The organism is Ruegeria sp. CF1 (assembly GCF_056537445.1).
In genome coordinates this window covers 173,015-280,686 of sequence record NZ_JBQFRN010000004.1, presented here as the reverse complement: position 1 = coordinate 280,686, position 107,672 = coordinate 173,015, and the positions used below count along the sequence as shown (strand labels likewise).

At 58.2% G+C, this 107,672-nt stretch carries 119 protein-coding genes and 1 tRNA gene (1 of these 120 cut by a window edge); 52 read left to right on the top strand and 68 right to left on the bottom strand.

What is annotated here, in order from left to right; all coding sequences use genetic code 11:
- Positions 1-252: 252 nt before the first annotated feature.
- Entirely contained in the window at positions 253-645 is a 393-nt protein-coding gene (locus ACRZ96_RS10595; protein ID WP_480814479.1) for a GFA family protein, read from the bottom strand.
- Between the two features lie 133 nt (positions 646-778).
- Between ACRZ96_RS10595 and ACRZ96_RS10590 the strand changes: the two genes are divergently transcribed.
- Together ACRZ96_RS10590 and ACRZ96_RS10585 are read left to right on the top strand one after the other, a co-directional pair.
- Complete coding sequence (locus ACRZ96_RS10590) at positions 779-1,471, top strand: SOS response-associated peptidase (protein WP_480814478.1); 693 nt, start codon at positions 779-781, stop codon at positions 1,469-1,471.
- Positions 1,471-1,803 carry a hypothetical protein gene (locus ACRZ96_RS10585; RefSeq protein ID WP_480814477.1) on the top strand — a complete coding sequence of 111 codons (333 nt, stop codon included), beginning with the start codon at positions 1,471-1,473 and terminating at the stop codon, positions 1,801-1,803. Before ACRZ96_RS10590 ends, ACRZ96_RS10585 begins: the two co-directional genes overlap by 1 nt.
- Before the next feature lie 38 nt (positions 1,804-1,841).
- Here the strand turns inward: ACRZ96_RS10585 and ACRZ96_RS10580 are convergent, their stop codons facing one another.
- From ACRZ96_RS10580 to ACRZ96_RS10570, 3 genes are all read right to left on the bottom strand, one after another.
- Positions 1,842-2,045, bottom strand: a complete 204-nt coding sequence (locus ACRZ96_RS10580; protein WP_480814476.1) for a hypothetical protein — start codon at positions 2,043-2,045, stop codon at positions 1,842-1,844.
- Between the two features lie 155 nt (positions 2,046-2,200).
- The gene (locus ACRZ96_RS10575) at positions 2,201-2,455 is read right to left on the bottom strand and encodes a hypothetical protein (protein ID WP_480814475.1); all 255 of its coding nucleotides are present in this window, start codon (positions 2,453-2,455) and stop codon (positions 2,201-2,203) included.
- 359 nt (positions 2,456-2,814) lie between these two features.
- Entirely contained in the window at positions 2,815-3,180 is a 366-nt protein-coding gene (locus ACRZ96_RS10570) for a hypothetical protein (protein WP_480814474.1), read from the bottom strand.
- A gap of 627 nt (positions 3,181-3,807) precedes the next feature.
- On the opposite strand from ACRZ96_RS10570, the gene ACRZ96_RS10565 reads away from it, so the two are divergent.
- Complete coding sequence (locus ACRZ96_RS10565) at positions 3,808-4,062, top strand: hypothetical protein (RefSeq protein ID WP_480814473.1); 255 nt, start codon at positions 3,808-3,810, stop codon at positions 4,060-4,062.
- A gap of 20 nt (positions 4,063-4,082) precedes the next feature.
- Here ACRZ96_RS10565 and ACRZ96_RS10560 read toward each other — a convergent pair whose 3' ends face one another.
- From ACRZ96_RS10560 to ACRZ96_RS10545, 4 genes are all read right to left on the bottom strand, one after another.
- Positions 4,083-4,748: a VPLPA-CTERM sorting domain-containing protein gene (locus ACRZ96_RS10560; RefSeq protein ID WP_480814472.1), complete on the bottom strand. Its 666-nt coding sequence runs from the start codon at positions 4,746-4,748 to the stop codon at positions 4,083-4,085.
- 421 nt (positions 4,749-5,169) lie between these two features.
- Entirely contained in the window at positions 5,170-5,469 is a 300-nt protein-coding gene (locus ACRZ96_RS10555) for an ArsR/SmtB family transcription factor (RefSeq protein ID WP_480814471.1), read from the bottom strand.
- Positions 5,466-5,672 (bottom strand): hypothetical protein, encoded by a 207-nt coding sequence (locus ACRZ96_RS10550; RefSeq protein WP_480814470.1) that lies wholly within the window; start codon positions 5,670-5,672, stop codon positions 5,466-5,468. The genes ACRZ96_RS10555 and ACRZ96_RS10550 overlap by 4 nt, the downstream gene beginning before the upstream one ends.
- A gap of 407 nt (positions 5,673-6,079) precedes the next feature.
- Positions 6,080-6,155, bottom strand: a tRNA-Thr gene (locus tag ACRZ96_RS10545).
- 179 nt (positions 6,156-6,334) lie between these two features.
- On the opposite strand from ACRZ96_RS10545, the gene ACRZ96_RS10540 reads away from it, so the two are divergent.
- Positions 6,335-7,210 carry a hypothetical protein gene (locus tag ACRZ96_RS10540; RefSeq protein WP_480758594.1) on the top strand — a complete coding sequence of 292 codons (876 nt, stop codon included), beginning with the start codon at positions 6,335-6,337 and terminating at the stop codon, positions 7,208-7,210.
- 10 nt (positions 7,211-7,220) lie between these two features.
- On the opposite strand, the gene ACRZ96_RS10535 is transcribed toward ACRZ96_RS10540, so the two are convergent.
- On the bottom strand, positions 7,221-7,487 hold the full coding sequence (locus ACRZ96_RS10535; protein WP_480771617.1) for a DUF2312 domain-containing protein: 267 nt from the start codon (positions 7,485-7,487) through the stop codon (positions 7,221-7,223).
- A 147-nt stretch (positions 7,488-7,634) separates the two neighbouring features.
- On the opposite strand from ACRZ96_RS10535, the gene ACRZ96_RS10530 reads away from it, so the two are divergent.
- The gene (locus tag ACRZ96_RS10530; RefSeq protein WP_170397154.1) at positions 7,635-7,853 is read left to right on the top strand and encodes a hypothetical protein; all 219 of its coding nucleotides are present in this window, start codon (positions 7,635-7,637) and stop codon (positions 7,851-7,853) included.
- A gap of 9 nt (positions 7,854-7,862) precedes the next feature.
- On the opposite strand, the gene ACRZ96_RS10525 is transcribed toward ACRZ96_RS10530, so the two are convergent.
- Positions 7,863-8,078, bottom strand: coding sequence for a hypothetical protein (locus tag ACRZ96_RS10525; RefSeq protein WP_480705490.1), 216 nt, complete (start codon positions 8,076-8,078; stop codon positions 7,863-7,865).
- 242 nt (positions 8,079-8,320) lie between these two features.
- Between ACRZ96_RS10525 and ACRZ96_RS10520 the strand changes: the two genes are divergently transcribed.
- Genes ACRZ96_RS10520 through ACRZ96_RS10505 form a run of 4 tightly spaced genes read left to right on the top strand, consistent with a single transcriptional unit; the run spans position 8,321 to position 10,501 of the window.
- Entirely contained in the window at positions 8,321-9,184 is an 864-nt protein-coding gene (locus ACRZ96_RS10520; protein WP_170397158.1) for an MBL fold metallo-hydrolase, read from the top strand.
- Positions 9,185-9,203: 19 nt separating this feature from the next.
- Positions 9,204-9,632, top strand: coding sequence for a YeeE/YedE family protein (locus ACRZ96_RS10515; protein WP_223117717.1), 429 nt, complete (start codon positions 9,204-9,206; stop codon positions 9,630-9,632).
- Complete coding sequence (locus ACRZ96_RS10510) at positions 9,632-10,063, top strand: DUF6691 family protein (RefSeq protein ID WP_480437537.1); 432 nt, start codon at positions 9,632-9,634, stop codon at positions 10,061-10,063. Before ACRZ96_RS10515 ends, ACRZ96_RS10510 begins: the two co-directional genes overlap by 1 nt.
- A 9-nt stretch (positions 10,064-10,072) precedes the next feature.
- Positions 10,073-10,501 (top strand): protein tyrosine phosphatase family protein, encoded by a 429-nt coding sequence (locus tag ACRZ96_RS10505; RefSeq protein ID WP_170397163.1) that lies wholly within the window; start codon positions 10,073-10,075, stop codon positions 10,499-10,501.
- Between the two features lie 5 nt (positions 10,502-10,506).
- On the opposite strand, the gene ACRZ96_RS10500 is transcribed toward ACRZ96_RS10505, so the two are convergent.
- From ACRZ96_RS10500 to ACRZ96_RS10480, 5 genes are all read right to left on the bottom strand, one after another.
- A complete protein-coding gene (locus tag ACRZ96_RS10500; RefSeq protein WP_480814469.1) occupies positions 10,507-11,601 on the bottom strand; it encodes a FliM/FliN family flagellar motor C-terminal domain-containing protein in 1,095 nt (364 codons plus the stop codon).
- A 77-nt stretch (positions 11,602-11,678) separates the two neighbouring features.
- Entirely contained in the window at positions 11,679-14,360 is a 2,682-nt protein-coding gene (locus ACRZ96_RS10495; protein WP_170397168.1) for an ATP-binding protein, read from the bottom strand.
- A complete protein-coding gene (locus ACRZ96_RS10490; protein WP_170397170.1) occupies positions 14,348-14,668 on the bottom strand; it encodes a hypothetical protein in 321 nt (106 codons plus the stop codon). The genes ACRZ96_RS10495 and ACRZ96_RS10490 overlap by 13 nt, the downstream gene beginning before the upstream one ends.
- The gene (locus tag ACRZ96_RS10485; protein ID WP_170397172.1) at positions 14,665-15,045 is read right to left on the bottom strand and encodes a response regulator transcription factor; all 381 of its coding nucleotides are present in this window, start codon (positions 15,043-15,045) and stop codon (positions 14,665-14,667) included. Before ACRZ96_RS10485 ends, ACRZ96_RS10490 begins: the two co-directional genes overlap by 4 nt.
- Before the next feature lie 78 nt (positions 15,046-15,123).
- Positions 15,124-16,419: a short-chain fatty acyl-CoA regulator family protein gene (locus tag ACRZ96_RS10480; protein ID WP_480705496.1), complete on the bottom strand. Its 1,296-nt coding sequence runs from the start codon at positions 16,417-16,419 to the stop codon at positions 15,124-15,126.
- A 176-nt stretch (positions 16,420-16,595) separates the two neighbouring features.
- On the opposite strand from ACRZ96_RS10480, the gene ACRZ96_RS10475 reads away from it, so the two are divergent.
- From ACRZ96_RS10475 to aat, 4 genes are all read left to right on the top strand, one after another.
- Complete coding sequence (locus ACRZ96_RS10475; protein WP_480705498.1) at positions 16,596-17,132, top strand: helix-turn-helix transcriptional regulator; 537 nt, start codon at positions 16,596-16,598, stop codon at positions 17,130-17,132.
- 149 nt (positions 17,133-17,281) lie between these two features.
- Positions 17,282-17,776, top strand: coding sequence for an acetyl-CoA carboxylase biotin carboxyl carrier protein (gene accB, locus ACRZ96_RS10470; protein WP_170397178.1), 495 nt, complete (start codon positions 17,282-17,284; stop codon positions 17,774-17,776).
- 9 nt (positions 17,777-17,785) lie between these two features.
- Positions 17,786-19,132: an acetyl-CoA carboxylase biotin carboxylase subunit gene (accC, locus tag ACRZ96_RS10465; RefSeq protein ID WP_170397180.1), complete on the top strand. Its 1,347-nt coding sequence runs from the start codon at positions 17,786-17,788 to the stop codon at positions 19,130-19,132.
- A 51-nt stretch (positions 19,133-19,183) separates the two neighbouring features.
- Positions 19,184-19,816, top strand: coding sequence for a leucyl/phenylalanyl-tRNA--protein transferase (gene aat / locus ACRZ96_RS10460; RefSeq protein ID WP_170663837.1), 633 nt, complete (start codon positions 19,184-19,186; stop codon positions 19,814-19,816).
- On the opposite strand, the gene ACRZ96_RS10455 is transcribed toward aat, so the two are convergent.
- From ACRZ96_RS10455 to ACRZ96_RS10430, 6 genes are all read right to left on the bottom strand, one after another.
- A complete protein-coding gene (locus ACRZ96_RS10455) occupies positions 19,780-20,139 on the bottom strand; it encodes a DUF2155 domain-containing protein (protein ID WP_170799915.1) in 360 nt (119 codons plus the stop codon). The two genes, aat and ACRZ96_RS10455, sit on opposite strands and share 37 nt — an antisense overlap.
- A complete protein-coding gene (gene mlaD, locus ACRZ96_RS10450; protein WP_170466091.1) occupies positions 20,136-20,588 on the bottom strand; it encodes an outer membrane lipid asymmetry maintenance protein MlaD in 453 nt (150 codons plus the stop codon). Before mlaD ends, ACRZ96_RS10455 begins: the two co-directional genes overlap by 4 nt.
- A gap of 10 nt (positions 20,589-20,598) precedes the next feature.
- Complete coding sequence (locus tag ACRZ96_RS10445; RefSeq protein ID WP_480537206.1) at positions 20,599-20,982, bottom strand: NADH:ubiquinone oxidoreductase subunit NDUFA12; 384 nt, start codon at positions 20,980-20,982, stop codon at positions 20,599-20,601.
- Between the two features lie 79 nt (positions 20,983-21,061).
- On the bottom strand, positions 21,062-21,424 hold the full coding sequence (locus tag ACRZ96_RS10440) for a RidA family protein (RefSeq protein ID WP_480705501.1): 363 nt from the start codon (positions 21,422-21,424) through the stop codon (positions 21,062-21,064).
- 62 nt (positions 21,425-21,486) lie between these two features.
- Positions 21,487-22,752 carry an ATP-dependent Clp protease ATP-binding subunit ClpX gene (clpX, locus tag ACRZ96_RS10435; protein ID WP_170397188.1) on the bottom strand — a complete coding sequence of 422 codons (1,266 nt, stop codon included), beginning with the start codon at positions 22,750-22,752 and terminating at the stop codon, positions 21,487-21,489.
- Between the two features lie 136 nt (positions 22,753-22,888).
- Positions 22,889-23,521, bottom strand: coding sequence for an ATP-dependent Clp protease proteolytic subunit (locus ACRZ96_RS10430; protein WP_039970058.1), 633 nt, complete (start codon positions 23,519-23,521; stop codon positions 22,889-22,891).
- A 309-nt stretch (positions 23,522-23,830) separates the two neighbouring features.
- Between ACRZ96_RS10430 and ACRZ96_RS10425 the strand changes: the two genes are divergently transcribed.
- The 3 genes from ACRZ96_RS10425 to ACRZ96_RS10415 all read left to right on the top strand — a co-directional run bounded on the left by ACRZ96_RS10425 (position 23,831) and on the right by ACRZ96_RS10415 (position 25,666).
- Positions 23,831-24,172: an ArsR/SmtB family transcription factor gene (locus ACRZ96_RS10425; protein WP_480705502.1), complete on the top strand. Its 342-nt coding sequence runs from the start codon at positions 23,831-23,833 to the stop codon at positions 24,170-24,172.
- A gap of 99 nt (positions 24,173-24,271) precedes the next feature.
- Positions 24,272-24,409, top strand: a complete 138-nt coding sequence (locus tag ACRZ96_RS10420) for an entericidin A/B family lipoprotein (protein WP_010443271.1) — start codon at positions 24,272-24,274, stop codon at positions 24,407-24,409.
- An 828-nt stretch (positions 24,410-25,237) separates the two neighbouring features.
- Positions 25,238-25,666: a type II toxin-antitoxin system Phd/YefM family antitoxin gene (locus tag ACRZ96_RS10415; protein ID WP_170466095.1), complete on the top strand. Its 429-nt coding sequence runs from the start codon at positions 25,238-25,240 to the stop codon at positions 25,664-25,666.
- A gap of 82 nt (positions 25,667-25,748) precedes the next feature.
- Here ACRZ96_RS10415 and ACRZ96_RS10410 read toward each other — a convergent pair whose 3' ends face one another.
- Positions 25,749-26,198 carry a hypothetical protein gene (locus ACRZ96_RS10410; protein ID WP_170397193.1) on the bottom strand — a complete coding sequence of 150 codons (450 nt, stop codon included), beginning with the start codon at positions 26,196-26,198 and terminating at the stop codon, positions 25,749-25,751.
- A gap of 130 nt (positions 26,199-26,328) precedes the next feature.
- Entirely contained in the window at positions 26,329-26,649 is a 321-nt protein-coding gene (locus tag ACRZ96_RS10405) for a hypothetical protein (RefSeq protein ID WP_480814468.1), read from the bottom strand.
- A gap of 187 nt (positions 26,650-26,836) precedes the next feature.
- Here ACRZ96_RS10405 and ACRZ96_RS10400 point away from each other — a divergent pair, with 187 nt between their 5' ends.
- Positions 26,837-27,784, top strand: a complete 948-nt coding sequence (locus ACRZ96_RS10400) for an aldo/keto reductase (protein ID WP_170597020.1) — start codon at positions 26,837-26,839, stop codon at positions 27,782-27,784.
- A 28-nt stretch (positions 27,785-27,812) separates the two neighbouring features.
- Here the strand turns inward: ACRZ96_RS10400 and lepA are convergent, their stop codons facing one another.
- Together lepA and ACRZ96_RS10390 are read right to left on the bottom strand one after the other, a co-directional pair.
- Positions 27,813-29,612 (bottom strand): translation elongation factor 4, encoded by a 1,800-nt coding sequence (gene lepA, locus ACRZ96_RS10395; protein ID WP_480814467.1) that lies wholly within the window; start codon positions 29,610-29,612, stop codon positions 27,813-27,815.
- An 87-nt stretch (positions 29,613-29,699) separates the two neighbouring features.
- On the bottom strand, positions 29,700-30,323 hold the full coding sequence (locus ACRZ96_RS10390) for an RNA ligase family protein (protein ID WP_480771621.1): 624 nt from the start codon (positions 30,321-30,323) through the stop codon (positions 29,700-29,702).
- 176 nt (positions 30,324-30,499) lie between these two features.
- On the opposite strand from ACRZ96_RS10390, the gene ACRZ96_RS10385 reads away from it, so the two are divergent.
- Complete coding sequence (locus ACRZ96_RS10385) at positions 30,500-30,808, top strand: hypothetical protein (protein ID WP_170404173.1); 309 nt, start codon at positions 30,500-30,502, stop codon at positions 30,806-30,808.
- Between the two features lie 65 nt (positions 30,809-30,873).
- Entirely contained in the window at positions 30,874-31,815 is a 942-nt protein-coding gene (locus ACRZ96_RS10380) for a LysR family transcriptional regulator (protein WP_170397757.1), read from the top strand.
- 106 nt (positions 31,816-31,921) lie between these two features.
- On the opposite strand, the gene ACRZ96_RS10375 is transcribed toward ACRZ96_RS10380, so the two are convergent.
- Positions 31,922-32,788 carry an FkbM family methyltransferase gene (locus ACRZ96_RS10375; protein WP_170511304.1) on the bottom strand — a complete coding sequence of 289 codons (867 nt, stop codon included), beginning with the start codon at positions 32,786-32,788 and terminating at the stop codon, positions 31,922-31,924.
- Between the two features lie 357 nt (positions 32,789-33,145).
- Positions 33,146-33,595, bottom strand: a complete 450-nt coding sequence (locus tag ACRZ96_RS10370; RefSeq protein WP_480705512.1) for a low molecular weight protein-tyrosine-phosphatase — start codon at positions 33,593-33,595, stop codon at positions 33,146-33,148.
- Between the two features lie 27 nt (positions 33,596-33,622).
- On the opposite strand from ACRZ96_RS10370, the gene ACRZ96_RS10365 reads away from it, so the two are divergent.
- Complete coding sequence (locus tag ACRZ96_RS10365; RefSeq protein ID WP_480814466.1) at positions 33,623-34,321, top strand: NAD-dependent deacylase; 699 nt, start codon at positions 33,623-33,625, stop codon at positions 34,319-34,321.
- A 61-nt stretch (positions 34,322-34,382) separates the two neighbouring features.
- The gene (locus ACRZ96_RS10360; protein WP_170397206.1) at positions 34,383-34,991 is read left to right on the top strand and encodes an HdeD family acid-resistance protein; all 609 of its coding nucleotides are present in this window, start codon (positions 34,383-34,385) and stop codon (positions 34,989-34,991) included.
- A gap of 68 nt (positions 34,992-35,059) precedes the next feature.
- On the opposite strand, the gene ACRZ96_RS10355 is transcribed toward ACRZ96_RS10360, so the two are convergent.
- The 5 genes from ACRZ96_RS10355 to meaB form a co-directional block, all read right to left on the bottom strand.
- On the bottom strand, positions 35,060-35,524 hold the full coding sequence (locus ACRZ96_RS10355; protein ID WP_170397208.1) for a copper chaperone PCu(A)C: 465 nt from the start codon (positions 35,522-35,524) through the stop codon (positions 35,060-35,062).
- A 45-nt stretch (positions 35,525-35,569) separates the two neighbouring features.
- A complete protein-coding gene (locus ACRZ96_RS10350) occupies positions 35,570-35,920 on the bottom strand; it encodes a hypothetical protein (protein ID WP_480814465.1) in 351 nt (116 codons plus the stop codon).
- 405 nt (positions 35,921-36,325) lie between these two features.
- Positions 36,326-36,613: a 50S ribosomal protein L28 gene (gene rpmB / locus ACRZ96_RS10345; protein ID WP_008756960.1), complete on the bottom strand. Its 288-nt coding sequence runs from the start codon at positions 36,611-36,613 to the stop codon at positions 36,326-36,328.
- Between the two features lie 119 nt (positions 36,614-36,732).
- Complete coding sequence (locus tag ACRZ96_RS10340; RefSeq protein ID WP_480814464.1) at positions 36,733-37,926, bottom strand: Hint domain-containing protein; 1,194 nt, start codon at positions 37,924-37,926, stop codon at positions 36,733-36,735.
- Between the two features lie 170 nt (positions 37,927-38,096).
- A complete protein-coding gene (meaB, locus tag ACRZ96_RS10335) occupies positions 38,097-39,074 on the bottom strand; it encodes a methylmalonyl Co-A mutase-associated GTPase MeaB (protein ID WP_170511315.1) in 978 nt (325 codons plus the stop codon).
- 120 nt (positions 39,075-39,194) lie between these two features.
- On the opposite strand from meaB, the gene hrpB reads away from it, so the two are divergent.
- The 3 genes from hrpB (at position 39,195) to ACRZ96_RS10320 (ending at position 43,854) form a co-directional block, all read left to right on the top strand.
- Positions 39,195-41,633 (top strand): ATP-dependent helicase HrpB, encoded by a 2,439-nt coding sequence (gene hrpB, locus ACRZ96_RS10330; RefSeq protein ID WP_480814463.1) that lies wholly within the window; start codon positions 39,195-39,197, stop codon positions 41,631-41,633.
- Between the two features lie 194 nt (positions 41,634-41,827).
- Entirely contained in the window at positions 41,828-42,286 is a 459-nt protein-coding gene (locus ACRZ96_RS10325; RefSeq protein ID WP_170511319.1) for an NUDIX hydrolase, read from the top strand.
- An 89-nt stretch (positions 42,287-42,375) separates the two neighbouring features.
- Entirely contained in the window at positions 42,376-43,854 is a 1,479-nt protein-coding gene (locus tag ACRZ96_RS10320) for an inorganic phosphate transporter (protein WP_480814462.1), read from the top strand.
- Positions 43,855-43,915: 61 nt separating this feature from the next.
- Here the strand turns inward: ACRZ96_RS10320 and ACRZ96_RS10315 are convergent, their stop codons facing one another.
- Both ACRZ96_RS10315 and ACRZ96_RS10310 read right to left on the bottom strand, forming a co-directional pair.
- On the bottom strand, positions 43,916-44,890 hold the full coding sequence (locus tag ACRZ96_RS10315) for a 2-dehydropantoate 2-reductase (protein WP_480814461.1): 975 nt from the start codon (positions 44,888-44,890) through the stop codon (positions 43,916-43,918).
- A gap of 65 nt (positions 44,891-44,955) precedes the next feature.
- The gene (locus ACRZ96_RS10310) at positions 44,956-45,921 is read right to left on the bottom strand and encodes a pirin family protein (protein WP_170404212.1); all 966 of its coding nucleotides are present in this window, start codon (positions 45,919-45,921) and stop codon (positions 44,956-44,958) included.
- Between the two features lie 256 nt (positions 45,922-46,177).
- Between ACRZ96_RS10310 and ACRZ96_RS10305 the strand changes: the two genes are divergently transcribed.
- Positions 46,178-46,666, top strand: coding sequence for a peptidase associated/transthyretin-like domain-containing protein (locus ACRZ96_RS10305; protein ID WP_170397223.1), 489 nt, complete (start codon positions 46,178-46,180; stop codon positions 46,664-46,666).
- A gap of 6 nt (positions 46,667-46,672) precedes the next feature.
- Positions 46,673-47,269: a ferric reductase-like transmembrane domain-containing protein gene (locus ACRZ96_RS10300; RefSeq protein WP_480503800.1), complete on the top strand. Its 597-nt coding sequence runs from the start codon at positions 46,673-46,675 to the stop codon at positions 47,267-47,269.
- 27 nt (positions 47,270-47,296) lie between these two features.
- Here the strand turns inward: ACRZ96_RS10300 and ACRZ96_RS10295 are convergent, their stop codons facing one another.
- The 3 genes from ACRZ96_RS10295 to ACRZ96_RS10285 are packed head-to-tail and all read right to left on the bottom strand — an operon-like array spanning position 47,297 to position 49,839.
- Positions 47,297-47,641 (bottom strand): 5-carboxymethyl-2-hydroxymuconate Delta-isomerase, encoded by a 345-nt coding sequence (locus ACRZ96_RS10295; RefSeq protein WP_480814460.1) that lies wholly within the window; start codon positions 47,639-47,641, stop codon positions 47,297-47,299.
- A gap of 56 nt (positions 47,642-47,697) precedes the next feature.
- Positions 47,698-48,624: an ornithine carbamoyltransferase gene (gene argF, locus ACRZ96_RS10290; protein ID WP_480771627.1), complete on the bottom strand. Its 927-nt coding sequence runs from the start codon at positions 48,622-48,624 to the stop codon at positions 47,698-47,700.
- 27 nt (positions 48,625-48,651) lie between these two features.
- Positions 48,652-49,839, bottom strand: a complete 1,188-nt coding sequence (locus ACRZ96_RS10285) for an acetylornithine transaminase (protein WP_480705527.1) — start codon at positions 49,837-49,839, stop codon at positions 48,652-48,654.
- A 294-nt stretch (positions 49,840-50,133) separates the two neighbouring features.
- On the opposite strand from ACRZ96_RS10285, the gene ACRZ96_RS10280 reads away from it, so the two are divergent.
- Positions 50,134-51,024 carry a DMT family transporter gene (locus tag ACRZ96_RS10280; protein WP_480705529.1) on the top strand — a complete coding sequence of 297 codons (891 nt, stop codon included), beginning with the start codon at positions 50,134-50,136 and terminating at the stop codon, positions 51,022-51,024.
- Here ACRZ96_RS10280 and ACRZ96_RS10275 read toward each other — a convergent pair.
- Positions 51,006-51,809 (bottom strand): ABC transporter permease, encoded by an 804-nt coding sequence (locus ACRZ96_RS10275; RefSeq protein ID WP_170511463.1) that lies wholly within the window; start codon positions 51,807-51,809, stop codon positions 51,006-51,008. The two genes, ACRZ96_RS10280 and ACRZ96_RS10275, sit on opposite strands and share 19 nt — an antisense overlap.
- Before the next feature lie 126 nt (positions 51,810-51,935).
- Here ACRZ96_RS10275 and ACRZ96_RS10270 point away from each other — a divergent pair, with 126 nt between their 5' ends.
- Positions 51,936-52,505 carry a GcrA family cell cycle regulator gene (locus ACRZ96_RS10270; RefSeq protein WP_170397240.1) on the top strand — a complete coding sequence of 190 codons (570 nt, stop codon included), beginning with the start codon at positions 51,936-51,938 and terminating at the stop codon, positions 52,503-52,505.
- 53 nt (positions 52,506-52,558) lie between these two features.
- Here ACRZ96_RS10270 and ACRZ96_RS10265 read toward each other — a convergent pair whose 3' ends face one another.
- The 3 genes from ACRZ96_RS10265 to ACRZ96_RS10255 all read right to left on the bottom strand — a co-directional run bounded on the left by ACRZ96_RS10265 (position 52,559) and on the right by ACRZ96_RS10255 (position 57,106).
- Positions 52,559-53,650: a Hint domain-containing protein gene (locus tag ACRZ96_RS10265; RefSeq protein WP_480814459.1), complete on the bottom strand. Its 1,092-nt coding sequence runs from the start codon at positions 53,648-53,650 to the stop codon at positions 52,559-52,561.
- Between the two features lie 110 nt (positions 53,651-53,760).
- A complete protein-coding gene (locus ACRZ96_RS10260; RefSeq protein ID WP_170397244.1) occupies positions 53,761-54,837 on the bottom strand; it encodes a DUF2235 domain-containing protein in 1,077 nt (358 codons plus the stop codon).
- Positions 54,815-57,106, bottom strand: coding sequence for a xanthine dehydrogenase family protein molybdopterin-binding subunit (locus ACRZ96_RS10255; RefSeq protein WP_480771629.1), 2,292 nt, complete (start codon positions 57,104-57,106; stop codon positions 54,815-54,817). Before ACRZ96_RS10255 ends, ACRZ96_RS10260 begins: the two co-directional genes overlap by 23 nt.
- Before the next feature lie 177 nt (positions 57,107-57,283).
- On the opposite strand from ACRZ96_RS10255, the gene ACRZ96_RS10250 reads away from it, so the two are divergent.
- The 4 genes from ACRZ96_RS10250 to ACRZ96_RS10235 all read left to right on the top strand — a co-directional run bounded on the left by ACRZ96_RS10250 (position 57,284) and on the right by ACRZ96_RS10235 (position 63,117).
- Positions 57,284-58,183 carry a phytanoyl-CoA dioxygenase family protein gene (locus ACRZ96_RS10250; protein ID WP_170404230.1) on the top strand — a complete coding sequence of 300 codons (900 nt, stop codon included), beginning with the start codon at positions 57,284-57,286 and terminating at the stop codon, positions 58,181-58,183.
- A 93-nt stretch (positions 58,184-58,276) separates the two neighbouring features.
- Entirely contained in the window at positions 58,277-61,438 is a 3,162-nt protein-coding gene (locus ACRZ96_RS10245; RefSeq protein ID WP_480814458.1) for a valine--tRNA ligase, read from the top strand.
- Positions 61,439-61,584: 146 nt separating this feature from the next.
- Positions 61,585-62,745 (top strand): benzoate/H(+) symporter BenE family transporter, encoded by a 1,161-nt coding sequence (locus tag ACRZ96_RS10240; protein WP_170424251.1) that lies wholly within the window; start codon positions 61,585-61,587, stop codon positions 62,743-62,745.
- A gap of 39 nt (positions 62,746-62,784) precedes the next feature.
- Positions 62,785-63,117 carry a DnaJ family domain-containing protein gene (locus ACRZ96_RS10235; RefSeq protein WP_170424253.1) on the top strand — a complete coding sequence of 111 codons (333 nt, stop codon included), beginning with the start codon at positions 62,785-62,787 and terminating at the stop codon, positions 63,115-63,117.
- On the opposite strand, the gene ACRZ96_RS10230 is transcribed toward ACRZ96_RS10235, so the two are convergent.
- Positions 63,118-63,900: a crotonase/enoyl-CoA hydratase family protein gene (locus tag ACRZ96_RS10230; RefSeq protein ID WP_480814457.1), complete on the bottom strand. Its 783-nt coding sequence runs from the start codon at positions 63,898-63,900 to the stop codon at positions 63,118-63,120.
- A gap of 149 nt (positions 63,901-64,049) precedes the next feature.
- On the opposite strand from ACRZ96_RS10230, the gene ACRZ96_RS10225 reads away from it, so the two are divergent.
- Positions 64,050-65,159: a pyridoxal phosphate-dependent aminotransferase gene (locus ACRZ96_RS10225; protein WP_480814456.1), complete on the top strand. Its 1,110-nt coding sequence runs from the start codon at positions 64,050-64,052 to the stop codon at positions 65,157-65,159.
- Between the two features lie 81 nt (positions 65,160-65,240).
- Here ACRZ96_RS10225 and ACRZ96_RS10220 read toward each other — a convergent pair whose 3' ends face one another.
- The 6 genes from ACRZ96_RS10220 to ACRZ96_RS10195 all read right to left on the bottom strand — a co-directional run bounded on the left by ACRZ96_RS10220 (position 65,241) and on the right by ACRZ96_RS10195 (position 74,066).
- The gene (locus tag ACRZ96_RS10220; RefSeq protein ID WP_480814455.1) at positions 65,241-66,431 is read right to left on the bottom strand and encodes a pyridoxal-phosphate-dependent aminotransferase family protein; all 1,191 of its coding nucleotides are present in this window, start codon (positions 66,429-66,431) and stop codon (positions 65,241-65,243) included.
- 51 nt (positions 66,432-66,482) lie between these two features.
- The gene (eda, locus tag ACRZ96_RS10215; RefSeq protein ID WP_223117696.1) at positions 66,483-67,115 is read right to left on the bottom strand and encodes a bifunctional 4-hydroxy-2-oxoglutarate aldolase/2-dehydro-3-deoxy-phosphogluconate aldolase; all 633 of its coding nucleotides are present in this window, start codon (positions 67,113-67,115) and stop codon (positions 66,483-66,485) included.
- Between the two features lie 4 nt (positions 67,116-67,119).
- Positions 67,120-68,925 (bottom strand): phosphogluconate dehydratase, encoded by a 1,806-nt coding sequence (gene edd, locus ACRZ96_RS10210; protein WP_480587035.1) that lies wholly within the window; start codon positions 68,923-68,925, stop codon positions 67,120-67,122.
- A gap of 2 nt (positions 68,926-68,927) precedes the next feature.
- A complete protein-coding gene (zwf, locus tag ACRZ96_RS10205; protein WP_480705542.1) occupies positions 68,928-70,373 on the bottom strand; it encodes a glucose-6-phosphate dehydrogenase in 1,446 nt (481 codons plus the stop codon).
- A 165-nt stretch (positions 70,374-70,538) separates the two neighbouring features.
- The gene (gene ptsP, locus ACRZ96_RS10200) at positions 70,539-72,782 is read right to left on the bottom strand and encodes a phosphoenolpyruvate--protein phosphotransferase (RefSeq protein ID WP_170397273.1); all 2,244 of its coding nucleotides are present in this window, start codon (positions 72,780-72,782) and stop codon (positions 70,539-70,541) included.
- A 45-nt stretch (positions 72,783-72,827) separates the two neighbouring features.
- The gene (locus ACRZ96_RS10195; protein ID WP_170397275.1) at positions 72,828-74,066 is read right to left on the bottom strand and encodes an aspartate kinase; all 1,239 of its coding nucleotides are present in this window, start codon (positions 74,064-74,066) and stop codon (positions 72,828-72,830) included.
- A 155-nt stretch (positions 74,067-74,221) separates the two neighbouring features.
- Here ACRZ96_RS10195 and ACRZ96_RS10190 point away from each other — a divergent pair, with 155 nt between their 5' ends.
- Positions 74,222-74,578, top strand: coding sequence for a hypothetical protein (locus ACRZ96_RS10190; RefSeq protein ID WP_170397277.1), 357 nt, complete (start codon positions 74,222-74,224; stop codon positions 74,576-74,578).
- Here ACRZ96_RS10190 and ACRZ96_RS10185 read toward each other — a convergent pair.
- The 5 genes from ACRZ96_RS10185 to ACRZ96_RS10165 all read right to left on the bottom strand — a co-directional run bounded on the left by ACRZ96_RS10185 (position 74,572) and on the right by ACRZ96_RS10165 (position 77,622).
- Positions 74,572-75,210, bottom strand: a complete 639-nt coding sequence (locus ACRZ96_RS10185) for an SDR family NAD(P)-dependent oxidoreductase (RefSeq protein ID WP_170424264.1) — start codon at positions 75,208-75,210, stop codon at positions 74,572-74,574. The genes ACRZ96_RS10190 and ACRZ96_RS10185 overlap by 7 nt on opposite strands.
- Before the next feature lie 3 nt (positions 75,211-75,213).
- The gene (locus tag ACRZ96_RS10180; protein WP_480612782.1) at positions 75,214-75,669 is read right to left on the bottom strand and encodes a DUF1178 family protein; all 456 of its coding nucleotides are present in this window, start codon (positions 75,667-75,669) and stop codon (positions 75,214-75,216) included.
- Between the two features lie 71 nt (positions 75,670-75,740).
- On the bottom strand, positions 75,741-76,226 hold the full coding sequence (locus ACRZ96_RS10175; RefSeq protein ID WP_480612780.1) for an NUDIX hydrolase: 486 nt from the start codon (positions 76,224-76,226) through the stop codon (positions 75,741-75,743).
- A gap of 80 nt (positions 76,227-76,306) precedes the next feature.
- Positions 76,307-77,074, bottom strand: a complete 768-nt coding sequence (locus ACRZ96_RS10170; RefSeq protein ID WP_480737293.1) for an EcsC family protein — start codon at positions 77,072-77,074, stop codon at positions 76,307-76,309.
- A gap of 53 nt (positions 77,075-77,127) precedes the next feature.
- Positions 77,128-77,622, bottom strand: a complete 495-nt coding sequence (locus ACRZ96_RS10165; protein ID WP_480737445.1) for a GNAT family N-acetyltransferase — start codon at positions 77,620-77,622, stop codon at positions 77,128-77,130.
- Between the two features lie 72 nt (positions 77,623-77,694).
- Here ACRZ96_RS10165 and ACRZ96_RS10160 point away from each other — a divergent pair, with 72 nt between their 5' ends.
- Both ACRZ96_RS10160 and ACRZ96_RS10155 read left to right on the top strand, forming a co-directional pair.
- The gene (locus tag ACRZ96_RS10160; protein WP_480754444.1) at positions 77,695-78,300 is read left to right on the top strand and encodes a flavin reductase family protein; all 606 of its coding nucleotides are present in this window, start codon (positions 77,695-77,697) and stop codon (positions 78,298-78,300) included.
- On the top strand, positions 78,300-78,944 hold the full coding sequence (locus ACRZ96_RS10155) for a CatB-related O-acetyltransferase (protein ID WP_170397291.1): 645 nt from the start codon (positions 78,300-78,302) through the stop codon (positions 78,942-78,944). Before ACRZ96_RS10160 ends, ACRZ96_RS10155 begins: the two co-directional genes overlap by 1 nt.
- A gap of 30 nt (positions 78,945-78,974) precedes the next feature.
- Here ACRZ96_RS10155 and ACRZ96_RS10150 read toward each other — a convergent pair whose 3' ends face one another.
- Positions 78,975-80,609, bottom strand: a complete 1,635-nt coding sequence (locus ACRZ96_RS10150; RefSeq protein ID WP_170404268.1) for a SulP family inorganic anion transporter — start codon at positions 80,607-80,609, stop codon at positions 78,975-78,977.
- Between the two features lie 205 nt (positions 80,610-80,814).
- On the opposite strand from ACRZ96_RS10150, the gene ACRZ96_RS10145 reads away from it, so the two are divergent.
- Entirely contained in the window at positions 80,815-81,687 is an 873-nt protein-coding gene (locus tag ACRZ96_RS10145) for an S-methyl-5'-thioadenosine phosphorylase (protein WP_170511367.1), read from the top strand.
- Positions 81,688-81,689: 2 nt separating this feature from the next.
- Here the strand turns inward: ACRZ96_RS10145 and ACRZ96_RS10140 are convergent, their stop codons facing one another.
- Positions 81,690-82,547, bottom strand: a complete 858-nt coding sequence (locus ACRZ96_RS10140; RefSeq protein WP_170733253.1) for an alpha/beta hydrolase — start codon at positions 82,545-82,547, stop codon at positions 81,690-81,692.
- A 284-nt stretch (positions 82,548-82,831) separates the two neighbouring features.
- On the opposite strand from ACRZ96_RS10140, the gene ACRZ96_RS10135 reads away from it, so the two are divergent.
- Positions 82,832-83,461 (top strand): LysE family translocator, encoded by a 630-nt coding sequence (locus ACRZ96_RS10135; protein WP_223117685.1) that lies wholly within the window; start codon positions 82,832-82,834, stop codon positions 83,459-83,461.
- A gap of 2 nt (positions 83,462-83,463) precedes the next feature.
- On the opposite strand, the gene ACRZ96_RS10130 is transcribed toward ACRZ96_RS10135, so the two are convergent.
- Positions 83,464-83,637: a hypothetical protein gene (locus tag ACRZ96_RS10130; RefSeq protein WP_170397300.1), complete on the bottom strand. Its 174-nt coding sequence runs from the start codon at positions 83,635-83,637 to the stop codon at positions 83,464-83,466.
- A 105-nt stretch (positions 83,638-83,742) separates the two neighbouring features.
- Between ACRZ96_RS10130 and ACRZ96_RS10125 the strand changes: the two genes are divergently transcribed.
- From ACRZ96_RS10125 to ACRZ96_RS10115, 3 genes are all read left to right on the top strand, one after another.
- On the top strand, positions 83,743-83,877 hold the full coding sequence (locus ACRZ96_RS10125) for a hypothetical protein (RefSeq protein ID WP_255612018.1): 135 nt from the start codon (positions 83,743-83,745) through the stop codon (positions 83,875-83,877).
- Positions 83,878-83,959: 82 nt separating this feature from the next.
- On the top strand, positions 83,960-84,499 hold the full coding sequence (locus ACRZ96_RS10120) for an adenine phosphoribosyltransferase (RefSeq protein ID WP_010441681.1): 540 nt from the start codon (positions 83,960-83,962) through the stop codon (positions 84,497-84,499).
- Positions 84,500-84,670: 171 nt separating this feature from the next.
- The gene (locus ACRZ96_RS10115; protein ID WP_170424274.1) at positions 84,671-85,153 is read left to right on the top strand and encodes a fasciclin domain-containing protein; all 483 of its coding nucleotides are present in this window, start codon (positions 84,671-84,673) and stop codon (positions 85,151-85,153) included.
- Between the two features lie 39 nt (positions 85,154-85,192).
- Here ACRZ96_RS10115 and ACRZ96_RS10110 read toward each other — a convergent pair whose 3' ends face one another.
- The 11 genes from ACRZ96_RS10110 to coxB form a co-directional block, all read right to left on the bottom strand.
- Positions 85,193-86,605, bottom strand: coding sequence for an FAD-binding oxidoreductase (locus tag ACRZ96_RS10110; protein ID WP_223117684.1), 1,413 nt, complete (start codon positions 86,603-86,605; stop codon positions 85,193-85,195).
- 38 nt (positions 86,606-86,643) lie between these two features.
- Positions 86,644-87,462 carry an MBL fold metallo-hydrolase gene (locus ACRZ96_RS10105; protein WP_170647537.1) on the bottom strand — a complete coding sequence of 273 codons (819 nt, stop codon included), beginning with the start codon at positions 87,460-87,462 and terminating at the stop codon, positions 86,644-86,646.
- 101 nt (positions 87,463-87,563) lie between these two features.
- Complete coding sequence (locus tag ACRZ96_RS10100) at positions 87,564-88,148, bottom strand: GNAT family N-acetyltransferase (RefSeq protein ID WP_480561164.1); 585 nt, start codon at positions 88,146-88,148, stop codon at positions 87,564-87,566.
- Complete coding sequence (locus tag ACRZ96_RS10095) at positions 88,148-89,410, bottom strand: M16 family metallopeptidase (RefSeq protein ID WP_170397310.1); 1,263 nt, start codon at positions 89,408-89,410, stop codon at positions 88,148-88,150. The genes ACRZ96_RS10100 and ACRZ96_RS10095 overlap by 1 nt, the downstream gene beginning before the upstream one ends.
- Positions 89,407-90,795 carry a threonine synthase gene (gene thrC / locus ACRZ96_RS10090; RefSeq protein WP_170404296.1) on the bottom strand — a complete coding sequence of 463 codons (1,389 nt, stop codon included), beginning with the start codon at positions 90,793-90,795 and terminating at the stop codon, positions 89,407-89,409. The genes ACRZ96_RS10095 and thrC overlap by 4 nt, the downstream gene beginning before the upstream one ends.
- Complete coding sequence (locus tag ACRZ96_RS10085; protein WP_480705556.1) at positions 90,792-91,469, bottom strand: SURF1 family protein; 678 nt, start codon at positions 91,467-91,469, stop codon at positions 90,792-90,794. Before ACRZ96_RS10085 ends, thrC begins: the two co-directional genes overlap by 4 nt.
- A 156-nt stretch (positions 91,470-91,625) precedes the next feature.
- Positions 91,626-92,441, bottom strand: coding sequence for a cytochrome c oxidase subunit 3 (locus ACRZ96_RS10080; protein WP_170397316.1), 816 nt, complete (start codon positions 92,439-92,441; stop codon positions 91,626-91,628).
- A 22-nt stretch (positions 92,442-92,463) separates the two neighbouring features.
- Complete coding sequence (locus tag ACRZ96_RS10075) at positions 92,464-93,039, bottom strand: cytochrome c oxidase assembly protein (protein ID WP_480705558.1); 576 nt, start codon at positions 93,037-93,039, stop codon at positions 92,464-92,466.
- Positions 93,039-93,200: a hypothetical protein gene (locus ACRZ96_RS10070; protein WP_170397320.1), complete on the bottom strand. Its 162-nt coding sequence runs from the start codon at positions 93,198-93,200 to the stop codon at positions 93,039-93,041. The genes ACRZ96_RS10075 and ACRZ96_RS10070 overlap by 1 nt, the downstream gene beginning before the upstream one ends.
- Complete coding sequence (gene cyoE, locus ACRZ96_RS10065; protein ID WP_480705560.1) at positions 93,197-94,153, bottom strand: heme o synthase; 957 nt, start codon at positions 94,151-94,153, stop codon at positions 93,197-93,199. Before cyoE ends, ACRZ96_RS10070 begins: the two co-directional genes overlap by 4 nt.
- A gap of 74 nt (positions 94,154-94,227) precedes the next feature.
- Positions 94,228-95,139, bottom strand: coding sequence for a cytochrome c oxidase subunit II (coxB, locus tag ACRZ96_RS10060; protein WP_170397324.1), 912 nt, complete (start codon positions 95,137-95,139; stop codon positions 94,228-94,230).
- A 176-nt stretch (positions 95,140-95,315) separates the two neighbouring features.
- Between coxB and tldD the strand changes: the two genes are divergently transcribed.
- The 5 genes from tldD (at position 95,316) to ACRZ96_RS10035 (ending at position 102,332) form a co-directional block, all read left to right on the top strand.
- On the top strand, positions 95,316-96,737 hold the full coding sequence (gene tldD / locus ACRZ96_RS10055; protein ID WP_480814454.1) for a metalloprotease TldD: 1,422 nt from the start codon (positions 95,316-95,318) through the stop codon (positions 96,735-96,737).
- A gap of 241 nt (positions 96,738-96,978) precedes the next feature.
- Positions 96,979-98,115, top strand: coding sequence for a DNA-processing protein DprA (gene dprA, locus ACRZ96_RS10050; RefSeq protein WP_480814453.1), 1,137 nt, complete (start codon positions 96,979-96,981; stop codon positions 98,113-98,115).
- 169 nt (positions 98,116-98,284) lie between these two features.
- Positions 98,285-100,909, top strand: coding sequence for a type I DNA topoisomerase (gene topA, locus ACRZ96_RS10045; RefSeq protein ID WP_480791097.1), 2,625 nt, complete (start codon positions 98,285-98,287; stop codon positions 100,907-100,909).
- 92 nt (positions 100,910-101,001) lie between these two features.
- Positions 101,002-101,706 (top strand): CoA transferase subunit A, encoded by a 705-nt coding sequence (locus tag ACRZ96_RS10040; RefSeq protein ID WP_480705566.1) that lies wholly within the window; start codon positions 101,002-101,004, stop codon positions 101,704-101,706.
- Positions 101,706-102,332: a 3-oxoacid CoA-transferase subunit B gene (locus ACRZ96_RS10035; RefSeq protein ID WP_170397333.1), complete on the top strand. Its 627-nt coding sequence runs from the start codon at positions 101,706-101,708 to the stop codon at positions 102,330-102,332. The genes ACRZ96_RS10040 and ACRZ96_RS10035 overlap by 1 nt, the downstream gene beginning before the upstream one ends.
- Before the next feature lie 45 nt (positions 102,333-102,377).
- Here the strand turns inward: ACRZ96_RS10035 and ACRZ96_RS10030 are convergent, their stop codons facing one another.
- On the bottom strand, positions 102,378-103,244 hold the full coding sequence (locus ACRZ96_RS10030; RefSeq protein WP_170424291.1) for a transglycosylase SLT domain-containing protein: 867 nt from the start codon (positions 103,242-103,244) through the stop codon (positions 102,378-102,380).
- A 352-nt stretch (positions 103,245-103,596) separates the two neighbouring features.
- On the opposite strand from ACRZ96_RS10030, the gene ACRZ96_RS10025 reads away from it, so the two are divergent.
- The 6 genes from ACRZ96_RS10025 to ACRZ96_RS10000 all read left to right on the top strand — a co-directional run.
- Entirely contained in the window at positions 103,597-103,791 is a 195-nt protein-coding gene (locus ACRZ96_RS10025) for a hypothetical protein (protein ID WP_170397337.1), read from the top strand.
- 94 nt (positions 103,792-103,885) lie between these two features.
- A complete protein-coding gene (locus ACRZ96_RS10020; protein WP_170424293.1) occupies positions 103,886-104,068 on the top strand; it encodes a hypothetical protein in 183 nt (60 codons plus the stop codon).
- A gap of 168 nt (positions 104,069-104,236) precedes the next feature.
- A complete protein-coding gene (gene cpaB / locus ACRZ96_RS10015; protein ID WP_170424295.1) occupies positions 104,237-105,118 on the top strand; it encodes a Flp pilus assembly protein CpaB in 882 nt (293 codons plus the stop codon).
- A gap of 196 nt (positions 105,119-105,314) precedes the next feature.
- Entirely contained in the window at positions 105,315-106,721 is a 1,407-nt protein-coding gene (locus ACRZ96_RS10010; RefSeq protein ID WP_170397343.1) for a type II and III secretion system protein family protein, read from the top strand.
- A 17-nt stretch (positions 106,722-106,738) separates the two neighbouring features.
- Positions 106,739-107,365, top strand: a complete 627-nt coding sequence (locus ACRZ96_RS10005; RefSeq protein WP_170397345.1) for an OmpA family protein — start codon at positions 106,739-106,741, stop codon at positions 107,363-107,365.
- Positions 107,366-107,566: 201 nt separating this feature from the next.
- Positions 107,567-107,672: the start of an AAA family ATPase gene (locus ACRZ96_RS10000; protein WP_170397347.1), read on the top strand. The gene runs 1,127 nt beyond the window's last position; 106 of the gene's 1,233 nt are visible here — the first part of the coding sequence; the start codon lies at positions 107,567-107,569; its stop codon lies off the right edge, out of view.

Below are 107,672 nucleotides of genomic sequence, written 5' to 3'. Positions count from 1 at the left end.
CCGGATACCCCCTCAAGAGAGAGGGGCTGGCTAAGACCCCCTCATCCAGCCCCTCACCACCTTCACTCTCAATCATTTGTGAGACGGTGGGCTCTTCCCCTACTCCCGAACCGGGAGGCTTGCTTAGTATACCACAAAATCCCCGCCATATTCAGCCCGCTATAAATGGGGGGTTTTTGGCAGGCCAGTTTCAGAAAGTTACAAAGTCTACGCCTTCACATCGATTTAGTCGGATGGTCGGCTTTGGAGCCCTTACTCACCCTCTATGATTGCACATTTGTCCCAGTTTTGCGCAGAACTGGAGTAGATGGATTCTTCAGGGCGATACAAATTCGGATCGTCTAGGGATGCTGCGTGGACATATATCCGGTCGCTCATACGACGACTGTTTCTGGTAAGTTGAGACCCACAATTCGGGCAGAAGCCGCTGAAGGTCGGTCGACCTGATCCTCCAAGCATCTCAAATGTTTTGCAGTTATCGCTAATTGAGAAATCACTGATGGCAAGTGGCAGCATCTCCGAATGACCCCCACCAGTTAGTTGTTGGCAATCGCGACAATGGCAACGAAACATGGGCACATTAAGGCGTTTGCCTTCGTAGCGTACCAAGCCGCATTTGCATCCACCGGTGACGTATTCGGACATGTCTCCCCCCTGTGACATCACTCTACGACGCGATGACTGAAATGTCTGCTCCGTCCGCACAACTATCATTAATCTCGTCGCCAACCATCAAAAAGTTCACCAAACGTTCCCCTAGTTTCGCTATGCTCGTACGATGTGCGGACGACTCGGCAGACCCGAAATGACGTGGGCAGAGCTATATGCCCTGCAGAACTGGATCGTGAACGGTGTTCCTATCCCAACTGAGCGCGACCCAAACGCTCAAGACCTATCCATGAGCTGGAACGTCAAGCCAACTCAGATGTTGGATATGGCGTTCATCCATGACAACCGACTTATTAGCTCTACGGCACGCTGGTGGCTTGTACCGCACTGGTTCAAGGAAGACGTGGCGCAATGGAAACCCACCACCTTCAACGCGAAGATAGAAACGGCACATAAACTGGGTTCGTTCCGGGTCGCATGGAAAAGCAGCAGGTGCATTATCCCGGCCAGTTTCTACTATGAATGGACAGGCTCTAAGGGGGCCAAGCAGCCGTGGGTTATCAAGACAGATACCAATGACCCCTGCATGTATTTCGCAGGCCTCTACTCGCGCCTCTCGTCTGGTCTGAACACCTGCACAATTCTCACCCGCCCTGCGTTGCATCAAATCGAACACATACATGCACGGTCACCGGTTATTCTGACGAATGAGAACCTTGTGCCGTGGATGTCAGGTCAGATTGACCACGACGAAGCGCAGAACTTGGGCAAGGAATGGGATGGACGTATGCGCTTCCACAAGGTCGCGCCGATTGGCCGCGACGATGACGGGCCGGAGTTAATCGACGTTATCGACGCATAATGGCCACGCGCAGCAGATCCCCGAAGAAAGCAGCGGATGAAAAGTACTTCCCTATTAGGTTGCGTGTACAGGTTCCTGAGGAGGGGTTCGGATATCGGCTTCATGAGATCCACAATTGGCTTGATGCTCATGCTGGTCGGGGACGTTGGGGCTGGAATGCGGATAGTGTGCTATCGCGCGGATCTCGGGATGCGACGTCATTCTATATGCTGGACGAGCAATTGATTGCGCCGTTCATTGAGGCATTTGACCTAGAGCTTGCGCAAGGTGAAGCGGATCTGTGCGGCAGCGGCTCTTTCAAACTCATGGCAGCTATGAATCGAGAGCGTTAGTCACTCTTAGTCGTTCGCCAGGTTCCATTTGATTGTGTTCAAGCACGCCGATTAAAGATAAACTCATCCACTAGCATGAATGGCTTCAGCTCGAACGGCCCGCTATCCGTCGCGCTTTTTGATTGCGACTTCCGGCGCTCAATCTCGTTCAACAGAAAAAAGACACCGGCAGGCTTACCAACGAGGTCACGTGGAACCTCGATGCCTTTGAGCGTTGACCTTGCTTCAGAGTACGCTGCCACATTAGCCTCCGTTGCTTCGATAAAGCATTAGTTCAGGCACAGTATCGCGTTAGAATGCTACACAACTGCCAAAGAAAAAAGCAATGCCAAGCAGTTAGTCATAGAATCCAATGCGTTAAATTTGTCGTTGTTGGGGAGTTCAACCTAAGATTACCCTAGGGTTCCTGCTCCTTGCCCATAAACGCCAAAGCTCCCTCATTGTTCAGGATATTCAGGGAGGTATCTAACGCCTCTTGGTCAGATCCGAACTTATCATCCCAAACGTAGCTAGCCTCTTCGAAGTCAATCACTTCAAGGGTCCATTGGTTCTGACTATCCAAGCGGTAGATTTCGATTTCAAAGCGATACCCATCCACAAGTACAGACTTGCACTTGTCTGACATAATCAGTTTTGGTTCATCGATATTCATTGCGCCGTGATTCCTGTTTGACTGACTACATACTTCACTGCTTGTTGTGACGCACAATACTTGGACTGTTAGCTTTCACGCTGCTTCTGCAACACGTAGAAAATCACGCGAGCAGCGCGTTCTTGTTCGTCTTCTGCGGTGGAAAGAAACTCCACAAATTACTCATAGGAGAACATTTCGGACGCCAAGCCCTTTGCTGCGTCGATCTCATCGTCAACGGCGGTCATCGTTCTTCCTACCTACAATAATTGGTTCGTCTCAGCAGTGATGGCTGCGGTCCTCAAATGCCATTATATATCCCCACAGAAAAAGGGGCCATGCTTCCGTATGCCCCTTGCCTCCACATTAGTCTGGAAGTGTTAACCAGTCACACCGATTTGCGGGCAATTCTTGGCCTGCATAGCCTGCGTAATGGCATCGTAGTTCCCCTTGGCCTGCGCCAACTGGTCAGCATGATCCTGTGTTGCGGCCATTGCCAGCGCTGCGGGCCAGAACAGAACCAGAGTCACGCCGGTGATAACTGCGTCATCCGTGGCCGATTTCTTCTGGGCCGCTGTCAACTTGTTCACGTTGCTTGCAATCTGGTTACGCTCGGCGTGCAATTGCTGGCACGAACGCCCATCGAAGATTGCCGGGCTGACGTACGAAGCACCAACCTTATCCGGCGACTGCGCACAGGCAGCAACAAACGGCAACAGGGCAACGGCGGTGAAAAACCTGCGCATGAAATACTCCTTTACATACATGCGGTTACTGCTCGGGAACACCACGTGAATAAGTCTTTACCATGGCAGTCTCAGCTCTTTTCGATGTCTGTTTTTGTTTTTCGGTGCTGTATTTCCGGGAGGTTCTCTCGCACCCCATTTATCTTCAAATGTTCTTGTTTCGCTCCTATTTAATTTGGGGTACTATAATACCTTGTCTCAAACGACCATGGACGGACAAATGGCGATGTTTGACCCATTACTTAGTGGGATATTTGCCGCAAGCATGCGGAGAGTAAACGAACGCCAAATAATAGTACGGGGAAGCCATTGATTATCGCCATATTCCCCTCTCCGCGCTGCCAATGTGCGATGGCGCTCTTGGCGCAGAACACCACGCAGTAGGCAATCAGTATGCCTGCTGCCACTTCCAGAGCTAACGTGGGATCGGCTGGGTTCATACCAACAACCTAATCACCCCGGCACACACGGTCCAGACAGGAGAGACGGCAATGACAGGTTTGAATTTTGCGAGACCCTAAAGGCAGGAGTTCCGGGACCAATAAGCGCCCGCACCTGCCCGCGCGTCATGGAGTTAAATACGATTACCCAGCAATATCAAAGGCAGTTCCCGGATAAGGTACACGTATGACGGATCGAGACTATTCAACAATATGGATCGAGGAATTGAACCCGCCGCATGTGCGTCTCAGCTTCACCCACTACACTTGGCAGAACGCACACCGGATCACACAGCGCGCTCAAAAGCTGGCGCAGAACTATTCCAAGGGCTGGCACTGCGCCTATTGCGGCAACCTCATGCCCGAATGGAAACGGGTAGACGCTGAGTATTGCAAGGAGGGATGCAGGAAGATGGCAGCGCGGAAGCGGCGTCTAAAGTAGAGCGAAATAGAGCGCGCGCGTTAGTTATACTTGTTCCGCCGTCTACGCGCCACCAGACCAAGCCCTGTAAGGCCGACCAACAACAAGGGGAGCGAAGCGGGAAGTGGGACGGGAGAAGGCACTGGTGCTCCACCGACTGCCGAACCATAAGTATAATTATCCATTATGATATACGATGGATTGACCACTGAGTTGTCGACAGCAAATGTGGTTCTAGCGGTTTCGTAAATGACACCAAAGAAACCTGAGTTAGCGAGAGCCGTGACGCCGTCCAGAATTGGAGTTGCATTATTTTGCCAGTTTATTGGATTGGCGTAGTCGAAACCAAAACCGTGCACCGCAGACCCAAACGTGTAGATATCTGCAGTGTCTTGACGATAGTGCCACCAATACGAGTCGTCAAAACCAAGAACTGAGTTATCGCCACATCCGGAGTGATTAATGCAGCCGTACACACCGTTGTTCGAGGTACTAGGAGTGCCTCCCCGTACGAAGGTGAAGTCTGGTCTGGTTACAAAACCAGCCCCATATGGTCCGGATGAAATTCCATCCAAACTGTCAACCTTCACAGAAGTTAAGGCAGACTCAAATGAAGACCTGTCGGTATAGTACATTGGGGTGGGGAAGGCAGCGGTGGCAATTGTAGAAAATACTGCGGCAATGCCAATATTGAACCATTTTTTCATAATCGTACCCTCCAAAAAAACACTTATTACTTCTTTTTGATTTCGGCGACTGTATCAGATTTTCTTTAAATCCGCAAAATACGCGAAAGTTCTAGATCTATTATCCACGCAACGTAATCGTTTTAAAACCCAAAAACATCGCCATTTCCTCAGCTTAGAAATCAGATTCCGACACGGGGTAAGGAGATTGATGAAAAACTGATGCGGTCGGAGGAGTTGACACCTACGCGGATGGCCGAACACCTGACAATGCGTGGCGAGCTTTGGGAGATGGGTAGAAATCGAGTGTTGCAGGTTGCACCAGACGAAATTGAGTACAAAAAACCGCCTAATAAGGAAAAAGGGCTTCGCTAGGCTCAGTCAAATCTAGGGCAAAAAAACCCGGCCCAATGCGGGCCGGGCAAGTCTCCGAGGTAGTTGTCTAACTGGTCTGTTTTAGAAAAAGCTTATCCAGCAACTTGAGAACTGGGCGCACCCGTTCGTCGCAGATATTGTAGTACATGTAATGACCTTCGCGCCTCGCAACTATCATGCCCTCAAGTCGCAAGCGAGCGATACTTTGGGAAACTGTTGCCTGACGCATCGACAAAGCATCAATCATTTCACCAACAGATTTCTCACCATCGGCAAGTAGGTAAAGAATGTGCAATCGGACATCGAGGGTGAAGGCTTTCAGGTAATCTGACGCCTCGCTAATGCTTTCTGGGGAGTGCTGTTTCATTTCTTCGCAGTAGAAAGAGGTGCTCGCGGCTCAAGCTTTTCGGCCCAGATATTGGCATGTTCCAGCAAAAGAACCGAGCGCGTATCGTAAAGCGCCATGAGTTGAGTACCAGCCCACATTGCCATGCTTTTTTCCATGTCGTTGGCGGCCAGTTCGTACGCATGGACAACGACTGATTGGGCGGTTGCAGGGATAAACTTCATCTGGAACTTGCCTTGCTACTCATTCACTGCACTCAACCAACTTAGTCGTTCAATCACAGTGAATTTTGTCACTCAGGAGACGTTCTTGGGGCAGAAACCTAAATTCCGCTTGCACCGTTTAGCAGGTTTAGCGGTGTTAGCAGGGGTACCTACGAAGGTAAAACGGTGGCAATCAGCGGCAGAATAGAACTATACAAAGGCAAACCGCAGATTATCGTATCGTCGCCGGATCAGGTTCAAGTTCGCTGACCACCCTTTCCTGCAGGCAGGAAATAAACAGCCGCAGGGCATGGATTCGCAATTAGCCCGGATCTGGCTGGTATCAGCGAAAATTCGGGGGATAAATCAGGGGACACAGAAAACGCGCCTCGAAAAAACAATATATTTCAATATCATATGAACCTAAGTGGTGCCCCCACACGGACTCGAACCGCGGACCTACTGATTACAAATCAGTTGCTCTACCAGCTGAGCTATAGGGGCACTGGGTGTCGATTAATATCTCGGAACAGGGACTGCAAGCCCGAAATTTCGGGTCATCTTAACTTTGTGCTGGTTTGCCTTAGGATAACAGTAATATCAGGCCTCATCCGAATTTGACTGCACCGGGGACAGGTTGTAACCCAGGCGTCGATCCCGACCGAGGTAAGGACAATTCCGATATGCAGATGGTCATCCAAGCCGGAGCGCACTTTACCGACCATGATCACCTGCTCAATCTACTGCAGGCGAATGCGGATCTGGTTGCGGGAAATCATACCGCCTTCTGGGGGCTTCGTCCGTTCAGAAAGATCTTTCGACCTGCGCTGAAACCCTCTGCCGACCGGCCATCACATCAGGATACACTGGCGCGATTTCATAAACTGTTCCCCAACGGGCAACAGGTGGATCGGGCGATCCTGTCGAGCGCGCTGTATCTGGGAGAGCGGGCTTCGATCATCATGGACGGGCAGTTCTACGCCAATGCCGGGCAGCGGATGGCTTATCTGGAACAACTGTTCAGCGACTCGACGGTGGAACTGCTCGTAGGTCTGCGCAACCCCGGCAGCTTTATTCCAAAGGTGCTGATGTTGCTATCGGCACCGGAACGCGCGCATATTCTGTCGACCACCGACCTGAGCTGCCTGAGTTGGCTTGCGATGATCGAAGACATTCGCGATCTAGCACCAGATGTCAAAATCACCTTGTGGAGCAATGAGGATTCGCCGCTGATCTGCGGCGACATCGCGCGCGCGCTAGTGGGGCTACCCGAGGACACGCCGCTGGAACAGGAATACGCGCTGCTGTCCTCACTTGTCTCAGACATGGGCAAACAGGAGATTCAGAGCTTGTTAGAGCATCAAGCGGCCCCCAATGATCCCGTGCTCAGGGGCAGGCTGGCGCAGGTGTTTCAGCAGCATGCGCTGACGGATGAAATCGAAGAAGAGGTGGAGCTGCCTGGCTGGAACGAAGATATCGTTACCGCCTTTACCGAGCTTTATGAGCAGGATCTGGCACGGCTGCAGACCATGCCAGATATACGTTTTCTGAACCCGTAAGCGGCTGGCGCTACATGCCCAGCGCTTCCTTGTACATTTCCAGTACCGCCTCTTCCTCGGCGATGTCGTCCTTGTCGCGCTTGCGAAGAGCGACGACCTTGCGCATGACCTTGGTGTCGTAGCCGCGGGCCTTGGCCTCGGCCATGACCTCTTTCTGCTGGTCGGCGATATCTTTCTTTTCGGCCTCAAGACGCTCGAACCGTTCGACGAACTGGCGCAGCTCGCCTGCGGTCACTCGGTAGTTGGCTGCGGCCTGATCTTCGGTGGTGTCTTCCATCTGCGTCTCTCCCAAGGGCTGAAAATAAGGTGCCGGATACATCGGCACCGACCCGACCGCAAGCGTGCATTCTGCACGGCGGGCTTGTCTGACCTGCGCCGATCCGATAAGCGCGGTCACGGATTCAAAGGGTGAGCGTAAACAACCATGTTCGACATTATCGTCTGGGGCGGGGCCGCCCTGTCTGTGGCCGGGCTGGTCGGTCTGGTCTGGTGCATCCTGCAAGTGATGAAAGCGCGCAAAGCCAACCTGACGGATGACGAGTTGCGCGCTGCAGTTCAGGGGGTTCTGCCTTGGAATCTGGCGTCGCTTTTCCTGTCGGTACTTGGGCTGATGATGGTTATCCTGGGCATTTCGCTGGGATAACCAGATCGATCAGATCGGCAGATTGTCGAACCGCGCTTCAAGCACGTCTTCGCATAGCGCAGCATCCAGCCGACGCAAGCGCGATGGGATATGAACCCCCTGCGCGCGCATTTTATCCAGAACCATGCTGACATGTGGCTGAAGCTCTAGCCGGGTCTCAAGACACGCACCATTCAGCTTTTGTTCAAGCCGTTCCGCTTCGGTAAAAAGATCCTGAGCAGTCATTTCCTTCCTCCCATATGGTGCCAATGTGCCTGATATAGGTAACGAGTTTAAGACGAGCACGAGACCGGAACAAAACATCGCGAATTCTTGCCTAGTCAGGCAAAAAACCGTCAATATGTCCATGGTCGCCTAAAGCATACGCTCAAATTGCGGAGATTGCTTTGACAGACATCAACTCGTGATTAGGGGCTTTAAACATATTCCACTATTGTTATATGTATGCAAGCTGAACGGAGGAACCCATGACGCCAAGTGTGAAAGCTTTTTTCGACCCGCAGACCTTCACCGTCTCTTACGTTGTGCAGGAACCTCAGGGGCAGGCCTGCGCCATCATCGACAGTGTATTGGATTTCGATCACGCCTCGGGGCGGACCGACACCAGCTCGGCCGACCAGATTGTCGACTATGTGACGGCACAGGGACTGAAGGTGGAATGGATTCTGGAAAGCCATGTCCATGCCGACCACCTGTCAGCAGCCCCTTACCTACAGGAAAAGCTGGGTGGTCAGATCGGGATTGGCGAGAATATCGTGGTCGTTCAGGACACGTTCGGCAAGGTCTTCAACGAAGGCACCGAGTTTCAGCGTGATGGCAGCCAGTTCGATGCACTGTTTGCCGAAGGGTCCAGCTTTCACATCGGCCAGATGCGCGGGGACGTTTTGCACACGCCAGGCCATACGCCAGCCTGCATGACCTATGTGATCGGCGATGCGGCCTTTGTGGGCGATACGCTGTTCATGCCAGATTTCGGAACTGCCCGATGCGATTTTCCCGGCGGGTCATCGGCGGACCTGTATGCCTCGATCCAGAAAATCCTGTCTCTGCCTGACGAGACGCGGATTTTTGTAGGCCATGATTACAAAGCGCCTGGTCGCGATGAATACGCGTGGGAGACCACGGTTGGCGAACAGAAGGCGCTGAACGTTCATATCGGTCAGGGCCGCAGCGTCGAAGAATTTGTCGAGATGCGCGATGCGCGGGATGCGACCCTGGCGATGCCGCGCCTTATTTTGCCCTCGCTGCAGGTCAATATGCGGGCCGGTCAGATGCCACCAGCGGATGAGCAGGGCGACGTTTTCATGAAAATCCCAGTCAATAAGCTTTGATACGAGGGCAGACGAGACAATGAATATCGAATGGATTTCGGGTCTGGCTGGTGGTCTGCTGATCGGGCTGGGTGCCAGCGTTTATCTGCTGTGTAATGGGCGGATCATGGGGGCGAGCGGCATATTGGGCGGACTGCTGGAACGCAGCGACCGGAGCGTATTAACGGAACGCCTGGCTTTCGTCGCTGGCTTGGTCGGGATGCCCTTATTGCTGCGCCCATTGATTGCGCCGCAGGCCGAGACCCATTTGACCCCGGATCTGGCGATCGTGATCCTTGCTGGGCTGCTGGTGGGGGCTGGAACACGGATCGCCAATGGCTGCACGTCGGGTCACGGCGTTTGTGGGATTTCTCGCTTCTCGTTGCGCGGGATCGTCGCAACGGTGTTCTACATTCTTGCAGGTGGTCTGACGGTTGCGCTGTTTCGCCATGCTTTGGGGGTGATCTAATGCGCTCAGTGTTTGCTTTTCTCGCCGGATCGCTGTTCGGCATCGGGCTTTTGATCTCAGGCATGACCGACACCACCAAGGTGCAGGGGTGGCTGGATGTGTTCGGCAATTGGGACCCGACGCTCGCCTTTGTCATGGGCGGGGCGATCCTGCCGATGCTGGTGGCGTGGCGATTGACACGGAACAGGATCCCTGTAGTGGGCGGACAGTTCCCCGCCCCGCCCCGTGTTGAACTGGATCGCCGTCTGATCGTCGGGTCGGTCCTGTTCGGCGTCGGTTGGGGATTGGCGGGTTTGTGCCCGGGCCCGGCGATGGCCTCGCTTGGATATGGAGGCGTTGGCGGGATTGTGTTCCTGATTGCGATGATCGCGGGCATGTTTGCGGCACCAAAGCTGGGTGCGCAACTGGACAGGATCGCCGACGCAGCCTAAGCAATTGCCATGGAGATTCGACCGATAACCCCCCGCTACGCCGTCTCACCTCAGATCTCGGTGGAGGACGTGCCAGCCATTGCCGAGGCCGGTTTCGTCAAGGTGATCTGCAACCGTCCCAATACCGAAGTTCCGCCGGATCAGCAGTCAGACGCCATCGGTCAAGCCGTTCGCGAGGCCGGGATGGAATATGAGGTTCTGGAGTTGACACACCAGACGATGACACCGGAAAACGTGGCGCTGCAACGCGATCTGGCCGAAAGCTGCAGCGGGCCGGTTCTGGCCTATTGCGCCTCTGGCACACGATGCTCGGTGGTCTGGGCGCTGGGACAGTGCGATCGGCTAAGCACGGATGAAATCCTCGATGCGACCGGAAAAGCGGGCTATGCGCTCGACGGGTTGCGCCCGGCATTGGAACAGCTGCGAGGGCGCGGATAAGCCTCTTAATCGCGGCCATTGCCTTTGGGCGCTGGCAGACCGGCGAGGTGCGAGATTTCCGTGACACGCTGTTCGGAACTGGCAGGCAACAAGTCGTCGGGTTCCAGGAGGGAATCCTCGGTCGTCAGATCATGCGCTACAATATCGTCATCAAGCGGGGACGACATCTCGTCATCCGGGGCCGAGGGCTTCAAGCTTGATTTGCTGGCCAGAAATCCGGCGCAGTCCTTGGCGGGCAACGCAGAAGGAGGGCCTTGTTCGTTGATCCGAACCGCACGCATTCCGCCGCACTGACCGAGACGTCCGATGGCGGTTCGGGCACGATCGATTGACAGAACTTCAACCCGATCCACCCGCGCGCCCTGCTGCGGCAGGACATCCCCGACGGACAATTCCGAAAGCGCTGTCAGCGGCAAAGACAGGCGGCAGATCACGGTGTTCAGCTCAGCCCGAATTACCCCGGATGCCTGATCAAGATTCACCTCCGATTGGGTGATATCCGCAACCTGTTCCTGATCCGAGAGCGGGCGCTCGGGCAGCAGGATACTGACCTCGCCCTGACGCGGACCACCGGCAAGTTCGACCGTCAGATCAAACATGCGATAGACCTCATCCACCAGCGCCAGGTTCAGTGCGCGCCGACCTTCGGCGCGTGAGGTGAACTCATACCCGGACAGGCTGGCCATGTCTGCCGGGGACTCAACCAGTTTCAGAGCCCGGCTCAGCATATCCTCGATCAGAGGGGCGACCATGGCAGCGTCGGTGTCGGTAAACGCACGCTCGGGTGATGGGTCAGAGGTGACCATGGCAATCGTTTGCTGCTGGACGATGGCAGAGACGCAACCCGGGTCCAGACAGGCCGCAGCCAGGCCGCCCTGATCCGAGGTAAACAGCAGCATCAACCACCCCTCATTCAGCCGGTCGGCTATATCTTCCTGCGCACGTACGGCCTGCTTTGCCCCGATGACCGACAGCGCCAGCCCCATGCTTTCGCCGGAGGCGCGTGCCAACCCCAGCCGCAAGGCGCGCAGGACCGAGCGGGGCGTGTCGGCACCGCATTGCCCCGCTGAAAGCTTTCGTGCCAGTGCTGATGTGGTCATGGCCCCGTTCCGCCGTTTGTCGATGCGATGACAATTTGTCTAACCCGGCGGAGGTTACGAATGTCTTTATGACGCCCTCATTGCGCGGCCTGACGAAAGGCCAGCGGAAGGCTGACGCGGAATGCCGCCCCTCCCTGCCCCGGCAGATAGGCAACTTCGCCGCCCAGGCGCTGCATAATCTCTCGGCAGATCGCCAGCCCCAACCCTGCCCCGCCTGCCTTGTCCGAGCCGACGCGGGCAAATTTCTCGAATACCATCGATTGCGCCTCGGCCGGGATACCACCGCCGTTGTCGATGAAATCGATTACCACCTGCCCGCCGACATCATGGGCCGAGATGGTCAGCACCGGTTCAATGGCGTCGCAATATTTCTGGGCGTTGGAAATCAGGTTGATGAACACCTGCCCCAGCCGGTCGAGATCCGTGTGCAACGGGATACGTTCACTTGCGCGCACCCGCCGTACGCCAATCTTTCGATCACTGCCCGCCAGCGCGCTTGAAACGGCGCGGTCCAGAACTTCGCTTAGGGTGGCTTCGCCCATGTTCAGGCTAACCTGGCCGCTTTCCAGCACGCTAAGGTCGAGCAGATCATCCAGTAGCCGGGTCAGACGCAGCGATTCATCATGTATGATCGCAGCATAACGGATTTGTTCCTCGGCGCTGAGGCCATCGGTGTCGCGCATAATTTCAGAAAACGCCCGAATCGAGGTCATGGGCGTGCGCAATTCGTGGCTGACCTGGCTAAGAAACGCGTCTTTCTGTTTCGAGACTTGCGTAAGCTTGGCATTCGCCTCGCGCAATTGCCGCGCTGTGCGGCTAAGCTCAGTCGATTTTGCCTCAAGCTGGCTGGAATATTCCAACATCTGCGCGGACTCGTCGGCAACGGCCAACAGGTCTTCGACAGACACAGACGCCCCGCCAACGATCTGACCGATCATCGCATGGGCGGTCGCGGCCCCGACCGAGCCGCTGAGTTCACGTTCCAGCCGTTCCAGAAACTGCGGCGTAGGCTCGGGCAGTCGTCCGGGGCGACCATTCTGGCGCTCGGCTTCGGCTTGAAAGAACTCTTGCGCGGGAATAGTGCCCAGAATCCGCTGGGTCATGATCATCAAGTCTTCGCTTTGCGCAACCGAACCGGTCCAGCCACGGGCTGAAACTGAATGGTCAAATACATTTACGAATTGCGCACCCTGAAGGCGTTCCAGCGGGCTGGGGAAGCTGAGCATCGAGGCGACACAGAAGGCGATTGTATTCAGCGACAGCGACCACATGACCGTATGCACCATCGGGTCGATCCCTTCGATCCCGAACAACGCCTGCGGGCGCAGCCAGCCCCAGCCGAAGGGTCCGTTTTCAATCACCGATGCCGGGACAATGCCGCCACCCATGCCAGGCAGCAGCAGTGTGTAAATCCAGAGAAAGAACCCGACGCTGAGCCCGACCAATGCCCCAGTTCGGGTCGCGCCGCGCCAGAACAGGCCACCCACCAGTGCGGGCAGAATCTGGGAAATCCCGGCAAAGGCCACCAGCCCGATCGAGGTCAGGGCAGCCCCGCCCCCCGAAAGCTGGAAGTAGAAATAGCCCAACGCCATGATCGCCGCGATCGAGACGCGCCGCGCCATCAGCACGACTGTTCGCACATCACCAGAGACCGACGCGGTGCCTTCCTGCGTATTCAGCCAGATCGGCATGACCACATGGTTCGAGACCATGGTTGACAGCGCCATCGCGGTAACGATCACCATTGATGTGGCCGAGGAAAACCCGCCGATGAACGACAGCATCGCCAACCAGTCATTGCCCTGCGACAGCGGCACGGTCAGCACAAACAGGTCGGGGTTCGAGCCTTCGGGCATCAGGTCCAACCCAACGACGGCGATGGGCACGACAAACAAGCTCATCAGCAGTAGGTAGAGCGGAAAGGCCCAGGCGGCGGTGCGCAGGTGGCTCTCATCGTCATTCTCGACCACCATGACCTGAAACATCCGCGGCAAGCAGACAAAGGCCGCCGCCGAAAGAAAAATGAAAGTGGTCCAGCGCCCGGCATCCACATGCCATTGGCCAATTTCCGAGGCATCGATCTGATCCATCATCGGCCCCAAGCCGCCAGCGACGCCCCAGACAACAAAGATGCCAACGGCCAGAAGGGCGAAGAGTTTCACCACAGATTCCAACGCAATAGCGGTAACAACGCCGTGGTGGCGCTCATTGGCATCCAGATTGCGCGTCCCGAAGAGGATCGCGAAGACGGCCAAGCCCGCCGCGACCCAGAACACACTGGAGCCTTCGCGATAGAGACCTGAGGGATCGGCCTCGGCAAAGATCGAAAAGGACAGTGTGATCGACTGCAATTGCAGCGCGATATAAGGCGTGCCGCCCAACACCGCCAGAATGGTCACGCAGACCGCCAGTGTGTTGGACTTGCCGTATCGTGACGAGATCAGGTCAGCGATCGACGTCACGCGCTGGCTGCGTCCGATGCGCACGAGTTTGCGCAGGCCCCACCACCAGCTGATCATCACCAGTGTAGGACCCAGATAGATGGTTACGAATTCAAGCCCAGAACGCGCGGCGTTGCCAACCGCGCCATAAAACGTCCATGCAGTGCAATAGATCGACAGTGACAGGGTGTAGATCAGCGGGGAACGCAACCATTTCCCGCCGCCACGCGCAGCCAGCCGGTCCGCTGCGAAGGCGACGCCGAACAGAAGAACCACATAGCCCAGACAGACCAGAATCAGGACATTCAGGGTTGCCATGTCTCGGCCTCGGGCTCGGCAGTCTCGCGCGCGGTCATGCGTTTGGCGACGAAGCCGAAGATCACGCTGATCAGGATCAGAACACCCCAGCACGCAAAGATGTAGAACATGGCCGTCGACAGCGACAGAGCCTCGGCGCCTGCGCTATCATCCGGCCATAGAAGAGGCAGCGCGAGCATTGCGGCACCTAGAAACGGCAGCAGCCGCGCTGCATCCGCCAGCCTGCGCCGACGATAGCTTTGCCGTTCCAGAAACAGGGACGGACGAACTGGCGAGGGCCGATCTTTGCCGTCGCCCGCGGAGCTCATAACTGAGACGCCTGCGCATGCAGGTCGCGCACCGCTGTCAGGACTTCGGTGTTCGAAAACGGCTTGGTCATGAATCGGCTGACCCCTGCCTGCTCGGCCATTTCACGATCGCGGGATTGCCCGCGCGCGGTCAGCATCAAAACCGGCAACGCCTTCATATCATCATGTTCGCGCAGATCACGCAGCACATCCATCCCGCTTTTTCCCGGCAACATCACATCCAGAATCACTAGATTGGGCCGCGCGGACAGAATCACCTGCACCGCATCCGTTCCCTCGGCATGGGTTTCAACCTGCCACCCCTCGCGTGTCAGCAGAAACCGGATCGCCTCGGTGATGTTGGGCTCATCCTCGATCAACAGAACCTTGCGGCTCATATTTGCATATCCTCCCCATGACGGATTGCACGTCCGGCCACCCGTCCAGCCCAGATTAAGCGCTGTGTCACGAAACTGTCAAAACCCTTCGCTCAGGATCGATGGCTCGCGCCGCGCGCTGCATTCGCGTTTCGGGCATATCCGACAACTGGCTCCGGCTTGCGCCGCGTTTTCCGCAGGCTGCACCGTGTCTTCGACCGGCAGCACCAGCATGACCGAACGATAGACCGGCTCAGCCCCGAATTCCTTAGCTGGCTGAGGGGTTGCGATTGCAAAACACTCAAACTCAGCAGCGGTTCGACCAAGCTGAACGACCCGTTTCCGGATCGGGACCAAGGGCCGATTCAAGGCGGTGAACAAGGGCCAGAGCGGACAGGCCTCGCCATGGCGCGGCAGAGCAAACCCCGGCGCGGGTTTAAAAAACAGAACGCTGCCGGAGGCGTCGCAAATCACCAAGCCAGCCGGACGCGCCAGCGTGCCTTCAGGCAGAAAGGCCAACCGTCGCAGCGCCGTAGCAAGGTCCACTGAAAACACCGTCGCCAACGCCAGAGGATCGGGGTTTGCTGCATCCAGCGCGGCACACACCTGATCCAGCGGCATAGCGCGCGCGTCGGCGGCATAAAGGTCCAGCAACCCCGAGGCCACAGTGTTGGCTGCAGCAGAATCGAGCCCATCCAGCGGCACTTCGGTCAATTGCCCGCCGGCTTCGAGTTCCGGGAAATGATATCCTTGCTCGGCAAAAAACGCCTCGACCGCGTCCAGTGGGATACCGCGCAGATCGCGCTGCCCGTCACTGTCATCCAGATAGGTCACCAGCGCTTTGGAGCTTTCGGCCAGTCGTTCGGCATCCTGATGCAAGTTGCGATGGAACCGGTCGCGCCATTCCGGTTCGATCTCTCCCGGTTCAGCCAAGATTGCAGCTGTTGAGCGGATGGCGGCGGCGGTCGACAGCACCTCGTGCATTGAGGCCGCCAGATGCGGGTCATGGGTCAGTCGGTCGGAAAGAACTTCGACAGTGCGCTCCAGCGACACTACGCGGCGATGCATCTGCGCCAGAACACCCGACCAACCGGGAAAGCGGCCGGCGAATTCTTCCAGCCCGTCCACCTCGGCCTTTTGGCCGACTGCATCCGCCGCGGCCTCGCGCAGAGCGGCGATGAGCGTCTCTTCGATCCCTTGAGTCAGCAGCGACGGCTCGACGGACAAAGCCGCCGCGATATCGACAAGCAGTTTGCCCCCAATGCGGCGGCGGTTGTGCTCGATCAGGTTCAGATACGATGCCGAAATCCCCACCTGCCGCGCCAGTTCCGCCTGTCGCAGCCCAGAGATTTGCCGTCTTTCGCGTATCCGGCTGCCGGTCAGCGTGTCGCGCATGGCGTTTATGTCCTTGGCTACTGCGGCTGCATTTTCAGATTAACTAAGTAATTATTATCTGTTGCCGACTAATTTTCAAAGAAGATTTACAACTTTGACAACGGCCAGAGAAAGAAACCCACCCTTTCCTGCCGCCCACCCTTCTCTTTCGACGCAATACCCGTCACCATAAGAACATGAGCGATCCCGCCTTTGAATACGCCCCCATCGGCCTTGTTGAGCTTGAGAACCGGATCATCCGACGGTGCAATCTGCAATTTGCGCGGACCTTTGGCGGGAATGAGGTTGACTATCGCAACATGCCCCTGCTGCATCTTTATCCTTCGGTCGCCGATTGGGAACGGATCGGCGCGCGTAGTCTGCAGGTGATGCGCGATACAGGCTATTACACAGACGAACGGGTGATGCGGCGACGCGACGGTGACCTGTTCTGGTGCCGCGCGCGGGGGCGTTCGCTGACGCCAGACGATCCGTTCCGGCACGGGATATGGAGCTTTTCGGACATCTCGGAAGAGCGCCCCTTGGTGCAATTGACAACCCGCGAACGCGAAGTGGCCATCCTGTCATGCCGGGGTTTATCCGCAAAGGAAATTGGCGTTGAACTTGGGCTAAGTTACCGCACGATCGAGGCCTATCGCGCCCGCCTTTTGGAAAAATACGGAGCCCGCAAGCTACCAGAACTGGTCGCAAAATTGTCTGGAACGCCGCTGTAATCGCGACAGCCCTCGTAATTCGCGCAAAAACCCCCATTTGGCAGGCTTAGACGGCGCTTTTCATGGCCGTCTGCATGGCTTATAACCCTGCGTAATCAAACCAAGCCCGCAGCAAACAGACGGGCATAGGGGAACCTTCGAGGACACTCATGACAGATACCAAACACGAAGCGGATGTCGCGTTTATCAAGGCACTGGCCGAACTGCTGCGCGAGAATGACCTGACCGAATTGCAGGTCAAGCGCGAATATGGCGAGGAAGACAGCCTGAATGTCCGTGTCAGCCGCATGTCGCAGACCGTGGCCGCTCCGGTTCAGGTTGCGGTTCCTGCGGCTGCACCGGTTGCCGCACCTGCTGCCGCGCCGGCCGCTGCCGAAGCGCCCGCTGCCGTGGATGATCCCGCCAGCCATCCAGGCGCGGTGACCTCGCCCATGGTAGGCACGGTTTACATGCAACCGGAACCGGGCGCGCCTGCGTTTATCTCGGTCGGTGCATCGGTCTCGGAAGGTGACACGCTATTGATTGTCGAAGCCATGAAGACAATGAACCACATCCACGCACCCAAGTCGGGCACCATCAAACGCATTCTGGTCGGCGATGGTGATGCTGTGGAATTCGGCACGCCTCTGGTCATCGTTGAGTAAGGCGGGCCCATGTTCGACAAAATCCTGATTGCCAACCGAGGCGAGATCGCCCTGCGTGTGATCCGTGCTGCGCGCGAGATGGGGATCAAGACGGTTGCCGTGCACTCCACCGCCGACAGCGATGCGATGCATGTGCGCATGGCGGACGAATCGGTCTGCATCGGCCCCCCGCCCAGCCCGCAAAGCTATCTGTCCGTGCCCGCGATCATCTCGGCCTGTGAAATCACCGGCGCGCAGGCGATCCATCCCGGCTATGGCTTCCTGTCCGAGAATGCCGAGTTCGTGCAGATCGTCGAAGATCACGGCATTACCTTCATCGGACCCACCGCCGAACATATTCGTGTCATGGGTGACAAGATCACCGCCAAGGACACGATGAAGGAACTGGGTGTACCTTGCGTTCCCGGTTCGGACGGCGGCGTTCCCACGCTGGCCGACGCCAAGCGTATCGGCGAGGAATTCGGCTATCCCGTGATCATCAAGGCCACCGCCGGCGGCGGCGGTCGCGGCATGAAGGTGGCACAAAACGCCGATGAGATGGAAAGCGCCTTCATGACCGCACGCGCCGAAGGCAAGGCCGCCTTTGGCAATGATGAGGTCTATATCGAGAAATATCTGACCACCCCCCGCCATATCGAGATTCAGGTCTTCGGCGATGGCAAGGGAAAGGCAGTGCATTTGGGCGAACGCGACTGTTCGCTGCAGCGTCGCCACCAGAAGGTGTTCGAAGAAGCCCCCGGCCCCAGTATCACGCCGGAAGAACGCGCCAAGATCGGTAAGATCTGTGCCGATGCGGTCGCCAAGATCAACTATATCGGCGCGGGCACCATCGAGTTCCTCTATGAAAATGGCGAGTTCTACTTCATCGAGATGAACACGCGTCTACAGGTGGAACACCCCGTGACCGAAGGCATCTTCGGCGTCGATCTGGTGCGCGAACAAATCCGCGTCGCCGCTGGTGAGGACATGTCGTTCGGTCAGGACGATCTTGAGATCAATGGCCACGCCATCGAGGTTCGCATCAACGCGGAAAAACTGCCGAACTTCTCGCCCTGCCCGGGCAAGATTACGGCCTATCACGCGCCAGGTGGTCTGGGCGTGCGGATGGATTCCGCGCTCTATGACGGCTATTCGATCCCGCCATATTACGACTCGTTGATCGCCAAACTGATCGTTCAGGGCCGTGACCGGGCTGAAGCTTTGGCCCGTCTGGAACGTGCTTTGGGCGAGTTGATCGTCGACGGTATCGACACCACCGTGCCGCTGTTCCACGCGCTGCTGCAGGAACCTGACCTGCACAGCGGCGAGTACAACATCCACTGGCTGGAGCACTGGCTTGCGGAGAACATGGCCTAATCTGACCAAAGGGCCGAAGGACAACCCCCCTTCGGCCCCGAGGCACCCGGCATGAGCCTTTCCCCTGAACTTCTGCTCCATGGCTATTCCATCGGCATTTTTCCGATGGCTGAGCATCGCGACGACCCCGAGTTGTTCTGGGTCGACCCGAAGTTTCGCGGCGTGTTCCCTCTGGATGGGTTCCACATCTCCCGCAGCCTAGCGCGGCGTATCCGGACCTGTGGGTTTTCGGTAAGCATCAATCGCGATTTTGCGGGCGTCGTGGATGGCTGCGCCGACCGATCGGATACCTGGATCAATCCCGAACTACGCCGTCTTTATCAGGAACTACACCGGACCGGCCGCGCGCATTCCCTCGAAGTCTGGGACGGCGCTTCACTGATTGGCGGCGTTTACGGTGTAGTCCTCGGCGCGGCCTTTTTTGGCGAAAGCATGTTCTCGCGTCGCACGGACGCATCGAAGATTGCACTTGCCTATCTGGTGGATCGACTGCGCCAAACCGGGTTCACGCTGTTCGATACGCAGTTTCTGACGGCGCATCTGGCCTCGTTGGGCGCGATCGAGATCCCGCGTGCGGTTTATCATAGCGAATTGAAACAAGCGCTTGACCTGAAAGCAGATTTCACCGCTGATCTGCAGCAAACCCCTCAGGGTGTGATACAACGTATCACCCAGACATCGTAGCGGGCGTGATCTAACGCGTTCAGCGCGGGTGAGGTCGCAATCATCCAGCCATCAAACAGCTGCTGCGCCTTACCCTGTTCCCAGATGGTCAGATAGGCAAAGGCGTCACCTGTCGGGTTTTCGGCTGGATAGCGACAATCACCCAGCGCGACATCCAGACCAAAGACCGACGTGGTCTCGCCGTTCTGTATTTCGATGTCCACCGTCTGCCCGCTGACCTTGTCCAACCCGCGCAACATGGCGCCGGGGCCGGATTCGACCTTTTGCTGCGCAGCAGCTCCGGTTGCGGTGACCATCAGAGCCACCAGTGCAGCGCGGATCATTCGCTTCCGTCCCCGGCCACGAATTTGACCAGCAACGAGATCAGGCTGACCGCGCCTTGCGTATCGGTAATCTCATCACCCGCCTCAAAATAGAACGGGGAACCGCCCGGCATAACCTCAACAAAGTTGCCACCCAGCAAGCCTTCGGAAGAAATCACAGCGGCGCTATCGTCTGGAATAAGAATACCATCTGCCACGGAAAATCGGGTGTCCGCACGGTACGTATCAGAGTTTAGCGTAACGCCGGTCACCGTCCCAATCTTGACCCCGGCAAGGCGTACATCCGTGCCAACGCCCACACCTTCGAGCGAGCGGAAAGACGCGCCCAGCTCGTATCCTGCGCCGGATTGAGACAAGCCTGTGGATTGGCTGGCGTAGACACCGAACGCAATGGCGCAGGCCAGCACGGCACCGCCGACGATAACTTCGGTCTTCGTATGATTAGACATCTGGCCTCGCTTATTCCGGGCTCCACGCCTCGTAATCGCTACGTTCAACCGGATCGGCACGACGCAGAGAACCGGCAGGTGCATAGGCCAGCGCGGTGCCAGTCAGATTCTCCTGATGCGGTTTTTCCCAAGACTTGTGCGCCAGAGGTTTATCGGTTGGCGGTTCATCCCATGTGCGGTGTAGCCAGCCATGCCAATCGGGATCGATCCGGCTGGCCTCGGCTTCGCCATTGAAAATCACCCAGCGCTTGCTGTCGTCGGCATTGCGATAGAACACGTTGCCCTCGTCGTCCTCACCGATCTTGATCCCCTTGCGCGCAGTGTAGAACTGCGTGTTCAGGGTGGCCCCGTTCCACCAGGTCACGGCCCGCAAAAGACTGTTCAGGATTCCCATCGGCTGCCTCCGGCATTTCTGTCCCAGAAGATATGGACCAAAGGCACGCTAAGGTCCAGTACTGCCAGCGCTACCTGCGTCATTCCGGCAGGATAGCGGTGACTTCAATTTCAATCCGGTATTTCGGATCGATCAATCCGCATTCGATCATCGTCGCTGCAGGAGGGTTCGCACCAAAGGTTTCGGCCAGAATGGGCCAGCAAGGTTCAAATTCGGTTCGATCCGGCAGCATATAAGTGATGCGCACGATATCAGAGAATGAAGCACCCGCCTCGGCCAGCGCGTTTTCGATGATAGACAGCGCCGAGCGGCATTGCTCCACTACCGTTTCACCTTGCCCAACAGTTCCCGCAACATGAACCCAACCACCCGCGACAACCGCGCGGCAATAGCCAACCTTAGCTTCAAACTCACCACCCGAAGAGATACGTCTTACTGTCATCGTGTCCTCAAACGAAAACGGCGCGGACATTGCCGCGCCGTGTGTGCATTAATCTATGCGGTTCAACCCGCCGAAGCCGATTCCGCCGCGTCTGCGTAGATGATCAAAGGCTGAGAGTCCGACGTCACAGCCTCTTCGTTGACCACAACTTCGGTCACGTTCTTCATGCCCGGCAGTTCGAACATTGTATCCAGCAGGATGTCTTCCAGGATAGAACGCAGACCGCGCGCACCGGTTTTACGCTCGATCGCTTTCTTGGCGATCGCCTTCAGCGCATCATCGGTAAAGGCCAGTTCCGCATCTTCCAACTCAAACAACCGCTGGTATTGCTTGACCAGAGCGTTCTTCGGGCTGGTCAGGATGGTGACCAAAGCGTCTTCGTCCAGATCTTCCAGCGTCGCCAGAACCGGCAGTCGGCCGACGAATTCGGGGATCAGGCCAAATTTCAGCAGGTCTTCGGGTTCCAGATCCTTGAAGATCTCGCCCACGCCGCGCTCGTCATTGTCACGCACGTCGGCACCAAAGCCCATGGCCGAGCCTTTGCCACGCTGTGCAATGATCTTGTCTAGTCCAGCGAATGCACCGCCACAGATGAACAGGATGTTCGTGGTATCCACCTGCAGGAATTCCTGCTGCGGATGTTTGCGCCCACCCTGCGGAGGAACGCTGGCCACGGTGCCTTCCATCAGTTTCAGCAGGGCCTGCTGAACGCCCTCGCCCGATACATCGCGGGTGATCGAAGGGTTTTCAGACTTGCGGGTGATCTTATCGACCTCGTCAATATAGACGATGCCGCGCTGTGCGCGTTCGACATTGTACTCGCTGGCCTGCAGCAGTTTGAGGATGATGTTTTCAACATCTTCACCCACATAACCGGCTTCGGTAAGCGTGGTTGCGTCCGCCATCGTAAACGGCACGTCAAGAATCCGCGCCAGCGTTTGCGCCAGCAGGGTTTTGCCGCAGCCGGTGGGGCCAATCAGCAAGATGTTGGATTTTGCCAGTTCTATATCGCTGCCCGCTTTCTGGGCATGATTGAGACGCTTGTAGTGGTTGTGTACCGCAACCGACAGCACCCGCTTGGCGGTGGCCTGACCGATCACATAGTCATCCAGCACTTCGCAGATATCCTTGGGTGTTGGCACACCGTCCGAGGATTTCAGACCGCTGGCCTTGGTTTCCTCGCGAATGATATCCATGCACAGCTCGACACACTCATCGCAGATGAACACGGTCGGGCCTGCGATCAGCTTACGCACCTCATGCTGGCTTTTGCCGCAAAAGCTGCAATAGAGCGTGTTCTTGCCGTCACCGCCTGAATTCGTCGCCATGCTTTACCCCTCGGGCTCCGTCTCAGCGGCCCCTCTCAAGGGCCGCGCTTGCCGTATATGCCTGCAGCTTAGGCCAGCGTTCTGGCAGCTACAATCTCAAAATCATCCCTCACGCCGGACGCGCGCGGATTTGAACCTAGGCCTCGTCACCATCCATCTTGGCGCGGTTCTCGACGATCTCGTCGATATGGCCCCAATCCTTGGCCTCTTCCGGGCTCATGAAATTGTCACGATCCAGCGCCTTTTCAACCGCCTTTTTGGTCTGCCCGGTATGGCGCACATAGATGTCATACAGGCGATCTTTCAGCTTTTGCGTCTCGGCCGCGTGGATCATGATGTCGCTCGCCTGGCCCTGATAACCGCCGCTGGGCTGGTGCACCATGATCCGGCTGTTAGGCAGCGAAAAGCGCATTCCCTTCTCGCCCCCGGCTAACAGAACCGAACCCATGGACGCCGCCTGACCGATCACCAATGTGGAACATTTCGGCTTGATATACTGCATTGTGTCGTAAATCGACAAACCACTTGTGACCACGCCACCGGGAGAGTTGATGTAGATCGAGATTTCCTTGTTCGGATTTTCCGCCTCAAGGTGCAGCAGCTGAGCGACCACCAAATGGCTCATACCGTCATGGATGGGGCCGTTGATGAAAATGATCCGCTCTTTCAGAAGGCGCGAGAAGATGTCGTATGCGCGCTCGCCCCGGCTGGTCTGCTCGACGACCATGGGGACGAGTGTGTTCATATATGTGTCAACTGGATCGAACATAGGGAACCTGCCTGCTTTGATATGGATCGGGACCTTACCCGAAGAAGGGTTACCCGAGTCTTAGTGCCGCCACAGGGGGGCTGCAAGGGGGGCCGAACGTTCCCACGAATTCCGTCTACCTGCACGACCCGAATGCACACGCCGCTACAGGTCGGTAGACGGATTGCGCGGAAACGTGCTGGTTACATCACGCTATTTTGATCCATGCATATGGAAATACATGCCTGGAAATTGTACCAAGAGTTCTCGCTGCGGATGCGGCGCCGGTCAGGCGTCGGGATTCGGCGGCACTAACGAGGGAATACGATCATGGCTTTTCCGCAAATGACCGAGGATATGTCACCCGGCGAGCTTGACCGGATGGTTGAAAACGCAACGCGCGCATCGAACTTTCTGAAAGCCATAAGCCACGAAGGGCGTTTGATGATCCTGTGTCACCTCGTCTCGGGCGAGAAATCCGTTACTGAACTGGAACAATTGCTATCGGCCCGCCAAGCCGCCGTTTCTCAGCAACTGTCGCGGCTCAGACTTGAGGGGCTGGTTGTTCCTCGTCGCGAAGGCAAGGCGATATATTACCGGCTGGCAGATGATCGACCAGCCCGAATACTGGAAGTGGTGTACGAACTGTTTTGCGCTCAGGATGCGACCTGAGCCTAGTATTTAGCCCTTCGAAATCGGCCATGCAAAACCTGTAGCTATGGCCCGGGAAAGCTGCTAGTCAATTCGAAACAAGCACTTATGGAGCAACCGATGATCCGCGCAATTCTGATTGGCCTGGCCCTGTTCACCTTGACCGCATGCGAAACCGCAAAGGGCGCTGGCAAAGATATCGAAAACGCCGGAGATGCCATCCAGAACGCGGCCGAGGACGTGCAGGAAAACATCTGATCGTGACGGGATGTTGCGTTCAGGCAACGCTTACCCGCAATATGTAGTTGCCACATCGACTCAACCCGAGTAGTGTGCCGGTACAGGTGCATAGACGCGGCATTGCATTTCTGACACTTTGACGGGGTTCTTTTGCGCAAGCGAAAGAACCCCGTTCTGGTCCGGAGGGTGGTGCGTGGTAGCCTGTATGAACCTTGGGTTCTCAAAAAGGAAAAGGCGTCAGGTGCTCAGACGCGGTCTTTGCATGCATCCTTGCGGACACTCCTGACGCCTTGCCGGTCCGTTCCGCCCGAGGGGCTTCCCGGTCCAGTTGCCTCGGCCCCCGAAGGGACATTGGCCACTGCCACACGCGCTATGTCGCGTCGCAGTCCGCGCGGACCTTCTGAGAGGCTGAGCATTTAACCCGAACCGAAGCCCAGACCACCTGCTCCACCACCGGTAAGCCATTGCAACTACAAACAAATCCTAAAATCCGCCTTCGCTGCTGTGGCCCCCTTGGCCCTTGCATCCCGCCCCTGTTCCGAAGATCAGAAGCAGTAACCAGACTGTTACATCAGCGTCATGATCCGGCAAGAAAATAGCACTGCAGCATAAAAATTAGACGGGGATAAGCTGTTGATATCCGCCGGGAGAGCCATGTGGATAACCCGAGAATTCGCGTCATCGCGCAGGCTTGGGGATGGAAAAAGTCAAATATGGATCGCCGGCCAGAATTCGCTTGGTTTCTGCACCTGCGAAGGTCCCGCGCGCTGAATTAGGGGGGTATTGTCCGAGTTGTACAACACTCAAGCCCCAAATCTTTCGAATCGTACAACCGGAGATTCGCCTATGCGCCTGACCATTTCTCAAGCCCGCGCCCGTTTGGGCGAACTGGCCACCTTGTCGCAAGACCCCCGGCAAGTGATCGTGCTGACCCGTTATGGCAAACCGATCGCCGCACTGGTGTCGATGAACGAGGCGCAGCGGATCTGGGAGTTACTGGATGATGACACCATCGGACGCAAACACCCGCTCAGCGGGCTGCGCGGGTGGTGGTCGAAGGGGCGTGGTATTCCGGGGATGGAACCTGGGCCGGACGGTTCTTACCTGACCGCGCGCGACGCCGCGCTGAAGGTCCGCGAGATCCAGATGACCCGTGCCGAGGAACGCCGCATTCTCAAGCGCGGGGGTCTGGACCCTGTCGCGGGCGGCGAGATCGCCGCCCGGCCCGTCGCCTCCCTGTGGAGACTGTTGTTTATGAGAAGCGCTCCGACCTGACCGGGGTACCTACTACTCCTGCCGCAGTCACAAATCTCAGCGGCATTAACCCCCTTTAACATCCGATCGGGCCGGAAACGCTTCAGTTCACCTGACGTTCCAGAACGGTGCTGTAGGTCGTTCCGTTCCGCAGGCTACGGAAATCGGCAAAGATTTTGCCGTCCTCGTACCGCGCATCGATCAACGCATTGGCGCCAATCACCAGCGGGGATGTTTCAACGATGCCGATCGCGCCCGAGCCGTCGAGGCTGATGGTCCCGGTGGCTTCGTATTCGTTCCATTCAGTGTCACCCTCGCGGCGCCATTTGCTGGGGCCCCAGAAGACATTGTCTTCCTGCATCTGGACGTCGAGCATCCATTCGGCCTGATTAAAGCGGGGCTGATCGCCCTTGTAATAATGGCTGGGCTGCACGGTCGTATAAGACCCGACCCATGTGCCGCGCAGGTCCGGTGTGGTATCGGCCAGTGCAGCGGTTCCGAGGGCGAGGGACGTGGCCAGAGCGGCGGCTCCGGCAGTCATGTATCTGGTCATGGGGATCTCCTCCTGAAAGCGACCCTTTAGAGTTCAAAAGCGAACATCCTTGCTGTGGGATACAGATTGGGCGGAGGTGCGCCGGTTACAACTTACCTAAGGGAAACTTCATGAACCGGTAATGTTTGCGTCAGGCCCAGGCCAGCACAGTGCCGAGGATGACCAGACCGATACCTGCCGCCTCGCGATACGAGAAGTTTTCGCCGAACAGAAAGAACGAGGCGATCGCGATCAGAACAACCTCGGCCCCAAGAATGCCGGTATAGATGATGCCCAGCCGTTCCTCGCGCAGCGCGGCGAGTTCGAGCGTGGCCCCGGCCAGCAGGGTCGCGACGATCAGTAGACCAAGACCCACGCCGGGGAGTTTCCACCAGAACTTCATCGCGATCATGGCAACGGAATAAAGGCCTGCTGATCCAAAAGCGATAAGGGGAACAAGCGATGTAGACATAAGGGCCTCCTGCAAAGGTTGCCGTTAGGTCAACTGTAGCAGATGGGCTGATTTAGGGCTGTGAGGTGGGTCACAGTTTCAGGTTCCATTCTCGCTTTTCTTCTTGTGTTTTTTTGCCCCCGAACTTGCAGTGATGGGTCGACCTGTTCAAAATTCAATTATTCATATGCGACTGGGGAGGGGTGCAATGACAACACTTTGCGAAATAGGTCAAACCGGAGTGCGAATCCCACGAATTGGCTTTGGATCAACCGGTATAGGCAACATTCCACAGATTTACGGTTACGAAGTTGATGAGAATAGGGCGCGCGAGACCATACGTGCCATACTTGCCCGGCCCGACGGTTTTATCGACACCGCCCGAGGCTATGCGTTGGGGCGTAGCGAGGAGCGCATCGGGAGTGTCATCCGTGAACTCGGTGGCTGGCCGAAAGGCCGCGTTCTGTCCACAAAAGTAGACCGTGACATGGAAACGAATGTTTTCGACGCCGCCCAAGCGCGGCGGTCCTTTGAACAAAGCCTCAAGGCTCTTGAGGTAGATCGCGTGGACATCCTTCATCTGCACGACCCGGAATACGCTGGTGACGTAACTGAGATTACCCGCAGCGGAGGTGCGCTGGACGAATTATTCAAAATTAAAGAGGAAGGATTGGCAACTGCAGTTGGTCTGGCGGGCGGGCAGTTGGATGTGTTGATGCCAATGCTGCGCGAACGGGATTTCGACGTGGTGATGACTCACAACCGGCACACGCTTGTAAACATGAATGCGGCGCCGCTGATCGAACTGGCCAACTCGAAGGACGTTACGGTATTGAACGCAGCGCCTTACGCCGGCGGAATCTTGGCCAGAGGCAGCGCAATCCATCATTTCTACGTCTATCGGCCAGCAACAGAAGAAACGCTCGCACCTGTGCGCGCGGTTGAGGAAATCTGTGCCCGCTTTGACGTGCCCTTAGGCGCCTTAGCGCTGCAATTCTCGATGCGGGACGCAAAAATTGCGTCAACGGTGTGTGGAGTGACTTGGCCACAGCATGTGAGACAAACACTCGAATGGGCGGATTGGGATATCCCAAGAGCGGTTTGGAGTGAACTCGCGGAACTTGGTCAGAGTGACGCTGATCCTGAGGCCGTATAGAACCGATCAACGGAGAGGAAGGACAGCCTTAGCTGTCCATCTTCAACGCTGAAATAAACGCCTCCTGCGGGATATCCACCTTCCCGAACTGACGCATCTTTTTCTTACCCGCCTTCTGCTTGTCCAGCAGTTTGCGTTTCCGCGTGGCGTCGCCTCCGTAGCATTTGGCGGTCACGTCCTTGCGCAAGGCCGAGAGGGTCTCGCGGGCGATGACCTTGCCTCCGATGGCGGCCTGGATCGGGATTTTGAACATGTGGCGCGGGATCAGGTCCTTGAGCTTTTCGCACATTGCACGGCCCCGCATCTCGGCCCGGTCGCGGTGAACCATGGTCGACAGCGCGTCGACCGGTTCGTCATTCACCAGCACCGACATCTTGACCAGATTGTCCTCGGTGTAGCCGGTCATCTGGTAGTCGAACGAAGCATAGCCCTTGGTCACCGATTTCAGGCGGTCGTAGAAGTCAAAGACAACCTCGTTCAGCGGCAGGTCATAGACGACCATGGCGCGGGTGCCCGCATATGTCAGGTCCATCTGGATGCCACGGCGGTCTTGGCAGAGTTTCAGCACGTCGCCGAGGTATTCATCCGGCACCAGAATGGTCGCCTTGATGCGCGGTTCCTCGATATGGTCGACCTTCGACGGGTCGGGCATGTCGGCGGGGTTGTGCAGCTCGATCATCTCGCCGTCTTTCATGTAGACGTGATAGATCACCGAGGGAGCCGTCGTGATGAGCTCGATATCGTATTCGCGTTCGATCCGGTCGCGGATGACCTCTAGGTGCAGCAGGCCGAGGAAACCGCAGCGGAAGCCAAAGCCCAATGCCGCCGAGGTTTCCATTTCAAAGCTGAAGCTGGCGTCGTTCAGGGCCAGTTTGTCGATCGCATCGCGCAGGTCTTCGAATTCGGAACTGTCGACGGGGAAGAGGCCGCAGAACACCACCGGCTGCGCGGGTTTGAATCCCGTCAGGGCCTCTTCGGTGCCGTTGCGGTCATTGGTGATGGTGTCGCCGACGCGGGTGTCGCGGACCTGTTTGATCGAGGCGGTCAGGAAGCCGATCTCACCGGGGCCCAGCGAATCCACCATCTCCATCTCAGGCCGGAAGACGCCGACGCGGTCGACATGGTGCAGGGTGTTGTTCGACATGAACTTCACCCGCATCCCCTTTTTCAGCGTGCCGTCCATGATGCGGACCAGAACGATGACGCCGAGATAGGCGTCGTACCAGGAATCCACCAGCATCGCCTTGAGCGGCGCGTCCAAGTTGCCTTGCGGCGCGGGCAGCTGCTGCACAATGGCCTCAAGTGTTTCGTGGATGCCCTGCCCCGTCTTGGCACTGACCTGAATGGCGTCGGTCGCGTCGATGCCGATCACATCCTCGATCTGTTCGGCCACGCGGTCACAATCGGACGCGGGCAGGTCGATCTTGTTCAGCACCGGCACGATTTCGTGGTCGGCGTCGATGGCCTGATACACATTCGCCAGCGTCTGCGCCTCAACCCCCTGGGTCGAGTCGACAACCAACAGCGACCCCTCGACCGCACGCATGGAGCGGCTGACCTCATAGGCAAAGTCCACGTGGCCGGGGGTGTCGATCAGGTTCAGCACATATTGCTCGCCATTGTCGGCGGTATAGTCGATGCGAACCGTGTTGGCCTTGATGGTGATGCCGCGTTCACGCTCGATATCCATGCTGTCGAGCAGCTGTTCCTTCATGTCGCGATCCTTGACCGTTCCGGTCTCTTGGATGAGCCGGTCAGCAAGGGTGGATTTGCCATGGTCGATATGCGCGACGATGGAGAAATTGCGGATATGAGCGAGGTCTGTCATGGGTTGGGGATATGCGTCGGAAATGGGCTGTGGTCAAGGTGGGACGAAGCCCCAGCGAAACCCTTTGATTGCGAGGCCTCTGACCGTTCAGAGCAACCTGTTTTTGACCAACTCCGCGTTCATCCAATGCGTATCACTTTGCACGTGACCCTCGCGCACGTATTTTGCGAGGTGAGTGGGCATGTCTTCATCGTTAAACGCTGCAGTTGTGCGAACGACAAAACCCTCCTGAGTATCCAGTTCCAGGCCCGCGATCACATCTGCCACAACCTTAACAGAGAACCGTCCGCGATAGAGTTCGGGAACGGCAGTAATCCCCAGCTCGAGAAAGCGTGAAAGCGTCGCGTCCCACGATTGCACGCGCTTTGCCTTGATCCAGGCGAAGCCCAGGAAATAAGTCGGCAACGCCGAGTACGCTATCGAGTGGCGAGCAAACAGATATTCACCGACTGTGCGCTCATCTTCGTCAAGCTGTGGCGAAATTCCGGCAGCGAAGGCCTTCATCCAATCTCGGGACGGGTGGTGTCGCGCGTCAATGCTGCGAGGATGGCAGCCCTGACTATGAATCGTTGTATTCTCACCGTCCAGTTCTTCGGTGAAGACGGCCTCCTCAGCCGAAGCCAGTTCATCAACGCTGGACATGATCTTATCATCGCTGGTGGCCCCGGGAGACTCCGGCAGATGGAACGTGCGCCCGTATTTCTTAAGCATAGTGGTCTCATGAAAGAGATTTAAACAATGTCTGGCCAGAAAACGCGACATCCCAGCCGCGTGCAATCACTTTTTCGAACCACCCAATTGATCCCGAATCCACTTTGATTCATACTCCGCCGCAGACCGAGAGGGGCATAAGACCCGTCCGGGCAGGCAAAAAACGAGGCTCGAGTATGAAACAGTTCCTCTTAATCGCATTTTGTGCGGCATCGCTGACGTCGGTGGCCCACACAGTGGACGCGGCGCAGATCAAGCGGGCGTGTCTAGCATCAGACCGTGAAGCGGCGACGCGGGCGCGGTGCCGGTGTATTCAGCGCGTGGCGGATCAGGCGCTGACGCGTAGTGATCAGAAGACCGTCGCCAAGTGGTTCACCAACCCGCATCAGGCGCAGGAGTTGAAGATGTCGCAGACCGCGCGCGATGATGCGCTGTGGGATCGGTATCAGAACTTTGGCCAGATGGCGCAAGCGATCTGCAACTGAGCCCTGTCAATCCTTGACCTGATGCCCGCTGCGCCTCAGAAATGGCGCAGCGAAAGGTATGTGCGATGGTGATGAAAGGGCTGACCCTGCGGGGCCTTGAGGTGTTCGAGGCGCTGGCACGGACGGGATCGGTGGCGCAGGCGGCCGAGATCACGGGGCTCAGCCAGCCCTCGGTTTCCCAGCAATTGCGCAATCTGGAAAAGGCTTTGGGCACCGATCTGGTGGATCACGGGCGGCGACCGATGCGACTGACGCAGGCCGGCCGCAGTTTCCTGGCGCGGGCCGAGGCAGTGCTGGCCGAGTTGCAGATGGCGCAAGGCGAACTGGCGGTGATGGATCTGGGGCATCTGACCACCCTGTCCATCGGCTTGATCGACGATTTCGACAACGACCTGACGCCTCGATTGGCGACGTTGCTGGCCGACAGTCTGACCCGGTCGAAATTCAAGCTGATCACGCTGCCCAGTCTGGACCTGTTTGCCGAGCTGGAAGCGCAGCGCCTGCACATGGCGGTCTCGGCCCATTCTGGCGAGGTGCTGGAGGGCGTGGTCGAATATCCGCTGGTGCAGGATCCGTTCATTCTGGTCGCGCCTAAGGGCGTTGCGCAACCAGTGCAGGATCTGCCCTTTCTGCGCTATGCCCGCGAGCAGTTGATCAGCCGTCAGATCGAAAGCCATCTGGCCCGACAGCAGCTGGAATTCGAGGAACGGTTCGAAATCGGCTCACACCTCGCGCTGATGGCGATGGTCGCGCGCGGCCTCGGCTGGGCGATTACCACGCCGCTGGGCTATATGCGCGCCGCCCGCTTCCACGACGGGATGGAGGCGCACCCTGCCCCGTTCGGTGAATTCGCACGCACCATTTCCTTGTTTACACGGACCGACTGGTCCGATCAGGTGCCGCAGGAGGTGGCCGACATGATCCGACGCCTGATGCGCAGCCAGATCGTTGATCCAGCGATTGCGCAATTGCCGTGGTTAGGTGGTCAGTTGAAGGTGGTGGGGTGAACCGGAAAGTGAGCATCCAGGCTCTTTTGTTTGAGCCATGCGTCATCCGTCCTGCAAACCAAAAGACGTTTACTGAGCGTTAGTATGTCCGGAATAAAGGCTGTTCTCACCTGCTGAATTCAGCTTCTACTAACGCCTCGTAGGCGTCCAGTTCAGCCTCTTTGACGACGTCGCGATCAGCCAACACTTCCAGAGCCATAAGTGCGACATCGGGGCTTTGAAACACTGCGTCCGCCAGGATCGCAAGATGTTTCAAGCTTTCTGTCGGTGAGTCCTCCAGTGCGAAGAACCTTTTCAGGAACACGGCGTCGCCATCAATGGCCTGATTGCGCATAGCGCGCATCTTCAGGCGGGACGAGGCACGGGTCTTGACCGCCATCGATTTTAGAAAAAGAAACTTGTGGAAATGAAATCCCTGCGCAGACAACTCGCTCATTTGTGAGTCAAGCAGTGGCTGACCTTTGTAAAGCGGCACCATTGCGATTTCGGATATCACAGCAACCGCATTCTTGAGTTTTTCGCGCGCATTCCTGAATACGTCCAATTCTCCGCCCTGCACGTCAATCTTCAGCAGATCGAACTCTGGCAGCTCTTTCAGGTCGTCCAGCCGATGGGTGGTTATTGGTACAACTTCTTCGACCCGCATTTGCCTGGGCCACCTTCCCATAACTCTGATGAAGTCGGGGTTGGGCTCGAATAGCGAAGTGAAGCCACTTCCCTTGCAAACATGAAGGCGCTCACTTCCTCCTCTGCCGATCGCATAAGGAAGATAGGTTTCATTTTCTCCTCCCTCTTCAGAGAGCCGTGCAAATGCATCTTGCTGTGGTTCGAAACCCCAGACATCGCATATGCGGTTCTTCAGGAGGGTTGAATATGGGGTAGCGCCAAGAGGATTGGCACCCACATCCACCACCCGCGTCAGTCTTTCCGGTGACAGAACTTCGTGCAGGAACAGCGCGCGCTCGTCGTTCATTTTTTGTGACTACCCTTCGGGGTATTCAGCTGGTTAAACGTGCCTGTGATCATATGTCTAACTCATTTGGATTAACTGGCTGCAGTCTCACTTGGAGCTTGGAGATTTATGTGTGCTGATGACAGCCTCGTGCGTGTATCAGGAATTTGTATCATTCCATCAAATGACCATTGGGGATCGGACTAGTATTCCATCCACTTAATGCGACTATCTGCATAGGCACAAGGGTTTGCGCTAAGAGGGCGGATGATTTGACCCCTGTCGCTGATTGCGATGCAGCCTGCGGAGGCCGAATAAACGTTGGTTTTGGGCTCAAACATGCTGTCGCTCTGGATTGATTGAATACGCAAGGCAAAACTACCACTGAGCCCGTACATGCGCATCCAGCCCCGCCACGGCCTCTTCGATCAGGTCCAGAACGCCGTCGAAATCCCGGGTGTAGTACGGGTCAGGCACATGGTCGGCACCGATATGGGGGGCGAAATCGGTCAACAGGCGGACCGGGGTGTCGTTGCCGTCCGGGCGCAAATCTTCGATGTTCGCGATGTTTTCTGCGTCCATTCCGATGATCAGGTCGAAGTGGTTGAAATCCTCGGCCACGAACTGGCGCGCGCGTAGGTCGCTGAGGTCGATATCACGCGCGCGGGCTGCCTTTTGCATTGGGCCGTAGGGCGGGTCTCCGATATGCCAGCCCGAGGTTCCGGCGCTGTCGGTCTGGTGCTGCGGGGCGCGGGCGCGAAAAGCACCTTCGGCGGCGGGGGACCGGCAGATATTGCCCAGGCAGACGAAAAGGATACGGTGTGACATAAGAGAGGTTTAGCGCGTGGGGCAGGTATGGAAAAGATCGTCATTCTGACCGGGGCCGGGATTTCCGCCGAAAGCGGGTTGGGCACGTTCCGCGATGAAGGGGGCCTGTGGGCGCAGCACCGGATCGAGGATGTGGCCACGCCCGAGGGCTTTGCCCGCAATCCGTCGCTGGTGCATCAGTTTTACAATGCCCGCCGAGTACAGGCCGCCAAGGCGCAACCCAACGCGGCGCATCAGGCGCTGGCCCGGTTGCAGCAGGGCTGGCCTGGAGAGGTGATCCTTGTCACCCAGAATGTCGACAGCCTGCACGAGGCAGGAGGGGCCGCGCATGTGATCCATATGCATGGCACGTTGGCTGGGGCTTTGTGTGCGGCGTGCGGATATCGTTGGGCTTCGCCACCCGAAATGGATGTGGGTGAGCCCTGCCCGTCCTGTCACCAGCCCTCGGCCCGGCCCGACGTGGTATGGTTCGGCGAGATGCCATATTTCATGGATGAGATCTACGACCATCTGATGGAAGCATCGCTGTTCGCCTCGATCGGCACCTCGGGGCAGGTTTATCCGGCGGCAGGGTTTGTACAAGAGGCGCGGGCCGTGGGCGCGCGGACGATCGAATTGAACCTTGAGCCATCCGCCGGAATTTTTGATGAAACCCGGCTGGGGCCAGCCTCAGAGGCATTACCGCGCTGGGTCGATGAGCTGTTGGCGCGAGGCAGCACGCGATAGGGGCAGACAGCGGCGCGTCTTCCCGTCTATGGTGCAGAAAACGCAAACCCGAGTGAGTGACATGACCGATCTACCGCCCAAAGACGGAGAAATCCTTGACGACAGCAGTATCGACGCGCGCGATACGTTAAGTACCAATCTGGCCAGCCTGTGGTGGACCTTTCTGCTGCGTGGAATTCTCGCAGGTCTGATCGGGATTGCAGCGCTGTTCTGGCCGACCAGCAGCATCTCATTATTGCTGCGATTGGTAGGGGCGCTGCTGATTCTGGATGGCGCGCTGACCTGGCTGGGTTTTGGGCGGCGCGGGCTGATCGGAGGCGTCGGGATCGGTGCCGCGCTGATCGGTTTGGTGTTGCTGATCTGGCCACAGGGCGTGGCCTGGCTGGCCTTCACCCTCATGGGGGCGATGGCGCTGTTCGTTGCGATCGGCTCGTTCATGGCGCTGCCGCAAATGCATCCACAAGACCCCGAGCGCGCAACGGTGCGTAATTCAGGTATCTTCGCACTCATCGTCGGGCTGGTGCTGATCTTCTGGCCCGGCAGCGGCATGGTGGCGTTGGGCTGGGCAATTGCCTTCTTCGCGCTGACCTCGGCGGTGGTGATGTTCTTTCTGGCGGCACGGTTCAAAAAAGCGGGCGATCGATTGGAGATGAAAACCGTCAACAGATGACGCAACAGGCCGGGCATTGCCCGGCCTGACGTATGGATGATGGCTGTACCACAGCCTGAAGACAGGCGTTAGTTCGAATGGCCGCCTTTGTCCTGGCGCTCAAGATCGACCGGGATCTCGACCGCGACCTCTCCGGCGTTTTCGAAGATCAATGTGACGGGAACGCTCCCTCCCTGTTCGAAGGGCGCTGTCAGGCCCATGAACATGACGTGATCACCGCCGCGTTTCAGCATGTGGGTTTCGCCCGCCGGAATGGCGAAGCCTTCCTTCACATGCACCATCTTGGCGACACCGTTTTCGTCAACCTTATGAGTGTGCAGTTCCACTCGGGCAGCCGCATCCGAGGTCACGCCGATCAGGCGGTCATCGGTATCGCCTTGATTCTGGATCATCATGAAGGCGGCACCCGCCTTCGCGGTTTTGCCCGAAGACCGTGCATAAGGGTCTTCGACCGAGATGGTATCGGCAGCCAGCGCCGCACCGGTCAGCGAAAAGGTAGTCAGGACTGCAAGCAGGCTGGATTTGAGGGTCATTATGCCTCTCCTTGGTAACTGTCTGATAGAGTTTGGAAACTGGAATCAGGCAGAAACCGGCGGGGCACGAGCTGGGTGTCGCGGCAACGGCGCGGCAATCAGATGCTGGGAAAGGAGCGACGGCGCGGGGAGCGCGCGCGACGGGGCCGGAGGTACGGCAACCGAGGCTTCATGGATCGCGCCCAGCAGGTTGAGCGCATAGTCAGGGCAGTATTGCGGTGCGCGGGTCGGTTGGCCGTCTTCGTCCACATAGACGACGACCGGCCCGCTGCCGGTGCACAAAACCATCTGCCCGACCGCGCGCTCCATACCCCGCGACACGGCCAGTCCCTGCCCGGTGAGGATCACCATCAGGGACAGCGTATAAGGCAGAAATGTGCGGAAAAAGCCTGTCATGTCAGCTTGGTATATACGCCGCCCACTGAACCGGCTTCAAGCGCAAAGCAGTGGCTGAGACAGTATGGCCTAGCTCAGCTTTTCGGCGGCCTGAACGCCTCGGCATTCATCCCCGTATGCAGTCGGTTTACCCGGCGCTGCATCCGGGTGCAGCGGATCACGGCTTTTGCAATTGATCGTGGCAGTAAAAACAGAAAATTCTTTGCTTTGAGTGACATGGTAACCCCCTCAACATGAATATGCATAAACATATGCGATATTCAGCAGGCGTTCTGTGAACAACGTCACGAAGCGGGGCGTTTTATTACCATTTCAGAGACAATCATTCGCACAGGGGCAGCGAATGCAAAAAAGAAAAGCCCCACACCGCAGGGTGCAGGGCTGAATTCTTGCGTGAGAAAGCGCTTAGGCCGAGGCTTGTGCCTTGGCGATTTCTTTCTTCACTTTCAGGGCGTTCGCCGACAGCTCGTCATCCTTGGCTTTGGCCAGGAACGCGTCCAGACCACCGCGGTGGTCGACCGAGCGCAGGGCAGCTGCCGAGATGCGCAGCTTGACGCCACGACCCAGAGTTTCCGACTGCAGGGTAACGTCGTTCAGGTTGGGCAGAAAACGGCGACGAGTTCTGTTTTTGGCGTGGCTGACATTGTTGCCAGTCATCGGGCCTTTTCCGGTCAGTTCGCAACGGCGCGACATGGTTTCTTCCTTTGTTTCTGGAGGCCGGGTACAAGACCCGCGGCCAAATCACAAGGGGCGCAACCCGAAGTCGCGCCCGAAAACTGGTTGGATGCGTTTAGTGGGAATCGCGCGAAGGGTCAAGACGGCTGCGGCGAAATCTTTGCACCCGAGTTGAATTCATTTGAGGTCAAGATCGGGGACATCCGCAACAGCGGCTTGTTATTCTTCAAATGCCGCGTGATCAACTGCGCTTGCAGCCGCCCGCCGGGGATCATGCGGGCCGGGTCGGCGCGGTAGTCAAGGTCTGTCAGTTCGGGAAAAATCTCGAATATCTCGCGACGCGACGCGGCGCTCAGCATTTTCAGCGCTTCGGGGCCGGTATAGAGGCTTTCGGTTGGCGCATCCTCGGCAAAGATCACCTGATGGCGGTCGAACAGCAGGTGGTAATACTCGACGCTTTCCACGCTTTCATCAACGTAGATATCCGGCATTGCGGTGAGTTTGATGGCCGGAATCAGAACCTCGGTCGTGCCGAACATGCGTTGGGCGATCTTTGAGTGCACCAGCATCCGATGCTGGCGCGAGACCAGCAGATCGCGATGCGGCAACCCCTCGCCCAATGCCCCTGCAAGGATACGCACAGGCCAGAGTCTGGGGTTGGCTTCAAGCTGGAAGCGATCAAATTCGCGCCGCCCGATCCAACGGATCGGGTGTAGGCCCTGCCCAAGTGTGTGGACCAGATCACCGGTGCGCAACGACTGGATCAGGGATCGCCCATCCTGTGTCGTGATCAATGTATCGCGCGTGAAACAGGGCATACCCGACCCGTTCTCGAACGCTGAATACGTGACGGTGATGCCTGAAGGCAGGGTAAATGTGCCGCTCGAGACTGAATAACCGACCCCGTCTTCGACCGTAATCACCCCGAAAGTATCGTCCGTGATAACAGTGCCCTCAGGGAGGTTCAGTGTGTCGGTTCCGCTGCCGCCGCGAATGTCACCCGACACCGTGGTGCTGGTGAAATTCAGCGTGTCATTACCGGCACCAAGCCGGATATCGCCGACGGTTGACCCCCTGATATCAACCGTATCCGCATCGGACCCGCTAGCGATGCGCCCGCCAACCGCGCTGTTGGTAACAATGATCGTGTCGGTGCCTGCATTGCCCAGGACATTGTTGGCAATGGTGCTATTGGTGATGGTGATATCGTCATCGCCGCCACGGCCACGGATACCGGTCACCGGAGGCGTCGCCGGGTTTCCGTTCAGAGTACCGTTGTCATTTGTGACATCGATATCGTCGTCGCCGTTGGTACCATTGATATTGGGCATTCTGACGTGTCCCGTTCCTCGGAGAATCCGGGCACGATCCGAGCTGACCAAGCCCTTTCTCAACCCGGTTCAAACGCAGTGACTTACACTCAAACACAACAATATATGTAGCTTTAATACACGATTAGCGGTCAGCGCACCAGCCGCGCACGCATCATACCGCCAGAGTGTTACGCGTCGGACAGCCCGGAGAGGATTTGTTCGGCCGCCGCCGATGGGCTGAGGTGGCCCGCACTGACCTGAGCGCCAAGATCGCTCATCCGACTGCGCATCTGTGGCGTTTCGAGACGCGCAAGCAATGCGTGGCGTACCTCTTGCTCGAACCAGTATTTTGCCTGTGTGGCGCGGTTCAATACCCAATGCCCGGCTTCGCGCCGCCAGGTTGTCAGGGCCTGCATCTCGTCCCAGGCCTGTTCCAGCCCATGCTCTTCAACCGCTGAAACGGTCATGGCCTTGGGAAACCCTTCGGGGTCCTGCGGGCGTTTGCGCAGCAGACGCAGCGCGCCCGCGTAATCGGCGCAGGTGCGGGTGGCAGTCGCTTTCAGGTCGCCATCGGCCTTGTTGATCAGGATCATGTCAGCCATCTCCATGATGCCGCGCTTGACGCCCTGCAACTCATCTCCGCCCGCCGGGGCCAGCAGCAGCAGGAACAGGTCAGACATCTCGGCCACAACGGTTTCCGATTGGCCCACACCCACGGTTTCAATCAGCACGACGTCAAAACCAGCCGCCTCACAAAGTGCAATCGCTTCGCGTGTGCGGCGCGCCACGCCACCAAGATGGCTCTGGCTGGGGGACGGGCGGATAAAGGCGTCTTTCTCGCGGCTCAGTCTTTCCATGCGGGTCTTATCGCCCAGGATCGAGCCCCCCGAACGGGCCGAGCTGGGGTCAACTGCAAGAACCGCAACACGCAGCCCCTGCCCCGTCAGCATCATGCCGAAGCTTTCGATAAAGGTGGATTTGCCCACACCCGGCGTGCCCGACAGGCCGATCCGCAACGCCTGGCGTCCGGCGCCGCTCAATTGATCCAGCAGCGCGGTTGCCTGCGCTCGATGATCTTCACGCCCGCTTTCGACCAGTGTGATAGCACGGGCCAATGCCCTGCGCTCTCCGTTCAAGATCCTGTCGCCAAGCTCGGCAATGTTCATCGGTAAGTCCCCGGCTGGAATTTGCCCTAGATGAGGGGGGATGACCCGGTTTGTCCAGCCCCAACCGGAGCCGAGTTTGGCGACGCTGGACCTTGGCCGAGGCTTTGGCGATAAGGCGATATGACCCGGTTGCCCATTGATGACGCCATTCCCGATCTTCTGAACGCCTTGCGAACGCATGGGCGCGCGGTGCTGCAGGCGCCGCCGGGTGCGGGCAAGACAACCCGCGTGCCGCTTGAGATGCTGCAGGCCGGTCTGTGCGAGGGCCGGATCGTCATGCTGGAACCCCGGCGGCTGGCCGCCCGCGCCGCCGCCGAACGCATGGCTGAGACGCTGGGTGAGCCCGTGGGCCAGACCGTGGGCTATCGTGTCCGTGGAGACGTGAAAGTTTCAAAGGCGACGCACATCGAGGTTGTGACCGAAGGTATCCTGACACGGATGCTGCAATCCGAACCTGACCTGCCCGGCGTAAGTGCTGTGATATTCGATGAATTCCACGAACGGTCCCTGAACGCCGATCTTGGGCTTGCACTGTGCCTTGAGGTGACTGGAGCGTTGCGCGATGACCTGATCTTGCTGGCGATGTCCGCGACGCTGGATGCTGAACCGGTGGGCCAGCTGATGAACGCGCCTCTGGTGACATCCGAAGGGCGCAGCTATCCGGTCGAGACCCGCTGGTTGGACCGGCCTTTGGCGCCGCAGGCGCGGCGACTGGACGCGCTGATCGATCTGGTGGTGCGAGCCGAACGGGAAACCAAAGGGGGCATGCTGGTGTTCCTGCCCGGTGAAGGTGAAATTCGGCGGGCCGAGGCGGCTTTGGCCAGCCGTCTACCCGACACCTGTTCAGTGCGGCCTTTGTTCGGAGCACTGCCCTTTGCCGCCCAGCGCGCGGCGATTGCGCCGGTTAAGCAAGGTCGCAAGGTGGTTCTGGCGACGTCGATTGCCGAAACCTCGCTGACTATTCCCGATATCCGCGTGGTGGTCGATATGGGGCAAGCCCGGCGGGCACGGTTCGATCCCGGATCAGGCATGTCGCAGCTGGTGACCGAGCGGGTGACGCGGGCCGAAGCGACGCAGCGCGCAGGCCGTGCGGGGCGTGTGGCCGAAGGTGTCTGCTATCGGTTGTGGTCCAAGGGCGAAGAAGGTGCACTGGTCGCCTACCCGCCTGCCGAAATCGAGGCTGCCGATCTGACCGGGCTGGCGTTAGAATTGTCGCTCTGGGGCGCAGAACCGGGTGATCTTGCATTTCTGACCGCGCCGCCCGAAGGCACGCTGGCTGAGGCGCGCGCGTTGCTGGCGATGCTGGGTGCCCTGGATGGCAAAGGTCGGATCACCGAACATGGGCGGGCGCTGGCGGCGCTGCCGCTGCATCCTCGGCTGGGGCATATGTTGCTGCACGCAGGACCTGAGGCCGCGGCACTGGCGGCGCTGATGGCGGAACGCGATCCGCTAAGGGGCGCTCCGGTCGATCTGTCTTTGAGGCTTGAGGTGCTGCGGGACGTGCGCGCGTTTCAGCGCAATCGGGTCTGGCAGGTCAACATGGGCGCGCTGGATCGGATCAAGGGCGAAGCAAAGCGGTTGCGCGCGCAATCTAAGGATGCGGGCGGTCTGAGCCCGGCAGCGATGGCGGCGCTGGCCTATCCCGATCGCATCGGACAGCGACGCAAGGGAGATGTCCCGCGTTATGTCCTGTCGGGTGGCAAAGGCGTCGTGCTGGAAGCCGGTGATACGCTGGCGGGTGCACCTTATCTTGTGGTGACGGATACGGATGGGAACCCGCGTGAAGCGCGCGTGCGCATGGCAGCGCAGATTTCCGAGGGGGAAATTCGCGATCTATTCGGCGATCAGATCGCGTGGGTCGACAGCTGCGACTGGTCGAAACGCGAACGCCGTGTGGTGGCGCGCAGGCAAGAGCGGTTCGGAGCGATCACGCTGGACGACCGCATCTGGAAAGATGTCCCCGGGGATGCATTGGCGCAGGCGATGTTGGACGGGGTGCGCGATCTGGGTGTGCGGCTGAACGGGGCCGCAGCGCGATTGGCCGCTCGGGTCGAGTTGATCCGCGCGGAAGGCGCGGATTTGCCGGACTTCTCGGAAACCGGGCTGATGGATTCGCTGGAAGACTGGCTGCTGCCGATGCTCTCGGGTGTGCGCAATGCCGATGACTGGAAGCGGTTCGACCTGCTGCCCGCGCTGCGCGCCCGGCTGGACTGGGACCAGATGCAGGAACTGGATCGGCGGGCGCCGGGCTCGTTTATGACTCCGTTGGGCCGCAAGCTGCCAATTGACTATGGCGGTGCGGTGCCCGAAATCTCGGTTCGGCTACAAGAGGTATTCGGCGTTACGCAACATCCGGTGGTTGGGGGCGAGCCTTTGAAGATCACGCTGCTGTCACCGGCCCAGCGACCGATCCAGATCACCCGTGATCTGCCCGGATTCTGGGCCGGGTCATATGCCGAAGTGCGAAAGGACATGCGGGCGCAGTACCCAAAACATCCCTGGCCCGAAGATCCAACTCAGGCGGATCCGACGCTGCGCGCGAAGCGGCGCAAAGGCTGAGTTGATCAGGTGGGCGTAAATAAGCCTCATTGGCGGAAACAGTGCAAAGCGCACAAATTGCTGCAAAAATACACGAAACACTGAAAGTTCAGGCCATATTTTGCGGTTATCCGAGGGCGGTATTGTTAACTCAGCAATACATGATTATGTAACTTCTTCGAATTACAAAAAGAACACGCCCGAGCAGGCCTTACATGACGACATGGATACGCAACATCTGGGAAGAGGTCGCGCGACCGCTGATCCAGCGCCCAAGCCGGGTGCAGGTTGCTGCGTTGTGTACCCGCAAGGCAGGTCCCGGTGACGACGTTTTGTTAATCACCAGTCGGGGCACCGGACGCTGGATTATCCCCAAAGGCTGGCCCATTGATGGGCTCAACGGGCCGGAAACCGCATTGCGGGAAGCCTGGGAAGAGGCTGGAGTGCGCGCGACTGAGGTGCAGAAAGATCCCGTTGGTCATTACTCTTACGACAAAAGGTTGGATGACGGCACGGCGTTGCCGGTTATCACCAGCGTTTATCGGATCGAGGTGACCGGACTGGCGGATGTATTCCCGGAATCCGATCAGCGTAAGCGCTGCTGGGTGTCCCCGAAGGTGGCCGCCGAACGCGTGCAAGAGCCGGAATTGCGCGACTTGCTACTGCAATTGTAACAATATTGTAAAAAACTGATGACAAAGGTTGCCGCGCCCATTGGAACCGTTTAGCGGCGGGCATCATTCAAAACAGCCGTTGTGAACCGATGTCAGACCACCCCACCAAAGCCCGTTGGCACGCACTGGACCGCGACCTGCAGCGTATCTCGCGCGTTGAGCACGCCAATGCCCAAGTATCGCGTCCTCTGTTGGCCCCCGGAATTGCACTGGCCTTTATCGCGCTGGCAGGTTTGGCTGCAGCGCTTCTGTTCGGACGGGCCGATGGTGGCGTGATCGTTGTCGCAGCTGCGGCATTCGGCGCTTACATGGCGATCAATATCGGTGCCAACGACGTAGCCAACAATATGGGCCCGGCAGTGGGGGCCAATGCTCTGACCATGGGCGGAGCCATCCTGATTGCCGCCATCGCAGAAAGCGCAGGCGCGTTGCTGGCAGGGGGGGATGTGGTTTCGACCATCTCTAAGGGCATCATCGATCCGATGTCGGTGCAGAACAGCAATGTGTTCATCTGGGCGATGATGGCGGCCCTGATATCGTCGGCACTGTGGGTCAATCTGGCTACCTGGGTCGGGGCACCGGTTTCGACCACGCATTCGGTGGTCGGCGGCGTGATGGGTGCCGGCATTGCAGCAGCGGGCCTGAGCGCGGTGAGTTGGGGCACGATGAGCGCGATTGCCGCCAGTTGGGTGATCTCACCCGTTTTGGGCGGGATGATTGCAGCCGCCTTTCTGGCATTGATCAAACACAAGATCCAGTCTCAGGACGACAAGATCGCGGCAGCGCGGCGCTGGGTGCCCATTCTGGTTGCCGTGATGGCAGGGGCGTTTGCCACCTACTTGTCGGTCAAAGGCCTGAAGCGGATCGTCAAAATTGATCTTCAATTTGCCCTTTTGATCGGTCTGACCTTTGGCGGCCTGGTCTGGGCTGCGACGGTACCGTGGGTCAAGCGCAAGTCTGAAGGGTTGGAGAACCGGACCCGGTCGTTGAAGACGTTGTTTGGCCTGCCTCTGGTGATTTCGGCCACATTTCTGAGCTTTGCGCATGGGGCCAATGATGTGGCCAATGCGGTGGGTCCACTGGCGGCAATCGTGCATGCGGCCGAGTTCGGAGATTTTGCCACGAAAGTATCGATCCCGACATGGGTCATGGTGATCGGCGCGTTTGGCATCTCGTTCGGCCTATTCCTGTTCGGTCCCAAGCTGATCCGTATGGTCGGCAGCCAGATCACCAAACTGAACCCGATGCGGGCGTTCTGTGTCGCGCTATCGGCGGCGATCACGGTCATCGTCGCCAGTTGGCTGGGTCTGCCGGTCAGTTCGACTCATATCGCGGTTGGGGCCGTCTTTGGTGTTGGCTTCTATCGGGAGTGGCATGCAGAACGGCGGTGGAAATACTCGAACCGCCAGCGGCCGGCGGAGCTGCAACTAGCGCGCGAGGAACGGCGGCGGCGCAAGCTGGTGCGGCGGTCGCATTTCATGACCATCGTGGCGGCCTGGGTGATCACGGTACCGGCAGCGGCAGTGATGTCGGCGCTAATTTTCTGGGTTTTGACTGCGTTCGCTTGATCGGAATTTGCGAGGCTCTGCCTCGCGCTCCGAGGTATTTTAGGCGAGATGAAGAGACGGATCAGGTTATGATCTGATCGACTGTGAGCGGCGTGTCCGGTGATTGATGGATGAGTTGAGAGACTCGGCTATTGATCGGGGTTGGGATCGCGTACTGTTGGCCGAGTTTGATGATTTCGCCCTGTAGACTGTCGATTTCGGTCGGGCGACCCGCCGTCAGATCATAAGCCATCGAGGTGCGCGCATTGGGGTCGATGGTCAGCATTTTTGCCGCAATTCGTGTAAAAATTGGCGTTGGCAGACGTAGAATGTGCGGTGTCATCCATGCGGGTAGTGGCGTTGTGGAGGTGGCCTCGATCTCGGCGACTTTCAAAACACGCTGCGCCTCGGCCATTTGATCAGCCATCAGGCGACGCCAGTTTCGGTCGAGCAGTTGGTTTTGCAAGGTCTGGCCGGACAATGCGTTCAATGCATTGTTGAGGTTGATCACCAGCTTACCCCATTGCACTGCCTCGATCTGGTCGCTTTCGCTGACGGGTAGATCTGGGGCGCTTAGGCGTTCAGCCAGAGACCGGGAGCCACGCTCGATGACGATCTCGCCCGATGTGGCGCGGTGATAGGTTGCCGGGCCCGTCGGCACCACGTTGAAGGGCACCATTCCAGCCCGAACGTCGCGTCCGGGAAGAGCGGTGCGCAGGGTGCGGGCGTTCTCGAGCCCATTCTGCCAAGACAGAACCGGGGCCGTTTCCGTGGCGTGTGCGGCGATCAGCGTTGCCATCTCGGCGGTCGCGCCGGTTTTTACCGTGACGATGACCAACTCGGCATCCCCAAGACAGGCAGGGTTTTCGCTGAGCGTGAGTTGTGCGGCGGCGACGTGGCGATGCAGGTTCGAGAAATCTGTCACCGTCAGCCCTTGTCCCCGGATGGCGTTCAGCACCCGCGCGCGGCCCAGCAGCGTCACGCTGTGTCCCGCTGCGGCCAGCAATGCGCCGCAAAAGCAGCCAATGCTGCCTACACCGGCGATGACAATATTCATGGCTAACCTCCGCTGTCCCTGCAAGGATCGCCGGGATCGTTCAACGGAGCCAGCGTGACGTCAGGTCAGACGCGGGCGCGTCTGGGTCGGGTGCGTTCGAGGTCTTCCGAGATCGGAATGAACTCCTGATCATCACCGGGCGGCAGGTGGAAGGCGCCGTTCGCCCAGTCGGCAGTTTTCCATTCGCGTGTGGCCGTTTCTATCTTCTCCCTCGAGGAGGAGACGAAGTTCCACCAGATGTAGCGATCTTCGTTCAGGGTTGCGCCGCCCAGCAACAACAGCCGCGCACCCAGTGGTCCGGCCTTCACGGACAGGTGATCGCCGGGGCGGAAGACCATCATGCGACCCGCCTCGAAGCTGTCGCCTGCGATCTCGACCGAGCCTGTGGTGACATAGACACCGCGATCCTCGTGATTGTCGGGCAGCGGGAAGGAGGCACCCGGTTCTAGCTGGACGTCGAGATAAAAGGTCTCGGACAGCATGGTGACCGGGCTGGTTTCGCCATAGGCGGAACCAAGGATCAGGCGGGCGCTGACGCCTGCATCCTGAATATGGGGCAACGCGCCCTGTTTGTGGTGTTCGAAATCGGGGGCCATATCTTCGTGCGTTTCGGGTAAGGCGATCCAAGTCTGGATGCCAAACAGGCTGTGTTTCTTGCCGCGTGTTTGGTCACTGGTACGTTCGGAATGGGTCACACCACGCCCAGCGACCATCCAGTTGACCTCGCCGGGATAGATCATCTGATGCGTGCCGAGACTGTCGCGGTGTTCAAACTCGCCCTGATATAAATAGGTCACGGTACCAAGTCCGATATGGGGATGCGGCCGTACGTCAATACCGCCTTCGGTGATGAATTCGGCCGGACCCATTTGGTCGAAGAAGATGAAGGGGCCGACCAGTTGCCGTTTGACCGAGGGTAGCGCGCGGCGCACCTCGAACCCGCCCAGATCACGGGCACGGGGGATGATCAGGCTGTCTAGCGCCGGGTTCTCGGACCGGCAGTCGGGTGTATGGGTCGGATTCCAGCTCATTCTCGCTCTCCCTTAGGTCAGGATCTGGCTTGGGCTTCAATATGTTTGATAATGTGGAATATAGTATGATTTATTATCTGGCATAGCGCATGAGTGCACATATACAGTGCACGATGGGCGGAAACGGCGGCAACGCTCACGTGACGGTGATGAAATGACCCGAACTTCAGACCAGCTTAACTCGGCTTTCGCAACAAACGTGCTAGATTGAGTGTCAGGCCAGACACCATGCCCGTTATCGAAAGGAGCCCTCTCGATGTCGCACGTTCTTCTTACCCGCCGCAGCGCGTTGGTTACGGCGGGCTGTTTTGCAGCGCTAGGCACGGCCGGGCTGACCACGCCCGCGCGGGCGCAGGGCGTTGCACCGACCCCGTCCATGCGGGGCGGATCGAACAACTATCGCCCCGGCGCCCCTATTGTGCAGCGCATCGGCGGCGGAGGTTTCTGGATGACCGGCACCGTGCGCCGCGCAGGCGACGGAGCCCCCTTGCCCGGACAGCGTATCCAGATCTGGGCGCATACGACCGAGGGGCACGAGCGCGACCAGCGCAGCCATGGGGCGACGCTGACGGATGCGAACGGTGAATTTCGGCTTGAGATGCCACAAATCGTGCCCGCCTTTGGCCAACCGCATGGGCATCTCGCCTATGACAGCGGCGAATTTGAGACGGTATTCCTGCGCCCGGTGATGTCGAGCGCGAAAGACAAAACGCTTGCCGCGCATTTCGTCTTGCAGCCTGCCTGATACGTGTTGAGGCGCATACTGATCTGGGCAGCGTTGATTGTCGCCCTTCTGGTGCCGGTTATCGCGGCAGCATTCAGCCCTTATCTGGCGTGGCGCGAGCCGATCTACATCCTAGCCGGGTTTGCGGGCATCGTCGGGATGTGCCTTCTGCTGATGCAACCCTTGCTGGCCGGACGCTGGTTGCCTGGGCTTTCACCTGTGCGCAGCCGCTTATGGCACAGGCGGTGCGGTCTGGCCCTTGTCGCAGCGATCGTAATCCATGTGGGCGGTTTGTGGATCACGAGCCCGCCGGATGTCGTGGACGCGCTTCTATTCGTATCAGCCACACCCTTTTCCGTCTGGGGTGTGATCGCGATGTGGACGGGTTTTGCTGCAGCAACGATGGGCGTTCTGCGGCTACGCCTGAACCTGCGATTTCGGCTCTGGCGTCTGGGTCACGCCGGACTGGCAGTGGTGACCATACTGGGCAGTGTCGTACACGCCCTGATGATTGAGGGCACGATGGAGATCATGACCAAGATCGCATTGTGTGTGCTGGTAGTTCTGGCGTGCGTCGCTACGCTCGCCAGATTACGGGTCTGGGAAGTGTCCCGACGCGTTTAGTCCTCCCATACGCATACCGGGGCCGCGTCAGGCTGACAGGCGTTTGGCATAGGTCGCGCGATCTATTTCAACATCCCGCACGGTGATGCTGCCGACCGTGGGCGCAGACGCAGCCAGAACATTCAGAATGATCGCGTTCAACTCGGCGCGCGTTGCCTCATCTCGGCCTTGCAACAACAAGAGCGTGGCATGAATGAAGGTCTGCGGTTCGGTCCCGATGCGGAAATACGGAAACGAGGTGGCACGGATTTTGAGTGTTGGGGCATCGAATTCTTCATGCGCGGCGAGCACGGAATAGAGCTGCTCACAGATGGCTTGAAAATCATGAGTTTTTTCGAGCCCGGCAGAGAATTCCAGAGTGACGTGTGGCATTGGTTGCTCCGAGATTTAAGAGAGCCATCTATGGCTCTCCCAGATTGCTGTCGGCCTCAGACGCCCAGACACCAGCGCATCACGGCTTTTTGCGCATGCAGGCGGTTTTCGGCCTCGTCAAAGATCACCGAGTTCGGGCCGTCCATGACCTCGGATGTGGCCTCTTCTTCGCGGTGCGCAGGCAGGCAGTGCATGAACAACGCGTCTGGCTTGGCATGCGACATCAGCTCGGCGTTGACCTGATAGGGCCGCAGCATGTTGTGGCGGCGCTCCTTCGCGGATTGAGAATCGTGCATTGAGACCCAGGTGTCGGCGACCACGAGGTCGGCCTCTTCAACAGCTTTGTGCGGGTCCCGTTCGATCACGATTTTCGAGCCCTTCTGGCGCGCAAGCCCCATGAATTCTTCTTCTGGGTCCAGCTGCGCCGGGCCGGTGAATGTCAGGTCGAAACCGAATTGACCGGCGGCATGCAGAAATGAAGCGCAGACATTGTTGCCGTCGCCGGTCCAGACGACCTTTTTTCCTGCGATGGGGCCGCGATGCTCTTCATAGGTCAGCACATCGGCCATGATTTGGCAGGGATGTGTACGATCGGTCAGACCATTGATGACGGGAACGTCCGAGTATTCGGACATCTCGGTCAGGATGGTTTCATCAAAGGTTCGGATCATGATCATGTCGACATAGCGCGACAGGACCCGTGCAGTGTCGGCGATGGTCTCGCCATGGCCCAGCTGCATGTCCTTGCCGGACAGTACCATGGTCTGCCCGCCCATTTGGCGCACGCCAACATCGAAGGACACGCGGGTCCGCGTTGATGGCTTTTCAAAGATCAGCGCAACCATGCGGCCTGCCAGAGGCTGCTCGTCGTCGGGGGCGGCTTTGGGACGCCCAAGGCGCGCCTGTTTCATCGCGCTGGCCTGATCGATCATGTTCCGCAGATCACCTGCGTCAGTTTTGTGGATATCAAGGAAGTGGTTCATTTTAATTCACTTTTCAATCAGGCGAGTTCAGGCCGAAGCCATTGCGTTTTCGACTTGTGCCGCAGTTTTCTCGAGGCGGATCAGGGCTTGTGCGATGTCATCCTCGGTGAGGGTCAGCGGCGGCAGCAGGCGGATCACGTTATCTGCGGCGGGGACCGTTATGACCTCGTTGTCATAGCCAGCGTTGACCACGTCGATATTGGCGGGTTTGCATTTCAGGCCAAGCATCAAACCTGAGCCGCGCACCTCCTCGAATACTTCGGGGTGGTCCGCGATCAGGCCTTCGAGCTTCTGACGCAGCAGGCCTGCCTTGCGATTCACACCTTCGAGGAAGGCCGGAGTAGCGACCTGATCAATCACCGCGCAGCCAACGGCACAGCCCAAGGGGTTGCCGCCATAGGTCGAGCCGTGGGTGCCTGCCGTCATGCCGCTGGCGGCCTCTTCGGTGGCCAGAACCGCACCCAGAGGAAAACCGCCGCCGATGCCTTTGGCGACCATCATGATATCCGGCGTGATGCCGGCCCATTCATGTGCAAAGAGTTTGCCGGTCCGCCCAACGCCGCATTGGACTTCATCGAGGATCAGCAAAAGGCCGTTATCATCGCAAATCTGGCGCAAGGCTTTCAGCTCTGCATCCGGAACGGGGCGGATGCCGCCTTCGCCCTGAACCGGTTCGATCAGGATGGCTGCCGTGGTGTCGGTGATGGCGTTGGTGACACCGTCGAGGTCTCCGAATGTCAGATGGACAAAGCCTGGCAGCAGCGGGCCGAAACCTTTGGTCATTTTCTCGGACCCGGCGGCGGCGATACCCGCCGATGACCGGCCATGGAATGAGCCGTCGAAAGTGATGATCTCGACCTTCTCGGGCTGACCTTTGTCATAGAAACACTTGCGGGCCATTTTGACGGCCAATTCGCAGGATTCGGTGCCCGAATTGGTGAAGAACACAGTATCGGCAAAGGTGTGTTCCACCAGCTTGTCCGCCAGTGCCTGCTGTTGCGGGATGTTATAGAGGTTTGAAACATGCCACAGCGCATGCGCCTGTTCCGTCAGGGCCGCCACCAGCGCCGGATGTGCATGACCCAGCGCGTTCACCGCTATGCCCGCGCCCAGATCCAGAAAACGTCGGCCATCCGCCTCGGTCAGCCAGGCGCCTTCGCCCTTCACGAATGTCAGGGGCGCGCGGTTATAGGTCGGCAGAACGGACGGGATCATCGGATCATCCTTTTCGAATAGCTTGAGCCCTGTGAGTGATACACTGGAGCCATGGTCGTCAACTGATTTGGTGGGGTTTGCGCGGATTTGGACAGCGCAAATGGATCAAACGGGCCGATTATGCGGTCAGGCGTCGGCGTCGGAGGCGCAGGATATGTGCGGTATTGATCATGTGAGGCCGTATAGCGGGGTGCACCGGGTCTGAAAACCCCGTTTTTGCGATCGGGGCAAAAATCATTCTGAGACCGTGATTTACCGCTTGTCATTTACCCGACGCTGGCGCACGGCTGAACCATGACACCGGTACGTCAGAATCCTGCCCTTGCGGCCTTGCTGATCCTTGCGGCCAGCGCCCTTCTCGCAGGGACCACATTGCTGGCGAAAGCACTGGGGACGGATGTGCTTGGCCCTGCCCTGCATCCGATGCAGATCAGCCATGGACGGTTTCTGTTTGCCTTTCTGGTAATCGTGACAGCCGTCGGCATCATGCGCCCCCGCCTGAGCCGCCCGCATTGGGGTCTGCATATCGGACGGACAAGCTTCGGCTGGCTGGGGATCACGCTGATGTTTGCATCCGTTGCTTTCATACCGATTGCGGATGCGACGGCGATCTCGTTCCTGAACCCGGTCTTTGCCATGATGTTGGCGATCCCGCTGCTGAAAGAAGGTGTCGGCCCGTGGCGCTGGTTGGCCGCCATCGTGGCCTTGATCGGTGCCTTGGTTCTGTTGCGTCCAACGCCCGCTAGCTTTCAACCCGCTGCATTACTGGCCCTGACCGCAGCAGTGATAATTGGGATGGAACTGATCTTTATCAAAAAGCTCTCGGGCCGAGAAATACCGATCCAGATTCTGCTGATCAACAATGCGATGGGTCTGACCATTGCGACAGTCGCGGTAAGTTTCATTTTCCAGATGCCGACGCCTCAGCAATGGGCGGCGCTGGCCTCGATTGGTGTGCTAATGGCCTGTGCGCAGGCTTGTTTCGTCAACGGAATGGCGCGGGCGGATGCCTCTTTTGTGGCTCCGATCAGCTACGCTACGCTGATCTTCGCTGCCTTCTACGATTTCGCGGTATTCAAGGTGATACCGGATGGGATCAGCCTGATCGGCTCGGCCATCATCCTGACCGGAGGTCTGATTCTGGTCTGGCGCGAGGCGATACACCGTCAGGCCTTGAGCCGGTAGCCGGTGCGCAACATCTGCCAGGTCAATCCTCCAACCAACAATGTCGCGCTGGCGCAGATCGCCATGCCCAACCAAGGAGAGCTGTCGGACACGCCGATCATCCCATAGCGCAACCCGTCAATCAGATAGAAGACCGGGTTCGCATGGCTTAGCCGATTGAGCACTGGCGGTAGCGCCTGCACAGAATAGAAAGTGCCGGACAAGAAAGCCAAAGGCGTGACGATGAAATTGGTGATCGCCGCCATCTGGTCGAACTTGTTGGCAAAAATCCCGGCAAAAAGCCCAAGCGCGCCCATGAACGCGCCGCCTAAAACCACGAATATCAGTGCGATCATCGGGTTCTGCGGCACGATGCCCAGAACCAACGCCAGAGCGATTGCGACAACAAGGGCGATCAGGATACCGCGGGCGATGCCTCCGGCCAGATAACCCAACAGGATTTCCAGCGGCGATAGCGGCGGCATCAGCGTATCGACGATATTGCCCTGAACCTTGGCGATCACCATCGATGACGATGTATTGGCAAAGGCGTTCTGAATCACGGTCATCATCATGATGCCCGGTGCCAGAAAGGTCAGAAACGGCACCCCCATCACATCCGGTCGGCTGGGACCAATGGCAATGTTGAAGATCAGCAGGAACAGGCCTGCCGTCACCAGCGGTGCCAGCAGGGTCTGCGTCCACACGGCCAGAAAGCGCAGGGTTTCGCGCTGCGCCAGTGTATAGAGGCCCATCCAATTCACCGCGCCAAAGCGGCGTGCGTCGTGATCCATGAGATTATGCATGCTCTGCCCCATACCTGATTCGAAGACCGCTTGTAACTCGGGCCGCAGTGTTTAGAATAGGGCGCTGAGATGATTTCCCAAGGCGGCCCGAATCCGGGGCCGCTTTCCGCTTTTGAAAGGCAAATGATGTCCTGGACTGACGAGCGTGTAGAGCTGCTGAAAAAGATGTGGGGCGAGGGCCAGTCGGCCAGCCAGATCGCCAAGGAACTGGGCGGCGTGACCCGCAATGCGGTGATCGGCAAGGTGCACCGTCTGGGTCTGTCGAATCGCGCCACCGGTGCAAGCCCGGCAAAGGCCGAGCCTAAGGAAAAACCGGCCCCCGCGCCCAAGGCCGAGGCCAAACCGAAACCGACACCCAAGACTGAACCGGCCCGTCCGGTGCCAGCCCCCGAGGCCAAACCGGTCACCCCGGCCCGTCGCCAGATCATACCCGCCGGCCAGCCGTTGCCTCCGCAACCGTCGGCCAATGAGATCAGCCCCGAGGCTTTGGCCAAGGTCAACGAGATTGAAAAGAAGGCCAAGAAGCTGTCTTTGATGGAGCTGACCGAAAAGACCTGCAAATGGCCTGTCGGCGACCCCGCGACCGAGGATTTCTGGTTCTGCGGCCTGCCCGTCGAGGCAGGCAAACCCTATTGCGAAGCGCATGTGGGCGTGGCGTTCCAGCCGATGAGCTCGCGCAGAGATCGTCGGCGGTAATTCTTAGACATGACAGCGGGTGTTGGCCTTGGTTGGCCAACGCTCTATCAACATTAGTCTGCAGAACGGGTGCTTTCCGTATAGTCGGATAGCAATGATCGGGCGTGTTGAGCGTGGCGCGACACCAGCTGTTTCTGACGCGCGTTGTCCGGCACCAGATAACTGGTATCCGAGAGGCCCCCGGTCGAAATGCCCGAAAACAATACAGTAAGTTCCTCGACCATTGCAGGAGGGAGTGAATTCAACGCTTCCTGTCCTATCAGCAAGCTTTCGGTCGGGGCACCCTCGGCGATAATCACTTCGTGCGTCGCCAGGACCAGATGGAAATACGTGACGCTGTCTACGGTTTCATCGACATAAATCCCCGGCAGATCGGTCAGCCTTATCGCGGCGACCAGAACCTCAGAACGACCGAACATGCGTTTCACAATCGCCGAGGACACCAGCATGCGATGCTGACGCGAGACAAGCAGATCACGTCGGGGCAGGCCTTGTCCAAGTGCGCCCGCGCAAATTCGCACTGGATAAAGTTTCGGATTGCGGCGCAACTCGCGCGCAGTGAGTGAACGGCGCAAGATCTGCAGCAAAGGCTGGTTGCCACCCCGCGCCAGCAAAAGCAGCTGGCCAGGCTTCAGATCTTCTACCGGCACCGGACCCAAATCAGTGGATACGAGTGTGCCCGCAGTCAGACAGGGGATGCTGCCCGGGGTGGGATCGGTATTGACTGTATATGTGCCGCCATTGTCGGTCGAAATCAGGGAATCGCCAGCGCCGGCCTGCCCGATGACTGTGGATTGCATACCATTGGCCGGGCCAGTGTTCGCAGTGATCGGGCCGGGACTTGGAGGATCGCTGAAAGAATTAAACTGATAAATCGTTGTCCCTTCGGAAAGCGAGATACCATTGGTTTTACCCAATCCGTTAAATGTCCCGGAACTTGTCGTGTCGATTACATAGATATCGCGACCGGCAACCGTTGTCGGCGTGATACCGGCCAGAGTATTGGTGGTTCGGATCGAGCCATTGCTCAAATAGATCGTCACGACCAACCCCGAGACATCCGTACCAGCGTCAACCGCGACCTCGATAAAATCCAGGGTCGGGCCACCTAAGTATTTGAGCTCAGAAAAGTATGGATCCGGCATAAATCACATGTCTTTCGATGATGCTAAGACGTCCACCCGGCACTGACGGGACAGAAATGCTGTGGCTGCTGTTGATACAACTTTCATAGGAAGGCAAGCTGTTGCTTCTGTTACTGCGCCGGATGCGAAGGCAGATTTGGCATCGGCACCCATCGGGGTAGTTCCTCGGGCGAAACCGAGACATGCAGTTTCTCTGACCGGTCACGCCCTACTTTGCGATGCTTGCGCAGCAGGAAAATCTTACCCCAGCCACGCCAGGTGCCCACGGATTGCGCATGCGGATCGGTAGGGAAACGGTCGCGCCAGCCCTCGGGCAATGGCAGGCCGTGCAGCTCGGCCTTGTCCAGCATCCAGATCAGGGAGATGTTGCTGAGGGGGCGGGCCTCTTCGAACCCGTTCAGCTGGCCGCCAACATCGCCGTGGGTGCCGCGGAACCAAACCTGCTCGATATGGCCCTTGAAGTCGGGGGTGCATTTCCACAGCACCGGCTCGAACACCTCGCGGGTCTCGTCCAGCGCCATGGCGTGATAGCCGTGGCGGGTGGCAGGGCCAAGCTGGTGGTTGTGGAAGGCATGGCGTTCCTCGGCCCAGCGCCAGAGCAGCGGAAGGCGCAGGCCCAGCGCCTTGACCGTGTCCCAGACGCCGACCATCTCGATGGCGACATCCTCGTGACAGAACTCCCGACGAAAGACCGCCGCCGCTTCGCCATTGGCGTTACATTCATAGTGTCGATAGGCCTGTTTGATATTGCGGACAGTGGCGTGTTCGGCCTTGAGCAACCCGATAGCATCGATCACGCCCGCAAGGCTGCGGACCCCGTATGCGCCGCGTGAATAGCCGATGAAAAAGATCTTATCACCGGGTTTGTAACGCGAAGCCAAATAACCATAGGCCCGACGAATCTGACGGTTGATACCCCGCCCCATCATCACGTCCATAGTGGACTTCCAGCTTTCCCACTGCACGCCGGATTCGTAGAAAACCGAAACCTGGCTGCCCATCTCGCAGCACAGGCGCAGAGTCTGGCCCGCGTGGGTTTCCCGCCCTGCTTCCAGCGTCGACATGGTGCCGTCAAGAATGATGACATGGCTGACAGGTTCGCGGTGGCGCGTTTCGGCCGAGTGCTCGGACCGCAGAGGCCGTCCGAGCCATCCCAGTACCTTTCTACTCAGCCGCGACAAAACCATGCGTCAACAATTCCCAAACTTTGTGAGGTGTGAAAGGCATATCCGCCTGCCGCACCCCGTGATCCCAGAGCGCATCCTGTACCGCGTTCGCCACTGCGGCCAGTGCGCCCACGGTGCCTGCCTCGCCACAGCCTTTCATCCCCATCGGGTTGGCGGTTGACGGAACCGGCGCCGAGGTAAACTCTATCATGGGTATCTCAGCAGCGCGGGGCAAGGCGTAGTCCATGAACGAAGCCGTGAGCAGTTGCCCCTCGGCATCATGAACAACATGCTCGGTCAGTGCTTGGCCGATACCCTGCACTACCCCGCCATGCACCTGCCCCTCGGCCAGCATCGGGTTGATAAGATTGCCGAAATCATCCACCACCGTGTAGCGGTCGACCCATGTTTCACCAGTGAAAGAATCGATAACGACTTCGGCAACATGTGCACCATTGGGATAGCTGCGTGCATCTAGCGTAGCGCGGGCTTCGTGCTGCAACAGATCGGTGCGCCCGTCAGCGCGCGCCATCTCGGCCGCCTCGGTCAGCGTGGGGGTCAGGTTGGACCCCGGCGCGCGGAAGGTTTCATGGTCGAAGGTCACATCGCTTTCCTCGACCCCCATCTTATCCGCAAGATAGGGCGTGAATGCGGCGATCATCGTATCAACTGTGACCAGTGTCGCGTTGCTTTGGGTCGTGACCGAGCGTGATCCGCCGGTTCCGCCGCCCTGCGCCAGCCTGTCCGTGTCGCCTTGCACAACATTGATCAGGTGCGAAGGAATCCCTGTCTGGTCCGATAGGAACTGGGCATAGACGGTCTCGTGCCCTTGCCCATTGGACTGAGTGCCGACATAGAGGTTCACCGTTCCGTCCTCGCAAAACTCGATCTTCGCGCCTTCGGAAGGGTCTCCCAAAATACTTTCGATATAGTAACAAAGCCCCTGCCCCCGGATCAGGCCGTTTTCCGCATCCGCCGCTTTGCGGGCCTCAAAGCCCGTAGTCTGTTCGGCGGCGCGGCTGAGGACCATGTTGAACTCACCCACATCATAGGTTTCGCCGGTTGCGGTCTTATAGGGGAAGGCTTCGGGTCGGATGAAATTCTTGCGCCGCAACTCCCACGGATCAATCCCCAACTCACGCGCAGCACGGTCCATGACGCGTTCCAGCACATAGATCGCCTCGGGTCGCCCGGCACCGCGATAGGCGTCGACCTGCGTGGTGTTGGTGAAGAATCCTTCGACCCGCAAGTAGGTGGTCTGAACATCGTAGACACCCATCAAAACCTTACTGAACAGGCTGGTCTGGATCGCCTGCGCGAAATGGCTGTTATAAGCGCCAAGGTTGATCTTGCTGTGGACCCGGTAAGCAGTGATCTTGTGATCGGCATCAAAGGCGAGCTCCGCCAGTGAGGTCAGGTCGCGGCCGTGGTGATCGGACAACATCGCTTCGGACCGGTCCGACATCCAGTGCACCGGCTGGCCCAGTTTCATGGCAGCAACAGCAACGGTGAAATATTCGGGATAAGGCATCGCCTTCATACCAAATCCGCCGCCGACATCTGGCGTAGTGACGCGGATCGCCTCGGGGTCCAGTTTCAGCTTTTGTGCCAGCTGCGCTTTCATCCCCCAGACACCCTGCCCGCCATATGAGAAATGCATACGGCCACCCGACCAATCGGCCTGACAGCCACGCGGTTCGATCGAGCTCACGATGACCCGGTTGTCATGCACGTTCAGCGCGACGGTGCGCGCCGCTGCCTGAAAGGCGTCATTGGTCGCCTTCTCATCACCCAAGCCCCAGTCAAAGGCGCGGTTGTCGGGGGCTTGTGGATGCAAAGGTTCGCCACCCGCAGCGACATCCATCTTGACCGGCAGGTCTTCGGTTTCCATCCAGATCAATTCGACTGCATCGCGGGCCTGTAACAACGAGTCGGCAATGACGACCGCAACGGGTTCTCCGACGAAACGCACGCGGTCCTTGGCCAGCATGTTCCGCTCGGACGCAGCGCCTTGACTGCCGTCGCGGTTGGCGACTGTAGTCGCGTTCATCACCGTATCGATCCCGGCAGCAGTCAGATCTTCCAGCGTCATGACCAAGCGCACCCCATCCGCTGTACGTGCATCTTCAAGGTCCAGCGACGTGATGGTGGCATGCGCCACCGGGCTGCGAAAGAATGCTGCGAACAGCGCATTCTCGGGCACAGAATCGTCCATGTATTGCCCCTGCCCGGTCAGAAACCGCTGGTCCTCGGTCCGTTTGATGGGCTGGCTTTTGCCGAATTTTTCCATGGGATGATCCTCTGGCTGCCTGAATGCGCGACCCTAGCGTGAAGCAGGACCTTGTCCAGTGGCTGAGAAAATTAACCCCGCACGGTCTGAAAGCGACATTCATGTCTGGAAACAGCGTTGCACGCCGATCTGGGCCGCGCCTAGGCTGAACCTAAATTCAGTCGAGTGGAGGTTTCCATGCCCAAAGAAATCAAGCTGACGAATGGCCGATTGGACAGCCAAAGTGCCGAGGCCTATTGGGATGATGGGTTTATATTTCCGATCCCCGTGTTCTCTGCCGCAGAAGCCGCCGGGTACCGTGCCGAGTTGGAAGATGTCGAGGCCAGCTGGCGCGAGGCTGACCTGCCGCTACCCCTGAACATGTACAAACGCATCAACGCGCATGTGGTGATGCCATTTGCCACTCGCATCGCGTTGGACCCGCGCGTTTTGGACGTTGTCGAAGGTGTTTTGGGCCCAGACCTGCTGTTGTGGTCGGCTGAGCTGTTCATCAAGGAACCGCGCACGACGCAAGTGGTGGGCATGCATCAGGACCTGACATATTGGGGTATGGGTGAAACCTCGGACCAGTTGACCGCCTGGATCGCCCTATCCCCTGCGACGGTTGAGAGTGGCTGCATGGATTTCGTGAAGGCCAGCCACAAGAACCCGATCCTGCCGCATAATGATACGTTCTCCGACAACAACCTGCTGTCGCGTGGGCAAGAGGTGGCAGTCGATGTCGCGGAGGAAGACAAAACCCATATCGAGTTGCAGCCCGGCCAGATGTCGCTGCACCATGGGCTGACCATTCATGGGTCAGGGCCGAACGTATCTGATGATCGTCGAATTGGCCTGGCTATCCGTTATCTCAACCCCAATGCGCAGCAAAAAGTGGCGGATCGCGACTATGCCATTCTGGCGCGGGGCGAGGACCGGGTGGGGAATTTCATCCATATCCCTGAGCCGACCGAGCTGTTTGCTCCTGAGGCGCTGGACCTGCACGCGCGCATCCGCAGCGATCAGGCCAAGGCGATGGGGCAAGGGGCCAGCGAAAAGCTGGATCTTTATGCGCCCGCCCCATCAAATCCCGGCTGATCATTGCAGGACCGCCGCGCAGACCCTTCCCCTTCCCTTACGCATTCGCTATTGCAGGCGCTGACCCGAGATTGATGACGCAGGACGCACCCCATGGCGATGGAAAAGACATTCAACGCGGCCGAAGCCGAGGCCCGCATCTACAAGGCCTGGGAAGAGGCCGGAGCCTTCAAGGCAGGCGCGAACAAATCGCGCGACGAGAGCTTTACCATCATGATCCCACCGCCGAACGTGACGGGTGCGCTGCATGTGGGCCACGCGTTCAACAACACGCTGCAGGATGTTCTGACCCGCTGGCACCGGATGCGCGGGTTCGACACGCTATGGCAGCCCGGTCAGGACCACGCTGGTATCGCCACGCAGATGCAGGTGGAAAAGATGTTGGCCAACACCCAGCAGCCGGGACGTCGTGAGCTGGGACGTGAGGCGTTTCTGGACAAGGTCTGGGAATGGAAGGGAGAATACGGCGGCACGATCATCGAGCAGCTCAAGCGCCTGGGCTCGTCCTGTGATTGGTCGCGCAACGCCTTCACCATGGCGGGTGCGCCGCGTGACCCGCGCACAGGCCACGAAAATTCTGCGAATTTTCACGACGCAGTGATCAAGGTCTTTGTCGACATGTACGAAAAGGGCCTGATCTATCGCGGCAAGCGGCTGGTCAATTGGGACCCGCATTTCGAGACCGCAATTTCGGACCTTGAGGTCGAGAATATCGAAGTTGCAGGCCACATGTGGCACTTCAAATACCCGCTGGCGGGCGGCGAGACCTATACCTACGTCGAGAAAGATGAGGACGGGAATATCGTGCTGGAGGAAGAGCGCGACTATATCTCGATCGCCACGACTCGCCCCGAAACCATGCTCGGCGACGGCGCAGTTGCGGTTCACCCATCGGATGAGCGCTATGCGCCCATCGTCGGAAAACTCTGCGAAATCCCGGTTGGCCCGAAAGAGCATCGCCGTCAGATCCCGATCATCACCGATGATTACCCTGATCCAGATTTCGGCTCGGGCGCGGTGAAAATCACCGGTGCACATGACTTCAACGACAATATGGTCGCCAAGCGCGGCGGCATTCCAATGTATCGCCTGATGGACACCAAAGGCGCAATGCGCGCCGATGGTGCGCCTTATGCCGAAGAGGCGGACAAGGCGCAGGAATACGCGCGCGGGCGAGAGTTCACCGAGAACGAGATCGACGCGATCAACCTGATCCCTGATCATCTGCGCGGCCTCGACCGGTTCGAGGCACGTGCGAAGGTCGTCGAGGAGATCACTACAGACGGTCTGGCTGTCATGACTCGCGCGGATGATCAACGTCTGGGTTCGACCGCTTTAAAGCCGGAACACGAAGGCGCGGACAAGCTGGTGCCGCTGGTCGAAAGCAAACCGATCATGCAGCCCTTCGGCGACCGCTCGAAAGTCGTCATCGAGCCGATGTTCACCGACCAATGGTTCGTCGACGCCGCCAAGGTCGTCGGCCCTGCGCTGGACGCGGTCAAGGACGGCACTGTCAAGATCATCCCCGAGTCGGGCGAGAAGACCTATTACCACTGGCTGGAAAACATCGAGCCGTGGTGCATCTCGCGCCAGCTATGGTGGGGGCATCAGATACCGGTTTGGTATGGTCTCGATCTCTCGGCTGAGAATTTCAAGGACGACGAAAACGACGGCGACCTTGATTTGGTCGAATTGGGTCGTTTGCTCAACGAAGGCGGCATGCTGCATCGTGGCAATGTCATGGAATGCGCGGCAAGCCTTGAGGCCGTTACAGAGAAATTCCTCGACGACAATGCCAATATACCCAGCCCGCTGAGCCACGCGACTGTCATCGAAGTTGCCGATAAGCAGGAAGCGATCCATCAGTTCGCCGAAAGCCTTGCTCAATACGCAGTCGAACAAGACCCGACCAAGCTGGTCTACCCGGTCTGGCGCGACCCCGACGTACTCGACACATGGTTCTCTTCCGGCCTCTGGCCTATCGGCACGCTGGGCTGGCCTGAAAAGACTGAAGAGTTAGAGCGCTATTTCCCAACCGATGTGTTGATCACCGGCTTTGACATCCTGTTCTTCTGGGTCGCGCGGATGATGATGATGCAACTGGCGGTGGTGAACGAAATCCCGTTCCACACCGTGTATCTGCACCAGCTCGTCCGCGACGAGAAGGGCAAGAAGATGTCCAAAACCACCGGCAACGTGATCGACCCGTTGGAGATCGTGGACGAATTCGGTGCTGACGCGCTGCGCTTTACCAATGCCTCGATGGCGGCTATTGGCGGGGTACTGAAACTGTCGCGCGAGCGCATCACAGGTTACCGTAACTTCGGCACCAAACTGTGGAACGCCGTCCGCTTTGCCGAGATGAATGAGGTCTTCACCGACGCTGTCCCGCAACTGGACGTGGCTGACCTGAAACCCAAAGCCGCCGTGAACCGCTGGATCATCGGTGAAACCGCCCGTGTGCTGGAAGAGGTCGACGCGGCGCTGGAAAGCTATCGTTTCAACGACGCGGCCAACGGGCTCTACGCCTTTGTCTGGGGCAAGGTCTGCGACTGGTACTTGGAACTCTCTAAACCCTTGCTGCAAGGCGACGACACCGAGGCACAGGCCGAGACCCGCGCCACCATGCGCTGGGTTCTGGATCAGTGCATGGTTCTGCTGCACCCGATCATGCCTTTCATCACCGAAGAGCTGTGGGGCCTGACCGGTAAGCGTGCCAAAATGGTTGTACACGCAGATTGGCCGACCTATGCGGCTGCCGACCTGATCGACGCGGATGCGGATCGAGAAATGAACTGGGTGATCTCGGTGATCGAAAACACCCGCTCGGCCCGCGCGCAGATGCGAGTTCCTGCTGGCCTCTACGTGCCGATGCTGGTGACTGAGATTGACGCGCACGGCCAAGCGGCATGGGACCGCAACGAAGCGCTGATCAAACGTCTGGCGCGGATCGACAGCCTGACCAAGGCGGTTGAACTGCCCAAGGGCACGATCTCGATTGCCGCCCCCGGTGCCTCCTTTGGCCTGCCACTGGCGGACATCATCGACATTGGTGCGGAAAAGGAACGGCTGGAAAAAGCCAAAGGCAAGTTGGCCAAGGAACTCGGCGGTCTGCGCGGGCGCCTGAACAACCCGAAATTCGTGGCATCGGCCCCGGAAGAGGTTGTTGCGGAAGCCAAAGCTAACCTTGCCGCCCGCGAAGAAGAAGAAGCCAAGCTAAACGAAGCTCTCGCCCGTTTGGCTGAAATCGCCTGATCTTTTTCCTGCTGCTGATATATTGAAATCGAACCTCACCACCCAACCGGCGGTGAGGTTTTTCTTTACCCTCAGAGCTTTCCCCTTGTTCACGCCACGCCCCGCTTGTTAGCACTTCGACGACACAACCTGGCGAGGCACTGACGATGCGATCTTTCCCTCCGATGCAGACCGTCTCAACCGGGTTGGTTGTGGCCATTGTCGGGTTCTTCAGCTCGTTTCCCATCGTACTGCAAGGGTTGGGCGCGATGGGAGCTTCATCGCAGGAAGCCGCCTCGGGTCTGATGAGTGCGGCGATTGCCATGGGGCTTGCAGCCATCGTCCTCAGCCTGCGGTACAAAATGCCGATCAGCGTTGCGTGGTCGACCCCGGGGGCCGCTCTGTTAGCCGTCTCGGCCACCCCGGTCGAGGGATTTTCAGGCGCGATTGGTGCGTTCCTGTGCGCCGGAGCATTAACGGTTCTGGCAGGGCTGTGGAAGCCGCTGGGACGATTGGCAGCAGCAATTCCCACAACACTGGCGCAAGCAATGCTGGCAGGTGTGCTATTGCCACTATGCCTTGTGCCCTTCAAGGCGGCGATCGAGATTCCATGGCAGGCGTTGCCGGTGATCCTGACGTGGTTTGTCGCGGGCCGTTTCAATCGATTGATCGCGGTTCCGGCAGCTGTGGTCGCGGCGGCTATCATTGTGTCGCTGAACGCAGGAGATGCCCAATTGATGCCGGATCGTTTGATCGCGGCTCCGATCTGGACCATGCCATCATTCTCGGTCGCGTCGGCCATCGGGATCGGCGTACCGCTGTTTATCGTCACGATGGCGACACAGAATATCCCCGGCGTCGCGGTGATGCGCAGCTTTGGCTTTGATCCTGTTCCCGGCCGGTTGTTTTCATCCGTCGGTGGCGCAAGCATGCTTTCGGCCCCTTTCGGGGCGCCCGCAACCTGCCTGGCCGCAATCACCGCAGCGATGTGTTCCAACGAGGAAAGCCACCCCGATCCGGCGCAGCGTTATTGGTCGGCAATCATGGGTGGCGTGTTCTACTGCCTCTTCGGTATCTTTGCCGTGGCGATCACCAGTTTTGCCGCCCATGCCGACCCGCTGCTTATGGGCACTCTGGCAGGTGTGGCCCTGATCGGGGTCCTAGCCAATGCCATGCATGCCGCGCTGGACGTCCCTGTCGAGCGCGAAGCGGCTATTTTGACACTGGCCATTACGGCCTCTGGAATAACGGTTTTTGGGTTGGGCGCGGCAGTCTGGGGGCTGTTGGCTGGGGGTATCGCATATCTGGCAACAAACCGAGTGCGCTGAGCCCTTTCATCAGAACCCCTCTGGCGGTAAAATAAGCGCATGTTCGGATCGCTTGGAAAACTGATTGAACGCCAGATCAAAAAGGCGCAGGCCGAAGGCCAACTGCAGGGTCTTGAAGGCGAAGGTGCCCCGTTACCCGACCGCTCGGGCGAGGCACAAGGCGATCCCGCCATTGCTGCGGGTCATCGGATCATGGCGCAGGCCGGAGTGCTACCCGAGGAGTTCGACATCAAGAAACAGCTCGACGCCGCCCGCAAGGAGTTTGCAGCGCTGCCTGACAATCAGGACCGCAGGGCCGCAATGAAAAAGATTGCTGATCTTGAGATGCGATACAACATGGCCCGTGATGCACGGCGCGCATTCATGCGGTGATCATTTGAACTCGGGCTTTCGGCCCTGCATCTGTGCCATGACAACTTCCATTTGATCCGACTTACCGATCAGGTCGACCTGTTCGGTAGACTCGGCCAACAGCACATCAGCACGGTCACGGGTTTCGGCCACATCAATCAACCGTTTGGCGGCGCGGATGGCGGACGGGCTTTTACCCGCGATGTCCTCGGCCAGCGCCAGCGCTTCGGTCAGGGGATCATCCGACAGTTTGGTAACAAGCCCCCAATCTGCCGCCTGTGGCGTACCGACAGGGCGGGCGGTATAGGTCAGCAGGCGCAGCACGTCCGAGCGCACGAGCTCTGGCAGCAGAACCATGCCGCCCATGTCGGGGATAATGCCCCATTTCATCTCCATCACTGCCAGCTTGGCTTCGGGATGCGCGATGCGGATGTCAGCACCCAGCGCAATCTGTAGCCCACCGCCATAGGCGACGCCTTGAATAGCGCAGATCACCGGCACCGGGACGCGCCGCCAGATCAAGGCAAGTTCCTGCATTTCGTTGGCATCTTCGTGGCTGCGGGTCATCAGCCATTCGCTTGGGTCTGTGTGCGCCATGCTGGCAAAGCTGGCCATATCGAGCCCAGCGCAAAAGCTTTTGCCTTCCCCCGATAGCACCACGGCGCGAATGTCGGCTGCGGCGACCTCTTGACCGGCCGAAAGGATCGCCTTGATCATCGCATCGTCCAGCGCGTTCATCTTGTCGCCACGGGTCAGCGTGACACGTGCGATGTGGTCTTTGTATTCGATGGATACGCGGGACATGGGACCTCCGGGGCGTGTTTTGTTGTGTAAACATGCCAGCAAGACGCCCGCAGCGCCACAGCGACGTCAGGGCAAACCGCACATCCGAAGCCTCCTTTGAACTTCTGGCAAGGCTTGCCCCGCCTGATCGGTTGCGCTTATCTGCGGCCATGACTGGTCCTCGTTATACCCCGCTTGCCCTCACCCTGCCCGCGACCGTGCCTTTTGTCGGCCCCGAAACGCAGGAGCGCCAACGTGGCGCGCCCTTCGTGGCCCGGATCGGTGCGAATGAAAGCGTGTTTGGCCCGTCCCCGCGCGCCATCGATGCAATGCAACGGGCCGCAGGCGAGATATGGATGTATGGCGATCCCGAGAATTACGAACTACGCCATGCGCTGGCGGTACATCATGGGGTTGCGCCTGAAAATATCGTGGTTGGCGAAGGCATTGACGGGTTGCTGGGCTATCTGGTGCGCCTGTTGGTTGGTCACGGCGATGCAGTTGTGACTTCGGATGGAGCTTATCCGACTTTCAATTACCACGTGGCCGGGTTTGGTGGGGTATTGCACAAGGTCCCCTACCACGACGATCACGAGGACCCGACGACGCTGTTCGCCAAAGCGGCGGAGGTAGACGCCAAGTTGGTCTATCTGGCCAACCCGGACAACCCGATGGGAACATGGCATTCAGGTGAGGATATCGTGTCCGCTCTGGAGGCTTTGCCAGAGGGCTGTTTGGTGGTTCTTGACGAGGCATATGTCGAATGCGCGCCCGAGGGGACCGCTGCACCTGTCGCTGCTGATGATTCACGTGTGATCCGGATGCGAACATTTTCCAAGGTTTATGGCATGGCCGGGGCGCGGGTAGGCTACGCTATCGGCTCGCCCGAGTTGATTGCGAGCTTCAACAAAGTGCGCAACCATTTCGGCATGAACCGAGCCGCGCAGGCAGGGGCATTGGCCGCGCTAAAAGATGACGATTGGCTGACGCATGTGCAGCAAAGGATTGCCGGGTCCCGGAACCGCATCGAAGAGATTTCACGGTCGAATGGTCTGGTGCCTTTGCCGTCTGCGACAAACTTTGTGGCGATTGATTGTGGGCGCGATGGGGTGTTTGCCAAGGCCGTGTTGGACGCGCTCGTTGAACAAGGCGTGTTCGTGCGGATGCCATTTGCCGCGCCCCAGAACCGGTGCATTCGGGTCAGCTGCGGAGGTGAGGCGGAAATGGCGGCGTTTGAAGCTGCTCTGCCCACGGCCTTGGCAAAAGCCCGAGCCTCGTAAAGGGGGCTGTCTGCCCCCTATCGCGCACATGCGCGATTTCCCCCGAAGGTATTTCGGGCCAGATGAAGAGGCGGATCGGGCTTATCCGGCCAGCGTCGCGGCGGCGGCTTCGAGCGCACCCTGACCACGGGGTATATCGAGCGCAGCCATAGCGGTTTCGACGCCACCCAGCATGGCCATGACCATTTGAGCGTTTACGTGCCCCATGTGGCCAAGGCGGAAGCAGCCATCCCAATCCTCCATTCCCAGACCGATGCCCAGCGTCAGACCCAGTTGGGTTTCGGTATAGCTGCGCAGCGGCGTGCCGCGCCCCTCGGTCAGGCGGAGGGCAGTGACCGCGTGGCTGCGATGGGCCGGGTCGGCGACGTTGAAATGCAGCGCGCCACCTTGCGCCCAGATTTCACAGGCGGCCCAGATGGCCGTTGCCAGGTGTTCGTGGCGGGCCCAGACCTGTTCGATCCCTTCGCCATGGATCAGGTCGAGCGCGGCGCGCAGGCCATACAGGTGGTGGGTTGGCGCGGTGCCGTTGAAATACTGATAGAACAGATCTGGATTGGCGCGTGGTTGCCAGTCCCAATAATGCGAGACGCGGGGCATTGTGGCGCGCTTGGCTTGCGCCTTGTCGTTGAAGAAGACAAAGCCGGTGCCCGCCGGGGTCATCAGCCCTTTCTGGCAAGCCGTGACAGTGACGTCGACACCCCAGGCATCCATCTCGAACCGGTCGCAGCCCATCGACGCGATGCAGTCAGCCATCAGCAAAGCTGGGTGGTCAATGTCGTCGAGCAACGCTCGCAAGGCCGGGATATCTTTGCGGATCGATGTGGACGTATCGACGTGGACCGCAAGGACCGCTTTGATCTTGTGGCTGGTATCGTTACGCAGGGCCTCGGCGATGCGGTCAAGATCCCAGGGCGAGGACATGCCGAAATCGATCAGGTCAACCTTGGCGCCGATTCCTTCGGCCATCTCGGCCCAACCGTGGGTGAAGCGGCCAGAGGCCGGGGCAAGCACGGTTTCACCGGGTGCAATGACGTTGGAAAGCGCAGCCTCCCATGTACCGTGACCATTAGCGATATAGATGGCGACGTTGTGCTGAGTTCCGGCAACGCGTTTCAGATCTCGGGTGAGCGCGGGCATCATCTCGATCAATTCACCGTCATAGATATTGGGCGACGGACGGTGCATCGCTTGCAGCACCGTATCGGGCATGACCGAAGGGCCGGGGATGGCCAGATACTCGCGCCCATGCGCGAGGGAGGTTTGGTTTGTCATGAGGGCAACCTGTTTGAATTGAGGCCTACCCTAGCGTCTTGCCCTGCGGCGTCAATCCAGCAGACTGGCGGCCTCGCGGGCAAGTGTTTCGATCCCGGACCAATCACCGTTTTGAACCATCTGCTTCGGCGCGACCCAGCTGCCGCCGGCGCAGACAACATTCGACAGTGACAGGTAATCGAGGGCATTTGACGGCGATACGCCACCAGTTGGGCAGAAGGTGATCTGCGGTAGCGGTGCGCCGATGGCTTTTAGGGCGGGAGCCCCTCCTGAGGCCTCGGCGGGGAAGAATTTCAGCATGTCATAGCCCTTTTCCAGCAGAGCCATGGCTTCGCTTGCAGTAGCCGCACCGGGGAGAAGGGGCAGACCTTCGGCTTCGCAGGCGGCGATCAGGGCATCGGTCGCACCGGGGGAGACGCCGAACTGAGCGCCAGCCTCTTTGGCAGCGCGGACATCTTCGGGCGTGACCAGTGTACCCGCCCCGACAACACCGCCGGGGACGTTGGCCATGGCGCGGATCGCGGCGAGCGCGGCGGGAGTGCGCAAGGTGACTTCAAGCGCCGGGAGGCCACCGGCGACCAAAGCTTCGGCCAACGGGCGCGCATGGGCCGCGTCGTCGACGACCAGGACTGGAACAATCGGGGCCAGCGCGCAGATCTCGCGGGTGCGTTGGGTTTTGGACATTGGGTTACACTCCGAAAATGCTGGCGCCGGTGTCGGCTGAGCCGACATTCTGACGGAAGGCGCCGAAGAGGTCACGGCCAACACCGTGTTGGTTTGCCGTAAGGTCGGCGGTGGCCGGATTGCGGTCGAGAACACCGGGGGTCAGGATTTCCAACTCGCCCTTGACCGCATCAACGCGCAACAGGTCACCGTCTTGCAGATAGGCGATCGGTCCACCATCCAGCGCCTCGGGGCAGACATGGATGGCGGCGGGCACTTTGCCGGATGCGCCCGACATACGGCCATCGGTGACCAGAGCCACCTTCTGCCCCCTGCCCTGCAGGATCGACAGGATCGGCGTCAGCGAATGAAGTTCAGGCATACCGTTGGCTTTTGGCCCTTGGAAGCGAACAACAACGATGACGTCATCGGTGAATTCTCCGGCTTTGAAAGCGGCTTTAACGGCGTTCTGGTCGTGGAATACACGCACGGGCGCTTCGACCACTTGGTGTTCAGGTGCTACAGCCGACACCTTCATGACCCCTGTGCCCAGATTGCCCGTCAAGCGAGAGAGCCCGCCCGTGGGTTGGAACGGGTCTTTGGCCGGGCGAACGATCTTTTCGTTCAGACTGTGGCCCGCGCCCTCTTCCCAGACCAACTCGCCGTCTTTCAGCTTGGGTTCTTTGGTGTAGTTGTGCAGGCCCTGCCCCGCGACAGTCAGCGTATCGGGGTGCAGCAAGCCATCTTCCAGCAGCGTACCGATGGCGAAGCCCAGGCCACCCGCAGCGTGGAAGTGGTTCACGTCTGCCAGACCGTTGGGATAGACGCGCGCGACCAAAGGCACGACAGCGGAGATGTCGGAAAAATCCTCCCAGTCCAGCACGATACCACCGGCACGCGCCATGGCGATCAGGTGGATCAGTAGGTTGGTGGAACCGCCGGTGGCCATCAGGCCGACGATGCCATTGACGAAAGCGCGCTCGTCAAGGATCTGGCAGACCGGTGTGTAGTGATTGCCCAGCGCGCTGAGAGACAGGGCGCGGCGCGCGCCTTCCTCGGTCAGGGCATCGCGCAGGGGGGTGTTGGGGTTGATGAAGCTGGACCCTGGCAGGTGCAGGCCCATGAATTCCATCAGCATCTGGTTGGTGTTGGCAGTTCCGTAGAAGGTGCAGGTGCCGGGGCCGTGATATGCGGCCATTTCGGCCTTCATCAGCTCTTCGCGGCCCACCTCTCCGGCGGCGAATTTCTGGCGGACCTTGGCCTTTTCGTCATTCGGCAGGCCACTGGTCATCGGACCTGCAGGCAGGAAGACGGCAGGAAGATGCCCAAAGGCTTGCGCGCCGATGATCAGGCCGGGCACGATCTTGTCACAGACGCCCAGGAAAACGGCGGCGTCATAAGTGTTGTGGCTTAGCGCCACTCCGGTCGCCAGCGCGATCACATCGCGCGAGAACAGCGAGAGTTCCATCCCCGCCTCGCCTTGCGTGACGCCGTCGCACATGGCTGGCACGCCGCCTGCAACCTGCGCTGTGCCGCCTGCTGCGCGGATCGCATCGCGGATCAGGGCCGGGTAGCGTTCGAAAGGCTGATGGGCCGAGAGCATATCGTTATAGGCGGTAACGATCCCCAGATTGCCAGCCGTGCCGGTGGCCATGGAGTCCTGATCTTCGCCCGCCCCGGCATAGGCGTGGGCCTGCCCGCTGCAGGACAGGTGCGCACGCGCAGGGCCCTTGGATTTGGCCTGCTCCATTCGTTCAAGATGCGGACCACGCAGATCGGCGCTGCGGTCGATGATGCGTTTGGTGACGTCGGATATAACTGTGTTGACCATGATTACCCTCCGATCTGACGCCAGCGGCGCCCATCGCGATGCATCAGCATCAATGCTTCTTCGGGCCCCGAACTGCCCTGATCGTATTTCGCGGGCTTATCTCCACGCTCTTCCCAGCCGTGAATGATGGGATCGACCCAGGCCCATGCGGCCTCGGCTTCATCCCCGCGCATGAACAAAGTCTGGTCGCCGCGGATGACATCCATGATCAAGCGTTCATAGGCATCCGGGGATTGGCCGTCGTCGCCCAGCGCATCAGCGAAACTCATATCGAGTGCAACGTCGGACAGGCGGAACCCGCCCTGCCCCGGTTCCTTGATGGTGGTGCGGAGCGTGATGCCTTCGTCCGGTTGCAGGCGGATCACCAGCACGTTGCCATGCAATGGGCCGACATTCGGAAAAATCGTATGCGGCGGGTCGCGGAAGAACACTGCAATCTCGGATTCACGTGCGCGCAGGCGCTTGCCGGTCCGCAGATAAAACGGGACACCGGCCCAGCGCCAGTTGCCGATATGCGCCTTCAGCGCAATGAAGCTTTCGGTACGGCTGGCGGGGTTGCCGACGTGATCCAGATAGCCATCGCCCCCTTTTTTGGTGCGGTACTGACCACGAGCGATATCCTTGGGTTCCACCGGCTCCAGCGCTTCGATCACTTTGACTTTCTCATCGCGCACCGCGTTGGGTGAGAATTTCGAAGGCGGTTCCATCGCCGTCAGGCACAGCAATTGAACCAGATGGTTCTGGATCATGTCGCGCATCGCGCCGGATTGATCGTAATAGGCGCCGCGCCCCTCGACACCCACGGTCTCGGCCACCGTGATCTGAACATTATCCACGTGGGTGGCATTCCAAAGCGGTTCGAAAAGCGAGTTGGCAAAGCGCAGCGCCATCAGGTTCTGCACGGTTTCCTTGCCCAGATAATGATCGATCCGGTAAATCTGATGTTCTTCAAAACAGGCCCGCAGCCCTTCGTTCAACGCTTTGGCTGATGCCAGATCGTGACCAAAGGGTTTCTCGACCACGATACGACTGTCAGGTGTGGACAGGCCGTACTCGTTCAGACGTTGGGCGATGCCCGAGAAAAGGCTTGGGCCTACTGACAGATAGAAGGCGCGTACCACATCCGGTCGCAGCGTTTTCGCAAGGTCAGACCAACCCGCATCGCCAAGCGCATCTACCGGAACATACTCGACGCGGGTCAGAAAGCGATCAAGCGTATCCTTTTTGAAACCCGGCGCAAACTCTTGCATCGACGCACGCAGCTGTTCACGGAACCCGTCGCTGTCCATGTCGGATCGGGCGGTTCCAATGATGCGCGCATCCTCAGGCATCTGGCCGACTTCGAAGCGATGATAGAGGCCCGGCAGGATTTTACGCTGCGCCAAATCGCCCGTCGCGCCGAACAACACCAGGTCGAACGGATCTACCGGAATTACGCGTGAGACCATTGCAAGGCTCCTTTCGAATTCCCCGCCAGCATAAGCGAGGTTTCAGCCCGGGATTAAAACGCATGTGCGTCATTAGCTATGTTATCGCTAACATTCATCGGCTGAATAGAAAACCTGAGCGCAAAAATCAAGCGCGGATTTGCAGCTGGCATCGCGGAAGATCAGTCAGGACTGCGTCCGCAGCCAGTCCATCACCGCCGGACGCACGGATTGTTCTCCACGATGGCGGGCATCGGCGATAATTTTACGCACATCCTGAAGGTTCGACCGCAACAACAGGCTTTTGACCGGCCCGATTGAGGCCGGGCGCATCGAAAGGGTACGGATGCCCATGGCCGCGAGACACAGCGCCTCGACCGGGCGACCAGCATCTTCGCCACAGAAGCTGAGCGGTGTGTCCGAGATCGAGCATCTCTCAACGATACGTTCAATGAAACTCAGAAAGCTGACATTCAGCGTATCGTAGCGACGGCGAACCAGTTCATTTTCGCGGTCGGCGGCGAAGAAAAACTGTTTCAGGTCGTTCCCACCGATCGAGATAAAGCCGACTTCGTCAAAGAACTTCTGCGGCGCAAAGGCAAGTGAAGGCGTTTCCAGCATCGCCCCCACTTCGAGCGATTCAGGCAGAACATGGCCCAGACGCCGTTCACGCTCGATCGTTTTCTTGACCTCCCAGCGCGCCTCACGGAATTCGTCAGCCTGCGCGACAAACGGGAACATGATCGTCAGGGGGCGGCCATCGGCGGCGCGGATCAGCGCCTGCAACTGCATCCGCATCACGCCACGCTTGTCCAGACCCACGCGGATCGCCCGCCAGCCCAGCGCCGGGTTCGGCTCTTCCACATGTTTCATATAAGGCAGAACCTTATCTGACCCGATATCGAGCGTGCGGAACACCACGCGCTTTTCTCCCGCAGCATCCAGGACACGTTTGTATTGCGTCACCAGCTCGGATCGCTTGGGCATCTGATTGCGGATCAGAAACTGCAGTTCGGTGCGGAACAGGCCCACGCCCTCGGCACCAGAATTGCTAAGTGAGGGCAGATCGGCCATCAGGCCCGCATTCATCACCATGTTGATTCGCGCACCATCCTGAGTAACGGTGGGCGTTTCACGGATCGAGGCGTAGCGCTCCTGCGCTTTGGCCTCCATCGCGATTTTGTCACGGAACGCACTAACGACGGTGTCTTCGGGGCGCAGATGAACGACACCGCTATCGCCATCAACCAGAATGTGATCGCCGTTCAGGGCTTCGGTGGTGATGCGGCCTACATGCACCACCAGTGGGATCGCCAACGCGCGCGCCACGATAGTGGCATGGCTTCCGACCGAGCCTTCTTCCAACACGATCCCTTTGAGAGAACGGCCATATTCCAGCAGATCACCGGGGCCGATATTTCGCGCAATTAGGATCGGATCGGGCGGCAGGTCAGCCCCATTTCCGTTACCCTGTCCAGTCAAAATTCGCAGCAACCGATTGCTGAGGTCGTCCAGATCGGCCAACCGTTCACGTAAATACGGATCGGTAACCTGCCCCATGCGAGCCCGCGCCTGAGATTGTTCTTTCTCGACCGCCGCCTCTGCGCTGAGACCAAGAGCGATGTCCTCCTCCATCCGGCGCATCCAACCCTTGGAGTTGGCGAACATCCGGTAGGCTTCCAGAACCTGCAACTGCTCTTTGTCGCCGCCCTGAGAAATCTCAAGCATCTTGTCGACGCCGACGCGTAGCTCTTCAACGGCCTCGGTCAGCCGCTCACGCTCACGATGCGGGTCTTCGGCAATGGGATTGGTGACAACAACACGAGGTTCATGCAGCCAGACATGGCCTTCAGCAGATCCCTCCTGCGCCGGGCCACCGGTAAGTTGCACCGATTGCTGGTGCAGCGGTGACAAGGCCGCGCCTTCGCCGACGAACGCGCCCAGTTCGGCCATTTCGGCCAGAACCATCGCGACAACTTCCAGCGCATAAACTTCATCCGCTGAAAACTCGCGCGCGTCCCGGGACTGAACCACCAGCACGCCCAGTTTCTGACCCAGACGCTGTACCGGCACACCAAGAAAGGACGAATACCGTTCCTCGCCGGTTTCCGGCATGTACCGAAAGCCCTTGGCCGAGGGCGCGTCCGCCGTATTCACCACCTTGCCAGATTTGGCGACGCGACCGACCAGCCCTTCGCCCATACGCATCCGCGTCTTGTGTACCGCTTCTGGGGACAGACCTTCGGTGGCGCACAGTTCAAGCGTATCCTCATCCCGAAACAGGTAGATCGAGCAAACTTCGCGACCGGTACTGTCGGCGATCAGGTGCGTGATCCGGTCAAGACGTTCCTGACCGGCGGCTTCGCTCGCCATTTCTTCGCGCAGCCGTCCCAGCAGCTTGCGAGATTCTGTTTCCGTGCCTTCCGCCATGGCCCACCCACGTTACGGTTTCAGACAGGACACTTGGCTGAAAGCTCAGGCCGCCTTGTCCAGTTCAAAGGCATCATGCAGTGCCTGAACCGCAAGTTCCATGTATTTCCTGTCGATCAGGACGGAAATTTTAATCTCGGAGGTTGTAATGACCTTGATGTTAATCCCCTCATCCGAGAGAATCTTGAACATCTTGGCCGCAACACCGGATTGCGAGCGCATACCGATCCCGACAACTGAGACCTTGCAAACGTCCTCATCCGCAACCAGTTCGGCGTAGTTCAGCTCACCCTGATCCTTGATCGCCAGCAATGCCTTTTCGGCGCGAGAAACCTGATTGGTCGGACAGGAGAAGGTCATGTCGGTGCGCCCTTCGTCCGAGATGTTCTGGACGATCATGTCGACATTGACGCCTTCATCGCTGAGCGCGGTAAAGATGATCGAGGCGATGCCGGGACGGTCCGCCACCGAAACGACGGTCATCTTGGCTTCGTCGCGGGAATAGGCCACACCGGCCACAACATTGGATTCCATGATATCCTCCTCGTCGCAGACCAGTGTACCGGCCTCGTCGGATTGTTCCTCAAAGCTTGAAAGAACGCGCAGTTTCACCTTGTAGCGCATCGCCAGCTCGACCGAGCGGGTTTGAAGCACTTTGGCCCCCAGCGAGGCCAGTTCGAGCATTTCCTCGAACGAGATTTTGTCCAGCTTGCGCGCCTTTTCACAGATGCGCGGGTCGGTCGTATAGACACCGTCCACATCCGTATAGATGTCGCAGCGCTCGGCTTCGAAAGCGGCAGCAAAAGCCACGGCGGTGGTGTCCGAACCGCCCCGACCCAGCGTGGTGATGCGACCTTCGGGGCTGATGCCCTGGAAGCCCGCGACCACCGCAACGCGCATCCCTTCGCCGAATTTCTGGTTGATATTCTCGGGCGGGATTTCTTCGATCCGGGCCGCTGAATGAGCACCGTTGGTGATCAGCGGCACCTGCCAACCCTGCCAGCTGCGCGCCGGGATGTCCATTTCCTGCAGGGTCAGCGCCATCAGGCCAGCTGTAACGTTTTCACCAGAGGAGACAACGGCATCATATTCGCGCGCGTCATAGAGCGGAGAGATTTCATCGACCCAGCCCACCAGCTCGTTGGTCTTGCCGGACATCGCCGAAACGATGACGATGACGTCATAGCCTTTGGCTACCTCGACACCAACCCGTTTGGCAGCACGGCGGATCCGGTCCAGATTGGCGACCGATGTGCCGCCGAATTTCATCACGAGTACGGGCATGGGGGCTAGTGTCTCCGCGCCTTGAATTTCTGATCCCGTGCCTCTTATGCGAGGGGGGGCGCAAGGGCAAGTGGGCAAAGTCTGCACCGCAGTGCTTTACTTTGGTCGTGCGTGGTGTAAGCGTTCGGTCAAAGTCTTATTCCACGAGGATTTCAATGTTCCGCTTTGCCCTTGCCCTAAGCCTGGTTTCGACTGCCGCAAACGCCCAAGTGGCCACCCTATCGGGAACGGATGGCGAGAACTCATTAGGCACCGTTCCATGCGCTGCATTAGCGGGTGATACACTGGCCAGTTGTCCAGCCGAGTTGCGGAAGCGCGAAGATGGAACGGCGACGTTGGCGGTTCAGTTGAACACTGGCGAGGTCCGGCGGATTTACTTCACCAAAGGCGTGCCGGATTCCAGCAGTTCGACATCGAAACTGACCTATGAGACACGCGGTGATATCATGGTGATCTTCATTGATCCCGGTGAAGTCTACGAAATCCCCAAGGCGGCCCTGAACTCTCAGTAAGGGTGCGCCCGACCATCCCAGGTTTCAAAACAACCGGTAGTATCGAGCGAGAGAGCCGCAAATCGCTCGATCAAGCCGTTTGCCGCCTGATCGACCGTGATCTCTGCTGCAGATCCGCCCATGTCCGTCTGCACCCAGCCCGGATGGTAGATTCCCACCGCAATGCCATCCGCCTGTAGGTCAGTCGCTAGGTTGCGGCCCAAATTCAGCGCCGCCGCCTTTGACGCACGGTAGATATAGCTGCCACCCGGCGCGCGCGTATGTGACGCCATCTGAGACGAAACGATGGCGATCCGCCCCCGCGCGGTACACAGGTTCGGCAACAAGGACTGGATGGTAAGAAACACGCCTGTCACGTTGGCGGCGAAGCTTTGCGCCCACATCTCGGCGGGATAGCCACTAATGTCGTGTCCTTTGTCCAGATAAACGCCCGCATTGCAGATCAGCAGGTCAATCTGGCGGCCTCGCAGTTGCTCGGCCATTGCAGCGTGCTGTTCTGGGTCCGTGACATCCAGCACGATATCTGCGCTACCGTCCCGAGCAGTTCCGGTCACTTCATGACCTTCTGCACGATACTGATCCGCAATGGATTTCCCGATCCCTCGGTTCGTGCCCGTAATAACGATGTGCATGGGTCAGTTGGTCTTCCGGCTAGGAACAAACGGCAACGGTGCGACCGGCACGCCGTCTTCAATCAGCGATTGCGCCTCTTCGGGCTTGGCCTCACCATAGATCGCGCGCTCGGGCGCATCCCCCAGATGGATTTTGCGGGCTTCTTTGGCGAAATCCTTGCCCACATAGTCCGAGTTTTCCTCGACCTTTCGACGCAGTTCGCTGAGGACCTCAGCGATCTCGGGCGAAGGTGTTGCCATGCTGATCTCATCCGCAGAAGGCTGCTCTGGTGCAACCTCGGTCACCGCCTTGCGCGCAGGCCGGACACGCGGTGTCATCACCGCCTTTTCCACCTTGTCGCAGCCGCAGACCGCGCAGGTTACCAACCCGGCCGCTGACAGTTTGTCAAAGCCGGCTGCGGATTGAAACCAACTGTCAAAGCTGTGGTCATTGCTGCATTTCAATGCGTATTGAATCATATCACATCCAAAATCCGGTTGGCGAATAGATACCGACCAACATGGCAATATCAAGTCTTGATCTTGTCGCGCTACTGCCGGTGCAGCCCGAATCCACCCAAAAGCGCGGCGAGATCAGGCGACGCCACTTTCGATGACGCCTTTTTGGGCGAAACCCATTTGCGCCTGCGCTCACCCGCTTCGGGAAAATGCGCCTCGGATCGCTGCACATGCAGCGGAAACACATCAACTAGACACAGCGCCGATGGCTTGCCAGGCCGGTTCTTGATATAGGCAAACCGACCAAGGCTTTCGCTTCCGCACTGCCCCAAAACACCAGCCTCTTCCCAGGCCTCGCGGGCGGCTGTTTCAGACGGGGTCAGCCCGTTGATCAACCACCCCTTCGGGATGATCCAGCGCCGCGCCCTGCGCGTTGTGATCAACAAAATCTCTGGCAGGTCATCATTGGTTCGATAGCAAAGCGCAGCGGATTGAGCATAAACAGGCAGCGCCCCGGAAAGGGAGAGGTTTTCTGCCGAAAGCCCGGCAATCGCACCACTACTGCGCCCGTCAAACACGGTTCATATCCACTGCTCGCTCCGCTTATGTTGCGGTTTATAAAGTGATATTTATCATATCCGGCAAAGTCTGCCAAGCTTTACGGGAAAGCGCCCTTATTAAGAGCCATCCGCCCCGACAAGCGCCGCACCAGCTCGTCATGAGGGATGTCGGCATCAATCGCCAATCGACGCAGCCCAAAATGCACATGCGCGATCTGCTGGTAGTAGCGAGTATAGACAAAATTTGTACCGCCCCCGGCAAGCGCCCCAAGCAACGGTACAGACTGCGCCGCCAGCTTCTGGCCCAGCACTACGGACAGGCGCGGCGCCACCATCGCAATGAGGCGTTGCATGGTCGGTCCGGTCAGGGTCATGCGCATTGAGAAAAAGCCCAGATCAGCCCCGTCATCCTCGGCCAAAGGACCTGCGGCTGACAACACTCGGATCGAGTCGAATTTCACGTTCTCGGCGGTCGGATCAAACCCTTCCCGCATCGCTGCGCCTTGGATCGCGCGCAGCATCATGGCGGTTGTCGCGGGCAGCTCGACAAGTGCTGTGGACACTCCACCCAGACCTCCGGCTGCGCCCATGGCAGTAGTCAAGACTGTGTTGACCCATGGTTTCTGGTCCGGCACGGCACGCCGAGAGCCTTCGGCCGCATGCATGGCAAGCCAAAGCGCCTGTTCGGTTGCTTCGGTCAGACCTTCTCGCACCGGTTTAGGCAACTGATCCAATAAGGATTCCGCCGAACCACCAAGCTTGTTCAGCAGATTCACTCCTACGCCACCTGCCGCACCATACAGCTGCGCAAGCCGATCAAGCTCGGCCTCGGGATCGAGTTTTTCGACAAGAACCACGTCCTGCATCTGTGCCCTCCTGTCCTGAAAACATCGGGACTTTGCAGCGGGTTTTCAATGGGTCAACGGGTCCAGCGACTAACAAGTCCCTGAATTCCGGACCAAACTCCGGGGGTCAGTTCCAAACCCAGTATGCGATCAGGGTTGGTGGGCGGGGGCATTTCGACACCCGTCAGCGGGGTGAACCCGAACCGGGCATAATAGGGCGCATCGCCCACAAGCATGACGCGATCCCACCCTTTGGCGCGCCCGGCCTCTACCCCCTGATGGATCAGATATCCGCCCAACCCTTCGCCTTGATGGGTCGGGTGGACCGCCACTGGACCTAGCAGCAGCGCGTCATGTTCACCCACATGCACGGGCCAGAACCGGATTGCACCAGCCAGAATGCCCTGCCCATCGCGCGCGACCTGCGACAGGCCAGCGACAGGCGGCACGTCATCACGCAGACGATAAGACGACAACGCCTCGCGCCCCGGAGCAAAGCACAGGTCATAGAGCGCTTCGACCTCCCACCAGTCTTCCGGCTCTTCCGGCCTGATCTTGAATTGCTGCACGCGCGCCCTCTTATCCTTGCTGGAAATCGCCCTAGCACTTCGATAGGCCTTGGGCAAACGCTTGGAGTCCATATGTTCTATCGCCCCGAAGACGGCCACGGCCTGCCACACAACCCCTTCAACGCCATCATAACCCCACGCCCGATCGGCTGGATTTCGACGCGCGATGCTGACGGGATCAACAACCTGGCCCCGTATTCCTTCTTCAATGGTGTCGCTTATACACCGCCTCAGGTGATGTTCGCCTCAACCGGCTCCAAACACGATCAGGATGGCGGCAAGGACAGCATCGCCAACATCGAGGCCACGAAGGTATTCTGCGTCAACGTGGTGGCCCATGCGCATCGCGACGCAATGAATGCCAGCTCAGAGGGTTTGGAAAAGCACGTCGACGAGTTCGCTCATGCTGGGCTGACACCAGTTGAATGCGAAACCATAAATTGCTCTCGGGTCGAGGGAGCGCCCGCAGCGCTGGAATGCAAACTTACTCAGATCGTAACTCTGCCGGGTGAGTCCAATCGGGTGGTGTTCGGAGAGGTCACTGGTGTGCACCTGCACGATGACCACATCCGTGACGGCAAACTTGACGTGACCTCATTCAACCCGCTCGCGCGGTTGGGTTATCGGGACTATTCTGTGGTGACAGAATTGTTCAGCCTTTCACGCCCGGATGACTAATGCCACTGCCTGATCCTACACGCAGATATCCGATTGTTCTGCCCGACGGCTCTAGCCACAACGGAACAGTGTTTCTGTCTCAGGCCATCGATCATCCCCGCTTTGAGGCAGGAGCTTACACTTATGCGTCGGATTTCGATGCACCGAAGGACTGGGCGCAGCGGCTTGCACCGTATCTGTTTCCCTTTTCAGAAGAAAAGCTGATGCTGGGCAAGTTCTGCCAAATCGCTCATGGAGTAAGGTTTATCACTGCCTCCGCAAATCACGCGACCGATGGCTTGACCTGCTTTCCATTTCCAATCTTCGATCCGGATCGCATGTCAGGCTACCAGCCTGATACACGTGATACCGTTATCGGGCACGATGTCTGGATCGGTTACGGAGCTTTGATTTTACCCGGAGCGCAGATCGGAAATGGCGCGATTGTTGGCGCAGGCTCGGTCGTGCGGGGTCAGGTTCCACCCTATGCAGTCGTTACCGGCAATCCGGCAAAAGTCCGGCGCTATCGTTTTGATCGCGATGTGATTGAAAGGCTGCAAGACTTGCGATGGTGGGATTGGCCCGCAGAAACCATCACTCGGGCCGAAGATGCCTTGCTTTCAGGCAATATCGATGCGTTGGAGCGCATTGCTTCCGAGATATAAGGCGGCCAATCCGGCCGCCCTTTCGCGTATTCAGTGCCCGCCCAGAATACCGGTGCGGACCGAATAATCCACAGCCAGTTCGTAATCCGGGTCATCATCGCTGTCGACCATCAGATGGCCGGCCTTGTTCAGCAGTGTATGACAGTCACGGCTCAGGTGCCGCAGCATGACGCGTTTGCCAGCCGCTTCGTATTTGGCGGCGATGTTTTCGATAGCCTGCAGCGCGGATTGGTCCACCACACGGCTGGCTGCAAAGTCGATGATGACGGTCTCGGGGTCGTTTCTTACGTCGAACAGCTCCACGAAGCCCTCGGACGAACCAAAGAACAGCGGGCCCTGAATTTCATAGACCTTCGCCCCTTCTTCCGTTTCCGAGTCGCGCGTAACCGCGTGGATGCGTTTGGCGTTATTCCATGCATAAGCCAGGGCAGAGACAATCACACCGACCACAACAGCCACCGCAAGGTCTTCCATCACGGTGACGACTGTCACCAGTACGATCACGAACGCATCCATCAAAGGCACTTTGCGCATGATCTTCAGCGAATTCCAGGCGAAGGTTCCGATCACCACCATGAACATCACACCGACAAGTGCGGCCAGTGGAATCTGCTCGATCAGAGGCGAACCCACTAGGATGAAGAGCAACAGAAACAGCGCTGCAGCGATACCTGCGATACGCGTGCGCCCGCCTGACTTCACGTTGATCATCGACTGACCGATCATCGCACAACCGCCCATACCGCCGAAGAAGCCAGTGACCACGTTCGCTGTGCCTTGCGCGATACATTCCTGCGAGGCACCACCGCGCTTGCCGGTAATCTCACCCACAAGGTTCAGCGTCAGCAGGGATTCAATCAGACCGATTGCGGCAAGGATCAGGGCATAGGGCAGGATGATTTCAAAGGTCTCCCAGTTCAGCGGCACCATAGGTATATGGAAGCTGGGCAGGCCGCCTTCGATCGAAGCCAGATCACCGACACGCGGGACGTCCAGCCCAATGCCAATGACCAAAGCAGCGACAACAAAAATCCCGGCCAGAGGCGCTGGGATGACGCGGGTGATGCGGGGCATGATCCAGATCACAGCCATGGTCAGAGCAACCAGACCCAGCATTGTGTAGAGCTGTAGGCCTGAAAGCCACTCGCCACCGCCCATGCCGTGGCCGGTATTTTCCATGGTTCCGGGCACTTTGAATTGCCCCAGCTGCGCCAGAAAGATCACAATCGCCAGGCCGTTCACAAAGCCCAGCATCACCGGATGCGGCACAAGTCGGATGAACCGGCCCCAATGCATCGCACCTGCGATGATCTGCATAATCCCCATCAGCACCACCGTTGCGAACAGGTATTCGACCCCGTGTTGTGCGACCAGTGCGACCATGACAACCGCAAGCGCCCCGGTCGCGCCCGAGATCATGCCGGGGCGACCACCGATCAACGCAGTGATCAGACCGACCAGAAACGCCGCGTAAAGCCCGACCAGAGGGTGCACCCCGGCGACAAAGGCAAAGGCCACGGCTTCGGGGACCAGCGCCAAGGCGACGGTGAGACCGGACAGCAGTTCGATCCGCAGGCGGGAAAAGGTCAATCCCTCATCCGGGACCCAGCGCAAATCGGGTTTGGCTATACGATTGGCAAAGCTTGCCAGCATGGCTCGGGGCATGGATCGGTCCTGTTGGTCGGTATTGTTCGCGCGAAAGGGGCCTTCTAGCGGTCAAACCGGTCTCGAGATACCGCGCCAGGCGGGACCCTGATATGCGCCCTGCGCATAGCTTGACCCAAGCGCACACAAACCGTTGAACCCACTTGTCAAAAGGTGCTGTGGCCCGCAGAACTCACACAGCAGGAATTTTCAACGGAGAGCACTCGTGACCCAAACAAAAATCGCCGTCATTGGAGGATCGGGCATTTATGACATCGATGGTCTGGAGAATGCCGAGTGGGTCACAGTAGAAACGCCATGGGGCGATCCGTCGGATCAGATCCTGACCGGGTCGCTGGATGGGGTCGAAATGGCCTTCTTGCCGCGTCACGGTCGCGGACATGTGCACTCGCCGACCGAGGTGCCCTATCGCGCCAATATCGACGCGTTGAAACGGCTTGGCGTAACGGATGTGATCTCGGTCTCGGCCTGCGGGTCGTTCCGCGAACATATGGCGCCGGGTGATTTCGTGATCGTGGATCAGTTCATCGATCGAACATTTGCCCGTGAAAAGAGCTTTTTCGGGACTGGCTGCGTCGCCCATGTCAGTGTTGCGCATCCGACCTGCCCGCGCCTGTCGGACGCTTGCGAGACTGCTGGCAAGACGGCTGGCATCACCATCCACCGAGGTGGAACCTATCTGGCGATGGAAGGACCGCAATTCTCGTCATTGGCGGAATCCAAATTATATCGCGAACAATGGGGGTGCGACGTGATCGGCATGACCAACATGCCCGAAGCGAAACTCGCACGCGAGGCCGAGCTTTGTTATGCCTCAATTGCCATGGTCACCGACTATGACAGCTGGCACCCTGATCACGGTGAAGTCGACGTGGCCGCCATCATCGCCACGCTGACCGGCAATGCGGAAAAAGGCCGGGCATTGGTCAAAGGTCTGCCCGCTATGCTGGGGACCGACCGTGCGCCCTGCCCGCATGGCTGCGACCGGGCGCTGGAGTATGCCATCCTGACCGCGCCTGAAAAGCGCGATCCGGAATTGTTGGCCAAGCTGGATGCTGTGGCTGGGCGGGTGTTATAAACTCAGTACTGCGACAGTTTCTTTTGCACCTCGTCCCATAGGCCACGCGACCACAAATCGTTGTGGGTGCCGTCGGGGATCACGTAAATCTGCGCGGTATCGGACATCTCGGCCAGAGCTTTTCCGTGATGCAGTGGAATAGTTTCATCCTCGGTGCCGTGAAAAATCAACGTCGGCACCGAGATCTGTTCGATAAGATCACGTGTGGCGAACTGATCCCTCATCAAGGCTGAGACCGGCAGGAAAGGATAGCGTTCCGCCGCGACATCAACGGTTGCAGTGAACGGGGCCTCAAGCACCAGAAGTTCTGCATCGGGACGCTCGGCAGCCACAGCGGCGGCAATGCCGGTGCCGAGGCTCTGACCGTGCAGCACCACAGCTTTGCCCTGACCCGCCAGCCTGTCATAGAGCTGAACTCCATCAGAGATCAGCGCCAGTTCCGAGGGCTCGCCTTCGCTGCCCGGAAAGCCGCGATAGCTGGGGGCAAGCAGCCCATAGCCCGAGTTTAGGATTTCGCGCAGCCGTTCAGCACGGTCCCCCAGATTGCCGCTTTGGCCGTGGAAGAATAGGACGGTCGGTGCATCCGGGATTGCAGCGGGTGCTGCCCAGACCGTCAGGGCAGTACCATCAGCCATTGTCAGCGATAGCGCATCAACATCCGCCAACCCCACCGAAGCCGGATCCGGTAACGTACCTTCGGGTTTGTACAGCAGAGATTGCTGGTTGAAAAACATGTATCCGAGGACGCCCGCATACAAGATCGCCGCGGCCAACAGCAGTCCTACCAAGATGCTTTTGAGGCGCTCGACACCGGATCTGGCGCGGCCGGTATCGGCCTCAGCGTGTTGGGTTTGAACCATGGCTCCCTCCTTTGGGTCGCATTGCGAGAGTGGGGTACATTGGAGGCGTTTCAAGATGCATAAGCCAAGCTTCATCCAATCTTAAACCTGTTGCGGCAATCCCAGACCGCATTGCACGCTTGAATTCCCTGCCCCATGTCCTTGGTATTTAGGCGACCCCGGCTTCGCAAATCCGAACGCCAACCCGTTGGAGACGGTGTTTCACCACGAGAATGTGCCCGCAAAGCCTTGACCAATACGTCGTGCCAAGGCTTGCTATGGGAAACACTCTAATAGGATACTCCATGTCCATTGAAATCTGGCTGGCCTTTGTGGCCGCTTCGACCGCGCTGCTGCTGATCCCAGGCCCGACCGTGTTGCTGGTGCTTAGCTATGCGCTGTCGAAAGGACGCAGTGTGGCGGTTGCCTCGGCCACTGGGGTCGCATTGGGGGATTTGGTGGCGATGACCGCGTCGCTGCTGGGGCTGGGGGCGCTGGTGCTGGCCTCTGCCACACTGTTTGCCGTGCTGAAATGGGTTGGGGCAGCCTATCTTGTCTGGCTTGGTGTCAAACTCCTGCGCAGCGCGCCGTCGGGCGGGCTGCAAGCAATTGAAACCGAACGTGACGTGACCGCCCGCAGTGTTTTTGGCCATGCCGCTGCAGTCACCGCGCTGAACCCGAAGTCCATTGCCTTCTTCATCGCTTTCGTACCGCAATTCTTGCGTCCAGCCGAGCCTTTGGGTCCGCAATTCGCGATCCTGATCGCAACATTTGTGGGTCTCGCGGGGCTGAACGCGCTGGCCTATGCGCTGCTGGCGGACAAGCTGCGCCGGATGATCGGACGCGCGAATGTCATCACGACCATGACCCGGTTCGGAGGGTTGACCCTGATCGGAATGGGCATCGCCACAGCGGTTCTGCGCCGCCCGGCGTGATTTCAGTTTTCAGCGTTTTCCTTCATGAACCCCCGGATAAACCGGCGAATTTCGCGGGCGGCGGAGGTGTCCAGATCCCTGCACAACTCGACGAATGCATCGCGCTCATCCTTGTCGAGACGCAAAACCAACTGACTGTTTTTCTTGGTAGATTTCTTTCCATCTTTCTTGGTCACACGTCCAGTCCCCGTCCTGCCCTTGATTCTAAGCGCGATGCATTGTATATACATAGAATATAAAGTAGATATCGCGCACATAACAGCAAAAGTGAGATTAAAGCAATGAACCTTCATGTCGCGCAAGCCATTCTTCTTCGGGATCAACGCAACTGGCGCAAGCCGCACCTGTCCTGGCTTCCGAACGCGCTGTATCGCTACTACGGCCTGCCTAACGCCATGCGCGGCCGCAGCAAGTAGCCGCAGGGGCCAGAGTTCTCTTGCATGACCGCACCTTATGGGCGAAATACCCCGCGCGTGTTTGATGCCAAAGGGGTGGCCCATGTCCAGAAACAAAACGGTCAAGGATTACATTCGGACCATCGTCGATTTCCCGCATGAAGGGATCATGTTCCGCGATGTCACCACCCTGTTTGCCGACCCGCGTGGGTTCCGCATGGCAATCGACCAGATGTTGCACCCTTACGCCGGTGAGCGAATCGACAAAGTTGTGGGCCTTGAGGCGCGCGGCTTTATTCTGGGCGGTGCGATTGCCCACCAGCTGAGCGTTGGATTCGTGCCGATCCGCAAAAAGGGCAAACTGCCCGGCACCACGATCAGCCAAGACTACAAGCTGGAATATGGAGAGGCGATAGTCGAAATTCACGATGACGCCATCCAGCCGGGTGAGAAGATCCTGGTCGTTGATGATCTTCTGGCTACCGGAGGCACCGCCGCCGCGGGGATCAAGCTGATCGAACGGCTGGGCGGCGAGATCATCTCATGCGCGTTCATCATCGATCTGCCCGAATTGGGTGGTCGCAAAGCGCTGGAAGATTTGGGCATGGACGTGCACGTTCTGTGCGAGTTCGAAGGGCTCTGATCTCCACAAACTTCACAAACTCGTGACTGGAAATCGCGTGCGCCGCAGGCTTAGCGCGATTGGGGTCACATTCAAGAAACAGTTGCCTCTGGATTCTGTGATCTTGTCGCGACCTGACTGCGTACCCCGAATGATGCCACCTAGGGCATTCTCAACAAGGGAAATCATGTCATGTTGCGCAAATTCGCTGTTGCTGGAGTTGCCAGTCTTCTGTTGACCACCTCTGCTTTGGCAGATGGGCACGCCAAGGATATCGTCGATACTGCGGTGGGCGCGGGCAGTTTTGAAACGCTCGTCGCTGCCGTTCAGGCCGCCGAACTGGTTGAAACGCTGAAAGGCGAAGGGCCGTTCACCGTTTTCGCCCCAACGGATGAGGCTTTTGCAGCGCTGCCCGAGGGCACGGTCGAAAATCTGCTGAAGCCCGAAAACAAGGACCAGTTGGTCGCAGTGCTGACCTATCACGTTGTCCCGGGCAAAGTGATGTCGGGTGATCTGTCCGATGACATGACCGCCGCCACCGTGCAGGGCGGAGATATCACCATCGATCTCGACAATGGCGTCATGGTGAATGATGCCAACGTTGTGCAAGCCGATATCGAAGCCGAGAACGGCGTGATCCATGTGATCGACAAGGTCATTCTGCCCGCTTCGTAAAGAACCGCAGCGCCCCGGTATACGTCCGGGGCGCGTCTATTAGGCCAGAACCGCCCCGGGGTTCATAATCCCTTGAGGATCAAGCGCTGCTTTGATCGCCCTCATGGCCTGCATCTTGACCGGATCGCCATAGCGTTCCAGATCATCTGTCTTGAGCCGACCGACACCGTGTTCGGCACTGACCGATCCACCAAATTCATGAACCAGATCATGTACCGCGCGTTTGACCGCGCCCCGCTGCGCAACAAACTCTGACTTGTCCTGCCCGGCGGGTGGAAACACGTTATAATGCAGATTACCGTCGCCCAGATGTCCAAAGCAGTTCACGCGAAACGGCCCCTGCCCGGCCACCACATCCGCGCCGCGCCGAATGAACTCTGGAATGCGGGAAATCGGGACCGAGATATCATGGCTGGAAACTGATCCGATCAGCCGGTTGGCCTCGGGGATGCGCTCGCGCACGGCCCAGAGTTCGGACCGCTGTGCTTCGCTCTGCGCGATAACCGCATCGCGGACCAGATCGCGCTCATCAGCGGCGACATAAATCGCCTCAAGCATGTCCGAAGGGTCTTGGCCGACAGACAGGCCCAGCTCGATCAACACACTCCATTCAGGTGTTGCCGCAAAGGGTTGCCGCACGTCGGGCAAAACCTCGGTCAGGAATTCGAGGCCCTGCCCATGGATCAACTCAAACGTACTGACCGCTTCCCCCACTTGATCCCGCGCCACTGACAACAGATCAATGGCAGCCTCGGGTGAGGAGACCTGAAACATTGCGGTTCCAACGCCCTTGGGTCGCGGGAACAGCTTCAACGCCGCCGCCGTAATGATGCCAAGTGTCCCTTCGGACCCGATCATCAGGTTACGCAGGTCATAACCGGTGTTGTCCTTACGCAACCGGCTAAGCCCGTGCCATATCTCACCACTGGGCAATACCACTTCAAGCCCCAGGCACAGATCGCGTGCATTGCCATAGCGCAGCACATTCACGCCACCCGCATTAGTGGCCAGATTGCCGCCAATCCGGCAAGAACCCTGCGCAGCCAGCGACAGGGGAAATAGACGGTCCGCGTCTTCAGCGGCAGTCTGGACGTCGGCCAGAATGGCACCGGCCTCGGCCACAAGTATGTTCTCGGTGGGGTAAGTCGCCCGTATCGCCGTCATCCGTTCCAGGGAAACGATCAAAGGGACAGGACCATCCGGAACAACCTGCCCTCCTACCAGACCGGTGCCGCCGCCATAAGGGACAACAGGCACCCGAGCGTCTGCGGCCAATTGCACCAGAGCCGACACATCTTCCACGGTGCGCGGCAAGGCAAGCAAACCGGGCTGCCCGACAAACCGCTGACGCGGCTCTTCAAGGTAACGATCTGCAATCGGGCGCAAAACGTCAGCACCCAATCGGGCTCTGATTGCTTCGGCAAGGCGGCTGTCTGCAGGGTTCAGTTTCATGGCTCTTCCCTGCCAAAGGCCACGGGCCGCGACAAGCCCTATTCCAGCTCTATCAGGTACTGAGGCTCCAGCACCACAACCGTCGGCCTGTCGGGCAACGTGCGCAACGAGACGACAATCTCGGACACCCCATCCCGTTCAACCGGGAATTCATCCCGAATATCCACCAAAAACCGCTCAAGCGAAAAGTCCGAGAACCAATGCATCGGGATAATGACCGAGCTTTTGAGGCGTTTCAGAACCTGAACCATCTCGGGCAAGGGCATCGTGGTGCCTCCGTCCACCGCCGCCATGACCACATCCAGCCGACCCAGTGCAGCGAATTGTTCATCCGACGGAATGTGATGCAGATGCCCCAGATGGCCGATGCACAACCCTTCGACCTCGAACACAAAGATCGAGTTTCCGCGATCTTCAATACCGCCATAGGCCGAACGGATATCGGTCGACACATTGCGAATCAGCATCTCACCCAGATCAAGATGGTGCTCGATGCCTTCGCCGAACTCTCCCCAACCCGGCAAGACATACGGGATGGCCGGATCGGGATGGGCAGTCCAGTGGGTGCTGTGCGCATGGTTCATTGTGACCACGTCAGGAATTAGCGCAGCGCCGCCGATAAAACCGGTGAAATCGGTCACCGCGTTCAGCCCGCCCTGTGTCTGGATCAGAAACGATGCATGCGCGACATAGCTGATACGAACCGAAAACTCGGGCACGGGATCCTGCCACGCCGCTTTGTGAAGATATTCAATCCCCGGTGCCGCATCTGCGATGGCGATGCAGTGACTAGGCCGCCGCTCCTGCGCCACAGCCCCGCCTGCAATCATCATCAGTCCCGCAACAAACCGCCACATAGGGCAAGTGTAGCGCAATGGGCCAACAAGTCATGCCCTTGTTGATCTGGCCACGGATATCTCCAGGACAGGAGGCTTGCCATGCCTGGCGGCAGTGCCCTCTAGCCTGCCTCAGTCTTGCCCCGACGATCGGACCTTAAGCTGGCATACAGAACATGTGTTCGCCAGCGCCCATTGATCTGCAGATAAGACTGCGCCACGCCTTCGTATTTGAAGCCTGAGCTTTCCAGCAGACCGCGAGAGGCCTTGTTCTCAGGCAAACACGCGGCCTCGATCCGGCTTAAATCCAGACGGGTGAAGGCGTGATGAACAACGGCGCCAATTGCTTCGCGCATGAACCCCTGACGCGCAAAGGCCTGCCCGGTCCAATAGCCTAAGGTGCCAGCCTGCGCCGGACCACGGCGAACATTGTCCAACGTGATCGCCCCCAGCAGAATATTGTCTGTGCGACGAAACAGGAACAGAGGTATCGCCGTACCACCCGCGACTGAGCGCTGGGCCCAATAGACCCGGTTGGTAAACGACTTTCGGCTCAGATGGTCCTTGGCCCAAACCGGCTCCCACGGCACCAGATAGTCCTTTGAAGCACGCCGCAAGGCGGTCCAGTCGTTGAAGTCGGAATGCATGGGCGGGCGCAGCGTCAAGCGCTCGGTTTCGAGTTTCAGCTTGCGTCTGCCTAACAGCATCACGCCGCACGCCTCTCCTGCAGATCCACCAGCGTCGGTGCGCCCGAGACCGGCCCATACAGCGCCAGCGCTGCAGGGGCTTTGACTGCCATGTCTTCGGCAAAGGCACGCACGTCCTCAGTGCTGACCGCATCGATCTTGGCCACGGTGTCCTCAAGCGAGGGCACACGTCCCCAGATCTGCACCAGCCGCGCCAGACGTTCGGCCCGGTTCGACGGGCTTTCCAGCCCCATCAGCATCCCGGCCTTCATCTGGGCCCGCGCGCGGGCAACCTCTTCTGCGCTCATGTCTTCGGCAGCGCGCTTCATCTCGTCGATGGTAATCGTCGCCAATTCGCCCACCTGATCGGCCGAGGTGCCTGCGTAAATCGTTGTCGTACCGGTATCCGCATAAGCACCGGTCTGAGCAAAGATCGTATAACAAAGCCCGCGAGTTTCGCGCACTTCCTGAAACAGGCGCGAGGACATGCCTCCACCCAGAGCGGTCGAGTAAATCTGGGCCGTATAGATCGCATCATCGCGATAGCCCGGACTTTCCAGCGCCAGCGCGAAATGCGCCTGCTCCAGTTCTTTCTCCTGCCGCGCCTCACCACCAGTGAACCGCGCAGCGTCGGGGATCAGACCCTTGCGCGGCTGCAGGTGGCCGAACATCTCTTCGGCCAGTTTCATCAGCGCATCGTGGTCCACAGCTCCAGCTGCAGACAGGATCATCTGTTCCGGCCCGTAGTGTTCGGCCACGAAACCAGACAAGTCCTCGCGGGAAAACGCACTGACGCGCTCGGTCGGGCCCAGAATGGTGCGGCCAAGGGGCTGGTCGTGATAGCTCTGCTCTTGCAGCCAGTCAAAGATCACATCGTCAGGTGTGTCATAGGCCTGACCGATTTCCTGCAGGATCACGCCGCGCTCGACCTCGATCTCGCGCGGGTCGAACACCGGGTTCAGGACGATGTCGCCGATGACATCCATGGCCAGCGCCACATCGTCCTTCAATACGCGTGCATAATAGGCCGTAACTTCGCGCGAGGTATAGGCGTTGATGTACCCGCCCACATCCTCGATCGCTTCGGCAATTTGCAGCGCAGAACGCCGCTGGGTTCCCTTGAACGCCATATGCTCAAGGAAATGCGCGATACCGTTCTGCTCGATCCGCTCGTGCCGCCCACCGGCGGTTACCCAGATGCCGATGGCCGCAGATTGCAGCCCCGGCATATGTTCACTGACGACACGAAATCCGTTCTTCAGTTGGTCCTGTCTGACTGTCACTCAGCAATATGCCTTCTGATATGATCCTCAAGGGCACCCAGATCGTTCGCAACGCGGGTCACCCGTTCCGGACGTTCATACAGATCAGACATGCGGGATGGAAGAGGCGGATGTTCGCCGCTTGCCTTCTCGACCGCCGCCGGGAACTTCGCAGGATGCGCGGTTGCGAGCGTGATCATGGGCACATCGGCAGCGCGGTGGTCTTCAGCCACTTTGATCCCAACGGCGGTGTGCGGACAAACCAACTCGGCGCTGTGGACCATCGTGCGCCTGATCGTCTCAAGCGTCTCGTCCTCAGAAACGCGGCCCGAGTCAAAGCTTTCTCGCAGAGCCTCCATCGCGCCTTGGCTGACATTGAAACCTCCGCTCTTGAGTTCGTCCATCAACTGAGCGACTGCGCCGCCATCTTCGCCATAGGCGTAGTACAGTGCGCGCTCAAAGTTCGAGCTAACCTGAATATCCATTGAAGGGCTGATTGAGGGGATTGTATCGCCCTTGAAATATCCCTCGCCGGAGAGACAGCGATGCAGAATATCGTTCTGGTTGGTCGCCACCACCAGACGATCGATGGGCAGCCCCATGCGTTTGGCCAGATAGCCTGCGAAGATATCGCCGAAATTCCCTGTCGGCACGGTGAAGCTGACCTTGCGATGTGGCGCGCCGAGGCTGACGGCGGCGGAGAAATAGTAAACGATCTGTGCCAACACGCGGGCGAAGTTGATCGAATTGACGCCTGCAAGTTTCACACCGTCGCGGAAATCAAAGTCGTTGAACATGTCTTTGAGCGCTGCCTGACAGTCATCGAAATCGCCGTCTACCGCCAAAGCGTGCACATTACTGTCTGCAGGCGTAGTCATCTGACGGCGCTGCACTTCTGAAACACGGCCATGTGGGAACAGGATGAACACATCCACCGCATCCAGCCCACGGAACGCTTCGATGGCGGCTGAACCGGTGTCACCGCTCGTCGCGCCGACAATGGTAACGCGATCTTCCCGCCGTTTGAGCGCGACCTGGAACAGCTGGCCGATTAGCTGCATGGCAAAGTCTTTGAAGGCCAGCGTGGGTCCGTGAAACAGCTCCAGCAGAAAATGGTTCTCGTTCAGCTGCTTCAACGGCGCGCGGGCGTCATGGCCGAAGCCCTCATAAGCGCGCGCTATGATATCTTTGAACTCATCATCGGAGAACGAGCCACTCACATAGGGCCACATCACGCGGAATGCGATTTCTTCGTAGGACAAGCCAGCCAACGCAGCAATTTCGTCCTGCGACATCACCGGAATTTCAGCGGGCAAGTACAGACCACCATCACGGGCCAGTCCGGTCAGCATCGCCTCTTCAAAGGTCAGTTCGGGCGCCTGCCCGCGGGTCGAGATGTATTTCATGTCGCGTCACTTTCGGAATTGGCACGGCTGCGCCACAGGAAGTATCCGGTCATTGCGGCCCAGACCAGAGCAAGACCAAACCAGATGATTGCATATTGCAAATGATCGTTGGGGATGCCCGCCGTATCCACCGGCATTGGCGTTACATTCGGATCGGTTTCCGAGCGGGCAATCAGCAACACCGGCTCAGCCCCCAGCGCGGCGGCCAGACTGGGCACATCACGGGCGAACCAGATGTTGCCGTCAATATCTGCGTCAGGCGTGTAGCCATCAACTTCATCGGGCCAGTGCAGGTTGCCGGTGATTTCCATCGGGCCAGTCAGGCGAACAGCCTGCTTGGCTGTGGTCGGCACAAAGCCGCGATCCACCAGAATAGTCCGGTCGTCGGTGGTAAAGGACTGGATGATCCGATACCCCGGCCCCACCTGCTTGACCGAAACCAAAACGTGGATCTCGCCCGGTTCGATCTCGCCTGTGACCGTCACCGGCAGGTATTTGTCCGCATCTTCGGACACCTGCACTGGCAAGGCGACAGGATCGGCAGCGATGCGGCTTTCGATCTCGGCCAGCACCTCCTGTTTCCAGGTCAGCCGCTGCAGTTGCCAAATGCCCAGCGACAGCAGCAGGCCCAGACCGGCAAAGCCGAAGATCAGCAGAAACAGAATGCGACGCATATTGGGATCAGACCTTGTTGCGGGAACCGGCGCCTTGTTAAGGGGCACGTGAACCGAAGTGCAACCATGTAATTGTATGGGGCGCAATCTTGCGCCCCTGATTGAGAAAAAGCCGCCCCGTGGGGCGGCTTTTGCAATTGGATCACCTGCGTGGCGTTACATCAGCGGGGCCTGACCCCAAATGTAGACGGCGAAAAACAGGAACAGCCAGACGACGTCAACGAAGTGCCAGTACCAAGCGGCAGCCTCGAAACCGACGTGTTTCTCGGGCGTAAAGTCCCCCTTCAGGGCGCGGATCAGACAGACCGACAGGAAGATGGTGCCGATAATCACATGCGCGCCGTGGAAACCGGTTGCCATGAAGAAGTTCGAATAGAACTGATCGCCACCGAACTCCCAACCCTCATGGGCCAATAACTCATAGTATTCAAACGCCTGAAGCGCAGTAAAGGCGATGCCCAGAACGATACCAATGGCCAGACCATTGATCAGCGCCTTGCGGTCATTGTCATGAACAAGCGCGTGGTGGGCCCAAGTAATCGCACAACCTGACAGCAACAGGACCAAAGTGTTGATCAGTGGCAGGTGGAACGGATCAACGGCGTGGATATCCGGCTGGATGTATTCAGTACCGGCATAGTCGTACATCGGATACATGCGATGTTTGAAGAACGACCAGAACCAGGCGAAGAAGAACATCACCTCGGACATCACGAACAGGATAAAGCCATAGCGCAGGCCGATACGCACGACCGGCGTATGATCGCCCTGACGGCTTTCAACCACGACTTCGGACCACCATGCAAACATGGTATAAAGAACCCCGACCAGCCCCATCCAGAAGATCCACGGGGTGATCCCGTGCATCCAAAGAACGGCCCCGAACAGCATCACAAATCCGCTTACCGCGCCGATCAGTGGCCAGATTGACGGGTTCAGAATGTGGTAATCATGGTCTTTTGCGTGTGCCATCAGCGTCCCTCACCTACAGGCGTTAGTTCTTGTTTGTTTCAGCCTGCACATCAAGGGCGGCATAGCCCTCGGGCAGATCAATCTCATAGAATGTATACGACAGCGTGATCGTATGCACATATTTTGCTTCGGGATCTTCGATCAGTTCGGGATCGACGAAGAACGTAACGGGCATCTCGACTCGCTCACCCGGCTCCAACACCTGTTCATCGAAGCAGAAACAGGCGATTTTCTGAAAATACCCCCCGGCGGAATAGGGCGCCACGTTGTAGGACGCCTGCCCTGCGACGGGCTTGTCGGTTGGATTGTACGCTTCGTAGAACGCCAGACCTGTCTCACCGATACGTATTTTCATCTCGCGTTCGGCGGGCTTGAATTCCCACGGCATACCCTTGGCCTTGGAGGCATCAAATCGGACCGTCACAACTTGGTCGAGAATGTCATCAGGGGCTTTCTCGGCAACCCCCGTGGTCCCTCCATACCCCGTGACCCGGCAGAACCAATTATAAAACGGCACCGCTGCCCATGCCAAACCGCCCATAAGGACGACGACGCCGACCAGTTGCGCGACCGTTTTCTGTGGCCCCGTCAACTTCATCAGTTCTGCACCTGCTGCGTCGCCAGACTAAAATCTGTGTTCGAGACCTTGACGACTGTCAGGCCGAAGATGATCACGATGAACGCGGCCAGTGTCAGGCCGACGCCCAGATTGCGGCTGAACCGTCTTTGGTGAAGTTCGTGAGTTTTGCGCAGGCTCATGACCAGCCTCCTAATCCGTAAGGTTTCAACAGGGCCTCGACGAGAATCGCGCCGAAATGCAGAAACAGGTACAGCAGCGACAGTTTGAAGAAACTGCGTTCGACCTTGAAGTTGTCGGCCTCCGAATCGTCTTCGTTTCGACGAGAAATCTGCCAGGCCCCCCGCAGAAACAAGCCATTCAGAACCAGCGCAACAACTAGATAAATCGGGCCTCCGATATCCGAGAACGCAGTCCCCACCGCCAGCAACGCCAGCAACGCGGTATAAACCAGAATATGCCAGCGCGTCGCGCGTCGACCATGGGTGACGGTCAACATCGGCACCCCGGCATCGTCATAGTCCGAGCGCATGAACAAGGCCAACGCCCAGAAATGCGGAGGTGTCCACATGAATGTCAGGGCAAACATCAACCACGGTTCGAGCGTCATCGAGCCAGTGGCCGCGACCCATCCGATGACCGGCGGGAACGCCCCCGCGGCACCACCAATGACGATGTTCTGAGGCGTCGAGCGTTTCAGCCACATCGTGTAGACGACAACATAGAAGAAAATAGTGAAGGCCAGAAACGCCCCTGCAAACCAGTTGGTTGCCAAACCCAGCATAATCACGGACAGGCCAGACAGAGCCAGACCCAGCGCCAATGCCTCGCCTTCTTCAACTTTGCCAGAGGGGATTGGACGGCCTTTGGTGCGCTTCATCACGCGGTCGATATCCGCGTCCCACCACATGTTCAGCGCGCCGGATGCACCGCCACCAATAGCGATGAACAGGATGGCGCAGAAGCCAACAAACGGATGTATCGGAACAGGAGCCGCAAGTAGTCCGACCAAAGCCGTGAATACGACCAGCGACATCACGCGCGGCTTCAGCAGGGCGAAATAATCACCAAAGCTGGCCTCGTCCGCGCCGGTCTGCGCAGAGACGGTGCTGGCATTGAAGCTTGCGTCGCTCATATCCGGTCCTTTTCGGGGCAAAAGCTGCGCGATTTCCGCGCAGCCCGCATGTGTTTACCTAGGCCGCAAAGGGCTTAGTTCGAGGCCACTTGGTAGGAAGCAGGCTGACCTGCATATTCTTCAAGCGCGCCCTGCAGCCACTGTTCATATGCCTCTTCGCTGACCACTTTGACAGTGATTGGCATATAGGCATGGTCTTTACCGCACAGCTCAGAGCACTGTCCGAAATAGACGCCTTCCTTGTCTGCTTCGAACCACAGTTCGGCCAGACGACCAGGAACGCCGTCCTGCTTCACGCCGAACGAAGGAATGGTCCAGGAATGGATCACGTCCGATGCGGTAACCTGCATCACGACAATCTTGCCAACCGGAACAACGACGGCGGTATCGGTGGCGAGAAGCCATTCGTCTTCGCCATAGCCTGCATCGGCCAGCTTCGCCCGCATCGCATCGTCCAGAACAAACGGTGTTACGTCGGCATCAGCCGGGCGCGCGCCCTCGTCGAGGGTGGCCGGGTGGCCCAGGAGATAGCTGTCGAAGGCAAAGTCATGATCGACATATTCGTAGGTCCAGTACCACTGGTTCCCCACGACTTTGATGGTGATGTCGCCTTCGGGAATCTCTTGTTGCTTGAAAAGAACCGGCAGCGAGAAAGCCCCGATGAAGACCAGAATCAGGATCGGGCCCAAAGTCCAGGCAATCTCAACCGGAGTGTAATGCGAGAACCGAGCCGGGTTCGGGTTTACGCGCTGGTTGTAGCGTACGATGCAGTAAACCAGCAGACCCGCAACAAACACACAGATCGCGGTGATGATCACCAGAATCATGTTGTCCAGCGACTGAATCCCTTCGGCAAGGCTGGTGGCAGCAGGCTGGAACCCCATGCCGCCGTCAACCGGCTTGCCAATAATCTCAAGCTCCTGAGCCATGGCGGGAAGGCTGGAGAGGGCCGTAGCAAGCCCGGAAAGCATCAAAGCATTCTTCATTTTCTGTCCTGATCGTTTGATCTTTGCGTCTCTCGCGAAAAGGTGTGAATCGGTCGCACCTCTCCCGTTGTCTTTGGCCGCGTTAAAAACCATATTCCGTCGGGTAGATAAAGCAAAATGCTTGCGTCAAACAGACGCTATTTTTGATCTGGATCAAACCCGAAAGGTCACAACTGATGACTCAGGCCCCGTTTCGCCCGTTTGAAAGCGTTCTTCCCAAGGATGAAGCGCTTGCTGTACTGAAGGCTGCAACTGTTGGCGCCGAGGATGGGGAACTGTTCGTAGAACGGCGCAAATCCGAATCTTTGGTGTTTGATGACGGCCGATTGCGCACGGCCTCTTACGACGCTTCCGAGGGATTCGGTCTTCGCGCGGTGCAGGGTGAAGTGGCTGGATACGCGCATTCAACGGATGTTTCGATTCCCTCTCTGAAGCGTGCAGCCGAAACCGCGCGGTTGGCGGTCGGCGATGGTGGTGGGACGCTGGCCGGGCCACCACGTGCCACCAATACCAGGTTATATACCGATGAAGACCCGATCGAATCCGCCGCCTTCCCGGTCAAAATCGAGACACTGCGCGAGATAGACGCTTTTACCCGTGGTCTGGATTCCCGGGTTGTGCAAGTCAGCGCCACGATTGCCGCTGCAGTGCAGGAGGTCGAGATTCTTCGCCCCGATGGTGTGCAGGTGCGCGATATACGCCCGATGACCCGCCTGAACATCTCGGTTATAGTAGAACAGAACGGCAGACGCGAAAGCGGTTCTGCCGGAGGTGGCGGTCGCGTGGGGCTGGATGGCTTGATCGATCCCTCAGACTGGCAAGATAAGGCGCGTGAGGCTCTGCGGATCGCTATGGTCAATCTGGATGCCGTCCCTGCCCCTGCCGGCGTAATGGAAGTCGCGTTGGGCCCCGGTTGGCCCGGTATTCTGTTGCACGAGGCCATCGGCCACGGGCTTGAAGGTGATTTCAACCGCAAGGGCAGTTCCGCTTTTGCCGGGCTGATGGGGCAGCAGATCGCTTCGAAAGGTGTAACAGTCGTGGATGATGGGACGATTGCAGACCGACGCGGTTCGATATCAGTGGATGACGAGGGTACACCCAGTTCGCGTACAGTTCTGATCGAGGATGGAATCCTCACCGGATATATGCAGGACCGCCAGAACGCACGCCTGATGGGCGTTGCTCCAACCGGGAACGGCCGGCGTCAAAGCTATGCCCATAAACCGATGCCGCGCATGACCAATACGATCATGTTGGGTGGCGATGCCGATCCGGCCTCGTTGGTGGCAGATATCAAAGACGGCATCTGGGCTGTGGGCTTCGGCGGTGGCCAGGTCGACATCACCAACGGCAAGTTCGTGTTCTCCTGCACCGAGGCATATCGTGTCGAGAACGGCAAGATCGGCGCTCCGGTCAAAGGCGCGACGCTGATTGGCGACGGCCCCTCGGCGCTAAAACGCATTCGGGGACTGGGCAATGACATGGCGCTGGATCCCGGCATGGGCACATGTGGCAAGGATGGGCAATGGGTGCCGGTCGGTGTCGGCCAACCTACCGTTTTGATGGATGGGCTGACTGTGGGCGGCTCTGCCACCTGAGTCGGCTCAAAAGAAGAATCAAGGCGCGAAGGGTTAACACACTACCCTTCGCGTCAAATCAAAAACTCAACCATGGACTATGTGTGCCAAGAAAATTCGCACGAATTTTCTCTTTTTCTTTCAATGAGATAATCATCTCTCCGAGGGATGGATTCGAAAAATACCGATCTAATTTTCTAAGATTCACAGGCTGTTAACCCGCTGCACCGTAAACCAGTTTTGCAATCAGGCGGAGCATCGGATGACCGAAGAGCAGCTTTCTTCCAATCACCCCCCACTCCCACCCACCACGGAAGAGGACCGGTTTTCCTGGCTCCGTCTGTTGCGCTCACGCAAAGTAGGGCCGGCAACATTCCGGCGCTTATTGCGCGAACATGGCTCGGCGCAGAACGCGCTGGCCGCGTTGCCGGAAATGGCGCGCGCTGCCGGGATCGAGGATTATGAAATCTGCCCGCCCGGCGTAATTGAGGCGGAGCTCAAGGCCGCAAAGGTCGCCAAAGCGCGGCTTTTGTGCCTTGGGGCCGCCGATTACCCTTACGCGTTATGTGACCTTTCGGATGCGCCCCCGATGCTTTGGGCAATCGGCGATCCGTCGATCTTGAAACGCCGGGCAATTGCCATGGTCGGGGCACGGAACTGTTCTTCGCTGGGCGCGCGCATGGCGCGGGCGTTGGCGACGGATCTGGGTAAGCAAGACTATGTCGTGGTCTCGGGGCTTGCCCGCGGCATTGACACCTCGGCGCACTTCGCCGCATTGGCGACCGGTACTGTGGCAGTGTTGGCAGGTGGGGTTGATGTGATCTATCCGGCCGAAAATGCCGATCTGGCGCGAGATATCGCAGACACTGGACTTCGCCTGTCTGAACAACCGATGGGCACAACACCTCAGGCACGACATTTTCCGCGCCGCAATCGCATTATCTCGGGTCTGGCGCAGGCAGTGGTCGTTGTCGAGGCCGCGGCGAAATCCGGCAGCTTGATCACCGCGCGGGACGCCCTGGACCAAGGGCGCGAGGTTCTGGCCGTGCCCGGCCATCCCTTTGACGCCCGCGCGGCAGGATGCAATCTGCTGATCCGAGACGGGGCTATACTCGTCCGCAATGCAGAAGACGTGATTGATGCTTTGCCCAAGCAACAGCTACAATCCTCCGCCCAACAAATCCTACCCCTTGGACCCGAGGCAGACACAGCCGAAATCACGCCCCAAGCCTTGCACGAGGCGATTCTGACTCGACTTGGCCCATCTCCGATCGCGGAAGACCAGTTGATCCGGGACATCGCTGCATCTGCGGGCGAAGTCGGCCCTGTGTTGGTCGATCTGGAGCTTGAGGGCAAGATTCAGCGGCAACCAGGCGGCCTGCTGTCACTTTGCGCCTAAGTTATCGAATGGATTCGACACCTGATTCCGCGAGCGGTGCGGCCAGAACCGGCTTGAATTCAGAGTATTTTTAGTAGTGAAAACGAACGCATTGACAATTCGATCTTGCCCCACACATTTTGCACGGTCATACAAAGCGCAAAATCCGTCGAGCGAGGATTCCTCTTAAATGCCCGTAGTTGTTGTAGAATCTCCGGCCAAAGCAAAAACGATCAATAAATATCTTGGCCCCGACTACACCGTTTTGGCCTCATATGGCCATGTGCGGGACCTGCCGCCGAAGGATGGGTCGGTCGATCCCGAGCATGAATTTTCAATGAAATGGGAGGTCGGCAATGACAGCCGTAAGCATGTCAAAGCGATCGCCGACGCTCTGAAAGAAGACAACGCACTGATCCTCGCGACTGACCCTGATCGCGAAGGCGAGGCAATCAGCTGGCACCTGCAAGAAGCGCTGACCAAGCGGCGTTCGATCAAGAAGGACACGCCAGTCAGCCGCGTGACGTTCAACGCGATCACCAAGGACGCCGTGACCGAGGCGATGCAGAACCCGCGTGAGGTCGATATGCCGCTGGTCGAGGCCTATCTGGCCCGCCGCGCGCTGGACTATCTGGTAGGGTTCAACCTGTCGCCCGTTCTGTGGCGCAAGTTGCCAGGTGCCCGTTCAGCGGGGCGCGTGCAATCGGTCTGCCTGCGCCTCATCGTCGAACGCGAGATGGAGATCGAAGCCTTCAAGCCGGTCGAATACTGGTCGGTCAAGGCTGTGTTCGAGACGCCTAGGGGACAAACCTACGAGGCGCGTCTAGTCACGCTGGCAGGCAAGAAACTGGACAAGCACGATCTGGCCAACGCAACGCAGGCTGAGCTGGCGGTTCAGGCGATCACCAGCCGTGATCTGAGCGTGACATCGGTCGAGGCCAAGCCTGCCGCGCGCAACCCCTCTGCCCCGTTCATGACGTCGACCTTGCAGCAAGAAGCCAGCCGCAAGTTCGGCATGGGTGCACGCCATGCGATGCAGGTGGCCCAGCGGCTGTATGAGGCCGGATACATTACCTACATGCGAACCGACGGTATCGACATGGCCCCCGAGGCCGTGGCGGCAGCGCGCGATGCAATCGCCGACCGTTATGGTGCGGAATACGTGCCAGACAGCCCGCGCATGTACAAAAACAAGGCCAAGAACGCTCAGGAAGCACACGAGTGTATTCGCCCGACAGATATGTCGCGCGATGCCAAGGCGCTGAAGGTGACCGATGAGGATCAGCGCAAGCTTTATGATCTGATCTGGAAACGCACCATTGCCTGTCAGATGGCTGCCGCACGGCTTGAACGCACGACTGTCGAGATTACCAGCACGGACGGTCAGGTTGGCCTGCGCGCCACCGGTCAGGTGGTGCTGTTCGATGGCTTCATGCGCGTTTACGAAGAAGGCCGCGATGACGTGGTCGACGATGACGACAAGCGCTTGCCACAGATCATGCAGGGCGATCCCGCACGTTTTGCCAAGACCTCGCTGCGTGATCAGTTTGCCAAGGCCACCGCCGACTCGGAAAAGGCCGCCATTCTGGCCGAGAACGAATCCGTTCTGGCGCTGCAGCACCACACCCAACCGCCGCCGCGCTATACAGAGGCCACGCTGGTCAAACGGATGGAAGAGCTGGGGATCGGGCGTCCGTCGACCTATGCCTCGATTGTCACCACGATTCAGGATCGTGAATATGTACGTAAAGACAAGAATCGGCTGATCCCCGAAGAAAAGGGCCGGATCGTCACCATCTTCCTGCTGAATTTCTTTCGCCAGTATGTGGGCTACGAGTTCACCGCCAATCTGGAAGAAGAGCTTGACGACGTCAGCGCAGGTGAACGCGACTACAAGGATCTGCTGGGCAAGTTCTGGCGCGATTTCTCTGCCGCGATTGGTGAGACATCGGAGCTGCGTATCTCGGAAGTGCTGGACAAGCTGGACGAAGCGCTGGCACCGCAGCTGTATCCGCCGCGTGAAGATGGCTCGGACCCGCGCATTTGCCCGAAATGCGGTGTTGGCCAGTTACATCTGAAAACCTCGCGCACCGGCGGGTTTGTCGGTTGTGGCAACTATCCTGAGTGCACTTATACCCGTCCGATCGCTGGTGAGGGCGCGGAAGGTGACGAGCGTTTGCTGGGCGAAGATGGGGGCGATGAGATCTGGCTGAAATCCGGTCGATTTGGGCCATATGTCCAGCGCGGAGAGCCCACGCCTGAGAACAAGAAGCCTCCTCGTGCGTCCCTGCCCCGTGGCTGGAGCAAAGACGACATGGATCTGGAGAAAGCGCTGACTCTTCTGTCCTTGCCCCGTCAGATCGGCGAGCACCCCGAAGGCGGCATGATCAGTTCGAACTTTGGTCGCTTTGGACCTTATCTAATGCATCAGTTGGCCGACGAGGCAAAGCCTGTCTACGCCAACCTCAAAGACCCGAACGATGTGTTTGAGATCGGCATGAACCGCGCCGTCGAACTGTTGGCCGAAAAACGCGCCAATCCAGGTCGCGGACGTCGGGCGGCCGCGAAGCCGCTGAAAGAACTTGGCGAGCATCCCGATGGCGGTGCGATGCAGGTACTGGACGGGCGCTATGGACCGTATGTGAAATGGGAAAAGGTCAACGCGACGATCCCCAAAGACATCAAGCCCGAGGATGTGACCCAGGAAATGGCCATCGAACTGGTCAATGAACGCGCGGCCAAGAAAGGCACAAAGAAAAAGGCAGCCCCCAAGAAGAAAGCTGCTGCCAAGAAGACCACCAAGAAAGCAAGTTAGGTAGAAATACCACCTGACCCTTGGATTCGTTGACTTCCCCGTGACGTGGCGGCACAAATCGGCCCAACACCATGTCATTGGGGGAGTTTTCCATGAAGAAAATCTATGACAATGCCTATGAGGCGCTCGATGGGGTGATATCGGACGGCATGCTGATCGCTGCGGGCGGCTTTGGGCTGTGCGGTATCCCGGAAATGCTGCTTGAAGCGATCAAGGCCTCAGGCGCGAAGGATCTGACATTTGCCTCGAATAACGCAGGTGTGGATGATTTTGGCATCGGCATCCTGCTGCAAACCAAGCAGGTCAAAAAGATGATCAGCTCTTACGTTGGGGAAAACGCCGAATTCATGCGCCAGTATCTGAGTGGAGAACTGGAGCTGGAATTCAATCCACAAGGCACACTGGCCGAGCGGATGCGGGCCGGTGGCGCTGGCATCCCCGGGTTTTACACCAAGACGGGCGTAGGAACGGTGATCGCGGAAGGCAAAGAGCACAAGGACTTCAACGGCGAGACCTATATCATGGAGGAAGGCATCTTCGCCGACCTCGCGATCGTAAAGGCGTGGAAAGCCGATGACACCGGGAACCTCGTGTTCCGCAAGACCGCCCGCAACTTTAACGTGCCCGCAGCGACTTGCGGCAAGATTTGTGTGGCTGAGGTTGAAGAAATCGTCCCGCGCGGCTCGCTGGACCCGGATGGCATCCACCTGCCCGGCATCTATGTGCATCGCATTATCCAAGGCAGCCACGAAAAGCGCATCGAACAGCGCACCACCCGCAAGAAGGAGGACGCATAATGCCCTGGGATCGCAATCAGATGGCCGCACGTGCGGCAGAAGAGCTGGAAGACGGCATGTATGTGAACCTCGGCATCGGTATTCCGACGCTGGTGGCGAACTATGTAGGGGACAAGGACATCACCCTACAGTCCGAAAACGGTATGCTGGGCATGGGGCCTTTCCCGTTTGAGGGCGAGGAAGACGCTGACCTGATCAACGCAGGCAAGCAGACGATTACCGAACTGTCCCGCACCTCTTACTTCGATAGCGCGACCTCGTTCGCCATGATCCGAGGCGGTAAGATCGCTGCTGCGATTTTGGGTGCGATGGAAGTGGACGAGAAAGGAGACCTGGCCAACTGGATGATCCCCGGCAAGCTGGTCAAAGGTATGGGCGGTGCGATGGATCTGGTCGCTGGCGTTGGTCGCGTGATTGTAGTGATGGATCACACCAACAAGCATGGTGATTCAAAAGTGCTGAAGGAATGCACGCTGCCTCTGACTGGCCAGGGCGTTGTGGATCGCATCATCACCAATCTGGGTGTTCTGGATGTCGTCGAAGGTGGCCTGAAGATCGTCGAACTGGCCGATGGCGTCAGCGAGGACGAGATGCGAGGAGCGACTCAGGCAACAATCGTAGATTGACCTCAGGCCAATGATTCATAAGGCCCGCTGCGACGCGGGCCTTTTTTAGTTCGAAGTCTGAAAAATGCAGGGGTCCGAAACGAACTGCGGTGTTGTTGTACAAAGAGCACTCGCGACCTGAAACGCGGCCAGAACCTTGGGCACGTAGTCTCTGGTCTCGGCATAAGGTGGCACACCACTATGCTTGCGCACGGCCCCTTCGCCGGCATTGTAACCTGCCAGTACGAGAATCGGGTCATTGTCGAACTCGTTCATGAGCCAATGCAGGTATTTGACCCCACCTTCGATATTCTGTTCAGGTTTCAGGCTGTCCTCTACCCCAAAACGTTCGGCGGTAGCTGGCATCAATTGCATCAAGCCCTGCGCCCCGGCAGAACTGACAGCCTGTGTGCGGCCCGCAGATTCTACCGAGATAACGGCTAGGACAAGTGCGGGTGAGACATTCGTCCCTACGGTCGAACGTAGAATATCCACCCCTCGCTTTTCTGCGATGTCTTGCAAGGTCTGCAGACGCGGCGCCGCGACACCCGTGGCAGTAAGCGCTTGAACGGCCTCTCTCAGCCTACCTGCGCTGGCCTGCGCCAGATCGGGGGATACCCGGCTCCAGAATGCTTTATAAGAGCCAACTGGCTTGGTCGCCCCCGCAATCTTCTGAGGAACCGATGGGGGCGGCTTTGCGATAGCGGCAATCTCAGGCACTTCCAGCTTGGCGCCAGTGCTGGGGGCTGATGGTGATGCTGCATGTTGTTCGGGCGTGATCTGAATCGTCACGCGCGGACGTGTCCCCGGTTTAGGGGCCTTTATGCGCTTATAGACGCCGCGCGGCTCGGTTTCGGTTGCAGTGACAGGAATTGCACCCGCCATCAGAAACACCGCTGCACCGGCGCATATTACTGCGTCCCGGAAATACATTTGCCTGCCTCGATTTCTTATCTTTTGAAGCATTTTGAACATCATAACGGCCCGCAACACCAGAAAAACCAAGCGAATTGGGGCAATTTCGCCTCAATTGCCGCCATTTTGCATCGCCCACGCAACGGAAGTACAAAAAAGGTGTGATTTTTTTTATTTATTTCCAATTAGTTACTAAATTCACCAACAAAAAATTAAGCTTTGAGCAAAAAAATATTGGTTTGGCCCAATTCCTGCCACGCACAGGGGTCAAACATATATCCATACCGAGACGATCGGGAGCGGACTGAGAGAGAAAGCTCTGAAAGACGCCGAGGTTAATTAATTTTTGATCCTTTAGGAGGGACATAACATGATCAAGTTCATCAAGAACTTCCGCAAAGACGAAGACGGCGCCGTAACTGTAGACTGGGTCGTTCTGACCGCAGCTGTTGTTGGCCTGGCAGCCGTTGCTTACAACCAGATCCACAATGGTGCCAGCAGCCTGGCAGGCAACATCGATGACGCTCTGGGTTCGGTAACTGTGACAGTTCCGGATACCGAATAATCTGTTATCGGTCTAGCATAACAACTTGGGGCCATGTCTTTACTCAAAGGCGTGGCCCCTTTGTTTTCAGAAGAGAGCGATCCGGTATAGTCCAATGTTAAAAAGAGTATATAGTTTCCGAACCGATGAGACCGGCGCGATAACCGTAGACTGGGTGGTTTTAACTGCTGCAATCGCAGGTCTCGCCGCAATAATCTACTTCATCCTGAGCCAAGGACTTCTAACAGCGGGACAGCCGATCGCAAATGTAGAAGTAGAAGAGATGGTCTTTGAGTAGCGCGGGCCCGTTCCCATTTACTAGCGAAACGGCAACCCTGCGAATAAGCGTATTTTCTGCCAAAAATTACCGGGATTGTCCGCTTTTTCGACACAATTGAAAAATATCTTGGATCCTGAATCGATGTGACTTCAAGAGTCGCGGTCTACGGAAAATAAAGAGGGACAAATGCGAGCTGTTTTTGGACTTGTTCTTATCATCGGGGTCGCGTTGGCCGGTGGTGCTGTCTATATGGCACGCGAATACATCACGGACAATCAGGCCAAACTTGCACAGGAACGCAAGTTGCGCGAAGAGGCGCTTGCCAATGCGCAGGCGGGCATCGTCCCGACCGTAGGCGTTTTGGTTTCGAATCGCTCCTTCAAATACGGCGAACGTTTGAACCAGGAAGATATCCGCGTCGTTCAGTGGCCAGAGGATGCGATTCCCGAGGGTGCCTTTGTGGACATGACAACCCTATTCCCGGAAATCAAAAACAATGAACGATTCGTTCTCCGCGCGATGGAGAAAGACGAAGCGATTATGGAAGTCAAAGTCACCAATCCAGGCGAGACTGCTGGCCTCAGGTCGCAATTGCCCAAGGGAATGCGCGCATTTGCGATAAGCGTTGATGTGGCATCTGGCGTATCAGGCTTTTTGCGCCCGGGCGATACGGTGGACGTGTATTGGACCGGCTCATTACGTGGCACCAGCGATTCTGGCCGCGGTGAGATTACTCGTTTGGTGCTGACGAACATCGAATTGGTCGCTGTTGATCAGTCGGCGGGTCTGGATGTGACCGGCACAACCATTGCTCGCACGGTCACAGTTGCAGCGACGCCACAACAGATCGCCGCTTTGGCACAGGCTCAGAACACGGGTCGCATGTCGCTGGCACTGGTTGGCGCTCAAGATGACAAGGTGGCAGAGGTGGTTGAAGTCGATCAGCAGTCTTTGCTTGGCATTGAAGAGAGGGCCCCGGCCCCCGTCGCAGCTCCGGAGAAGGTCTGCACAATCCGCACCCGTCGTGGCGGCGAGACGGTAGAGACCCCAATTCCCTGTACAAACTAACTAAGTTTCAGACCTTTACGAGACAAAGACCGCGCATTTTGCGCGGTCTCTTTCTTTGTGTTGTTGCGCATAATCCACATAAGGAACTTTCCAGAAACCATTGATTATTGCAATAAATCTGGTTCTGTCGCAGGGTTTCATAGCATAGGGCATAAGACCCAAAAAAAATCGAGTGGTGATCGGAGAGGCAGGTCACATGACAATACGTTCCTGGATCAGCGCAACCCTGCTGGGGTTGTCGCTAGTTGTGAGCCCAATCGGCGATGCCGCTTGGGCCCAAAATCTTCGCGTGGTTAAAAAGGGTACGGCGGAAACGCTGGATGTCCCCGTAAATCGCGCAATCGTGGTGGAGAGCGAACAACCGTTCGCAGACATCAGCATTGCTAATGCAGGCATAGCGGATATTTCGACCCTGTCGGACCGCACTATCTATGTTCTCGGTCGGGCACCGGGTACAACCACCCTGACAATGTTCGACGGCGCGGGTAATCTGATTACCAACGTGCGTGTGCGTGTTTCCCCTGATGTTTCGGAATTCAAAGAACGCTTGCGTCAGATTCTTCCCAGTGAGCGAATCGAGGTTCGGACCGCCAATGATGGGATCGTCTTGTCGGGAACAGTTTCCAGCAGTGCCAAACTGGCGCGTGCGCTTGAGTTGGCAGAACGGTATGCCCCTGAACGTGTATCGAACCTGATGAATGTCGGTGGCGTGCAGCAGGTCATGCTGAAAGTGCGCTTTGCGGAAATGAACCGCTCTGTAGCCAAAAACTTGTCGGCATCGTTGGGCTTTGGCGGTGGCGACACCACTGCGGGCTTCAATTCCTTGAATAACCAGGGCGCACTGAACAACGCACTGGCGAACAACATCCCGTTTGTTCAGACAAATTCCGGTGCCATTCTCTTCGGTTTCGGCGCGGGGTCGACACAGGTTAGACTGCTTTTGGAAGCCCTTGAAACCAAGGGTTTGGTTCGCAGCTTGGCAGAACCGAATCTTTCTGCACTGTCTGGCCAAGAGGCGGAGTTCCTTGCCGGTGGTGAGGTGCCAATCCCAGTACCCCAAGGCGACGGTGTTGTTGCGATCGAGTATCGTCAGTTTGGCGTACAGCTGCTGTTTGTTCCGCGCGTCGTCGATGGCAACCTGATCAACCTGGAACTGGGTGCATCAGTATCGAGCATCGACCAGAGTGCGAACTTCACGATCAACGGCGACAATGTTCCCAGCTTCATCACGCGTCAAACCCGGACAACCATCGAGTTGCGCGACGGTGAGAGCTTTGCCATTGCAGGCCTAATCCAGGATGATTTCACGGATCTGAACAGCCAGGTTCCCTGGCTTGGCGATGTGCCTGTATTGGGCGCGTTGTTCAGGAGCGCTCAGTATCAGCGTGAGCAGAGTGAATTGATCATCATCATTACCGCGCATCTGGTGTCGCCCACTCGTGGCGAGGCGCTTGCCCTGCCGACCGATCGTGTGAAACCGCCCAGCGAGTTCGATCTGTTCGTAAACGGCAAGATCTCTCGGACTGAACGCGCCGGAAATGGTGCAGCCTCTGAAGTTGCCAATCAGGATTTTGGCACCTCTTACGGCTACGTGCTGGACTGATAGAGAGGATAGAACCAATGGAAAAGTGGATCATCACACTGGGTCTTTCGGTTGCTGTCGCCGGTTGTACACGCGAGGCCGGGTACGAAATCGATCAGGGCACGTTTGGTAACGCTACACTGAACAACATTCAGGTCATGAATGGTGAGTTGACGTATGGCCAAATCCTCGCGCGGCGTTTCGCTGCCGAGGTGCCAACACAGATCAACTTTGCCTTCGATAGCGCGCAATTGGACGCTTCGGCGCAACGAATCCTGTTGCAGCAGGCGGCCTGGATCAAACAGTTCCCCGAGGCGCGGTTCCGTGTCTATGGGCACACGGATGCCGTTGGCTCTGAGGCATATAACAAGCGATTGGGCCAGCGCCGCGCCAATGCCGCCGTTGCATTCCTGACACGACAAGGAATATCGCGTTCACGGTTGGAAGCCGTTGTTTCCTTTGGCAAATCCAGGCCGTTGGTTGCCACCCAAGATCGGGATCGACGCAATCGGCGGACAGTGACCGAGGTATCCGGCTTCTTCGACCGGCATCCAAATATTCTAGATGGAAAATATGCGGACGTGATCTATCGCGAATACATCTCAAGCGCGATCCCGATAAGCGATATCCAACGGCAAGAAGACGCCGGTGGTACCAGCGACTAATAAATAGGAAATGGGCGGCATTGTCGCCCATTTCCCTACAATTGGTTCTTTTGCGCCCAATTCTTGCCTAACTTCCAAGCCACTTTGTGAACAATTGGGTGACCTGCGGCCAAAATCGACCGCATCGGGCGACAGCATACCAGAACTGAATCTTCTCGCGTTCAAATGGTTTGCTCAGCCCTCTCGATGAGGATTGTGTTAATGACGAGCGCGACGCCGCAAGACGATAATAACGCCATTTTGGCCTGTACCATCAGCCGTGATGTCCAGAACTTCGACCTTTTGATCGAGGATATGGAAGCTGCGC

What these genes read in the sequence shown, in the direction of transcription:
- accC (WP_170397180.1), top strand. Translation starts at nt 17,786, where the DNA reads ATGTTCGACAAAATCCTGATTGCCAACCGAGGCGAGATCGCCCTGCGT.
- ACRZ96_RS10575 (WP_480814475.1), bottom strand. Translation starts at nt 2,455, where the DNA reads ATGAATATCGATGAACCAAAACTGATTATGTCAGACAAGTGCAAGTCT.
- ACRZ96_RS10390 (WP_480771621.1), bottom strand. Translation starts at nt 30,323, where the DNA reads ATGCTTAAGAAATACGGGCGCACGTTCCATCTGCCGGAGTCTCCCGGG.
- topA (WP_480791097.1), top strand. Translation starts at nt 98,285, where the DNA reads ATGCCCGTAGTTGTTGTAGAATCTCCGGCCAAAGCAAAAACGATCAAT.
- ACRZ96_RS10410 (WP_170397193.1), bottom strand. Translation starts at nt 26,198, where the DNA reads ATGACCAGATACATGACTGCCGGAGCCGCCGCTCTGGCCACGTCCCTC.
- ACRZ96_RS10275 (WP_170511463.1), bottom strand. Translation starts at nt 51,809, where the DNA reads ATGCATAATCTCATGGATCACGACGCACGCCGCTTTGGCGCGGTGAAT.
- ACRZ96_RS10185 (WP_170424264.1), bottom strand. Translation starts at nt 75,210, where the DNA reads ATGCACATCGTTATTACGGGCACGAACCGAGGGATCGGGAAATCCATT.
- rpmB (WP_008756960.1), bottom strand. Translation starts at nt 36,613, where the DNA reads ATGTCGCGCCGTTGCGAACTGACCGGAAAAGGCCCGATGACTGGCAAC.
- ACRZ96_RS10230 (WP_480814457.1), bottom strand. Translation starts at nt 63,900, where the DNA reads ATGTCCCGCGTATCCATCGAATACAAAGACCACATCGCACGTGTCACG.
- ACRZ96_RS10500 (WP_480814469.1), bottom strand. Translation starts at nt 11,601, where the DNA reads ATGACCACATCAGCACTGGCACGAAAGCTTTCAGCGGGGCAATGCGGT.
- ACRZ96_RS10505 (WP_170397163.1), top strand. Translation starts at nt 10,073, where the DNA reads ATGGAGATTCGACCGATAACCCCCCGCTACGCCGTCTCACCTCAGATC.
- ACRZ96_RS10070 (WP_170397320.1), bottom strand. Translation starts at nt 93,200, where the DNA reads ATGAGCCTGCGCAAAACTCACGAACTTCACCAAAGACGGTTCAGCCGC.
- ACRZ96_RS10085 (WP_480705556.1), bottom strand. Translation starts at nt 91,469, where the DNA reads ATGCGTCGCATTCTGTTTCTGCTGATCTTCGGCTTTGCCGGTCTGGGC.
- ACRZ96_RS10190 (WP_170397277.1), top strand. Translation starts at nt 74,222, where the DNA reads ATGTTCCGCTTTGCCCTTGCCCTAAGCCTGGTTTCGACTGCCGCAAAC.
- ACRZ96_RS10285 (WP_480705527.1), bottom strand. Translation starts at nt 49,839, where the DNA reads ATGATCCCGTCCGTTCTGCCGACCTATAACCGCGCGCCCCTGACATTC.
- ACRZ96_RS10180 (WP_480612782.1), bottom strand. Translation starts at nt 75,669, where the DNA reads ATGATTCAATACGCATTGAAATGCAGCAATGACCACAGCTTTGACAGT.
- ACRZ96_RS10240 (WP_170424251.1), top strand. Translation starts at nt 61,585, where the DNA reads ATGCGATCTTTCCCTCCGATGCAGACCGTCTCAACCGGGTTGGTTGTG.
- lepA (WP_480814467.1), bottom strand. Translation starts at nt 29,612, where the DNA reads ATGACAGACCTCGCTCATATCCGCAATTTCTCCATCGTCGCGCATATC.
- ACRZ96_RS10105 (WP_170647537.1), bottom strand. Translation starts at nt 87,462, where the DNA reads ATGTGGCGGTTTGTTGCGGGACTGATGATGATTGCAGGCGGGGCTGTG.
- ACRZ96_RS10270 (WP_170397240.1), top strand. Translation starts at nt 51,936, where the DNA reads ATGTCCTGGACTGACGAGCGTGTAGAGCTGCTGAAAAAGATGTGGGGC.
- ACRZ96_RS10150 (WP_170404268.1), bottom strand. Translation starts at nt 80,609, where the DNA reads ATGCCCCGAGCCATGCTGGCAAGCTTTGCCAATCGTATAGCCAAACCC.
- ACRZ96_RS10080 (WP_170397316.1), bottom strand. Translation starts at nt 92,441, where the DNA reads ATGGCACACGCAAAAGACCATGATTACCACATTCTGAACCCGTCAATC.
- ACRZ96_RS10510 (WP_480437537.1), top strand. Translation starts at nt 9,632, where the DNA reads ATGCGCTCAGTGTTTGCTTTTCTCGCCGGATCGCTGTTCGGCATCGGG.
- ACRZ96_RS10115 (WP_170424274.1), top strand. Translation starts at nt 84,671, where the DNA reads ATGTTGCGCAAATTCGCTGTTGCTGGAGTTGCCAGTCTTCTGTTGACC.
- ACRZ96_RS10535 (WP_480771617.1), bottom strand. Translation starts at nt 7,487, where the DNA reads ATGGAAGACACCACCGAAGATCAGGCCGCAGCCAACTACCGAGTGACC.
- ACRZ96_RS10375 (WP_170511304.1), bottom strand. Translation starts at nt 32,788, where the DNA reads ATGAACGACGAGCGCGCGCTGTTCCTGCACGAAGTTCTGTCACCGGAA.
- hrpB (WP_480814463.1), top strand. Translation starts at nt 39,195, where the DNA reads ATGACCCGGTTGCCCATTGATGACGCCATTCCCGATCTTCTGAACGCC.
- cyoE (WP_480705560.1), bottom strand. Translation starts at nt 94,153, where the DNA reads ATGAGCGACGCAAGCTTCAATGCCAGCACCGTCTCTGCGCAGACCGGC.
- ACRZ96_RS10365 (WP_480814466.1), top strand. Translation starts at nt 33,623, where the DNA reads ATGGAAAAGATCGTCATTCTGACCGGGGCCGGGATTTCCGCCGAAAGC.
- ACRZ96_RS10280 (WP_480705529.1), top strand. Translation starts at nt 50,134, where the DNA reads ATGACACCGGTACGTCAGAATCCTGCCCTTGCGGCCTTGCTGATCCTT.
- ACRZ96_RS10485 (WP_170397172.1), bottom strand. Translation starts at nt 15,045, where the DNA reads ATGAGCCGCAAGGTTCTGTTGATCGAGGATGAGCCCAACATCACCGAG.
- ACRZ96_RS10255 (WP_480771629.1), bottom strand. Translation starts at nt 57,106, where the DNA reads ATGGAAAAATTCGGCAAAAGCCAGCCCATCAAACGGACCGAGGACCAG.
- ACRZ96_RS10540 (WP_480758594.1), top strand. Translation starts at nt 6,335, where the DNA reads ATGCAGATGGTCATCCAAGCCGGAGCGCACTTTACCGACCATGATCAC.
- ACRZ96_RS10585 (WP_480814477.1), top strand. Translation starts at nt 1,471, where the DNA reads ATGGCCACGCGCAGCAGATCCCCGAAGAAAGCAGCGGATGAAAAGTAC.
- ACRZ96_RS10555 (WP_480814471.1), bottom strand. Translation starts at nt 5,469, where the DNA reads ATGAAACAGCACTCCCCAGAAAGCATTAGCGAGGCGTCAGATTACCTG.
- ACRZ96_RS10350 (WP_480814465.1), bottom strand. Translation starts at nt 35,920, where the DNA reads ATGACAGGCTTTTTCCGCACATTTCTGCCTTATACGCTGTCCCTGATG.
- clpX (WP_170397188.1), bottom strand. Translation starts at nt 22,752, where the DNA reads ATGGCGACGAATTCAGGCGGTGACGGCAAGAACACGCTCTATTGCAGC.
- ACRZ96_RS10325 (WP_170511319.1), top strand. Translation starts at nt 41,828, where the DNA reads ATGACGACATGGATACGCAACATCTGGGAAGAGGTCGCGCGACCGCTG.
- ACRZ96_RS10295 (WP_480814460.1), bottom strand. Translation starts at nt 47,641, where the DNA reads ATGCCACACGTCACTCTGGAATTCTCTGCCGGGCTCGAAAAAACTCAT.
- ACRZ96_RS10595 (WP_480814479.1), bottom strand. Translation starts at nt 645, where the DNA reads ATGTCCGAATACGTCACCGGTGGATGCAAATGCGGCTTGGTACGCTAC.
- ACRZ96_RS10110 (WP_223117684.1), bottom strand. Translation starts at nt 86,605, where the DNA reads ATGAAACTGAACCCTGCAGACAGCCGCCTTGCCGAAGCAATCAGAGCC.
- eda (WP_223117696.1), bottom strand. Translation starts at nt 67,115, where the DNA reads ATGTCCAAAACCCAACGCACCCGCGAGATCTGCGCGCTGGCCCCGATT.
- ACRZ96_RS10550 (WP_480814470.1), bottom strand. Translation starts at nt 5,672, where the DNA reads ATGAAGTTTATCCCTGCAACCGCCCAATCAGTCGTTGTCCATGCGTAC.
- ACRZ96_RS10590 (WP_480814478.1), top strand. Translation starts at nt 779, where the DNA reads ATGTGCGGACGACTCGGCAGACCCGAAATGACGTGGGCAGAGCTATAT.
- ACRZ96_RS10400 (WP_170597020.1), top strand. Translation starts at nt 26,837, where the DNA reads ATGACAACACTTTGCGAAATAGGTCAAACCGGAGTGCGAATCCCACGA.
- ACRZ96_RS10320 (WP_480814462.1), top strand. Translation starts at nt 42,376, where the DNA reads ATGTCAGACCACCCCACCAAAGCCCGTTGGCACGCACTGGACCGCGAC.
- ACRZ96_RS10565 (WP_480814473.1), top strand. Translation starts at nt 3,808, where the DNA reads ATGACGGATCGAGACTATTCAACAATATGGATCGAGGAATTGAACCCG.
- ACRZ96_RS10170 (WP_480737293.1), bottom strand. Translation starts at nt 77,074, where the DNA reads ATGCAGGACGTGGTTCTTGTCGAAAAACTCGATCCCGAGGCCGAGCTT.
- ACRZ96_RS10380 (WP_170397757.1), top strand. Translation starts at nt 30,874, where the DNA reads ATGGTGATGAAAGGGCTGACCCTGCGGGGCCTTGAGGTGTTCGAGGCG.
- ACRZ96_RS10340 (WP_480814464.1), bottom strand. Translation starts at nt 37,926, where the DNA reads ATGCCCAATATCAATGGTACCAACGGCGACGACGATATCGATGTCACA.
- ACRZ96_RS10475 (WP_480705498.1), top strand. Translation starts at nt 16,596, where the DNA reads ATGAGCGATCCCGCCTTTGAATACGCCCCCATCGGCCTTGTTGAGCTT.
- ACRZ96_RS10570 (WP_480814474.1), bottom strand. Translation starts at nt 3,180, where the DNA reads ATGCGCAGGTTTTTCACCGCCGTTGCCCTGTTGCCGTTTGTTGCTGCC.
- ACRZ96_RS10100 (WP_480561164.1), bottom strand. Translation starts at nt 88,148, where the DNA reads ATGCTGTTAGGCAGACGCAAGCTGAAACTCGAAACCGAGCGCTTGACG.
- ACRZ96_RS10125 (WP_255612018.1), top strand. Translation starts at nt 83,743, where the DNA reads ATGAACCTTCATGTCGCGCAAGCCATTCTTCTTCGGGATCAACGCAAC.
- ACRZ96_RS10305 (WP_170397223.1), top strand. Translation starts at nt 46,178, where the DNA reads ATGTCGCACGTTCTTCTTACCCGCCGCAGCGCGTTGGTTACGGCGGGC.
- ACRZ96_RS10530 (WP_170397154.1), top strand. Translation starts at nt 7,635, where the DNA reads ATGTTCGACATTATCGTCTGGGGCGGGGCCGCCCTGTCTGTGGCCGGG.
- ACRZ96_RS10135 (WP_223117685.1), top strand. Translation starts at nt 82,832, where the DNA reads ATGTCCATTGAAATCTGGCTGGCCTTTGTGGCCGCTTCGACCGCGCTG.
- ACRZ96_RS10490 (WP_170397170.1), bottom strand. Translation starts at nt 14,668, where the DNA reads ATGAGCTCCGCGGGCGACGGCAAAGATCGGCCCTCGCCAGTTCGTCCG.
- ACRZ96_RS10405 (WP_480814468.1), bottom strand. Translation starts at nt 26,649, where the DNA reads ATGTCTACATCGCTTGTTCCCCTTATCGCTTTTGGATCAGCAGGCCTT.
- ACRZ96_RS10560 (WP_480814472.1), bottom strand. Translation starts at nt 4,748, where the DNA reads ATGAAAAAATGGTTCAATATTGGCATTGCCGCAGTATTTTCTACAATT.
- ACRZ96_RS10005 (WP_170397345.1), top strand. Translation starts at nt 106,739, where the DNA reads ATGGAAAAGTGGATCATCACACTGGGTCTTTCGGTTGCTGTCGCCGGT.
- ACRZ96_RS10260 (WP_170397244.1), bottom strand. Translation starts at nt 54,837, where the DNA reads ATGGTTTTGTCGCGGCTGAGTAGAAAGGTACTGGGATGGCTCGGACGG.
- ACRZ96_RS10525 (WP_480705490.1), bottom strand. Translation starts at nt 8,078, where the DNA reads ATGACTGCTCAGGATCTTTTTACCGAAGCGGAACGGCTTGAACAAAAG.
- cpaB (WP_170424295.1), top strand. Translation starts at nt 104,237, where the DNA reads ATGCGAGCTGTTTTTGGACTTGTTCTTATCATCGGGGTCGCGTTGGCC.
- aat (WP_170663837.1), top strand. Translation starts at nt 19,184, where the DNA reads ATGAGCCTTTCCCCTGAACTTCTGCTCCATGGCTATTCCATCGGCATT.
- meaB (WP_170511315.1), bottom strand. Translation starts at nt 39,074, where the DNA reads ATGAACATTGCCGAGCTTGGCGACAGGATCTTGAACGGAGAGCGCAGG.
- ACRZ96_RS10250 (WP_170404230.1), top strand. Translation starts at nt 57,284, where the DNA reads ATGCCCAAAGAAATCAAGCTGACGAATGGCCGATTGGACAGCCAAAGT.
- ACRZ96_RS10220 (WP_480814455.1), bottom strand. Translation starts at nt 66,431, where the DNA reads ATGACAAACCAAACCTCCCTCGCGCATGGGCGCGAGTATCTGGCCATC.
- dprA (WP_480814453.1), top strand. Translation starts at nt 96,979, where the DNA reads ATGACCGAAGAGCAGCTTTCTTCCAATCACCCCCCACTCCCACCCACC.
- ACRZ96_RS10025 (WP_170397337.1), top strand. Translation starts at nt 103,597, where the DNA reads ATGATCAAGTTCATCAAGAACTTCCGCAAAGACGAAGACGGCGCCGTA.
- ACRZ96_RS10480 (WP_480705496.1), bottom strand. Translation starts at nt 16,419, where the DNA reads ATGCGCGACACGCTGACCGGCAGCCGGATACGCGAAAGACGGCAAATC.
- argF (WP_480771627.1), bottom strand. Translation starts at nt 48,624, where the DNA reads ATGAACCACTTCCTTGATATCCACAAAACTGACGCAGGTGATCTGCGG.
- accB (WP_170397178.1), top strand. Translation starts at nt 17,282, where the DNA reads ATGACAGATACCAAACACGAAGCGGATGTCGCGTTTATCAAGGCACTG.
- ACRZ96_RS10120 (WP_010441681.1), top strand. Translation starts at nt 83,960, where the DNA reads ATGTCCAGAAACAAAACGGTCAAGGATTACATTCGGACCATCGTCGAT.
- ACRZ96_RS10520 (WP_170397158.1), top strand. Translation starts at nt 8,321, where the DNA reads ATGACGCCAAGTGTGAAAGCTTTTTTCGACCCGCAGACCTTCACCGTC.
- ACRZ96_RS10355 (WP_170397208.1), bottom strand. Translation starts at nt 35,524, where the DNA reads ATGACCCTCAAATCCAGCCTGCTTGCAGTCCTGACTACCTTTTCGCTG.
- ACRZ96_RS10010 (WP_170397343.1), top strand. Translation starts at nt 105,315, where the DNA reads ATGACAATACGTTCCTGGATCAGCGCAACCCTGCTGGGGTTGTCGCTA.
- ACRZ96_RS10030 (WP_170424291.1), bottom strand. Translation starts at nt 103,244, where the DNA reads ATGTATTTCCGGGACGCAGTAATATGCGCCGGTGCAGCGGTGTTTCTG.
- ACRZ96_RS10040 (WP_480705566.1), top strand. Translation starts at nt 101,002, where the DNA reads ATGAAGAAAATCTATGACAATGCCTATGAGGCGCTCGATGGGGTGATA.
- ACRZ96_RS10075 (WP_480705558.1), bottom strand. Translation starts at nt 93,039, where the DNA reads ATGAAGTTGACGGGGCCACAGAAAACGGTCGCGCAACTGGTCGGCGTC.
- ACRZ96_RS10495 (WP_170397168.1), bottom strand. Translation starts at nt 14,360, where the DNA reads ATGGCAACCCTGAATGTCCTGATTCTGGTCTGTCTGGGCTATGTGGTT.
- ACRZ96_RS10430 (WP_039970058.1), bottom strand. Translation starts at nt 23,521, where the DNA reads ATGTTCGATCCAGTTGACACATATATGAACACACTCGTCCCCATGGTC.
- mlaD (WP_170466091.1), bottom strand. Translation starts at nt 20,588, where the DNA reads ATGTCTAATCATACGAAGACCGAAGTTATCGTCGGCGGTGCCGTGCTG.
- zwf (WP_480705542.1), bottom strand. Translation starts at nt 70,373, where the DNA reads ATGGTCTCACGCGTAATTCCGGTAGATCCGTTCGACCTGGTGTTGTTC.
- ACRZ96_RS10385 (WP_170404173.1), top strand. Translation starts at nt 30,500, where the DNA reads ATGAAACAGTTCCTCTTAATCGCATTTTGTGCGGCATCGCTGACGTCG.
- ACRZ96_RS10455 (WP_170799915.1), bottom strand. Translation starts at nt 20,139, where the DNA reads ATGATCCGCGCTGCACTGGTGGCTCTGATGGTCACCGCAACCGGAGCT.
- ACRZ96_RS10225 (WP_480814456.1), top strand. Translation starts at nt 64,050, where the DNA reads ATGACTGGTCCTCGTTATACCCCGCTTGCCCTCACCCTGCCCGCGACC.
- thrC (WP_170404296.1), bottom strand. Translation starts at nt 90,795, where the DNA reads ATGAAATACATCTCGACCCGCGGGCAGGCGCCCGAACTGACCTTTGAA.
- ACRZ96_RS10245 (WP_480814458.1), top strand. Translation starts at nt 58,277, where the DNA reads ATGGCGATGGAAAAGACATTCAACGCGGCCGAAGCCGAGGCCCGCATC.
- ptsP (WP_170397273.1), bottom strand. Translation starts at nt 72,782, where the DNA reads ATGGCGGAAGGCACGGAAACAGAATCTCGCAAGCTGCTGGGACGGCTG.
- ACRZ96_RS10370 (WP_480705512.1), bottom strand. Translation starts at nt 33,595, where the DNA reads ATGTCACACCGTATCCTTTTCGTCTGCCTGGGCAATATCTGCCGGTCC.
- ACRZ96_RS10310 (WP_170404212.1), bottom strand. Translation starts at nt 45,921, where the DNA reads ATGAGCTGGAATCCGACCCATACACCCGACTGCCGGTCCGAGAACCCG.
- ACRZ96_RS10140 (WP_170733253.1), bottom strand. Translation starts at nt 82,547, where the DNA reads ATGGTTCAAACCCAACACGCTGAGGCCGATACCGGCCGCGCCAGATCC.
- ACRZ96_RS10360 (WP_170397206.1), top strand. Translation starts at nt 34,383, where the DNA reads ATGACCGATCTACCGCCCAAAGACGGAGAAATCCTTGACGACAGCAGT.
- ACRZ96_RS10425 (WP_480705502.1), top strand. Translation starts at nt 23,831, where the DNA reads ATGGCTTTTCCGCAAATGACCGAGGATATGTCACCCGGCGAGCTTGAC.
- ACRZ96_RS10415 (WP_170466095.1), top strand. Translation starts at nt 25,238, where the DNA reads ATGCGCCTGACCATTTCTCAAGCCCGCGCCCGTTTGGGCGAACTGGCC.
- ACRZ96_RS10235 (WP_170424253.1), top strand. Translation starts at nt 62,785, where the DNA reads ATGTTCGGATCGCTTGGAAAACTGATTGAACGCCAGATCAAAAAGGCG.
- ACRZ96_RS10420 (WP_010443271.1), top strand. Translation starts at nt 24,272, where the DNA reads ATGATCCGCGCAATTCTGATTGGCCTGGCCCTGTTCACCTTGACCGCA.
- ACRZ96_RS10195 (WP_170397275.1), bottom strand. Translation starts at nt 74,066, where the DNA reads ATGCCCGTACTCGTGATGAAATTCGGCGGCACATCGGTCGCCAATCTG.
- ACRZ96_RS10445 (WP_480537206.1), bottom strand. Translation starts at nt 20,982, where the DNA reads ATGGGAATCCTGAACAGTCTTTTGCGGGCCGTGACCTGGTGGAACGGG.
- edd (WP_480587035.1), bottom strand. Translation starts at nt 68,925, where the DNA reads ATGGTCAACACAGTTATATCCGACGTCACCAAACGCATCATCGACCGC.
- ACRZ96_RS10020 (WP_170424293.1), top strand. Translation starts at nt 103,886, where the DNA reads ATGTTAAAAAGAGTATATAGTTTCCGAACCGATGAGACCGGCGCGATA.
- ACRZ96_RS10265 (WP_480814459.1), bottom strand. Translation starts at nt 53,650, where the DNA reads ATGCCGGATCCATACTTTTCTGAGCTCAAATACTTAGGTGGCCCGACC.
- coxB (WP_170397324.1), bottom strand. Translation starts at nt 95,139, where the DNA reads ATGAAGAATGCTTTGATGCTTTCCGGGCTTGCTACGGCCCTCTCCAGC.
- ACRZ96_RS10155 (WP_170397291.1), top strand. Translation starts at nt 78,300, where the DNA reads ATGCCACTGCCTGATCCTACACGCAGATATCCGATTGTTCTGCCCGAC.
- ACRZ96_RS10035 (WP_170397333.1), top strand. Translation starts at nt 101,706, where the DNA reads ATGCCCTGGGATCGCAATCAGATGGCCGCACGTGCGGCAGAAGAGCTG.
- ACRZ96_RS10315 (WP_480814461.1), bottom strand. Translation starts at nt 44,890, where the DNA reads ATGAATATTGTCATCGCCGGTGTAGGCAGCATTGGCTGCTTTTGCGGC.
- ACRZ96_RS10440 (WP_480705501.1), bottom strand. Translation starts at nt 21,424, where the DNA reads ATGACAGTAAGACGTATCTCTTCGGGTGGTGAGTTTGAAGCTAAGGTT.
- ACRZ96_RS10515 (WP_223117717.1), top strand. Translation starts at nt 9,204, where the DNA reads ATGAATATCGAATGGATTTCGGGTCTGGCTGGTGGTCTGCTGATCGGG.
- tldD (WP_480814454.1), top strand. Translation starts at nt 95,316, where the DNA reads ATGACTCAGGCCCCGTTTCGCCCGTTTGAAAGCGTTCTTCCCAAGGAT.
- ACRZ96_RS10160 (WP_480754444.1), top strand. Translation starts at nt 77,695, where the DNA reads ATGTTCTATCGCCCCGAAGACGGCCACGGCCTGCCACACAACCCCTTC.